123 protein-coding genes (2 of these 123 running past the window's edge) are annotated in these 115,343 nt (G+C 42.0%); 110 read left to right on the forward strand and 13 right to left on the reverse strand.

The window, feature by feature from the left end:
- The 3 genes from IGI96_RS08395 to IGI96_RS08405 all read left to right on the forward strand — a co-directional run.
- On the forward strand, nt 1-429 hold the final stretch of the coding sequence (locus IGI96_RS08395) for a peptidoglycan DD-metalloendopeptidase family protein (RefSeq protein ID WP_438785006.1). Its footprint begins 1,074 nt before the window's first position; only the last 429 of its 1,503 coding nucleotides appear in the window; its start codon lies off the left edge, out of view; the stop codon is at nt 427-429.
- A 497-nt stretch (nt 430-926) separates the two neighbouring features.
- Entirely contained in the window at nt 927-1,331 is a 405-nt protein-coding gene (locus tag IGI96_RS08400) for a hypothetical protein (RefSeq protein ID WP_005226727.1), read from the forward strand.
- A gap of 278 nt (nt 1,332-1,609) precedes the next feature.
- Entirely contained in the window at nt 1,610-3,103 is a 1,494-nt protein-coding gene (locus IGI96_RS08405; RefSeq protein WP_176324011.1) for a helix-turn-helix domain-containing protein, read from the forward strand.
- A gap of 232 nt (nt 3,104-3,335) precedes the next feature.
- Here the strand turns inward: IGI96_RS08405 and IGI96_RS08410 are convergent, their stop codons facing one another.
- Nucleotides 3,336-3,713: a DUF7006 family protein gene (locus IGI96_RS08410; protein WP_086338917.1), complete on the reverse strand. Its 378-nt coding sequence runs from the start codon at nt 3,711-3,713 to the stop codon at nt 3,336-3,338.
- Nucleotides 3,714-4,268: 555 nt separating this feature from the next.
- Between IGI96_RS08410 and IGI96_RS08415 the strand changes: the two genes are divergently transcribed.
- From IGI96_RS08415 to yajC, 18 genes are all read left to right on the forward strand, one after another.
- Complete coding sequence (locus IGI96_RS08415) at nt 4,269-5,756, forward strand: phytoene desaturase family protein (protein ID WP_086338919.1); 1,488 nt, start codon at nt 4,269-4,271, stop codon at nt 5,754-5,756.
- A gap of 11 nt (nt 5,757-5,767) precedes the next feature.
- Nucleotides 5,768-6,874, forward strand: a complete 1,107-nt coding sequence (locus tag IGI96_RS08420; protein ID WP_086338920.1) for a glycosyltransferase — start codon at nt 5,768-5,770, stop codon at nt 6,872-6,874.
- A gap of 12 nt (nt 6,875-6,886) precedes the next feature.
- A complete protein-coding gene (locus tag IGI96_RS08425) occupies nt 6,887-7,381 on the forward strand; it encodes a glycosyl-4,4'-diaponeurosporenoate acyltransferase (RefSeq protein WP_223597674.1) in 495 nt (164 codons plus the stop codon).
- Nucleotides 7,382-7,502: 121 nt separating this feature from the next.
- Nucleotides 7,503-8,774, forward strand: coding sequence for a PD-(D/E)XK nuclease family protein (locus IGI96_RS08430; RefSeq protein WP_438785007.1), 1,272 nt, complete (start codon nt 7,503-7,505; stop codon nt 8,772-8,774).
- Nucleotides 8,775-8,995: 221 nt separating this feature from the next.
- The gene (locus IGI96_RS08435; protein WP_086339157.1) at nt 8,996-10,060 is read left to right on the forward strand and encodes a bifunctional transcriptional activator/DNA repair enzyme AdaA; all 1,065 of its coding nucleotides are present in this window, start codon (nt 8,996-8,998) and stop codon (nt 10,058-10,060) included.
- A gap of 298 nt (nt 10,061-10,358) precedes the next feature.
- Nucleotides 10,359-10,787, forward strand: a complete 429-nt coding sequence (locus tag IGI96_RS08440; RefSeq protein WP_086338922.1) for a MarR family winged helix-turn-helix transcriptional regulator — start codon at nt 10,359-10,361, stop codon at nt 10,785-10,787.
- Nucleotides 10,788-10,797: 10 nt separating this feature from the next.
- On the forward strand, nt 10,798-11,760 hold the full coding sequence (locus IGI96_RS08445) for a ring-cleaving dioxygenase (protein ID WP_438785008.1): 963 nt from the start codon (nt 10,798-10,800) through the stop codon (nt 11,758-11,760).
- A gap of 13 nt (nt 11,761-11,773) precedes the next feature.
- On the forward strand, nt 11,774-12,667 hold the full coding sequence (locus IGI96_RS08450) for a VOC family protein (RefSeq protein WP_086338923.1): 894 nt from the start codon (nt 11,774-11,776) through the stop codon (nt 12,665-12,667).
- Between the two features lie 17 nt (nt 12,668-12,684).
- Nucleotides 12,685-13,293 (forward strand): flavin reductase family protein, encoded by a 609-nt coding sequence (locus tag IGI96_RS08455; RefSeq protein WP_086338924.1) that lies wholly within the window; start codon nt 12,685-12,687, stop codon nt 13,291-13,293.
- Nucleotides 13,294-13,306: 13 nt separating this feature from the next.
- Nucleotides 13,307-13,903 (forward strand): alpha/beta hydrolase, encoded by a 597-nt coding sequence (locus tag IGI96_RS08460; protein WP_086338925.1) that lies wholly within the window; start codon nt 13,307-13,309, stop codon nt 13,901-13,903.
- Nucleotides 13,904-14,155: 252 nt separating this feature from the next.
- Nucleotides 14,156-14,620: a PTS sugar transporter subunit IIA gene (locus IGI96_RS08465; RefSeq protein WP_176324012.1), complete on the forward strand. Its 465-nt coding sequence runs from the start codon at nt 14,156-14,158 to the stop codon at nt 14,618-14,620.
- Between the two features lie 13 nt (nt 14,621-14,633).
- Complete coding sequence (rhaD, locus tag IGI96_RS08470) at nt 14,634-15,467, forward strand: rhamnulose-1-phosphate aldolase (protein WP_086339158.1); 834 nt, start codon at nt 14,634-14,636, stop codon at nt 15,465-15,467.
- Between the two features lie 16 nt (nt 15,468-15,483).
- Entirely contained in the window at nt 15,484-15,783 is a 300-nt protein-coding gene (locus tag IGI96_RS08475; RefSeq protein WP_086338927.1) for a PTS sugar transporter subunit IIB, read from the forward strand.
- A gap of 32 nt (nt 15,784-15,815) precedes the next feature.
- Nucleotides 15,816-17,237, forward strand: coding sequence for a PTS galactitol transporter subunit IIC (locus IGI96_RS08480; RefSeq protein ID WP_081117715.1), 1,422 nt, complete (start codon nt 15,816-15,818; stop codon nt 17,235-17,237).
- Nucleotides 17,237-18,283: a 2-hydroxyacid dehydrogenase gene (locus tag IGI96_RS08485; RefSeq protein WP_086338928.1), complete on the forward strand. Its 1,047-nt coding sequence runs from the start codon at nt 17,237-17,239 to the stop codon at nt 18,281-18,283. The genes IGI96_RS08480 and IGI96_RS08485 overlap by 1 nt, the downstream gene beginning before the upstream one ends.
- 113 nt (nt 18,284-18,396) lie before the next feature.
- Nucleotides 18,397-20,517: a BglG family transcription antiterminator gene (locus IGI96_RS08490; protein ID WP_086338929.1), complete on the forward strand. Its 2,121-nt coding sequence runs from the start codon at nt 18,397-18,399 to the stop codon at nt 20,515-20,517.
- A gap of 495 nt (nt 20,518-21,012) precedes the next feature.
- On the forward strand, nt 21,013-21,444 hold the full coding sequence (locus tag IGI96_RS08495; protein ID WP_060791613.1) for a PTS sugar transporter subunit IIA: 432 nt from the start codon (nt 21,013-21,015) through the stop codon (nt 21,442-21,444).
- Between the two features lie 2 nt (nt 21,445-21,446).
- The gene (gene yajC / locus IGI96_RS08500; RefSeq protein ID WP_008376459.1) at nt 21,447-21,722 is read left to right on the forward strand and encodes a preprotein translocase subunit YajC; all 276 of its coding nucleotides are present in this window, start codon (nt 21,447-21,449) and stop codon (nt 21,720-21,722) included.
- A gap of 114 nt (nt 21,723-21,836) precedes the next feature.
- Here the strand turns inward: yajC and IGI96_RS08505 are convergent, their stop codons facing one another.
- The gene (locus IGI96_RS08505; protein WP_438785009.1) at nt 21,837-23,066 is read right to left on the reverse strand and encodes an IS110 family transposase; all 1,230 of its coding nucleotides are present in this window, start codon (nt 23,064-23,066) and stop codon (nt 21,837-21,839) included.
- 320 nt (nt 23,067-23,386) lie between these two features.
- On the opposite strand from IGI96_RS08505, the gene agaV reads away from it, so the two are divergent.
- The 10 genes from agaV (at nt 23,387) to IGI96_RS08555 (ending at nt 35,284) form a co-directional block, all read left to right on the forward strand.
- Nucleotides 23,387-23,869 (forward strand): PTS N-acetylgalactosamine transporter subunit IIB, encoded by a 483-nt coding sequence (gene agaV / locus IGI96_RS08510; protein WP_086338930.1) that lies wholly within the window; start codon nt 23,387-23,389, stop codon nt 23,867-23,869.
- A gap of 26 nt (nt 23,870-23,895) precedes the next feature.
- Entirely contained in the window at nt 23,896-24,702 is an 807-nt protein-coding gene (locus IGI96_RS08515; protein WP_438785010.1) for a PTS mannose/fructose/sorbose/N-acetylgalactosamine transporter subunit IIC, read from the forward strand.
- Nucleotides 24,692-25,720 (forward strand): PTS system mannose/fructose/sorbose family transporter subunit IID, encoded by a 1,029-nt coding sequence (locus tag IGI96_RS08520; RefSeq protein WP_005226771.1) that lies wholly within the window; start codon nt 24,692-24,694, stop codon nt 25,718-25,720. Before IGI96_RS08515 ends, IGI96_RS08520 begins: the two co-directional genes overlap by 11 nt.
- Before the next feature lie 214 nt (nt 25,721-25,934).
- Nucleotides 25,935-26,669: a GntR family transcriptional regulator gene (locus IGI96_RS08525; protein ID WP_005226773.1), complete on the forward strand. Its 735-nt coding sequence runs from the start codon at nt 25,935-25,937 to the stop codon at nt 26,667-26,669.
- Nucleotides 26,670-26,848: 179 nt separating this feature from the next.
- Complete coding sequence (locus IGI96_RS08530) at nt 26,849-28,024, forward strand: SIS domain-containing protein (protein ID WP_438785011.1); 1,176 nt, start codon at nt 26,849-26,851, stop codon at nt 28,022-28,024.
- A gap of 179 nt (nt 28,025-28,203) precedes the next feature.
- Nucleotides 28,204-29,199, forward strand: a complete 996-nt coding sequence (gene lacD / locus IGI96_RS08535) for a tagatose-bisphosphate aldolase (protein ID WP_254907876.1) — start codon at nt 28,204-28,206, stop codon at nt 29,197-29,199.
- Nucleotides 29,200-29,613: 414 nt separating this feature from the next.
- Nucleotides 29,614-31,380 (forward strand): DUF2264 domain-containing protein, encoded by a 1,767-nt coding sequence (locus IGI96_RS08540; RefSeq protein WP_086338933.1) that lies wholly within the window; start codon nt 29,614-29,616, stop codon nt 31,378-31,380.
- Nucleotides 31,355-32,182 carry a DUF7402 domain-containing protein gene (locus tag IGI96_RS08545; protein ID WP_086338934.1) on the forward strand — a complete coding sequence of 276 codons (828 nt, stop codon included), beginning with the start codon at nt 31,355-31,357 and terminating at the stop codon, nt 32,180-32,182. The genes IGI96_RS08540 and IGI96_RS08545 overlap by 26 nt, the downstream gene beginning before the upstream one ends.
- Nucleotides 32,183-32,331: 149 nt before the next feature.
- Nucleotides 32,332-33,495, forward strand: coding sequence for a glycoside hydrolase family 88 protein (locus tag IGI96_RS08550; protein ID WP_086338935.1), 1,164 nt, complete (start codon nt 32,332-32,334; stop codon nt 33,493-33,495).
- A gap of 13 nt (nt 33,496-33,508) precedes the next feature.
- Entirely contained in the window at nt 33,509-35,284 is a 1,776-nt protein-coding gene (locus tag IGI96_RS08555) for a glycoside hydrolase family 35 protein (RefSeq protein ID WP_086338936.1), read from the forward strand.
- Nucleotides 35,285-35,308: 24 nt separating this feature from the next.
- Here IGI96_RS08555 and IGI96_RS08560 read toward each other — a convergent pair whose 3' ends face one another.
- Nucleotides 35,309-36,016 carry a GntR family transcriptional regulator gene (locus tag IGI96_RS08560; protein ID WP_086338937.1) on the reverse strand — a complete coding sequence of 236 codons (708 nt, stop codon included), beginning with the start codon at nt 36,014-36,016 and terminating at the stop codon, nt 35,309-35,311.
- 190 nt (nt 36,017-36,206) lie between these two features.
- Here IGI96_RS08560 and IGI96_RS08565 point away from each other — a divergent pair, with 190 nt between their 5' ends.
- The 5 genes from IGI96_RS08565 (at nt 36,207) to IGI96_RS08585 (ending at nt 40,996) form a co-directional block, all read left to right on the forward strand.
- Entirely contained in the window at nt 36,207-37,169 is a 963-nt protein-coding gene (locus IGI96_RS08565) for a PTS mannose/fructose/sorbose transporter subunit IIAB (RefSeq protein ID WP_176324014.1), read from the forward strand.
- Nucleotides 37,170-37,309: 140 nt separating this feature from the next.
- Entirely contained in the window at nt 37,310-38,098 is a 789-nt protein-coding gene (locus tag IGI96_RS08570) for a PTS mannose/fructose/sorbose/N-acetylgalactosamine transporter subunit IIC (RefSeq protein WP_438785013.1), read from the forward strand.
- Nucleotides 38,082-38,891: a PTS system mannose/fructose/sorbose family transporter subunit IID gene (locus IGI96_RS08575; RefSeq protein WP_005226799.1), complete on the forward strand. Its 810-nt coding sequence runs from the start codon at nt 38,082-38,084 to the stop codon at nt 38,889-38,891. Before IGI96_RS08570 ends, IGI96_RS08575 begins: the two co-directional genes overlap by 17 nt.
- A 229-nt stretch (nt 38,892-39,120) precedes the next feature.
- On the forward strand, nt 39,121-39,492 hold the full coding sequence (locus tag IGI96_RS08580) for a hypothetical protein (protein WP_438785014.1): 372 nt from the start codon (nt 39,121-39,123) through the stop codon (nt 39,490-39,492).
- Nucleotides 39,493-40,723: 1,231 nt separating this feature from the next.
- The gene (locus IGI96_RS08585; protein WP_438785015.1) at nt 40,724-40,996 is read left to right on the forward strand and encodes a hypothetical protein; all 273 of its coding nucleotides are present in this window, start codon (nt 40,724-40,726) and stop codon (nt 40,994-40,996) included.
- Between the two features lie 120 nt (nt 40,997-41,116).
- Here the strand turns inward: IGI96_RS08585 and IGI96_RS08590 are convergent, their stop codons facing one another.
- Nucleotides 41,117-41,317: a hypothetical protein gene (locus IGI96_RS08590; RefSeq protein ID WP_438785016.1), complete on the reverse strand. Its 201-nt coding sequence runs from the start codon at nt 41,315-41,317 to the stop codon at nt 41,117-41,119.
- 133 nt (nt 41,318-41,450) lie between these two features.
- On the opposite strand from IGI96_RS08590, the gene IGI96_RS08595 reads away from it, so the two are divergent.
- The 30 genes from IGI96_RS08595 (at nt 41,451) to IGI96_RS08740 (ending at nt 68,983) form a co-directional block, all read left to right on the forward strand.
- Nucleotides 41,451-41,786, forward strand: coding sequence for a hypothetical protein (locus IGI96_RS08595; RefSeq protein WP_438785018.1), 336 nt, complete (start codon nt 41,451-41,453; stop codon nt 41,784-41,786).
- Between the two features lie 209 nt (nt 41,787-41,995).
- Nucleotides 41,996-42,274 (forward strand): conjugal transfer protein TraF, encoded by a 279-nt coding sequence (locus tag IGI96_RS08600; RefSeq protein ID WP_438785019.1) that lies wholly within the window; start codon nt 41,996-41,998, stop codon nt 42,272-42,274.
- A gap of 341 nt (nt 42,275-42,615) precedes the next feature.
- Nucleotides 42,616-42,975: a hypothetical protein gene (locus IGI96_RS08605; protein WP_438785020.1), complete on the forward strand. Its 360-nt coding sequence runs from the start codon at nt 42,616-42,618 to the stop codon at nt 42,973-42,975.
- On the forward strand, nt 42,972-43,895 hold the full coding sequence (locus tag IGI96_RS08610) for a LysM peptidoglycan-binding domain-containing protein (protein WP_438785021.1): 924 nt from the start codon (nt 42,972-42,974) through the stop codon (nt 43,893-43,895). The genes IGI96_RS08605 and IGI96_RS08610 overlap by 4 nt, the downstream gene beginning before the upstream one ends.
- Nucleotides 43,896-44,084: 189 nt before the next feature.
- Nucleotides 44,085-49,328, forward strand: coding sequence for a VaFE repeat-containing surface-anchored protein (locus IGI96_RS08615; protein ID WP_438785022.1), 5,244 nt, complete (start codon nt 44,085-44,087; stop codon nt 49,326-49,328).
- Between the two features lie 433 nt (nt 49,329-49,761).
- Entirely contained in the window at nt 49,762-50,127 is a 366-nt protein-coding gene (locus IGI96_RS08620; protein WP_438785023.1) for a hypothetical protein, read from the forward strand.
- A 1-nt stretch (nt 50,128) separates the two neighbouring features.
- Nucleotides 50,129-50,581: a hypothetical protein gene (locus IGI96_RS08625; RefSeq protein WP_438785025.1), complete on the forward strand. Its 453-nt coding sequence runs from the start codon at nt 50,129-50,131 to the stop codon at nt 50,579-50,581.
- Between the two features lie 68 nt (nt 50,582-50,649).
- On the forward strand, nt 50,650-51,048 hold the full coding sequence (locus IGI96_RS08630) for a hypothetical protein (protein WP_438785026.1): 399 nt from the start codon (nt 50,650-50,652) through the stop codon (nt 51,046-51,048).
- Between the two features lie 3 nt (nt 51,049-51,051).
- Nucleotides 51,052-52,527: a cell division protein FtsK gene (locus tag IGI96_RS08635; RefSeq protein ID WP_438785027.1), complete on the forward strand. Its 1,476-nt coding sequence runs from the start codon at nt 51,052-51,054 to the stop codon at nt 52,525-52,527.
- Nucleotides 52,528-52,544: 17 nt separating this feature from the next.
- Nucleotides 52,545-52,856, forward strand: coding sequence for a hypothetical protein (locus tag IGI96_RS08640; protein ID WP_438785028.1), 312 nt, complete (start codon nt 52,545-52,547; stop codon nt 52,854-52,856).
- A gap of 357 nt (nt 52,857-53,213) precedes the next feature.
- Nucleotides 53,214-54,470: a replication initiation factor domain-containing protein gene (locus IGI96_RS08645; RefSeq protein WP_438785029.1), complete on the forward strand. Its 1,257-nt coding sequence runs from the start codon at nt 53,214-53,216 to the stop codon at nt 54,468-54,470.
- Entirely contained in the window at nt 54,467-55,012 is a 546-nt protein-coding gene (locus IGI96_RS08650) for a hypothetical protein (RefSeq protein WP_438785030.1), read from the forward strand. Before IGI96_RS08645 ends, IGI96_RS08650 begins: the two co-directional genes overlap by 4 nt.
- Nucleotides 55,013-55,513, forward strand: coding sequence for a hypothetical protein (locus IGI96_RS08655; protein WP_438785031.1), 501 nt, complete (start codon nt 55,013-55,015; stop codon nt 55,511-55,513).
- Nucleotides 55,514-55,916: 403 nt separating this feature from the next.
- Nucleotides 55,917-56,177 (forward strand): hypothetical protein, encoded by a 261-nt coding sequence (locus IGI96_RS08660; protein WP_438785032.1) that lies wholly within the window; start codon nt 55,917-55,919, stop codon nt 56,175-56,177.
- 139 nt (nt 56,178-56,316) lie between these two features.
- The gene (locus IGI96_RS08665) at nt 56,317-56,874 is read left to right on the forward strand and encodes a hypothetical protein (RefSeq protein ID WP_438785034.1); all 558 of its coding nucleotides are present in this window, start codon (nt 56,317-56,319) and stop codon (nt 56,872-56,874) included.
- Between the two features lie 18 nt (nt 56,875-56,892).
- On the forward strand, nt 56,893-57,237 hold the full coding sequence (locus IGI96_RS08670; protein ID WP_438785035.1) for a hypothetical protein: 345 nt from the start codon (nt 56,893-56,895) through the stop codon (nt 57,235-57,237).
- Nucleotides 57,238-57,259: 22 nt separating this feature from the next.
- On the forward strand, nt 57,260-58,195 hold the full coding sequence (locus tag IGI96_RS08675) for an LPXTG cell wall anchor domain-containing protein (RefSeq protein ID WP_438785036.1): 936 nt from the start codon (nt 57,260-57,262) through the stop codon (nt 58,193-58,195).
- Complete coding sequence (locus IGI96_RS08680) at nt 58,195-58,929, forward strand: hypothetical protein (protein WP_438785037.1); 735 nt, start codon at nt 58,195-58,197, stop codon at nt 58,927-58,929. The genes IGI96_RS08675 and IGI96_RS08680 overlap by 1 nt, the downstream gene beginning before the upstream one ends.
- Nucleotides 58,910-59,155: a hypothetical protein gene (locus IGI96_RS08685; RefSeq protein WP_438785038.1), complete on the forward strand. Its 246-nt coding sequence runs from the start codon at nt 58,910-58,912 to the stop codon at nt 59,153-59,155. Before IGI96_RS08680 ends, IGI96_RS08685 begins: the two co-directional genes overlap by 20 nt.
- A gap of 4 nt (nt 59,156-59,159) precedes the next feature.
- Nucleotides 59,160-60,152: a conjugal transfer protein gene (locus tag IGI96_RS08690; protein ID WP_438785039.1), complete on the forward strand. Its 993-nt coding sequence runs from the start codon at nt 59,160-59,162 to the stop codon at nt 60,150-60,152.
- Nucleotides 60,149-60,367: a TcpD family membrane protein gene (locus IGI96_RS08695; protein ID WP_438785040.1), complete on the forward strand. Its 219-nt coding sequence runs from the start codon at nt 60,149-60,151 to the stop codon at nt 60,365-60,367. The genes IGI96_RS08690 and IGI96_RS08695 overlap by 4 nt, the downstream gene beginning before the upstream one ends.
- A 17-nt stretch (nt 60,368-60,384) precedes the next feature.
- Nucleotides 60,385-60,735 carry a TcpE family conjugal transfer membrane protein gene (locus IGI96_RS08700; protein WP_438785133.1) on the forward strand — a complete coding sequence of 117 codons (351 nt, stop codon included), beginning with the start codon at nt 60,385-60,387 and terminating at the stop codon, nt 60,733-60,735.
- A 132-nt stretch (nt 60,736-60,867) separates the two neighbouring features.
- Nucleotides 60,868-63,396 carry an ATP-binding protein gene (locus IGI96_RS08705; protein ID WP_438785041.1) on the forward strand — a complete coding sequence of 843 codons (2,529 nt, stop codon included), beginning with the start codon at nt 60,868-60,870 and terminating at the stop codon, nt 63,394-63,396.
- 15 nt (nt 63,397-63,411) lie between these two features.
- A complete protein-coding gene (locus IGI96_RS08710) occupies nt 63,412-65,607 on the forward strand; it encodes a CD3337/EF1877 family mobilome membrane protein (RefSeq protein WP_438785042.1) in 2,196 nt (731 codons plus the stop codon).
- A 160-nt stretch (nt 65,608-65,767) separates the two neighbouring features.
- Complete coding sequence (locus IGI96_RS08715) at nt 65,768-66,706, forward strand: glucosaminidase domain-containing protein (RefSeq protein ID WP_438785135.1); 939 nt, start codon at nt 65,768-65,770, stop codon at nt 66,704-66,706.
- 25 nt (nt 66,707-66,731) lie between these two features.
- Entirely contained in the window at nt 66,732-66,893 is a 162-nt protein-coding gene (locus IGI96_RS08720; protein WP_438785043.1) for a hypothetical protein, read from the forward strand.
- Between the two features lie 126 nt (nt 66,894-67,019).
- Nucleotides 67,020-67,208 carry a hypothetical protein gene (locus tag IGI96_RS08725; protein ID WP_438785044.1) on the forward strand — a complete coding sequence of 63 codons (189 nt, stop codon included), beginning with the start codon at nt 67,020-67,022 and terminating at the stop codon, nt 67,206-67,208.
- A 26-nt stretch (nt 67,209-67,234) separates the two neighbouring features.
- Nucleotides 67,235-67,480: an ASCH/PUA domain-containing protein gene (locus IGI96_RS08730; RefSeq protein WP_438785045.1), complete on the forward strand. Its 246-nt coding sequence runs from the start codon at nt 67,235-67,237 to the stop codon at nt 67,478-67,480.
- Between the two features lie 59 nt (nt 67,481-67,539).
- Entirely contained in the window at nt 67,540-68,088 is a 549-nt protein-coding gene (locus IGI96_RS08735) for an EF0163 family protein (RefSeq protein ID WP_438785046.1), read from the forward strand.
- A gap of 268 nt (nt 68,089-68,356) precedes the next feature.
- Nucleotides 68,357-68,983 (forward strand): hypothetical protein, encoded by a 627-nt coding sequence (locus tag IGI96_RS08740; protein WP_438785047.1) that lies wholly within the window; start codon nt 68,357-68,359, stop codon nt 68,981-68,983.
- 735 nt (nt 68,984-69,718) lie between these two features.
- Here the strand turns inward: IGI96_RS08740 and IGI96_RS08745 are convergent.
- Nucleotides 69,719-69,961 (reverse strand): hypothetical protein, encoded by a 243-nt coding sequence (locus IGI96_RS08745; protein WP_438785048.1) that lies wholly within the window; start codon nt 69,959-69,961, stop codon nt 69,719-69,721.
- Between the two features lie 102 nt (nt 69,962-70,063).
- Between IGI96_RS08745 and IGI96_RS08750 the strand changes: the two genes are divergently transcribed.
- Together IGI96_RS08750 and IGI96_RS08755 are read left to right on the forward strand one after the other, a co-directional pair.
- Nucleotides 70,064-70,996, forward strand: a complete 933-nt coding sequence (locus IGI96_RS08750) for an IS30 family transposase (protein ID WP_438785049.1) — start codon at nt 70,064-70,066, stop codon at nt 70,994-70,996.
- A 221-nt stretch (nt 70,997-71,217) separates the two neighbouring features.
- Complete coding sequence (locus IGI96_RS08755; RefSeq protein WP_086338939.1) at nt 71,218-74,235, forward strand: polysaccharide lyase 8 family protein; 3,018 nt, start codon at nt 71,218-71,220, stop codon at nt 74,233-74,235.
- Nucleotides 74,236-74,830: 595 nt separating this feature from the next.
- Here the strand turns inward: IGI96_RS08755 and guaA are convergent.
- Nucleotides 74,831-76,396 (reverse strand): glutamine-hydrolyzing GMP synthase, encoded by a 1,566-nt coding sequence (guaA, locus tag IGI96_RS08760; protein ID WP_008376418.1) that lies wholly within the window; start codon nt 76,394-76,396, stop codon nt 74,831-74,833.
- Between the two features lie 80 nt (nt 76,397-76,476).
- Nucleotides 76,477-77,400, reverse strand: a complete 924-nt coding sequence (gene coaA / locus IGI96_RS08765) for a type I pantothenate kinase (protein WP_005226828.1) — start codon at nt 77,398-77,400, stop codon at nt 76,477-76,479.
- 336 nt (nt 77,401-77,736) lie between these two features.
- Between coaA and IGI96_RS08770 the strand changes: the two genes are divergently transcribed.
- The 13 genes from IGI96_RS08770 (at nt 77,737) to IGI96_RS08830 (ending at nt 91,498) form a co-directional block, all read left to right on the forward strand.
- Nucleotides 77,737-78,342: a class I SAM-dependent methyltransferase gene (locus tag IGI96_RS08770; protein WP_005226831.1), complete on the forward strand. Its 606-nt coding sequence runs from the start codon at nt 77,737-77,739 to the stop codon at nt 78,340-78,342.
- Nucleotides 78,343-78,592: 250 nt separating this feature from the next.
- Nucleotides 78,593-79,612 (forward strand): LacI family DNA-binding transcriptional regulator, encoded by a 1,020-nt coding sequence (locus tag IGI96_RS08775; RefSeq protein WP_005226832.1) that lies wholly within the window; start codon nt 78,593-78,595, stop codon nt 79,610-79,612.
- 123 nt (nt 79,613-79,735) lie between these two features.
- On the forward strand, nt 79,736-81,037 hold the full coding sequence (locus IGI96_RS08780) for a pyrimidine-nucleoside phosphorylase (protein WP_005226834.1): 1,302 nt from the start codon (nt 79,736-79,738) through the stop codon (nt 81,035-81,037).
- A gap of 13 nt (nt 81,038-81,050) precedes the next feature.
- Nucleotides 81,051-81,713 carry a deoxyribose-phosphate aldolase gene (deoC, locus tag IGI96_RS08785; RefSeq protein WP_086338940.1) on the forward strand — a complete coding sequence of 221 codons (663 nt, stop codon included), beginning with the start codon at nt 81,051-81,053 and terminating at the stop codon, nt 81,711-81,713.
- 54 nt (nt 81,714-81,767) lie between these two features.
- Nucleotides 81,768-82,166: a cytidine deaminase gene (locus tag IGI96_RS08790; protein WP_005226837.1), complete on the forward strand. Its 399-nt coding sequence runs from the start codon at nt 81,768-81,770 to the stop codon at nt 82,164-82,166.
- 63 nt (nt 82,167-82,229) lie between these two features.
- A complete protein-coding gene (locus IGI96_RS08795) occupies nt 82,230-83,348 on the forward strand; it encodes a BMP family lipoprotein (RefSeq protein WP_015508805.1) in 1,119 nt (372 codons plus the stop codon).
- A gap of 206 nt (nt 83,349-83,554) precedes the next feature.
- Nucleotides 83,555-85,096 carry an ABC transporter ATP-binding protein gene (locus tag IGI96_RS08800; RefSeq protein ID WP_369907731.1) on the forward strand — a complete coding sequence of 514 codons (1,542 nt, stop codon included), beginning with the start codon at nt 83,555-83,557 and terminating at the stop codon, nt 85,094-85,096.
- Nucleotides 85,089-86,240, forward strand: a complete 1,152-nt coding sequence (locus IGI96_RS08805; RefSeq protein ID WP_438785136.1) for an ABC transporter permease — start codon at nt 85,089-85,091, stop codon at nt 86,238-86,240. The genes IGI96_RS08800 and IGI96_RS08805 overlap by 8 nt, the downstream gene beginning before the upstream one ends.
- Entirely contained in the window at nt 86,240-87,193 is a 954-nt protein-coding gene (locus IGI96_RS08810; protein WP_005232556.1) for an ABC transporter permease, read from the forward strand. Before IGI96_RS08805 ends, IGI96_RS08810 begins: the two co-directional genes overlap by 1 nt.
- 193 nt (nt 87,194-87,386) lie before the next feature.
- Nucleotides 87,387-88,553, forward strand: coding sequence for a phosphopentomutase (gene deoB, locus IGI96_RS08815; RefSeq protein WP_015508806.1), 1,167 nt, complete (start codon nt 87,387-87,389; stop codon nt 88,551-88,553).
- A gap of 10 nt (nt 88,554-88,563) precedes the next feature.
- Nucleotides 88,564-89,382, forward strand: coding sequence for a purine-nucleoside phosphorylase (locus IGI96_RS08820; protein ID WP_086338941.1), 819 nt, complete (start codon nt 88,564-88,566; stop codon nt 89,380-89,382).
- A gap of 25 nt (nt 89,383-89,407) precedes the next feature.
- Complete coding sequence (gene deoD, locus IGI96_RS08825; protein ID WP_005226852.1) at nt 89,408-90,112, forward strand: purine-nucleoside phosphorylase; 705 nt, start codon at nt 89,408-89,410, stop codon at nt 90,110-90,112.
- Nucleotides 90,113-90,310: 198 nt separating this feature from the next.
- Nucleotides 90,311-91,498 (forward strand): iron-containing alcohol dehydrogenase, encoded by a 1,188-nt coding sequence (locus IGI96_RS08830; RefSeq protein WP_010748609.1) that lies wholly within the window; start codon nt 90,311-90,313, stop codon nt 91,496-91,498.
- 52 nt (nt 91,499-91,550) lie between these two features.
- Here IGI96_RS08830 and IGI96_RS08835 read toward each other — a convergent pair whose 3' ends face one another.
- Nucleotides 91,551-92,198 (reverse strand): SGNH/GDSL hydrolase family protein, encoded by a 648-nt coding sequence (locus IGI96_RS08835; RefSeq protein WP_086338942.1) that lies wholly within the window; start codon nt 92,196-92,198, stop codon nt 91,551-91,553.
- Nucleotides 92,199-92,481: 283 nt separating this feature from the next.
- Here IGI96_RS08835 and IGI96_RS08840 point away from each other — a divergent pair, with 283 nt between their 5' ends.
- Nucleotides 92,482-93,678, forward strand: coding sequence for an IS110 family transposase (locus tag IGI96_RS08840; RefSeq protein WP_077454773.1), 1,197 nt, complete (start codon nt 92,482-92,484; stop codon nt 93,676-93,678).
- A gap of 200 nt (nt 93,679-93,878) precedes the next feature.
- Here IGI96_RS08840 and gpmA read toward each other — a convergent pair whose 3' ends face one another.
- From gpmA to rpiA, 3 genes are all read right to left on the reverse strand, one after another.
- Complete coding sequence (gene gpmA / locus IGI96_RS08845) at nt 93,879-94,565, reverse strand: 2,3-diphosphoglycerate-dependent phosphoglycerate mutase (protein ID WP_005226871.1); 687 nt, start codon at nt 94,563-94,565, stop codon at nt 93,879-93,881.
- Between the two features lie 194 nt (nt 94,566-94,759).
- Nucleotides 94,760-95,341 carry a recombinase family protein gene (locus IGI96_RS08850; protein WP_005226873.1) on the reverse strand — a complete coding sequence of 194 codons (582 nt, stop codon included), beginning with the start codon at nt 95,339-95,341 and terminating at the stop codon, nt 94,760-94,762.
- 150 nt (nt 95,342-95,491) lie between these two features.
- Nucleotides 95,492-96,166, reverse strand: coding sequence for a ribose-5-phosphate isomerase RpiA (gene rpiA / locus IGI96_RS08855; RefSeq protein WP_005226875.1), 675 nt, complete (start codon nt 96,164-96,166; stop codon nt 95,492-95,494).
- A 304-nt stretch (nt 96,167-96,470) separates the two neighbouring features.
- On the opposite strand from rpiA, the gene rpsL reads away from it, so the two are divergent.
- From rpsL to tuf, 4 genes are all read left to right on the forward strand, one after another.
- The gene (rpsL, locus tag IGI96_RS08860) at nt 96,471-96,884 is read left to right on the forward strand and encodes a 30S ribosomal protein S12 (RefSeq protein ID WP_003127956.1); all 414 of its coding nucleotides are present in this window, start codon (nt 96,471-96,473) and stop codon (nt 96,882-96,884) included.
- A gap of 70 nt (nt 96,885-96,954) precedes the next feature.
- A complete protein-coding gene (gene rpsG / locus IGI96_RS08865; RefSeq protein ID WP_003127957.1) occupies nt 96,955-97,425 on the forward strand; it encodes a 30S ribosomal protein S7 in 471 nt (156 codons plus the stop codon).
- Nucleotides 97,426-97,505: 80 nt separating this feature from the next.
- A complete protein-coding gene (fusA, locus tag IGI96_RS08870; protein ID WP_005226900.1) occupies nt 97,506-99,590 on the forward strand; it encodes an elongation factor G in 2,085 nt (694 codons plus the stop codon).
- 148 nt (nt 99,591-99,738) lie between these two features.
- Nucleotides 99,739-100,926 (forward strand): elongation factor Tu, encoded by a 1,188-nt coding sequence (gene tuf, locus IGI96_RS08875; protein ID WP_005226902.1) that lies wholly within the window; start codon nt 99,739-99,741, stop codon nt 100,924-100,926.
- A gap of 128 nt (nt 100,927-101,054) precedes the next feature.
- Here tuf and IGI96_RS08880 read toward each other — a convergent pair whose 3' ends face one another.
- Both IGI96_RS08880 and IGI96_RS08885 read right to left on the reverse strand, forming a co-directional pair.
- A complete protein-coding gene (locus tag IGI96_RS08880) occupies nt 101,055-101,780 on the reverse strand; it encodes a nitroreductase family protein (protein ID WP_086338943.1) in 726 nt (241 codons plus the stop codon).
- Nucleotides 101,764-103,209 carry a PLP-dependent aminotransferase family protein gene (locus IGI96_RS08885; protein ID WP_086338944.1) on the reverse strand — a complete coding sequence of 482 codons (1,446 nt, stop codon included), beginning with the start codon at nt 103,207-103,209 and terminating at the stop codon, nt 101,764-101,766. The genes IGI96_RS08880 and IGI96_RS08885 overlap by 17 nt, the downstream gene beginning before the upstream one ends.
- A 107-nt stretch (nt 103,210-103,316) precedes the next feature.
- On the opposite strand from IGI96_RS08885, the gene thiD reads away from it, so the two are divergent.
- From thiD to IGI96_RS09005, 24 genes are all read left to right on the forward strand, one after another.
- A complete protein-coding gene (gene thiD / locus IGI96_RS08890) occupies nt 103,317-104,147 on the forward strand; it encodes a bifunctional hydroxymethylpyrimidine kinase/phosphomethylpyrimidine kinase (RefSeq protein WP_010748615.1) in 831 nt (276 codons plus the stop codon).
- A 341-nt stretch (nt 104,148-104,488) separates the two neighbouring features.
- Nucleotides 104,489-104,797, forward strand: coding sequence for a 30S ribosomal protein S10 (gene rpsJ / locus IGI96_RS08895; protein WP_003127966.1), 309 nt, complete (start codon nt 104,489-104,491; stop codon nt 104,795-104,797).
- 22 nt (nt 104,798-104,819) lie between these two features.
- A complete protein-coding gene (rplC, locus tag IGI96_RS08900) occupies nt 104,820-105,449 on the forward strand; it encodes a 50S ribosomal protein L3 (protein WP_003127967.1) in 630 nt (209 codons plus the stop codon).
- Nucleotides 105,450-105,478: 29 nt separating this feature from the next.
- Nucleotides 105,479-106,102, forward strand: coding sequence for a 50S ribosomal protein L4 (gene rplD, locus IGI96_RS08905; RefSeq protein WP_005226910.1), 624 nt, complete (start codon nt 105,479-105,481; stop codon nt 106,100-106,102).
- The gene (locus IGI96_RS08910; protein ID WP_005226911.1) at nt 106,102-106,395 is read left to right on the forward strand and encodes a 50S ribosomal protein L23; all 294 of its coding nucleotides are present in this window, start codon (nt 106,102-106,104) and stop codon (nt 106,393-106,395) included. Before rplD ends, IGI96_RS08910 begins: the two co-directional genes overlap by 1 nt.
- A gap of 39 nt (nt 106,396-106,434) precedes the next feature.
- The gene (rplB, locus tag IGI96_RS08915; RefSeq protein WP_005226912.1) at nt 106,435-107,268 is read left to right on the forward strand and encodes a 50S ribosomal protein L2; all 834 of its coding nucleotides are present in this window, start codon (nt 106,435-106,437) and stop codon (nt 107,266-107,268) included.
- A gap of 42 nt (nt 107,269-107,310) precedes the next feature.
- Nucleotides 107,311-107,589 (forward strand): 30S ribosomal protein S19, encoded by a 279-nt coding sequence (gene rpsS / locus IGI96_RS08920; RefSeq protein ID WP_005226914.1) that lies wholly within the window; start codon nt 107,311-107,313, stop codon nt 107,587-107,589.
- Nucleotides 107,590-107,612: 23 nt separating this feature from the next.
- Entirely contained in the window at nt 107,613-107,960 is a 348-nt protein-coding gene (gene rplV / locus IGI96_RS08925; protein ID WP_003127973.1) for a 50S ribosomal protein L22, read from the forward strand.
- Nucleotides 107,961-107,973: 13 nt separating this feature from the next.
- On the forward strand, nt 107,974-108,630 hold the full coding sequence (rpsC, locus tag IGI96_RS08930) for a 30S ribosomal protein S3 (protein WP_005226916.1): 657 nt from the start codon (nt 107,974-107,976) through the stop codon (nt 108,628-108,630).
- Between the two features lie 2 nt (nt 108,631-108,632).
- Nucleotides 108,633-109,067, forward strand: coding sequence for a 50S ribosomal protein L16 (gene rplP, locus IGI96_RS08935; RefSeq protein ID WP_005226918.1), 435 nt, complete (start codon nt 108,633-108,635; stop codon nt 109,065-109,067).
- A complete protein-coding gene (gene rpmC / locus IGI96_RS08940) occupies nt 109,057-109,245 on the forward strand; it encodes a 50S ribosomal protein L29 (protein ID WP_002288664.1) in 189 nt (62 codons plus the stop codon). The genes rplP and rpmC overlap by 11 nt, the downstream gene beginning before the upstream one ends.
- A gap of 24 nt (nt 109,246-109,269) precedes the next feature.
- On the forward strand, nt 109,270-109,536 hold the full coding sequence (gene rpsQ / locus IGI96_RS08945; protein WP_003128005.1) for a 30S ribosomal protein S17: 267 nt from the start codon (nt 109,270-109,272) through the stop codon (nt 109,534-109,536).
- 60 nt (nt 109,537-109,596) lie between these two features.
- Entirely contained in the window at nt 109,597-109,965 is a 369-nt protein-coding gene (gene rplN / locus IGI96_RS08950) for a 50S ribosomal protein L14 (protein ID WP_003128006.1), read from the forward strand.
- A 35-nt stretch (nt 109,966-110,000) separates the two neighbouring features.
- Nucleotides 110,001-110,312, forward strand: a complete 312-nt coding sequence (gene rplX, locus IGI96_RS08955; protein WP_003128007.1) for a 50S ribosomal protein L24 — start codon at nt 110,001-110,003, stop codon at nt 110,310-110,312.
- Between the two features lie 27 nt (nt 110,313-110,339).
- Nucleotides 110,340-110,879: a 50S ribosomal protein L5 gene (rplE, locus tag IGI96_RS08960; RefSeq protein WP_005227088.1), complete on the forward strand. Its 540-nt coding sequence runs from the start codon at nt 110,340-110,342 to the stop codon at nt 110,877-110,879.
- Between the two features lie 18 nt (nt 110,880-110,897).
- Complete coding sequence (locus IGI96_RS08965; RefSeq protein ID WP_003128010.1) at nt 110,898-111,083, forward strand: type Z 30S ribosomal protein S14; 186 nt, start codon at nt 110,898-110,900, stop codon at nt 111,081-111,083.
- Between the two features lie 32 nt (nt 111,084-111,115).
- A complete protein-coding gene (gene rpsH / locus IGI96_RS08970; protein WP_005227093.1) occupies nt 111,116-111,514 on the forward strand; it encodes a 30S ribosomal protein S8 in 399 nt (132 codons plus the stop codon).
- A gap of 31 nt (nt 111,515-111,545) precedes the next feature.
- Nucleotides 111,546-112,082, forward strand: coding sequence for a 50S ribosomal protein L6 (gene rplF / locus IGI96_RS08975; protein WP_005227095.1), 537 nt, complete (start codon nt 111,546-111,548; stop codon nt 112,080-112,082).
- A gap of 57 nt (nt 112,083-112,139) precedes the next feature.
- Nucleotides 112,140-112,496 (forward strand): 50S ribosomal protein L18, encoded by a 357-nt coding sequence (rplR, locus tag IGI96_RS08980; RefSeq protein WP_005227097.1) that lies wholly within the window; start codon nt 112,140-112,142, stop codon nt 112,494-112,496.
- Between the two features lie 20 nt (nt 112,497-112,516).
- Nucleotides 112,517-113,017, forward strand: a complete 501-nt coding sequence (gene rpsE, locus IGI96_RS08985) for a 30S ribosomal protein S5 (protein ID WP_003128014.1) — start codon at nt 112,517-112,519, stop codon at nt 113,015-113,017.
- A gap of 13 nt (nt 113,018-113,030) precedes the next feature.
- A complete protein-coding gene (gene rpmD / locus IGI96_RS08990; RefSeq protein ID WP_003128015.1) occupies nt 113,031-113,210 on the forward strand; it encodes a 50S ribosomal protein L30 in 180 nt (59 codons plus the stop codon).
- 40 nt (nt 113,211-113,250) lie between these two features.
- A complete protein-coding gene (rplO, locus tag IGI96_RS08995; protein WP_003128016.1) occupies nt 113,251-113,691 on the forward strand; it encodes a 50S ribosomal protein L15 in 441 nt (146 codons plus the stop codon).
- Nucleotides 113,691-114,986, forward strand: a complete 1,296-nt coding sequence (gene secY, locus IGI96_RS09000) for a preprotein translocase subunit SecY (RefSeq protein WP_005227099.1) — start codon at nt 113,691-113,693, stop codon at nt 114,984-114,986. Before rplO ends, secY begins: the two co-directional genes overlap by 1 nt.
- Before the next feature lie 60 nt (nt 114,987-115,046).
- Nucleotides 115,047-115,343, forward strand: partial view of an adenylate kinase gene (locus IGI96_RS09005; protein WP_005227100.1) — the 5' portion only. Its footprint extends 348 nt past the window's final position; only the first 297 of its 645 coding nucleotides appear in the window; the start codon lies at nt 115,047-115,049; the stop codon falls past the right edge of the window.

The following is a 115,343-nucleotide window of genomic DNA, read 5'->3' on the forward strand; positions in this document are numbered from 1 at the left end:
TTGACCCGTTATGATCAGAAAAAACCTGATGTGGCCGCAAGTGAGACGTATCTTTTTCCTGTTGAAAAAGCCGTTGTCACTTCTACTTTTGGCCCACGTTGGGGAAGCTTTCATCGGGGCGTTGACTTTGCTGCAGCGTTTGGGACCCCAATCCTGGCGAGTCAATCTGGAACGGTCATCCGTTCAGAGGTTCATCCTTCTTGGGGGAATTATGTAGCGATTCTCCATGAGGACGGGATGACGACACTCTATGCCCACAATCAACAGAACCTTGTGAAGGTTGGTCAACAAGTGGAACAAGGAGAAACGATTGCCCTCATGGGTAGTACGGGCAATAGCACAGGCGCACACCTGCACTTTGAAGTCAGTGCATCACCTAGCTTGAGCCAAGCGCAATTGGTCGATCCAATCGCTTTTTTAACAAAATAAGAATAGTCAAAAAAGAGAGTATCAGAGATGCTTTCTTTTTTTTGTTTCTTTCTAGTCATTTTTTTCGAGAGCAACGATTTTAATTTTTTTTTCATGAAAACCGAAAAAATGTTTAAAAAAATCGTGCATAGATTCTTTATAATTTTCACATAACCGCAACTGTTGCTAATCCATAAACTGGCGTGAGCAGATCGGTCAGCAAGCAGCACAAATGGTCGATTCGCATGCTCTTGGTGACGAGCGGAGAAGCAAAATCGTTACAGTTGTTACACCTACGAATAAAAATTTGCTAACGAAGTAGGGGAGCGAATAATCAGGAAGTGCATCAATTATAAGTCTAATCCTTTTTTCTATCAGTGTTGATCGTTGAAAAGAACTAACAAGAAATGATTAACCATAAAAAAGTAGAAGAGATAAATGAGCTGCTCTTTTTTCTGACAAACGAAAAGAACGTCGTAAACAGTGATGCATAAAATAGAAAAAGAGGGGAACATTTTATGAGAATAAATAAAACGGATTTTGAGACAGTGATGGCTAATAGTGAATTTTTAGACTATTACTGTCAATTATTTGAACGAAATGATGAACGATCCGTCACGGATACGCAATTAGAAAAATTGTACTATTTGATTCAAAAACAGGTGGCACTAACGATTCAACAGACTGCACGCTATTCTTTTTTTACTCAAACATACAAGCTGCCGCAAACACTCGCAAAGGATTACCAACTGCTAGCGGAGTGTACTGAGCGGCTTTCAAAAATAGAAATGGATCAGTTGATACCCAAACAATTTATTGAACAGGACTTTAACGTGCAGGTGAAAAAAACAAGTCAAGAATCTCAATATGAGCAGCTTTTAAACATCATGTCAGACACATTTAGACAAATAAAGAAAACATAGTCGATTTTTCACGCAGCAGCTTTTTCAAGCATGAAGCAAGATGCGTATCAGCCCTAGGTGGTCTCTGAGGAAAGCAAAAGCGAAATCCTTGCACTATTTTCAATAGCCGATAAAATAATTGTTATACAACAGTAGTCTGGAAACAACGCTTTTTTTCATCAGGCTATGAAAAAACCGATTTTTTATGTAGGATGAAAACCGATATAATGAGACTGCTTAGGCGCCTTTCATGCGTAATTTAGCCGCAAAAAAGAAATTTTTTAGTAAGGAGCTTATGTTTGAAAAATTTTCAATTGAGTTTTGTCACAAGCAAATCGACCGTCCGATGGCTGCAGATTCTAAGTGAATTTGAAAAAAATGAAATTTGCAGTGCCAGTCAATTGGCTGAAGTAACAACTAGTACCACCAGGACGATTGGCAAAGACATCAGTCAGATCAACGAGTATTTCTGTGGGCTGATCCTGATCACTTCCACCAATCAAGGCTATTCGTTTGAACTATTTGATTATTCACAGTATGAAAAGAAAAAAGCCTCGCTTTTAGCGAATGAACCGCTCTTTATTTTATTGGAAAATATTTTTATTGGAGAGTTAAAGACGATCGATGAGTGGGCGGACTGCTTGTTTTTATCTAAGAGTACCTTATCGAAGTACTTGCAGCGCATTCATGAACAACTGGCACGTTTTGATCTCCAGCTAGCATTAGATCCTGTGAATATCGTTGGGGAAGAAGCAGATATCCGCAATTTCTTCTGTACCTTTTTTTATGAAACGGACAGCACCCCCCACACTGTATTTCCGCCAGCTGCGGTCCAGCAGGCAGTAACGGAAATCGGCAGGATGTTTGACAAAAATAGTTACCACACCGTTTCGTTTTCACAATACACGTATCTGCTCTATATTTCGCTTGAGCGATTTATGCAAGGTAAGACTGTGCAAATCAACGCCGAATTGTACCACACCTTGCGACACAGTATTCAGCTGATGCATTTTCAACGAATCAATGAGGTCATTGAAAAGTACTTTCAATGTCGATTGACGAACGATGAACTTATCTTCTTGTTTGTTAGTATTATCACAAAGAAAAAACTGCAAAATGTGATCGTCGAACAAAAGTTTTGTCTTTCGTATAATCATTGGACAGAGATCCGCACGTTGACCAACGATTTTTATCAGATGCTGAATGTATCGTCGAAAAAGCCCAAAGAGGATGAGATTCTGATTGAATCCTTTTTTACCTCTGCCAAATTGAAGGAGTGCCTATCCACGTCTGCCAATCGCAATATCTATGATGTGAATGCGTTTATTAAGAAAACCTTTCCTAAGGAGTTTGCTGCTTACCGAGAGTTTTTAGAAAATAGTCGCGAGTACCACAACCTTTATTCTGAAGAGTATCTGACGGATTTTTGTGCAAACTTAGTGATTTATATCGAGTCTGTTCGAGAACGTCATTGGTTTCCCCGAAAAAATATCGCCTTTATCTTCGAAGGAAATAACAATATCGTTCAGTACATTGAAGGCTGGTCTAACCGCTATTTTAGCCGATCTCATCAAGTCTTTTATCCTGACTCAGGGGAAGTCAATGCTCAGTATTTGGAACAAAACACCATCGATCTGCTAGTGACGAACTATGCCGAGCATGCGACCGAATTTCGAGATATCGTAGAATGCATCGTCTTCAAAACGATCCCTTCTTCTTCTGACTGGAATCGATTGCTTGAACGGATCAATCCTAACGTCACCCGCCAATTTGCCTTAAAAGACCTCTTCTAGTTTCCCATTATGTTTTGACCTAAAGAGCTGCTAGAAAGGGCCTTTTACATGAAAAGAAAGCATTTTTCCTTCACCGCTTAAACAGTGAAAAGGAAAGATGCTTTCTTTTTTAATGGCTTGACTCTCCGCAGCTGTGCAGGAGTGTGGGGAGGGGAAGTGGGGAGTGCATCAGGTACGGATGCAAGCCTTTGGAACCAGCGGTTTTCAATTCAATCGGTCGATGTGGGCGAACTCATTGAGCTTCACTTAAGTAAATCAAACTCCAAGGCGCCTTTTGGTTTAGCTGAAGACCGGTCAATTCCCGATAGAAACAGGTTTTGTCTTTGACCGTCAGCTGAATGATCTCTTCTTCCGCATACTCGTTTAAAGAAGAAATTTTTAAAACATAAAGTTCTTTTAGTATTTGCAGCTGTGCGTCGATATCTAATAGCAACGACATTTTTTCGAAAAAAGTACCCTCGTCTTGTTCATAGACCGCCAAAAATCGTTGGCGCAAAGAGAGATAAAAATTAAAGATTTTCGGATGGGTATAAGAACAGGGCGAGTGGATAAATTCTTCGTCAAAAAAGTTTAAATATTCTTCGGCTGATTGGATCGTTTTTAAGTTCATATCAATACTCCTTATAAGTGTTAGGAAAAAGCGACAATACGTGTCATTATCAAAAACAGTCACTGTTAAGCAATGTCTTACTGAGAAGGTCCGTTTGTTTTTTTAAAAGGATTGGGGGAAGGACTTTCGCTATATTCAATGTACAGGATATTCCAAATTGGCTCAAACGCGTTTTTTCGTAACCATACGAAGAATTGTTTTTCGCTGGTATTAACGTCAAAAATGTTCAAATATTCTGATAATTTTTGTTATAAAAAGAATATTTCCGAATTGGGCGAAATTGCTGGGTTTCCATTTTTTGCCAGCAGGTTGTTTTTTCATTTGCTGAAATCATGGTCGCAGACAAAGCTGCATCAGTTGACCAATAGGCTCATCCCCGTCATTTTTTCAAAGGTGTGATACTATAGAATTATCTAGAAAAACGATCCTTTGATTCAAGCTGCCAATGCCAAAACAGTGCCAAGACACGCAGTTGCAGTGAGACGCAACCGTCTGTTTTGACGAGAAGGTTTGGCTAAATAGGGTCGTTCATTAAAGCAAACGAGGAGCAATTCAATGAAAGAGAAAAAAACAGTTGTAGTGATCGGCGGCGGACTTGGTGGTCTATCAGCGGCGGTCTCATTAGCCCAAAATGGCTTTGATGTATCATTATATGAAAAAAATCACCACTTAGGCGGCAAGTTGAACCGACTGGAAACAAACGGCTTCGGCTTTGACTTAGGTCCTTCGATTTTGACGATGCCGCAGATTTTCGAAAAATTATTTACTGGCAGCAATCGCGATATGGCGGATTATGTTGCGATTCGCCGATTGCCATTGGAATGGCGCTCCTTTTTTCCTGACGGCACCAAGATCGATCTCTATGGCGATCTTGCACGTATGGCAAAGGAAAACCCGCACTTGTCGGAAAAAGACATGGCCGAGTACCAAGACTTTTTGGACTATGCGCAAAAGATTTATGCAATCACAGAAAAAGGCTATTTTGAGAAAGGCTTAGATACCACGAAAGAAATCTTGAAGTATCATGGCGTTATCAAAGCGCTGAAAGGCTTTGATTATTTCTCTTCGATGCATGATGCCATTCAAAAACGTGTCAGCAATCCGCAGCTGCAAGACATGCTGAGCTATTTTATCAAGTATGTCGGCTCATCTCCTTATGACGCTCCAGCCGTCTTGAACATGATGATCTATATGCAGCATGCCCAAGGTGTCTGGTACGTGCCAGGCGGGATGCACCGTTTAGCCGAAGGCATCGTTCGCTTAGCAAAAGAGATCGGTGTGACCTTCTACACGGGACACAAAGTGGAAAAATTGATCGTTGAACAGGAACAGATCCGTGCCGCTCGTTTGGATGATGGCACGTTGATCGAAGCCGACTATTTTGTTTCCAACATGGAAGTGATCCCGGCCTATGAAGAGCTGTTAGAAGAAGCGCCGACCTTTACTCAAAGACTGGAAGAAAAATTTGAACCAGCAAGTTCGGGTTTTGTCTTGCACTTAGGGGTCAAAACCTCCTATCCGCAATTGGCGCATCATAACTTTTTCTTTTCAAATGCCTCAAAAGAAAACTTTGATCAAAATTTCCATCAGCATCAGCTGCCAGAAGATCCAACAATCTATTTGGTCAATGCCAACAAAACCGATCCTTCGCAAACAGTGGCAGGGCATGAGAACATCAAAATCTTGCCTCATATCCCTTATTTGCAGGATAAGCCCTTTACGGAAGCGGAATACGATGCCTTTCGTGAACGGATCTTGATCAAGCTGGAAAACATGGGCTTAACGGATCTACGTAAGCACATCGTGTATGAAGACCGCTGGACACCCGAAGACATCCAAAAGAATTATTTGTCACATCGTGGCGCCATCTACGGCACGGTCTCTAACCGCAAGAAAAATCATGGCTTTAAACACCCGAAACACAGCGAACGCTACGACAATCTATACTTCGTTGGCGGTACGGTCAATCCAGGTGCCGGCATGCCGATGGTGACCCTCAGTGGCCAGCAAGTCAGTGAGATGATCACCAAAAGAGAACACTAAGACAAGAAAGGATGATGACTGTGTACCTGCTGCTCGCTGGTATTTGCGTTGCTTGGCTGGCAGGCTGGCTGATTTTTTTCCGCCTGCCGACGATACCCACCCGCAAGGAGACAGCCGCATCCAAAGACTTGACGGAGAGGGGAGAACTGTCGATCATCATCCCCGCCCGCAATGAAGCAGAAAATTTGCCGCAATTGTTGGCGTCCTTGCAGCAGCAAACCCTTCATCCTGTGGAGATTTTGGTGGTTGATGACGGATCGGAAGACGAGACGATCGCCTGTGCCAAGGGCTTCGGTGCGACGGTCTTGCAAACCGCTGCTGATTCTGCTGGAAAAGCGGCGGCTTGTTGGTTAGGCGCCTCACAAGCGGTGGGCAAGTATCTATTATTTTTGGATGCCGATACCTTCTTTCTAGCAGAAGATGGCTTAGAGCGTCTTTTCGCTGCGTATGAGGAGCGATCGGGACAAGGACTGCTCTCGGTGCAGCCCTATCATCAAACGAAGCGCCTGTATGAACAACTGTCTGCCGTCTTTAATGTCGTCTTACCTGTCGGGTTGAACCGCTTTTCCATCGTAGGCGAAAAACTCTCAGCTGGCGGCGCCTTTGGTCCGTGTATTTTGTGCAGCAAAACTGCGTACCTTCAAGCCAATGGACATCAGGACATGCCGCAAGGAATCTTAGATGATCTAGCATTAGCGAGACGCTTTAAGAAAAAACGCTTGCCGATCGCCTTGTATGGTGGAAAAGACCTGTTGGCCTTTCGGATGTATCCAGCGGGTGTTCGTCAACTTGTTCAAGGCTGGACGAAGGACTTTGCCACTGCTTCGCAATCCACTCACCCTTTGATTATGGCGGGCGTCATCTTGTGGATCAGCGGCGGCATTGGGGTACTGGCGGCACCATTTCTGATGGAACCGCTTTGGCTCGGCCTGCTTTTTTATGCTGCTTATTTTGGACAAACCCTGTGCTTTGCCCGCCGTGTCGGCAACTTCAACCGAATTCTGCTGCTTTTTTTCCCATGTTACTTTCTTTTTTTCCTAGGCTTATTTAGTTGGTCGTGGATCCAAACCCATTTGTTGAAATCCGTGACCTGGAAAGGACGCAAAATCAATTTATAGGAGGCGATGCACATGCCGCTGATCACCTTATCTCCACTGCTCTTGCTCATTACAGATAGCTTGGCTTGGCTGCTGTTTCATCTAGGCATCTCCTTTGGCTTGCGCAAAGTCAGCGATGCCTTTTTTGAACGTCATGCCAATTGGTTCCGTTCTTTTGCCTTTGAAAAAGGCGGTAGGATCTGGTCGGAGGTGTTTCGTATTCGTCAGTGGAAAGACAAATTGCCCGACGGCACTGTGATTGCCAAAAAAGGCTTTGACAAATCCCGCTTGGCTCAACAGCAAAAGGACTATCTGGAAAAATTCGTCATTGAGACACGCCGAGCAGAGCTGACCCATTGGCTGCTGATGGTTCCAGCACCGTTCTTTTTCCTCTGGAATCCTGCGTGGGCGGGCTGGGTGATGATCGTCTATGCGTTATTGGCCAACTGCCCATTCATCATGATCCAACGCTACAATCGCCCCCGTTTGGAGCGAGTCTTGCGGAAAAAAGAAAAACTTTTTGGTTAGAAGATATTTGAATTAAAGCTTAGACGGATTTGTCGCTCTAAGCTTTTTTGTATATAACTACTACTGTTTGTAAACCAAATACTCATTGTATTTTTAGTCTGACAGTGGTTGAATAAACTTTGTGGAAAAAAATTGTGGGAAGAAAGTGAACGATGTGAAGAATACCGATAAAGAAAAACTTTATTATCTGTTGAAAGATTTTGACATGATAAGTGATCAACTAGCTCCCTGGTTAAAAGAAGAAAACATTTTTCAGATATTAAAGTTATCTCGAACAGAAATTCGACATAGTAACTTTTTAGCTTACTTGTTTAATCCAAAAGAAGGTCATGGAATGAAGGACTATTTTCTGAAATCATTTTTAAAAATATGTTTAAAAATGGACCAGTATGATTTTATTGGATTAGATTATTTTGATATTGTGTTAGCGGATTATGAAGATATAGAGATATTTCGTGAGCATAAGGATATCGATCTTCTTTTGATATCACAAAAGAATAAGATGGTATTGTGTATAGAAAATAAAACGATATCACTCGAATCAAAACATCAATTAAATAAATATAAGAGCTATGTAGAAGAAAACTATAAAGAATATAATCGGATTTTTGTTTTTTTAACTCCAGAAGGAATAGAGCCTTCTGACGAAGAATGGTGTATAGTTTCTTACTATGATATCGCACTTATTTTGGAGCGATTATTAAAGCTGAATCAGCTAGAATCAAAAATAAGCTACATAATAAATGATTATTTAAACGTATTAAGGAGTGATCTTTTAGTGGATGAAAAACTTAGAGAGATATGTCGGAAAATATATGCAGAACATCAAGATGCATTAGATTTAATTTTTGAAAACCGCCCTGATAATTTAAGTTTGATGAGTGAATTATATGTTGAGGCCTTGGCGGAATTAGCTAACGAAAAGAATGAGGAAATAAAGATTATTTCTACTAGCAAAACAATGATTCGATTCCAAACAAAGAGGCTGAATCAATTGTTTCCAGACTTGCCAGAAAATTTCCCCGGTGGATGGAATAACCACAAACCTTACGGTATTGAATTGTACAATAAATCTGAATCTATTTCTGGAAGAATTAAGATAGCATTTACAGGCAAAATTGATCCTGATGGACGTCAAAGATTAGAGCGTATTCTTACAGAAGTAGATGGTGGTAGAAAAAGAAAAGATACTTGGGAGTGGTGGGGAACAGGGAATTGGAAAATTGCTGGTATCAATAACAAGTTTGTAGAAGATATTTTTATAATTGTTGCTGAAGAGGGTAGAGAAAAGATAGTAAGTAAAATTAAGAATAACTTAGAAAAAACGCTTATTCAAATTGATCAGTTCGTAGATAGGATAGAGGGTATCGCAGAAAATACACGTCTTAAATGATGTGTTTCATTTCCTGAAAAATTGGTGTTAATTTTTATGGGATGAGCCAAGTCCTTTTTTTGTACACTAAGGTCATTCAGAGGAAAGGGTGATCGTATGTCATCAGAAGGATGTGGGCAAATTTTCGAACTGCCATTGCAGACTGCTGCATTGGTTGATCGTGTGTTTGGACAGGCACGAAGTATTTTTGTAAGTGTAGAAAAGAGGGAGGGATGCGCAAGATGATTGAAGATAGCCGACAACGGGACCACTATTACGACATGCTGATTGAAAAAAATTCCCAATATGAAGGGATTTTTTACGTTGGGGTAAAAACCACCGGCGTCTTTTGCCGTCCCACCTGCCCAGCGAAAAAACCGCTCAAAAAAAATTGCGAGTTTTTTCAGACGGCACAAGAAGCGCTGCTGGCGGCGTATCGTCCCTGCAAACGATGTCGCCCGCTCAGCTCGCCTAGCCACTTATCCCCTGACGTGAAAAGCCTGGTGGAAGCCGTGGAGAGTAACCCAGAGAAAAAGTGGACCGACAAAGATTTTGAAGCACTAGCGATCCATCCCAATACCGCACGACGACAATTCAAAAAATATTTTGGCATGACCTTTATCGAATACTCCCGTGCACGCCGCTTAGGATTAGCGTTTAAGCAGATTCGTGAAGGAGAACCGCTGATCCAAGCGCAATTAGAAGCCGGTTTCGATTCTGGCAACGGCTTTCGAGATGCGTTTTCTCGGATTATGGGGGAGTTGCCTTCCAACAGCCGCGAAAAAACGATTCTTTCTTCTGCTTGGCTTGAGACCAAGTTGGGGTCGATGTTGGCGATCAGCGACCAGCAGCAGCTTTACTTGTTAGAATTCGTGGATCGCAGAGGGCTAGAAACGGAGATTGCTGTTTTGAGAAGCCGTTTGAATGCAGTGATCATTCCTCAGCAAACAGCAATCATTCAGCAACTCAAGCAAGAACTGACGGAATATTTTGCAGGGAATCGAACTGCCTTCACGGTACCCATCGCATTGATCGGCTCTGATTTTCAAAAAGCCGTCTGGCAGCAGCTGTTGGAAATGAAGATTGGAGAAACATACTCGTACAAACAATTGGCACAGCGAATCGGCAATGAAAAAGCTACCCGAGCTGTTGCCAATGCCAACGGAAAAAACCAATTGGCGTTGATCGTTCCATGCCACCGCGTCATCAATAGCGATGGCAGCATCGGCGGCTATGGCGGCGGTGTCGAACGCAAAAAGTGGCTGCTGGCTTTGGAAAAGCAGGTGCAGCCGACCACAATGATCTAAAAAGGACAAGTATGCGTCGGAATCAGCGCTTCATTGATCGGTACATGGAATGGGTCGAATCCTCTTCAGTAAAATATATATTTAGCGGAACTTATGGAACCTTTCATAAGTTCCGCTTTTTTTCTTAGATGTGGCGGGTTCATAGAAAAAAGGCGGGACCTTCGTTAGTGTCTAAGTGTTCTTTATCTCTAAAAAATAAGCATTGAATGATTTTCTTAAATAACCAAAGCATATCCTTTTACAACTTACAAAAAGTAAGTTACGATTATCTCGAATTCGAAATAAAGAGGTGAGGAAAATGGTGCATCAAGAAGAAGCGCTCAAAGCATACATCGGTTTGCTGCGTACGGCGAGTCGTTTGGAACAAGTGGCAAAAAAAGATGTCCGTTGTTATGGCTTAAATATCACAGAGTTTTCCGTACTGGAATTGCTTTACCATAAAGGCACCCATACGACGCAGGCCATCAAGGAAAAAATCTTGATCGCCAGCAGCTCCACAACCTACGTGGTCGATCAATTAGTCAAAAAAGGCTGCGTGCAACGGGAACCTAGCCAAGAAGATCAACGGGTAACATACGTCAGTATTACGGAAGCAGGCAGGGCGTTGATGGAGAAAATTTTTCCCAGTCATGCACAAAAGATTGCGGCGAGTTTTTCCGAACTCAGCAGTGAAGAATTGCAACAATTAAAAACAATTTTACGAAAAATAACTTACGATCAGAAATGAGGAAAAGAAAATGAGAAAACAAGACCAATTATTAGGGGTACACCATGTGACGGCTATGACAAGTGATGTGGAACGGAATTACCATTTCTTTACAGATGTGTTAGGGATGCGTTTAGTGAAAAAAACCGTCAATCAAGATGACATCTATACGTACCATACTTACTTTGCGGATGATTTAGGGACACCGGGAACGACCATGACGTTCTTTGATTTTCCCAATACCGCTCGTGGTAGCAAAGGAACCAACTCGATCACCCGTACCAGTTTCCGAGTGCCCAGTGACGCAGCCCTTGATTATTATGCCGCACGCTTTGATGAATTTGAGGTAAAACACGAGGCAATCACTACCGAATTTGGGAAAAAAGTGTTGCGCTTTTGGGATTTTGATACGCAAGCCTATCAACTGATCTCTGATGAACACAATACTGGCGTGAAAGCTGGTATCCCTTGGAAAAAAGGACCCGTTCCTACTGAATTTGAGATTTACGGCTTAGGTCCTGTTGAAATGTCTGTTTCTTATTTGGCAGATTTCAAAGGACTACTGGAATCCGTCTTTGATTTCAAAACCATTGATCAAGTAGACAATCGCTATTTGCTAGAAGTCGGTGAAGGCGGCAATGGCGCCCAAATCGTTTTAGTGGAAGATACCACGAGCCCACAAGCACAACAAGGGGACGGCGAAGTGCATCATGTGGCTTTTCGCTTAGCCCACCATGACTCATTAGCAGTCTGGCAAGAAGTCTTTGATAACTTGGGATTGGCCAACTCTGGCTATGTCGATCGCTACTATTTTGAATCGTTGTATGTGCGCATCGGCCATATTCTTTTTGAACTAGCGACAGATGAACCAGGGTTTATGGGGGATGAGCCGTATGAAACATTGGGTGAATCCTTATCATTGGCACCATTTTTAGAAAATCGCCGTGAATACATCGAAGGAGTCATCAAACCCTTCAATACAAAACGCGCCTAAGGAGGCACATAGTATGCAACCCATTCAACAGATCCACCATATTTCAGCCATCGTAGGCGATCCGCAAACGAACGTTGCCTTTTACCGTGACGTGTTGGGGTTGCGCCTCGTCAAACAAACCGTCAATTTTGATGATCCTTACACGTATCATCTTTATTACAGCAATCAAGCGTTAGAAAATGGGACCATCATCACTTTCTTCCCTTGGGCAAATGCCCATCCTGGACGAGTAGGAAGCGGACAAGTCGGCACGATCGCGTTTCGTATTCCTAAAGGCAGCAGTGCCTATTGGCAAGAACATTTGGCGAAACATCAAGTAACTGTCCAAGAAAGTACATTGTTTGACCGGCCAACTTTAGAACTTCATGATCAGCATGACCTGTCTTTGGCGTTAGTCGAAGCCGAAGAGTCGGCAGAAACACCAGCGATTTTAGGCTTTCATGGGGCCGTCTTGCTTTCGGCACAACCAGAAGCGACCATTCAAACGTTGGCAGATGATCTAGGACTAAACATTTTTAACAAAACAGAGAAAAGCACCCATCTTCATACCGCAGGCACCCTCGCTCATGAGATCGTCGTGCCTCATGAAGCACTGCCAGCAGGACGCTGGGGTGTTGGCACCGTCCATCACATCGCGTGGTCTGTGCCAACGGAAGCAGTGCAAAAAGAGTGGCAAGAGTACTTGTACGATCAAAGATACGGAGTCACTGAAATCAAAGACCGCAACTATTTCAAAGCCGTCTATTTCCAAGAAAGGGGCAACATCGTCTTTGAGATCGCAACAGAAACCCCAGGCTTTTTAGTTGATGAACCATTAGAAACGTTAGGACAGCAGTTGATGCTGCCAGCCCAATTTGAAAGCCGCCGTGTAGAGATCAAGGATCGCTTGCCAGACTTATCGGTTTAGAAAAAAGGAGACGCTGTATGCACTATTTAGATCCCAAGGATTTGACCCAACGAGAAAATTATAAGCTACTGATTGGCTCCATCATTCCACGACCAGTGGCAGTGGTCAATACGCAATCAGCCGATGGTATCGTCAACATCGCCCCATTCAGTTTTTTTAACATCGTCAGCTCAGAACCCGTGATCCTCTCGTTGGCTATCCAGCGCAAAGAGGGGGAACTGAAAGACACCGCCCGCAATCTGTTGGCGACGAAAGAAGCCGTCGTGCATATTTTGGATCAAACAAATGTCCAAGAGGCCAATAAAACCGCGGCATTATTGCCCGCAGACCAAAGCGAGTTGACGGTTTCTGGGTTTACCACAACGACATCGAAAACGATTGCCGTTCCTGGCTTGAAAGAAGCCAGTGTACGCTTAGAAACGATTCTGCATCAGCACGTACCCATCAAAAAAGACCAGCAGACCACTGCCGATCTCTTATTGTTGGAAGTCGTCGGCTACCAGATTGCAGAGCATGTCTATCAAGACGGCAAGATCGATCCCCATGCCTTACAAGCAGTCAGCCGGCTAGCGGGAAATTCTTACGCAACGATTGGGGAGATTTTCGATATCAAACGACCAAGTTAAAGGAGGAACTTCGATGAAAGCAATCTACCAACAAGGAGCAGCCGACGCACCAGTTTTGGTGCTGCTCCACGGCACTGGTGGCGACGAACAGTCGTTGCTGGAAGTAGGCAAAGCCCTTGATCCCCAAGCATCACTATTAGGTATTCGCGGGAACGTTTTAGAAAACGGCATGCCTCGTTACTTCAAACGTCTAGCTGAAGGGGTGTATGATGAAGTCGACTTAGCACTTCGCGGCGACGAATTAGCCGATTTCATTCGGCAAGCCGCCAAAGAATACAACTTTTCATTAGCCCAAGTGGTACTGGTGGGTTATTCCAACGGCGCCAACATTGCCATTCGCTTATTACTAAATGATAGCGACCACTTCAAAAAAGCGATCCTCTACCACGCCATGTATCCAGTCGAGAATTTACCGACGAATTCCTTGCCTGACACTCATGTGTTTCTGAGTTTTGGCAGAAACGACCCGATCGTTTCCCTAGCCGACAGTGCTTACGTCCAAGAGATCTTCACCTCCCGGGGTGCAGTCCTTTCAACCGTTTGGACCCCAAGTCATCAGTTAACGTATGAAGAAGTCGAACGCTCGCGCACGTGGTTGACCGAACAATAAAGCAGTGCCTCTTTCCTAATCAAACAGCGATCCTGCTGGTTGGTTAGGTTTTTTTGTTTCACGTGAAAACAGGAAACAGATTTGCTTTAATCACATCGAGTCAAGAGTATTTGCTGAAACATTGAATTATCTCTAGTAACCCAATTTTTTTTCATATAAAAATAAAAATTGTGATGAAAGCGATAACAAAAAGTTTGTGAAATACCTTAAACTATAAATACAGTCGCAATGGAAAGGAGGAATATGAGAGTTATGGAAGAATTCTTTGACACAAAATTGACAGATGTGATTGAAACCAATGGGAATCAAGAAGAATACTTTACCTGCATCTTTCAAAAGCTAAAAGAACAAGGATATGTTCAAGATAGTTTCTTGTTGGCGATCACCAATAGAGAAAAAGATTACCCAACGGGATTAAAGACCCAATTTATGGGAATTGCAATACCTCATACGGAACCACAACATATCAAAAAACCGTTTATTTATTTAACAAAGCTAAAAACACCCATTGAGTTTGGACAGATGGGCTCGTGTGATGAATATGTACAAGTTCGTTATATTTTTGTTTTAGGATTTGATAAAGGTGATCAGCAATTAGTTTTGTTAAAGAATTTAATGGCGATGTTCACTGATGAGAGCACTATGAACAAGCTGTCTCAAGATATCACTGCAGATGAAATGTATCAATTAGTTACACAATATTTTAAAAATAGATAGGAGAGAAGTAATGATGAAAATCCACAATATTTATGAAGCACCGTTTATCAAGGAAATGTGTGAAGCAACAAGGAACTTGTGGAACAACGGGTGGGCAGAAAGAAATGGCGGGAACATCAGTTATCGTATAGATGAAGAGGAAGTTCAGTTTTACCTTGATACGAATCGAGTGGTTTATGAAGCGGCATTGGGTTTTGAAATTCCTGAACTGGCAGGTATGATCTTTTTAGTCTCAGGATCAGGTAAATATTTTAAAAATGTTTGGCAAAATCCAGCAGATAATTTGGTCATTTTAAAAATCGATAAAGAAGGGAAGCACTATCAAGTTTTGTGGGGACTTGAAACGGGCGGGATTCCTACGAGTGAACTTGCTTCTCATCTTAAGTGTCACGCAGTGCGTCTTCGTCAAGATTCGGAACATCGAGTGATTCTACACACCCATTCAATTGCTATTTCGGCGATGACTTTTGTTCATGATTTAGATGAAAATCGCTTTACTAAGACATTGTGGGAAATGATCACAGAATGTTTAGTCGTTTTTCCAGATGGAGTTGCTGTCTTACCGTGGATGGTCGCAGGGACAGTTGCGCTTGGGGAAGCTTCTGCAGAGAAAATGGCATACTCACGAATCGTGGTTTGGCCGCACCACGGTATTATGGGTGCCGGACAATCCATGGACGATGCCTTTGGATTGGTTGAAACTGCTGAAAAAGCAGCTGATATCTATATGCGAGCAATCGCTGCACCAACAGGAATCGTTCAAAAGATTACGGATCAACAACTTTGGGATCTAGCCGATCGCTTTGGTGTAACGCCTAAAGCTGGCATCTTAAACGAAAGAAAATAAAAAGGAGGAACGAATTATGAAGAAGGTCAATGTCATTTCAGTATGTGGTTCGGGAACTGTTACAAGTTCGATGGTTGCGGGCAAAGTTAAAGACTTTTTAGAAGAAAATGGTTATAAGGCAAAAACGGTAGAAGTCAATCCAGGGGGAGTTGATGGGGAATTGGCTTCAGGTCAATGGGATGTGATTGTCCATACAAGTCCTTTGAAAGGAAAATATGAGATTCCAACGATCAATTCTGTAGGATTGTTGACAGGTATGGGGGAAGAAGAATTCTATGAGGAGCTGCTAAAAACAGTTGCAGCGATTGCTGGGTAATTCGAGAGAACTAAGAAGAGGAGGGGGAACCTTTGTTAGAGATTTTATCGAATATTATGGATTCGTTTGGGGCTGCAATCGTCGTTCCAGTGATTATTTTCTTTATTGCTTTAGTGATGAAAGTAAAACCCAAAAAAGCGTTTAACGCAGCACTGAATGCAGGGATCGGCTTAACCGGATTCAATATGATTATCGGCGCATATTCGCCGATCGTTACGCCAGTCGTACAAAGAATGGTAGCAGAAACAGGGGTAAACTTAAGGATTTTAGATACTGGTTGGCAGGCTACGAGTGTTGTTGCCTATTCTACACAAGTTGGGATGATTTTCTTAGGTTTGGGATTGCTTATGCAGCTCATTTTATTCGTTTTGAAATTTACCAATATTTTCATGCCTTCTGATTTATGGAATAATTATTCCTTTATGCTTTGGGGCTCGATGCTTTACATCGCAACGGGAAATTTATGGCTCTCAATTGGTTTGATGGTCCTTTCAAATCTGTATTGCTTTGTTTTTTCCGAGATCGTCGCCAAAAGATGGTCGACGTATTATGGTTATCCAAGCTGCACGATCACCGCACCACACCATATTTGCTCAGTTCCTTTAGCAATTGGCATCGATTGGATATTAACGAAGTTGGGAGCTAATAAGGTACAATGGAATCCAGAAAAAATCCAAGAAAAACTAGGATTTTTAGGTGAACCGACTTCATTAGGACTCGTACTTGGTTCTCTGTTGGGATTAGCAGGAAACTTTATGCGGTTGAATACACTTGAAGGTTGGGGAGAAATTGCCACTGTCGGTATCGCAACGGCTGCTATCATGGCGATCTTTCCAAAAATTGCGGGTATATTTGCTTCAGCGTTTACGACCATCACGGACGCTTCGAAAAAAACTGCAAAAAGTGGAGGCAAAAATCGTGTTTGGTTTCTTGCAATCAATGATGCCGCTGGTTATGGTGAAACGTCTACTTTGTTAACAGGAATGCTGCTTATGCCGATCGTCTTGATTTTAGCAATCATTTTACCAGGAAACGAAACGTTACCGATGGTCGATCTGATTGCGATCCCTTATATGATCGAGTTGATTATTTGTATTTCAAATGGCAATATTTTTAAATCGTTGATTTCTGGAACAATTTGGTGTATCGGCGGTTTGTATATGATTACAGCTGTTGCGCCTATTTTTACTGAAGTTGCCATGGAAGTCGGTGTAAACCTTCCTGAAGGTGCGTTATTGATCTGTAGTTTTGCAGTAATGACAAACCATATTATGGGTGGTCTTTTCTTGATTTTTTTAACTCAGAATCCATTTTTGATCGGCTTGTCAGTGATAGTTTATATCGGCATGTACTTCTTTGTAAGAACGAAGAGAGAGGTTATCCATAATTATTTAGAGAAGCAAGCAGAGTTAGAATCAAATGTACAAATAACGTTAAATGAGGGGGCAACTTGATGACGAAAGTGATTGTGGTTGGTGATCGGTTGGTAGCAAGTAAGACATTAGAAGAAGCGGCCTATCAAATGAATTTAGGAGATTCTATCCAAGTTGAGCGGTTTGAATGGTACTCGGATTTAACAAAAGAACAATTTCAGGAAAAGATTTTACTGATTGAAAAAGGTGGACCTGAGGCTGTAGAGATTCCTGAAGGACTGGTTGAGTCAATGAGGGATGCAGACTATCTATTTGTTCATATCGCTCCGATCTCGAAAGAAATGCTTGATCATGCGTCTTGCTTAAAATTAATCGGTACCTGTCGGGGCGGATTAGAACATGTCGCACTGGAGGAGATTAAAAGCAGAAATATTCCTTTACTTCACGTGATAAGAAATGCTGAGCCTGTAGCAGATTTTACCGTAGGGTTGATTTACGCGGAAACCCGCAACATTGCCAGAGGCCATCGAGATGTCATGAATGGCAAGTGGTCGAAATCATTTCCCAACGACCCATATAAAACCACATTGAATCATTTGACAGTGGGCCTGATTGGATTAGGCTATATTGGCAAACTTGTTGCCAAACGTCTGAATCACTTAGGTATTTCAGTAATTGCGTACGATCCGTTTATTGATCAAGAGAAAATCAGACAAGAGGGATTAGCAATTGAATTCAGAGGACTTGAGGAGACATTCTCAGAAGCGGATGTTGTATCGTTGCATTTACGGGCAAGTCCTGAAACAAAAAACTTAGTGAATGAGCAGTTGATCTCGTTGATGAAACCAAGTGCTTACTTAATCAACACGGCAAGAGCGGCAGTATTAGAAAAAGACGCATTGATCAAAGCACTTCAAGAAAAGAAAATTGCAGGTGCGGCATTAGATGTCATCTGGGAAGAACCAATTCAAAAAGATGATCCTCTTTTACAGCTAGAAAATGTGACTCTCACCCCACATATAGCTGGCGACACAATCGATGCAATACCTAAATCTCCATATCTTTTAAGAGATGTGATCAATGCGTATTTAGAAACTGGCATAAGTGATATGCTAATTAAATTATAAACAAGTTGTGTAACAAAAGAAAGTCAAACTGGGCTATAAGATGAACTCTTATAGCCCTTGACTTCTAATAGTACACAGAAAGTACTTAGGGAGAATCGGCAAAAGTTGTTTGAATGGATCTAGGTGAAAAGGGGCGGGGACAAATGGACTCGATGATGCATCGGATATTGCTATTTATTTTGAACAATCAAAGTATCTCTGCACATGTTTTGATGGAAGAATTCTATTTGAGTAAAAATCAGTTAGACTATCGAATCGGAAAAGTAAACGAATTTTTACAAGAAAAAGGATTTCCGGTAATTATCAAGAGCGGTTCTTACTATGTGTTAGACATAAAAAAGAAATATAGACAAGAAATTTTAGCCTTAGAAAAAGCACCAGTCTATTATACTGCTGAGGAAAGACAAATATATATTTTGCTTTTGATCACGTTATACGAGAAGTTCACTTTAAGCGGGTTAGCCCAAAAATTCAGAGTAAGTAAAAATACGATTTTAACAGATATCAAAAATTTGAAAATACTAGCTAACAGAAACGGCGTAGGTATTCGATCGGCGCGTCAAACAGGATATTATTTGCATGGGAAAGAAATAGAGATCCGAAAGCTATGGACGAACCTATTGAAAAAAGAACAAGAAAAAGATCCTACACTTCTACAGTCTAAATCAGTTCTTATGATAGAGCACGACCTTATAAATGAAGTTTCCCTAAGAGTTGAGCAATTAGAAAAAAAGATGAATGTATCTTTTTCTGAAATTAAAGTATCTTTTTTAAGTATGATCATTTATCTATCTATTCAGCGGGCAAAACAAAAAAAGTCGATTGAAGAGTCGACGATTCGTACGGTTAATAGATTATTGGATAAGAAAACTCATGAAACAGCAGAAAAATGTTTTAAAGACTTATACAAAGACAGCCCCAAAACACTCGTTACGAAAGAAATCTACTACATCACCATGCATATACTCAGCATGAACGTTATAAAAAGAATGATGTTTCGATACAATCAAGAATTAGATACAGCAATCATGAAAAGTATCCAACGATTTGAAGAGTGTAGTATTACCGTGATTGAAAATAAGGAAGAATTGAAAGATGTGTTGTATCAGCATATTGTACCAGCGAGTTATCGAATTCGATTTGGGGTGCCAGATGAAAATACACTATCGGAAAAAATAGAAAATGAATATAAAGCATTTGAACTGATAGTAAAAGAATCGATCAAATTTATTGAGATCGAGCTAAATATTAACTTCACAGGAATGGAGCTTTCGTACATAGTGATTCTATTTATGAGCTTCTTACATGAAGCGAAAAAAAGAAATGATCAAAAGAAGACCGCAGTTGTCGTGTGTATGCACGGCATTTCTGTGTCACACCTTTTATTGAAAAGCTTGCGAGAACTGTTTCCTCAAATAAATTTTATTCGCTTTATGTCGTTAAGAGAATACTATGATGTTGGCCCCCAGGTAGACCTTATTTTCTCTACTGTTGAAATTGACACAGACCAACCATTCTATTTAATTAAGCACTTTTTAACAGACTCGGAGAAGAAGTTATTACGAGAAAAAGTAGAAATAGACGCTTTCGAGAACCGTAACTTGATCAGAACTAGCAGTGAGCATGAAATAGATGAGCTTATTTCTTTGATCGGAAAATATGCAACGATCCATTCAAAACAACAGTTGAGAAAAGAACTGCAAAAACATATTTTTCACAAAACCTCATCAAAGCAAGTTCCATATAATTACCAAAAAGAAAGTCAATTGTTAGAGCTGTTGCCGTGCGCCCATATCCAGACTTACGATACAGGCGAGCTGTCCTTTGAAGAAGCGATTAGACAATGCGGAAAGCCGTTACTAAAACGAGGATTCGTTTCAGAAGCATACATCGAGACAATCATCAAAAATTATAATAGTGAGTATCCATATTTTGTTATTGCACCGAGTGTTGCTATTCCTCATGCTGCACCGGAAGACGGAGTGTACGAGTTAGGGATGTCTCTACTTCGTGTAAAAAAACCAGTGAAATTTTCTAAGCAGTTAGGTGTTCAACTATTGATTATGATTGCGCCGAAGGACAAGAAGAGCCACTTAAACGCAGTAACGACCCTACATGCTTTGGTGAGTGACACTACCTTTAGACAAAAACTCCTTTCGGCAACCTATGAGAAAGATATTTATCAACTACTGAAGGAAAGATTAGAAAATAGCGAAATCAGGGATAGGGAATGATTCACATGAACTAGAAAAAAATGACCGTTTCACATCGAGATGATTTGCGTTTTTCATTATTTATTTCCCGAGTGATTTACCATATTTATCATGCGGCAGTTCAAAATATCTTCGAGCGAAAATAAAGAACCAGTCACGGAGTTACCCTGACTGGTTTTTTATTTTATTCAGCATGGTATTCTTAGGATCGCTTATTTCAAGGGGAAATAGAGGTTTTCATCGGAAAAAAATGAGCGTATGGTTCTTTTAATACCAGTATCTGAAAGCAGATGCTAAAATTTGTGAAAAATAACAATCGCATATATGTCTAGTTTGCTTATCATTAAAAATAATAGATTATTATGTTTTATAAACACAATATTTACGCTCTTTTTCGTACTTAAAGATAACAAAGTCATTTTTATATAAAAACAAAAATTTTGTTGACAGACAAAATGAAAGTGTTTATATTGGATATGTGGTTACTACCAGTTGAGAATATGGGGAGGACATAAGATGCTTGGTTTGGTTTTAACAGGTCATGGAGGATTTGCGCAAGGGATGGAAAATGCGCTTGCGATGATTGCAGGGCCGCAAGAACAGTTTCTAGCAGTGCCGTTTTTAGAGGAAAATCCGTTAGCTGACTTTGAAAAAGAGTTGCAAGGAGCAATCGATCAATTAAAGGAAACCTGTGATGGGGTCGTGATTTGTGCAGACCTTGTGGGCGGGACCCCTTTTAATGTTGCGATGACCGCTGCCAATGAGGACCCGCAAGTCGAGGTCATCGGCGGCAGCAATCTGCTGATGCTAGTGGAAGGTTCGTTGACTAGATATACAGCAGCTGATCCAGAGCGCTTTTGCCAAGAACTGGCAGAGATTGGCAAGACCGGTATTTTTCACGGAAAGATCAAAGGCCATGAGGAAATCAATGAGGAAGAAGGAATTTAAACATGTGGGAAATGATCTTAGCAGCCTCAATCGTGGTGCTTGTTTTTCTCTTTCTCTTTTTGGCGGTCTCATCTTTCTTGAATGGGAAACATCTGAAAAAGCAAAAAGGTTATTTCGCTGAATTGCAGCAGTCCTTGAAAAAGGGGCAGAAAATCAAATTATACGGCGGCATTATTGGGGAGATTCAAGCACTTGGGAAAGAGACAGTGGATCTAAGGGTGAAATCGGGAACGGTGATCGAAGTAGAACGTAGTGCGGTTGCAGAAATCATGCAGTAAATAGAAGGAGGACATAAGTTTGAAAAAAATACGGATTAATTCGTTTACTAAGTTACAGAAAAAAGACCGCACAAAAATAAGAGGTTCAACGGTTATTTATCGGTCTATACCAAATTAAACAACTTGAAACCCGTGGCTTTTTGCAAATTGAACTGCTTCTTGAATTGACAGTTTTTTATTTGGAGCGACATATTCTTGATAGTGATAAAGAGCGGGGTTGTATACCTCATCTTTTTTGAGAATATGATAGATTGCCACAAGTAACCGACGAGCAATCGCAATTATTGCTTTCTTGTGCCCTCTACGCTTTTTAAGTTGTAGATATTTGTTTCGATGTTCGGGATTTTTTTCAGATTTCACCACGGCATTCGCTACTTCAACAAGCAAAGGTTTGAGATAGCGACCACCTTTAGATATCCGAGTCGAATACTTTTTACCAGCACTTTCGTTATTGGCAGGAACGACTCCCGCCCAAGAACAAAGATGACCAGCAGTAGGGAATTGGTTCATATCGATACCGATTTCTGAAATGACACGTAGCGCTGTTAACGGGTTTTTAAATCCAGGAACGGATTGAATCAACTCTTGTTGGTGAGAGTATTCTTTACCTAATTCAGTAATCATCTCTTCGAGATCATTTTTGCATAGGGTAATCGCGTCATAGTGAGCTTTGATCACACGCAGTTTTTCTGCTTGTTCCTCAGATAGCTCGCCATCCATCGAGAGTTCTAACTCATCAACAGAGGCTTTCATACGACGATGGATAAGCGAAGCAATATCCGGTTTCTCCTCTGGATTATCCAGTACACTTTGAATGATCTTTTGAGCTGATTTTCCAAATACGTCGGAAACCACACTCGCAATTTGGAGATTTGACCAAGTGAGACTGTTCTGATATCTATTTTTTTCACTGGTTTGAAGGTATGTTAATTTCATTCGATAGCGAAACAAGTCCCGCAGCTGACGAATTTTCGCAGGAGGAATAAAGCTTCCTGCAATTAAGTCATGTTTGTATAAGTCCGCAATCCATTGGGCGTCTTTCTTGTCTGTTTTTTTCCCTCGAATTGCCTTGACGTACTTTGGGTGAGCTAAACAGATGTCCATTTCGTCCTCAAGGACGTTATAGATAGGAATCCAATATTTCCCAGTTGACTCTAAACAAACATGAAAACAAGAGTGGAACTCAAGCCATTTTTTCAGCTCTTTCAACCCGTTCGTAAACGTTGAAAAGCGACGGCGCTTGTATTGAGTAATCCCTTCGCTGTCAGTGATTGCGATCACAGCGATAACGAACTGTTTGTGGACATCGATGCCACAACAATTTGGGTACACGATTTTTAACATCGTGAGAAACTCCCTTCATAGATTTTAGAAGAAGAACTGTATAGGGACTGCGAGGCTCTACACAAACGAGTCGCTTATCCAAAAATAAGTTTACGTGCTCTTTGTCACAGTTAGTTGTGCTTGAAAAGCCAAGCTACACATATATTTATACAAGGTCGAAAAGTGTGTCTTCGCACTTACTCACCTCCCCGTGATTTGTAGTGTATACAGGCTTCTTCAAGAAAAGTTTACTACAAGAGAAATAGGTTCCGCTAGGAACACAACACTTTTTCATTCGGTGTTGTGCCTTGAGCGGAATCGCGAAAGGAATGATTATATTTATGGGAGAACCAAATATTTTATTGACGCGAATCGACAATCGGTTGATTCATGGGCAAGTTGCCACACAATGGAACGGTACGTTGGGGGCAAATCTAATTTTAGTGGCAAATGATAAGGTCGCCAAAGACAAAGTCAGACAAGGGTTGATGGATATGGCGGCGCCAGCTGGCGTCCAAACGAGGTATTTCTCGCTTCAAAAAACCATCGAGATCATTCATAAAGCATCGCCAAAACAAAAGATTTTCATGGTGGTTGAAAATCCGCAAGATGCGTTGAAATTAGCTGAAGGTGGGGTGCCGATCAAGAAACTGAACATTGGGAATATGCATATGTCAGAAGGGAAAAGACAGGTTGCTACGACAGTTGCCGTCGATGAAGTAGATGTCGATGCCTTTAAAAAACTGAAGGAAATGGGGGTGCAATTAGTGATCCAGCGGGTTCCAACGACACCTGTTGAAGATGAAAAGAAATTGTTTCAGTAATGCAGAGGTAAGGAAGGAGAAAGAAAATGGATTACACGATTTTTCAAATCATTCTAGTCTTCATAGTCACATTCATTACCGCGATCGATCAATTTAGTTTTTTAGAATCATTGTACCAACCCATTGTTACTGGGATGGTTATCGGACTTATTCTTGGAGATCTTCAAACCGGCTTGATCGTTGGCGGAACGTATCAGTTAATGACGATCGGCAATATGCCAGTGGGCGGCGCGCAACCGCCAAATGCGGTGATTGGCGGAATTATGGCAGCAATCTTAGCAATCACGCTGCAACTAGAACCAACAGTAGCGGTTGCTACGGCGATTCCGTTTTCTTTGCTGGGGCAATATGGGGTGACGATTATCTTCTCACTAATGTCGCCAGTGATGTCAAAAGCTGACAGCTACGCCCATGATGCCAATACGAAGGGCATTGATCGAATCAATTATTTAGCGATGGCGGGTCTTGGAACGATCTTCGGCTTGATCGTGGTCTTATTCTTTATCGGCGGTGCTGCCTTCGGGAATCAGGCGGTCGCAGCGATCCCTCAATGGTTGATGGGTGGGCTCGGCGCAGCTGGGGGCATGATGCGGTATGTCGGTTTTGCGATTTTACTAAAAGTGATGGTTTCCAAAGAAATGTGGGGCTTCTTCTTTATGGGGTTTGGTTTAGCCACGATCGTAATGGCGGCACCTTCTTTGCAAGGACCAGCCTTGATCATTCTAGCCTTTATCGGTTTTGCATTAGCTTTTTGGGATTATCAAATCCAGTCCAAGTTTAAAGTAGCAGCAGCCAATACCTATGATTTCGGAGGCGATGAAGATGGCATATAATATTCCCGATTCTTATAGCGAACAAGCGCCCGCAGAACAACTGGATAAAAAGACCTTGAACAATATGGTCTGGCGTTCCTTATTTCTACAAGCCTCTTTCAACTATGAGCGAATGCAGGCAGGAGGCTGGTTATTCAGTATTTTACCGGGATTGAAAAAGATCCATAAAAATGAAAAGGACTTGGCTGCTTCAATGAGCCATAACTTAGAGTTTTTCAATACCCATCCATTTTTGGTGAACTTTGTGATGGGGATCATTTTATCGATGGAACAAAACAAAGCCGATATTCCCATGATTCGGGCAGTGCGAGTCGCCGCGATGGGACCGTTAGGCGGGATCGGTGATGCGTTGTTCTGGTTTACCTTGGTACCAATCACGGCGGGTATCACAGCCAATATGGCGATCAGCGGCAATATCGCTGCACCGTTTATATTCTTACTGGTATTCAATGCGGCCCAATTTGGTTTGCGGTACTTCTTGATGCACTGGTCCTATCGTTTAGGGACAGATGCAATTGGCATCTTAACGGAAAATGCCAAAGAGTTTACCCGAGCAGCGAGTATTTTAGGGATTTTTGTTGTTGGCTCCTTGACCTGCGTGTATGGAGCGACGTCTTTGGATATTCAGATCCCTAACGGCACTACCAATGAAGTGACGCAAGCGACGACGATCGTGGATGATCAAGCAGCCATTGCCGCTTACGAAGACATGTTGTATACCACGGATGAGAATGGTCAATTGACCGACACACTGCAAGAAAATGCGGCGGTCAACGAACTGGCTAACGGCAAATATGAATTGACGTTTAACAAAGTCAATGAAGTGCCCGTGACGATCGATATTCAAAAAATCCTCGATGGGATCTTGCCGCAAGTGATTCCATTGACCATCACATTGATGCTGTATTTCTTCTTATCAAAACGCGGCTGGACGCCGTTGAAATGTATCGCTTTGCTGCTAGTGATCGGCTTGATCGGTTCTGGCTTTGGCCTGTATCCATCCATTTGGCCGCAATAAGCAAGCTAGCAGAAGAAACGGCGCAACACGTAGGAGGAGTTTTGCTAAGCAAGCAACAGCTGACTTTTCAGCTTAGCTCGTGCTGGCAATTGGTTCATTTTCCTGCGTGAAAAGACACAAATTCAGGAAACAGAGCCCCTGTAGACGATTGTTTGACACGCCTATCGGGAAATAGTACACTCGTTATGTGGTAGTAACCAGTTTGGAGGGGCTTATGAATATCAATAAAAATCGACAACCATTATACGATCAATTGTTAAATTTACTGATTGAAAAAATCGAAAATGAAATGGAAGCAGACACAATGCTTCCCTCAGAAAGAGAGCTGTCAAAGCGCTACGGATTAAGTCGGACCACCGTTCGCTTGGCTCTACAGGAGTTAGAAAAATTAGGCTATATTTATCGCCAACATGGCAAAGGCACCTTTGTCTCGGATATCCGCAAGCAGGCAACCAATTTATCAGGTTCGTATAGTTTTACCGAACAGATGAAAGCACTAGGAAAACAACCAGAAACTAGAGTATTGGCATTCAAAAAAATGGAAGCGACAAAATATTTTGCCACTCAGTTGCAAGTTTCCATCGGCGAGCCGATCTACAAGTTAAAACGATTGCGTCTTGCTGATGGCCAACCGATGATGATCGAGCGTTCTTATCTGCCGGTCAAACGTTTCATGCATTTAACGAGTGAGATGATCGAGCAAAAACCATTGTACGATATATTTCATGAAGACTTTCATCAAGTGATCCGCCTCGCGGACGAAGAATTTTTTGCCAGCATTGCCAGTGCGAAAGATGCGGCATTGCTGAAAATCCACGAAGGTGCGCCAGTGTTGAACCTGGTACGCAGCACGTTCAATATTGAAAATGAAGTGATCGAATACACCTTGAGTGTTGCTCGAGCAGACCAATTTAGATACAAAGTCCGCCACTTGCGTAACGACGAGTAGCGCATTTCCTAGACAGTCTGAAATGATCCACTCGAGCAAAGAAAAGGCGTGTATTCAAAACCAGTGAGGTCGGGGAAGTTTGCCCTTTGGGTGATCGCTAAGCATTCATCCAAGACAAGCGCTCCTCGCACCGTCACTGGGAATACATACTGGAAAAACAGTAGCTAGGAGGAAGAAAGATGTTTCAACTGTCAACAAAGGAATTAGCAGAATTAGGCGCGGAGATTACAACAAGAGAAATCAAACAACAGCCAGAACTTTGGCAAGAAACCTTGATGATCTATCAAGAAAAGCAAGAGGCGATCGCGACTTTCTTACGTACCATCAAGCAAAAGACGGACAAACGAATCCGGGTGGTCTTCACGGGAGCGGGGACGTCGCAATATGTCGGAGATACGATCGTTCCTTACTTGAATAAGACCGGCGCAACTGCGGATTATGTTTTTGAAAGTATTGCTACGACGGATATTGTCGCAGCTCCAGAACAAGTTTTATTTGCGGATGAACCAACACTGCTCGTTTCTTTTGCTAGAAGCGGCAATTCACCAGAAAGTTTAGCAGCGGTCAAAATCGTCGATCAATTCGTTGCCGACAGTTATCATTTGACGATCACTTGTGCAGCCGACGGATCTTTGGCACAACAAGCTGCCGCTGATGAAACGAGCTATCTGTTATTGATGCCTGAGAGGTCAAATGATGCTGGCTTTGCAATGACGGGAAGTTTTTCTTGCATGGCTCTTTCCGCACTGCTGATTTTTGACCAGACGCCTCTGACAGAAAAGAGGCATTATGTTGAAACCCTTAGCCGATTGGGGCAAGAAGTGATCGACAGAGAAACAGAACTCCAAGTACTGACGGACCGTTCCTTTAAGCGGATCGTTTACCTTGGGTCAGGCACGTTGTCGGGGTTGACCAGGGAAGCACAGCTAAAAGTATTGGAACTGACTGCGGGAAAAATCGCCACCGTGTTCGATTCTTCGATGGGCTTCCGTCATGGACCGAAATCATTCGTAGATGATCAAACCCTCGTCTTTGTCTTTGTCAGCAATACGTCCTACACGCGGCAGTATGATCTTGATATGTTGGAAGAATTAAAGAGCGACGGCATCGCCGCCGCAGTGACTGCTATCGGACAGCCGACAGCTGTGAATTTCTCAGGAACAAACTTTTTCTTTCCAGATGACACATCATTGCCAGACGGTTATCTTGCCTTAGCAGACATTGTCTTTGCACAAACGATCGCACTGCTAGCATCGATCAAAGTCGGGAATACACCCGACACACCTTCGCCAACGCGTACCGTCAATCGGGTGGTCAAAGGCGTGACGATTCATCCGTATAACAACGAACGATGACTGAGAAAGCCCACCACGAGCACGTATCTTTTCGTGTACGAAGTCGATACGTGCGGTGGTCAATCAGTCGAACGGCTTCATCAATAGACATTTTTATACGTGCTGACAACCGTTTCGCCAACGCTGAAAAAAGTGAAAGCGGTTGATTCTTTGGCATGGACAAAAAAGGAGGAATTTTAATGAAAGCAACCGTAACGAAAGCCAAAAAAGCAGCGATGGATCGCCTGTCAACGAAAGAAGGAGTGATCGCAGCTTTAGCGATCGACCAACGAGGAGCCTTGAAAAAAATGATGGCAGCACTTGGCGTTGAGGCTGACGCAGAGAAAATCAGCCAGTTTAAAACGCTAGTCTCACAAGAATTGACCCCTTACGCGTCTTCTATTTTATTAGATCCAGAATATGGGTTGGCAGCTGCGCAAAGCCGTGATCCAGAGGCGGGGCTTTTGCTGGCGTATGAAAAAACCGGCTATGATGCGACTACGCCGGGACGTTTGCCTGATTTATTAGGGGAATGGTCGGTTGAGCGATTAAAAGCAGCTGGCGCAGATGCCATCAAATTTTTGCTTTACTATGATGTAGATGAAGATGCCCATATCAATCAGTTGAAACATGTCTTTGTGGAACGACTCGGCAGTGAATGCCAAGCGGCTGATCTGCCCTTCTTTTTAGAAGTCCTTTCCTATGATGCTAAATTGCCTGAAGTCGACTCAAAAGCATATGCGCAACGCAAACCAGAAAAAGTCATCGGATTGATGAAGGAATTTTCAAAACCGCAATACAAAGTTGATGTGTTAAAGGTGGAAGTACCAGTCGACATGAATTATGTGGCAGGTTTTGCCAAGGGAGAAGCCGTGCATACCAAGGAAGAAGCTGCCGCGTATTTCAAAGCGCAAAGCGACGCGACGCATCTGCCGTTTATTTTTCTCAGTGCAGGCGTATCAGCCAGCTTATTCCAAGAAACGCTGGTTTTTGCCAAAGAAGCTGGCTCCACCTTCAATGGCGTCTTGTGCGGCCGGGCAACGTGGAAAGATGGTGTTGAACCCTTTGTAAAACAAGGAACAGAAGCAGCCAAAGAATGGCTAGCAAGTACTGGAAAACAGCACATCGAAGACTTGAATGAAGTGATCCAAAAGACCGCCACTTCTTGGTGGGACAAAGTCGCAGTCAAGGAATAGTTTTTTCACTGTTTGACAAGAGAAATGGCCAATAATCAGACATCTTAAGGGCTTTTGAGAAGAAGTGGCAGGCTTCTGACTTAAGGCTCTAGGGTGTCTTTTTCTAGTGAAAAAAGGTTGATAGTATAACGGACGCTGCCCTCATCTAGACAAAAAAGGAGCAAAAAATTATGAAAAAAAGTCAGAGCACTATGGATGATTTATCATAATTTTTTCATATAGACTAAGTTAACTTTGCTAGTTAAAAGAAAAAGAAGGGAAGAAAATCAATCCTAAAAGATTTGTTAACAGGTTAAGTCAAAAATCCCTCGAAATCTTTTCTCATTTTTCAGCAGTATTGCCAGTAGAAGATCGCTTGATAAAAAAGCCGTGGCTTGCTATTCTGTTCTGTAAATTGACAGAAGGAGATGGCGTATGAAGCAAATGGCAATCAAAGAGAATCCATTTTTGACGCGTCTGGATTATCAGCGGGCATTGGAAGACATGATCGCTCCTTTGCGAGAAGCGATCTTGGCAGATGACTATCCAGGATTGAATCTAGGTAGCAGTGGGGCCGTGTATGACCGAACACGGGCTGAGATGGAAGCGCTTGTGCGTCCTTTGTGGGGGCTGGCGCCTTATTGGAGGGTTTGCCCAGATGATCCGTTACGAGCAGCTTACGTAGAAAAAGTGATAGCAGGGACAGATCCTGAACACGCGTTTTACTGGGGAAGGATCACGGATTATGATCAATACATCGTGGAAGCAGCCGCATTGTCATTGACCCTATTGTTGCAAAAGGACGCTTTTTGGACAGCGTTGCCGCAGAAGAACCAGCGAAAGCTAGTGGCTTGGCTTTCCCAAGCACTTGAGTGCAAGATTCCTAAGAACAACTGGACATTCTTCAAAGTGTTGATACGCGTTGCCTTGTTTCACTGTGGGGAACCGTTGGCAAAAGAAGAATTGTCCCAAGAGTTGGCATTGATCGATTCCATGTACGTTGGCGATGGTTGGTACGTAGACGGGAAAACGACGCAGCGAGATTACTACATTCCTTTTGCGTTTCATTATTACGGCTTGATTTACGCTACATTTATGCAAGACGAAGATCCAGAATGGGCGCAGCGTTTTAAAGAGCGAGCCACGCTATTTGCGCAAGACTTCGTCTATTATTTTGATGAAGATGGCGAAGCCTTGCCCTATGGCCGCAGCCTGACTTATCGGTTTGCGCAAGGGGCGTTTTTCTCGGCACTGGTTTTCGCAGACGTCGAAGCGATCCCATGGGGACAGGTGCGAGGACTACTGGCGAAGCACTTGCGCAATTGGATGGCACAAGAAATTTTCACTTTCGATGGTCGCTTGTCCATCGGCTACCACTATGAAAATCATGTAATGGCAGAAGGGTATAATGCACCAGGCTCGCCTTATTGGGGGCTGAAGACCTTTTTGCTTTTAGCGGTCGCAGAAACGCATCCTTTTTGGCGGGCTGAACCTGAGCCAATCAAAAGAGAGCCGCAAAAACGGATTGAAAAAGGCAATATGTTGCTGGTGCACAATGAAAAAAGCCATCATCTGTTGGGGTATCCTGCAGGCTTGATGCTTGAACAGCAAGCCCATGCTCAAGCAAAATACAGCAAATTCGTCTATTCGAGCAAACTTGGTTTCAGTGTGCCGAAAGCTGGCGTCACGTATGCCGAAGGCGCCTTCGATAGCACATTAGCTATTGCTCGAGATGGCAGCTATTTTCGCACGAAGGGCGCAGTCAGGGATTATCGGGTGACGGAAAAAGGGGTCTTTTACCAATGGGCACCCTTTGAGGAGGTAGTGATTGAAACTGAGATTTATCCCTTTGGTCAGTGGCATGTGCGCGTGCACGAGTTGACGACGACGATTTCGTTGGACCTCCGTGAGGGCGGGTTTAGTGTACCGCTAATCGGACGGTTGCCTCAGGCCCAAACAGGACCGACATGGAGTCGAGTCAGTGAAGAAGGCTTTTGTTCTCAAATCATCAACATCGAAGGCTATCAACAAGCCAGTATTGTTCAGCCAGAAGCTAATACCTCCGTCTTTTTTCCAAGAACTAGTTTTCCATACTTAGCACAACATATTCCACCAGGGAAGCACCGTTTGATTTGTTTAGTCGGTGGTATCGTAGAAAAAGAAAGGAGCGATCCAAATGATTACGCTAGCAATAAAAAATAAGCAGGACCAGGTGATCGTCGGTCGCATCGACCATGAAAAAGAACCCGCGCCGTTTCAAGTTTCTGGTGATAATTTGGCCGTATTAGCCATTAAAAACTATCCCTATGAGGAAGGGGATAAGATCGTCGTTGAGGTGACGGGGAAAAATCCGTATTATGTCCTTCAGCTTGATGAAACCTTAGCACCATCACTGATCTATCTTTCCCAATCCACTTGGGAATATCAGATCCCTTGGACGGAATCTCATCGAAAGTCCTCGGTGGAAACGGCCTTTGCCTCGCAGCGCCATCACCTGATGGTGCGTAAAGCCCATGCGTTTGAGATCACGAATTATCAAAATTTATCTTTCAATGCCCATGATCAAAAGTCAGCGACAGGGGCGTATCCTCATGCTTCAGCGAATGTGGAGACGCGAGATGATTCCGTCTTTTTTGCCAAGAATGCGATCGATGGAAAATATGGCAACCGATCCCACGGTTCGTATCCGTTTGCTTCTTGGGGCATCAATCAGCAAGCCGACGCTGCATTGACCATTGATTTTGGTCGTCCTGTCTTGATCGATCGGGTTCGTTTTCTATTACGGGCAGATTATCCCCATGATAGCTATTGGACCAAAGGGACCTTGGTCTTTGCTGATGGAGAAGAGCTGGTGGTGGAAACGACAAATACGGCGTCTTTTCAAGAAGTTCGTTTTCCGAAAAAAGAAACGACTAAGCTGACCTATAAAGAGCTGCAAAAAGCAGAGGATGATTCCCCGTTTCCAGCTCTTACACAAATCGAAGTATTTGGTTGGAACTGTTAAAAAAAGAGGACAAGAGCATGACAGGTCTGCATTTGTGGGCAGCTGTCATGCTCTTTTTATAGGAATCAACGAAGGAAGGTCGCTTTTTTAGTGCGTTTACGTTATAATGATTTCAGTTAATATGTTAACAAGTTAAGGAGAGGATAAACATGCGTCTGCAAGAGAACAAACAACGCTTGATCCTGTTAGGAGAAAACGTGACCGATGTGTGGTTAGCGGATAAAATCACCGCGTGCATCCAACAGATCGAAAAAAATAGTCAGCGCTTTGGCACACAGTTTCCTTCAGCCTGTGCCACCAATGGCAAATATCGGCTGAAAGGCAACGATGATTGGACCAATGGCTTTTGGACGGGGATGTTGTGGCTCGCCTATGAGTGGACCAAAGAGAAGAACTTTTTGACTCGAGCAATGGAGAATATCGACAGTTTTCAAACGCGCTTAGACGACCATTTTGTATTAGATCATCATGATATTGGATTTTTATATAGCTTATCTGCCGGTGCGGGCTACAAGATCACTGGCGATGAACACTGCAAGCAAGAAGTCATTCAAGCAGCAGATGTTTTGTTGGCACGTTTTCAAGAAAAGGGGGAATTTATTCAAGCTTGGGGCACTTATGGCGACCCACAAGAATACCGCTTGATTATTGATTCGCTACTGAACTTGCCGCTTTTATTTGCAGCAACCCAATTGTCGGGAGAGACTCGTTACGCAGAGGCCGCGAGTAAGCATTATCAGACAGTGCGAAAGACTGTCATCAAAAATGACGCCACCACCTTTCATACGTATTATTTCGATCCTGAAACGGGGCAGCCAAGTCACGGGGCGACGCATCAAGGAAACAGCGACCAATCGATTTGGGCACGAGGGCAAAGCTGGGCGATTTTAGGGCTTCCTTTGAATGAAAGCTACTTGCATAGCCAGCCTTTTCCAGAAAATTATCCGCAGATCGTGGAGGTGTTTTTGGCTCATTTACCCGCAGATCTCGTGCCGTATTGGGACTTTGATTTTAACGACCAACATCCTGCTGAAAAAGACAGCTCAGCTTTAGCGATCGCAGCTTGTGGCTTGTTGGAAGCAGAGAAAATGGGTGCGTATCCTGATGCTAAAAAAATCGCTAAGGGGATGCTTTACCAATTAGGCGAGCAATATGCAGCGAGCCAAGTGCCAGAAAATGAAGGCTTATTGCTGCATGGTGTGTATGCTCATGCGGAAGGCAAAGGCATCGATGAACCCAATCTTTGGGGAGACTATTTCTATTTAGAAGGATTGATCCGATTGGCATTGCCTAATTGGCGAAGATACTGGTAAAGGGGAAGACGACATGCGAACGTTTGAGATAAAAGAAGATTTTTTGTTAGATGGAAAACCAATCAAATTGATCAGCGGAGCGATCCATTATTTCCGCATGACACCGGCGCAATGGACAGATAGCCTCTACAATCTAAAAGCACTGGGAGCCAACACAGTTGAGACCTACATTCCTTGGAATCTCCACGAACCTCGTGAAGGAGTCTACGACTTTGAAGGAATGAAAGACATCTGTGCTTTTGTAAAGCAAGCCCAAGCGCTAGGCTTGATGGTCATTTTGCGGCCTTCCGTCTACATTTGTGCTGAATGGGAATTTGGCGGGTTGCCAGCTTGGCTGTTAAACGAACCGATGCGGTTGCGCTCAACCGACCCACGCTTCATGGCAAAGGTGCGTAACTATTTCCAGGTCTTGCTCCCAAAGCTTGTGCCGTTGCAGATCACCCATGGGGGTCCAGTGATCATGATGCAGGTGGAGAATGAGTACGGCTCTTATGGAATGGAAAAAACGTATTTGCGCCAGACCAAAGAGTTGATGGAAGAATGCGGCATCGATGTACCCTTGTTTACTTCAGATGGGGCATGGGAAGAAGTCTTGGACGCTGGGACATTGATTGAAGACGACGTCTTTGTCACAGGCAATTTCGGCAGCCGTTCCAAGGAAAATGCGGCTGTGATGAAAGAGTTTATGGCAAAACATGGCAAAAACTGGCCCATCATGTGCATGGAATATTGGGATGGCTGGTTCAACCGCTGGGGCGAGCCGATCATCAAGCGAGACGGTCAAGACTTAGCCAATGAAGTCAAAGAGATGTTAGCAGTCGGCTCCTTGAATCTCTACATGTTCCATGGAGGCACGAACTTTGGCTTTTACAACGGCTGTTCCGCTCGGGGAGCGCTGGATCTACCACAAGTGTCCAGCTATGATTACGATGCTTTACTGACAGAAGCAGGAGAACCTACCGACAAATACTATCAGGTACAAAAAGCCATAAAAGAAGCCTGTCCCGAAGTGTGGCAAGCCAACCCACGGACCAAGCAATTAGCGGCATTAGGAACCTTTCCCATCGAAAACAGTGTTTCGTTATTGGCCATCAAAGATCAGCTGATGGCACCGCAAGAAAACATGTATCCACTAACAATGGAAGCTGCCAGTACAGGCTACGGCTATTTGCTCTATTCGGTTCAGTTAAAAAACTATCATCGAGAAAACAAATTAAAAGTGGTAGAAGCTAGCGATCGGTTGCATATTTTTACCGACGGCCAATTACAGGCGATCCAATACCAAGAAACGCTAGGTGAGGAGCTGTTGATCCAAGGGACACCAGATAAAGAAACCATCGAGCTAGATGTCTTAGTAGAAAACTTAGGGCGCGTGAACTACGGCTTTAAATTGAATGGGCCTACACAAGCCAAAGGCATCCGTGGGGGCATCATGCAAGATATTCATTTCCATCAAGGCTATCGTCATTACCCATTGACGCTTTCCGCAGAGCAGCTACAAGCCATCGATTATCAAGCAGGAAAAAATCCGACACACCCCTCCTTTTATCAAACGACCTTCACGCTGACAGAGGTAGGAGATACGTTCATCGATTGCCGTGGGTATGGCAAAGGCGTCGTTATCGTCAACGGCACCAATATTGGTCGCTATTGGCAACGTGGCCCCGTGCATTCCTTATACTGTCCGAAAGAATTTTTGAAAAAAGGCAGCAACGAAGTCGTGGTATTTGAAACCGATGGCGTGGAGATCAAGGAACTCGTTTTCTGTGATCAACCTGTCGTGGAATAAAAAAATAGAAGTAGAGACCCAAATTTACGCGGGCTCTACTTCTATTTTTGTTTTGAAATATTTCCAATGCTTGTAGCTGACGATGTATTCAGCGACACTTCCATCTGCCAAATAGGAGTGCTTGACTTGTTTGACCGCAGGCTCTCGGAAGCTCAGTTGCAATAAGTTCAACAATTCAGTGTCATCAGGAAAGACGATTTCGTTGGTTTCAACAGAAGCCAATGAGAAAAGGTCGATCGCAAAGTCTTTTCGGACCCGCTCATAAACACTGGCATATCGGGTGAGGTTTTTGGCTATCGGTTCTTTCATCAGCTTCTTCGGCAGATGAGTGATGTGAACCAAGAAAGGAACATCGCCAAAATAGCGGACCCGTTTGATTCGGTAGTAGGAAGCACTGGCAGCCAAGCCTAATTCTTTCAAAATCTCGGGGTCATTTCCTTCTTCCACCGCAAGAACCTTGACCTTTTCTTGGTCCAGTGAATGCAGCTCGATGTCGGAAAACTTCACACTCTGAGATACTTTTGCTTTTGAAACAAAGGTCCCTTTGCCTTGGATGCGATACAGATAGCCAGCACTCGTCAATTCATTCAACGCTTTGACTGCCGTGATCGAACTAACAGAATACATCCGCTTGATATCCGCCTCTGAATAAAACTTATCGCCGGGAATGAATTTATGGTCTTTGATTTCTTGTAAAAGATCTTGCTTGATCTGCTCATACTTTGGCAACACAGTGGTTTCCCTCCATTCCATATGAATACATCAAGCATAACATGTTAAATCCTTTCCTGCCACTTAATTATTGTAGAAAATATGTTGTTTTCCAGTCTGTACAGGCCTAAAAAATAAAATTCAATATGTTAAGATGTTAGGTTTACGGATGGCTTGCCATGTGGTATAGTATGCTTACAAGGAACATAACATGTTAAGTAGGGCGACCTACGGAGTAGGAGGGAAATTAGTGGAAAACATTGTATTGATCAGTCATGGCGGCATGGCGGAAGGGGTCAAAAGCAGTCTGGAGATGATCGTAGGCCAGCAAGCAAACGTTCACACCGTTTCATTACGACCAGATAGTGACAATCTGCAGTTTGAAAAAGAATTGAACGAGAAAATGAAAGCCCTTAACGGTTCAACATTGATTATTGCGGATCTATTAGGAGGGACCCCGTGCAACGTTGCAGTCAAGAATTATTTAGAGGATGACGAAGTGGCGATTTTCGCTGGAATGACATTGTCTGTAGTGATCGAGGCAGTCGTCAATCAACGAGCGACGATCAACGAGCTGCTTTGCTTAGCCAAAGAAAACATCGTTGATGTCAAAGCAGGAATGAACCAGGCAGAACAAGAAATGTTAGAAGAAAAGCAAGAGGAATTAGGGGATTACAGTGCGTATGCTGGGCAAGAAAATATCGTCAATAGTCGGATCGATGAGCGCTTGATCCACGGACAAGTCGCCGGTATCTGGTCCACCAGTTTAAACACGCAACGGATCATCGTGGCCAATGATGAAGCCGCCGCAGACCCATTACAAAAATCTTCTTTACGAATGGCAGCGCCAACTTCGATGCGACTTTCCGTCCTTCCAGTGGCAACTGCAGCCAAGAATATTCGCGCTGGTCGTTACGGCAAGCAACGGTTGTTTTTACTTTTCAAAAATCCCCAAGATGTTTTGCGTTATATTGAAGCAGATGGACCGATCAAAGCGATCAACGTCGGCAACATGAGCTACAAAGAAGGCGCACGGGAAGTGACCAAAAGCATTCAAGTGCTGCCAGAAGAAGAGCCGATCTTTGAAGCGATCGCCGCAAAAGGCATCACCGTCACGGCACAGCTTGTACCCAATGAACCATCGATCGACTTTATGAAGAAATTACGAGGATAAATCAGGCAGCGCTTCGATCGAGGAGAATATGTAGCTAAGGATTTGTCAAAAAACGAGTGTTTTTCACGATTTATCTGAGGCGACACAACGATCGATAACCAGCCAGTTAAGACTCGTTCATACAATTAGGAGGAAAATTCATGCATTTAGCAGCGTATCAAATCATTCTTATTACTGTTTATGCTTTTATTGCTATTAATGATTCACTTATTTCCAATACGTTGACCCAACCAGCGATCGCCGGAATGATTTCTGGAATGATCATGGGGGACTTGAAGACCGGTTTGATGGTCGGCGGTACCTTGCAGTTGATGAGTTTAGGGATCGCCGCATTTGGTGGTGCATCCGTCCCAGATTATTTTACCGGCGCAGTACTGGGAACGGCGTTTGCCGTGATCTCAGGAAACGGCGCGGAATACGGCATCGGCTTAGCAGTTCCAGTGTCCTTACTGATGCTGCAACTGGACGTCGTGGCTCGTTTTTGTAACGTATTTCTACTACACCGGATCGATAGAGCCATCGACAACATGCAAGTCAAACGAATCCCACGGTTAGTTTTATCGGGTTCTTTCTTATGGGGATTGTCACGGGCGATTCCGATTTTATTGATGCTTTTAGCTGGAGATGCAGTCGTTACGACGATTACCGATAACACGCCAGAATGGCTGATGACTGGACTAAAAACCGCTGGTGGCGTCTTGCCAGTCGTCGGGGTAGCGATCTTGTTGCGCTACTTGCCAACAAAGCACTACATTCCTTATTTGTTATTAGGCTTCTTTTTAGCTGCGTATCTGCAAGTCCCAATGCTCGGCGTTTCCATCATCGGACTTGTAGCAGCAATGTTAGTCTTTAAACGAGATAGCGAAAAAGGCACCGTTGCAACGGCAGCTGCTGGAGATTTTGAAGGAGGATATGATGGCGATGAGTGATCAAAAACTGACAAAAAAAGAGTTGAATACCATTAGCTGGCGCTATATTTTGGCAAGCCAATTAAACTGGAACTATGAGCGAATGATGAGTTCAGGTTACCTTTACGGCATCCTGCCCGTCTTGAAAAAATTCTATGGCCATGATGAAACCCAGCTGCAAGATATGCTGCGGACCCACAATCAATTTTTCAATACCAATGCGATCTTTGGGAACTTGATCATGGGGATCGATGTCGCGATTGAAGAACAAGACGGACACAAAGCCAAAGAAACGATCATCGCCTTGAAAACGGCCTTGATGGGTTCCTTAGCCGGTGTCGGTGACTCCTTGTTCCACGTGATTTGGGGTACGATCTTTGGCTCTGTTGCTGGCACATTGGCGCAAAATGGTTCCGTCGTTGGTTGTGTCATCTGGATCATCGCCAATATCGCGTTACTTTTTGGTCGGGCAGCGTTGCTACCCCTAGGTTACAAACAAGGGGTCAAATTAGTGACGACCTTGAAAGACAAATTATCTGCCTTCACCAATGCCGCAACCGTTTTAGGGGTCACAGTGATTGGTGCCTTGATTCCCTCGGTGGTCAAAGCAACTGTTCCTTTTGTCTATAAAAAAGACGGTGTCGAATTAGTGATCCAAGACACGTTAGATGCCATCTTGCCATCCCTTGTACCTATCTTGCTCGTCTTGCTGACCTACTGGATGTTAGGCCAAAAGAAACTAAATTCCACTCGAGTGATTTGGATCATCTTGATCTTGTCGATCGTTTTGAGTGCGTTTGGTATTTTGGGTTAAGAAAGAATCATGGTGTAAAAGGAAATGGGCAGCTGCTGTTATTGTTTTGCAAATCGCATAAGCAGTTAGGGTATTCAACCTGTTTTCTTTTAAGAATAGCTGAAATAAATGGAAAAGAGTGCGGAAATGAATTTCTTCACTCTTTTCCCATTGGCGATTTATACTCTATAGTGCAGAGGTTATTAAAAGACCAGAGCACCATAGAGTATTTTTTATGTGGAGGTAGCCAATGAAATTATTTCAATGGCTGATCGAAACGGTAGCTGTTCAACGAAACGGCATAAATAAGATGTATGTATTTCAAGTGACGACATTCGATAAGTCCAAAGAGAAAGCGATGGATATTGCTCGATTGAAGGCGAAACGAGTGTTGAAGCAGGAAAAGGTTTCTTATTTACGAGTGACGATTTGTTGGGTTCAGTTAGAAGAAGTAATCCATCGTACGAAGTACGAGGAATACAAACAGCTTATCCGATCGAGAAAGCCAAGAAAAGTCATTGCTCGACTCCTGGAACTTCCTTTTTGGGAACTGAATGAATATGAACGACGGTTTCGAAAAGAACGACGATTACAACGTAAACGTCAAGCCAATTTAAATTAGCGCTCTTTTTGAGGCGACGGGATGATATTCAGGGTAAAAGATACTTACCTCATTTACTAAATAATAAATAATAAATCGCTAGGTACAATCATAATAAAAACAATACTAACTAAAATCCTAGCAGGAGTTAGCTCGATGAAGCTATAGGTGGAGAAAGGCCTATAGTGCTCCTTAATCAAAAGGGCACAGCGACACCTGGTATATGTTTAGTACATATATCGTCCGCTGCGGCGTCGAAAATCCAGGTCATGGAGTTTCGGGAATCTCGTGGGGAATGCTTTGCGGTCGTCACAAGTGACGGTCACCCGGTCAACACGTCAGTCATGAGGGGCGTAGTAACGGTTGGGTAGGTGGATCGGTTGGTTTTCTTGTTTGGGGAAATGAAACAAGCAAGGGAATTGGTTACTTCTACAAGAAGACGAGAGCTTCTTGAGGGAGTAGTCGGGCGTTACGCAATCCGTATATCCTTTTTTAAGGAGTGGAGGCGTAATCGAACGATACGCAACCCGTGTATCCTTTTTCAAGGGATGGGAAGTGTAGCCGAATGATACGCAACCAGTGTGACCTTTTTTAAGGAGTGTAATGTCCCCAATCGGCTAATAGAGAGTTCATTTCCCTTTCACAAACAAGAGTAAAGAAAACAAGACTTTGTAAAAGAAAACAAAGGCTTTTTTATTTTATTCGTTGAGTGATCAATAAGTAATGGATCATTGACCGAATAGAATAAAAAGTATTCTATTTATCCTTTTACATACAATGGTTGCTCTTCTAGTAAATGCCAATCATAATGATGTCTTACTAAACCTTGGTAAAAGGATCTAAAGAAAGAGTTGGTTGTTGTTTAGGCATTGAAAAAAATAAAAAAGAACCAGTTTTCACTGATTCTTTTGTTTAAAAGTATTTATTTCTATAAAAATAACAAGAATGAATGCTATAGGATGTTCCAATAGAAATTCTAGTGTGTAACGAATGAGTGTACAAGCTAGAAAAACAATGAACCCGGATTTTAATAAGTTTTTGGGCTTCATTTCAAACCCTCCTTTCAGTTTACTGTAGGAGTAAACTGAGGGTGATGACGACGACCAACTTCTTTCTTTAATATTTTTTACTATTAGATTAGGATAAAAATAAGAAGGAAATATGAGGATTTTTTGAAAAAAGAATGAAAAGAAGAATGTAGCTTTCGATCAATGGAAGCTTTTTTTAGTAAACAAAAAGGAAGTGAAAAACGATGGAAGAAGTGGAACCGGATGTACGAAAAGAGCTTGAGGCGCAAGTTCGAGAGATCCTCAGAAAACAAGGGTATTTAGTAGACAGCTATTTTGAAGGGGACTATAAGACGTGGATAGGCGTGTATGCTCGTCCAGAAGACAAACCCACCTATTTAGATCCTGCTACTTCAGAAGCTGCTTTCTTGCAAAACAAATATCGAATAGATGGATTTAAGCAAGATTTTGCGGAGTGGTTTGAATGGCCGATTGAAGACGGCGTTGTTCAATCTTAGTGAAAGAAAAACTGATTGTACGAATCAAGAGGAAAACAGACGTTTTCTTTTTGGTTGATACAATCAATCATTGTATCAAAACAAGCCTAATTAGAGAAACTTAACTAGGCTTGCCTTCTGTTAGAAAATGACTGGCAATAAAATTTCGATTATTTCTAACAATAGTTCGAATATTGCTTCAGGAAGGACTCTAAAGAAGAAAGAGATAATGGAGTCACTGAAAAACAAGAACAGGAAGATAGCTGTTCCTATTTTATGCTTCCAAGCAAATTCGAGCACCATGATTATTCGTATCATGATGTTTCGGATTACTTCAATCATTTTGTTCACCTCCTAGCTCATTCAAGCTTTACTTGAATGGTTTGAGCAAGCTGATGAACTAGAAGGGACAAAATGAACGAAGTAATCAGTTAAATGTGAGCACAGAAGGAAAGAAATTTCGAAAAAATTCAAGTTGTCCATACGGGCAACTTTTTTATTATATAGAAAAGGAAGTGAACAAGCATTGCAGGAATGTCCATACAAAAGGGGGGATATTTTATTACGTACTGGTGATTCGAAAGGTTCTGGTTATTGTTATTTAGTTCATTGTGTGAAAGATGGGTATTTATATTTGTACGGGTCAGGAATGAAAATTCATTATACGATGGTGCCTTTTTATTTTGAAGAAGAGCCTTTTATTCCAACGTTTTATCTTTCAGCAAGTGAACGAGCGAAAAGAGAAAGTGGTAAAGGGAGGTATCGTGAACCTATAGCGCTTGGAAAATTTGGACCCGGTGAGGTATGGTGATATTGTTTGCTTAGTTTCTTATGAGTAAAACTTTGGTAGGTTGATGGATACGGGTGTTTGATTCTTCTTTCTATGAACATTGACCAGTAACGATACGTGAAAACAGATAAACTCCAACAAAGACCGATTTTGAGAAACAATGAATAATATTCCAAGAAACGCCCGTATCCTTTAGCCTATCAAGGGAATAAATCAAAGGAGGAATTTTGATGGGTTTAAAACAATTGGAAAAAGTCAAAGACGTAAAACATGGTGATATTGTCCGTGTAGTTTCTTATGAGGAAAACTGTGGAATTGACAAAGGGGTTTTCAAAGCAATCGTGGTTGATTCCAAAGAAGATGGCTTGATCGTCATACCTGAAAATTTTGAGGAACATGTATTCCGTGCAGTAGAAAAAGGTGCTTATTGGGAAATAGGCGTAGAGTGGTTGCTTGAGAACGATGTAGAGATTTATTTGCTTTACCGATTTAGTGAATTGATTGGATGAAAAAAGGAGAAATGCGAAAAAATGAAGAGAACGTCGGATTGTTTTTTCTGTATTGAAGTTTTGAAAGAGTAGGAAAGTAGAAAACGAAAGAGAAAAGAAGGAGGAGGAATTCTTTTAAACCGATCCACCGAAGGTGTCGCGAAAAGAAAGGATGAGGGAAGAGTTAAGAAATAGCCAGTGAGTCAAGCAGTGAGTTATTTGTTATTAGCGGAATGGATCAATTTTTTTAGTAGAAACAGAATTTTCCGGACAGACAACACTTGCGGAGGTGATTCGAATATTGAGTCAAAAACAAGGGATAGTCTTTAACTATGAACAGTAAGGTAAAGGGTGACTAAATCATGAAAACTTGGAGGTGGTATTCATTTAGGCGAGTTGGTTTCGTTGTTTTACTGAGTCTGTTTGTTTTATTTTGTGGAAATTGGGTAGCTCAACACCAACAGATTTATGAACAATTCAATCAAATAGAACAACAGATGAATGATTGTCAATTAGTTGCGGAACAATCACTGATAGATGAAACAACGATAGAAATAAAAGATGGCTTTGTCCCGTTTGGAGAGTATGAACTTTATTCTTTTATGTATAGCGTTCGAATGAAAGGAAAAAGAAACAAGACATATCATTCTTACAATCTATTTACAAATCAATTGAATTATTACAAAATAAAGACAAATATTAAAGGAGAGAAAAGAGCATGAAAAAAACATTGTTAACGAGTTTGATTGTTGGAGCAGCGGCAGGCGTGGTATTTTTCACGAGTGGAAATGATGTACAGGCGTCAGAAGTCAATCGGGTTTGGACACCACGAACCGTAGAACAAATCAAAGCAGACGTTGCGAAAGCCAAAAACAATCAATACACGATTGTTTGGGGAGATACCATGTGGGGAATCAGTCAGGCAACCAATTTGACGGTACAAAAACTCGCAGATCTGAACAAGATTATGAATGTGGATCTGATCTATGCAGGCAACACATTGGTATTCGAAGGCAATGTAGCGACAGTTCAAAACAAACAAGGTGAGACAATTGCTCAAACAGTAATTCAGCCGGAGGATAAGAATGATGCTAGTAAACCAGTAGGTAAGCAAGAACCTGCCAAATCAACAACAGATAAAACCAAAACGGCTACGCCTGGACAAAATGAGCAAGGAACAGCAGTGACTAGCGAAAAAACGGATAAAAGCAGTCAAGAGACAAATACTACTGTTAGTGGGACAAACGATAGTCAAACTGGGACAAGCGGTTTGGTTGAGGAGACAACTAACTCTACTTCTGGGACAACAGCTCCTTCAGGAACAGTAGAAACACCTGCTCAACCAAGTCAACCAGCAGAAAAACCAAGTACACCAGTTCAACCGACGACACCGACACAACCAAGTACAGGTGGGGAACAAGGCGGGGCGACAACGCCAGTCACACCAGACACTACCCCTATTAATATGGGAAATAGTGGGAAAGTGTTTGATTCAGAAGAAGCGGCTTCTGAATACGGATATGCTGAAATTAATGATACAAGTAGTAAATGGTACGACCATGCTTTTGAAGGAATTCAATTACTGGATAAAGATTACAATCCAACAGGATCGTGGACAGTTAATTTTATTGAAAAATATTAATTTGAATAAATTAAAAAAAGAGACCAGCAATTTGCTGCTCTCTTTTTTGTTTGGAGGAAAAAATAATGAGTGTATTTCCACGGGTTCGATCCCCAGATCAATCAAAATAAAACCAATCATTCACGTCGTTATCGATTTTCGGTAACGGCGTTTTATTATAGAAAAATTGTAAGAAAGGAACTGATTTTTGTGTCACAAAGAACGAGAAAGAAATGGTTAAAAGCAGCTGTGTTTCTAGCATTTTCTCAGTTTTGTTTCTTGGCAAGTATGTTTCAAGTACAAGCAGAAGAAACGACACCCAGTCAACCAGCGGTAGAAACAGCTGTCGCAGTACCCGTTGAAGCAGTTGAAGTTCAACCGGTAGAAGAAGCCATCCCAGCTGTAGAAACATCAGCTGAGCCTATGCCAGAGACCGATGCACCGACAACCAACTCAAAAGCAGCTCTTGATCAAACGATTGGGGAAGCACAAAACCCAGGAGATAGTCCAGCGGTCACACAACCGGTAGAACCAGAAGCACCAAAAACAGACAGTTTACCGGAACTTTCAGAAGAAAGTACATCAAGTAGTACACCTTCTTCTGAACCAGCAGAAACAACAGATATACCAGAGACAAAACCGGCAGAAGGTAACCCAACACCTGAGGTACTTGCCTCACCAGAATCTTCTGTAGAAAAAACAACGGATACACCCGCTACTGATACAGAAAAACCAGCGGAACAACCGGTAGACATTAAGGACACGGAAGAAAAGCCAGAAACACCTGTAGTGGCTACTGACATGAAAGAAACGACGTTGTCGGAGAAAGAAGTAGAAGAAATGTTCGTGGTAACGCAACCTCGTTCTGCTCGTGTTCGTCGTGCCGCAGTTTCTACACGTGCCGCGAATGATAATATTGTTCGTGAAAATTTAGTGGGACAAGGCTACAACTGGGCAGTTGTTGATGATCCAGGGCGTAAAGGTTTTACATTCGATGGAATTCCGATGTTTACTGTAAATGGAGAGGTCGCATTTTGTATAGAACCGGGGGTCTCATTTACTGGAAATGGACAAGTACATTCTACAGAAGCTTTGGATACGTATTTGAAAGATGTTAATAAGAGAAGACAAATCACTTTGATTTCTTATTTTGGATATGTTAATAATCCGGATAAATCGAAGGAACAATATTTTACAACACAATTAATGATTGGAGAAGTATTAGGTAGAAAAGTTGTTCTTACAAATGGATTGAACTATGAAGCTCGTAAAGCAGCGATTCAGAAATTAGTTAATCAATTCCATACAACAGCTTCATTTGATAATCAAACAAAAACAGTCAAAGTTGGCGAAACGATAAAAGTGAATGATACAAATGGATTTTTATCTCGAGTAAAAAGCATTGACGTTCCTACAGGGCTGAATGCTTCTATTCAAGGAAATCAGCTCATTATTACTGTAACGGAAAATGCACCGGAAAAAGCTCAAATAAAATTAGATCAATTAGAAATTGTTAGTGCTCCAATGGTATATAAGAAATCGGGTTCACAAACAATTGGTGTACTAAATCCATTTGACCCAGGACGTTCTGTTTTAAACTTGAATATACTAAAACAAGGAAACCTTGAAATATTAAAGATTGATGCAGATACAAAAGAACCTTTGGCAAATGCAGAAATCAAAGTCACAATTGCTGGTAAAGATCAAACCGTGAAAACGAATGATCAAGGGATTGCGACGATCAAGAATATCACGCATGGCACCAAAGGAACAGTCGTTGAGATCAAAGCCCCAACCGGCTATATTTTGAACAAAACAAGCAAAGATTTTACGATTGAAGCCAATAAAACAATCAAAGTGACCCTTGAAAACAAAGCGCAAAAAGGGACCATTACGATCGATAAATCAGGGGTAGAATTCAATAAAACTATGCCAAATGATCAATATACATTGGCTGGAAATGTTTTTGAAGTGTACGCTGGACCAACGATTACAGGTGATCTTGTAGACACAATTACGACGAATGATGCAGGAAAAGCCCAAACAAAGGCATTACCTTTAGGCACGTATACAATTAAAGAAACAGCTGCCTCAAATGGATATGTGCTAAACACTGCTACATGGACAGTAGACATTGTTTATGCAGGCCAAGATGTTGAAGTTACAAATGTAGATCAAAAAATTCAAAACCAAGAACAAAAAGGGATTGCGCGCATTTTCAAACAAGATGAAGAAACTGGAAACAACGCACAAGGTGCTGCGACCTTAGAAGGCGCAGTTTATGGATTGTACCAAGCAGATGGCACAAAAATCAAATCTGTTACATTAAAAAATATCAATGGCAAAGTTCAAGCAGAAGTCGGCGACTTAAACCTAAGTTCTTATTTCTGGATCGAGGAAAAAGCGCCAGCTGGCTACAACTTGAACACAAACAAACTTATTTTCGATCTTGTTTACGCCGGTCAAGGAGTAGAAACAGTCACTGTGGAAACAACGGCAAAAGATCAAGTGATCAAAGGAACGATTGAAGGAGTTAAAGTTGGCAATAAAGACTTTGTGGACACGAAAGATCCTGACAATAAGCCAAAACTTGCAGGCATTGAAATTTCATTGACCTCGAAAACAACCGGTAAAATCGTTAAAGCAGTCTTGACTGACCAAGACGGTTACTTTACCTTCGGTAAAAACGCCGTTGTCTTTGATACCTATATTGTTTCTGAAACAATAGGTAAGGAAGGATACAAATTGTTTGAACCGTTCGAAGTAACGATTTCTGAACAAGGTCAAACCTTCCGTTATGTGTTAGAAGACCAAATCATTGAGCAACAAGTCAAAATTGTTAAAGTCGATCAAGAAACAGGCAAAGTGATTCCACTTGCTAATACGGAGTTCAAGATCTTTGACACCTTAGCGAATGAGTATGTTACTTTTGCGATTCCAAACGATACCGAAGTAACGGATATTTTCCGGACAAATGACAAAGGCTACCTTGTTACGAACGGTACGTTTACCTATGGAAACAATCGCTACCGTATCGAAGAAATCAACGCACCGAGAAATTATGTGTTGAACAAAACACCATTGGTGTTCTCGATTACGGATGATACAGAACCAATCAAAGTGATCAATTTTGCGAACCGTCAAGCACGTAAGAATGTGAAATTGTTCAAGTATGAAGAATGGAATAACAAACAAACGCCACTTGCAGGTGTTACCTTTACTCTGTATAACGGAGAAGGAAAAGCTTTAGGAGAATACACCACCGATACTAACGGTGAACTCCTGGTCAAAGGCTTAACAGTTGGAACTTACTATTTTACCGAAAATGCGCCATTAGAGAGCTTTCAAGCAAATACAGACAAACAAGCATTTACCGTCACATTCAAACAAAATGCGCCAGATGATGGCGAAACCTTATTCGTTTCTGTACGCAACTATTTGATTCCACCAACACTTGAAACACAAGCGTCGAATAAAGAAGACGGAGAAAAAGTGGTGGATCCGTTAGAAACGATCGTTATTAAAGACAGTGTTTCTTATACGAACTTGTTTGTCGGCAAAGAATACACCATTTCAGGTGTATTGATGAACAACGCCACAAATGCGCCGATCCTACAAGATGGTAAAGAAATCAGAAAAATGTTGACCTTTATTGCAGACAAAGCAAGTGGCACAAAAGACCTGGAATTTACAGTTAATGCCAGCGTCTTAAAAGGTCAAATGATCGTTGTCTTTGAAAAACTTTTCCGTGACGGTATTGAAGTTGCAGCACACGAAGATATTACCGATGAAAATCAAAGTGTTCGGGTAAACAATCCAACGGTTCATACCACAGCTGTATTTGAAGATGGCTTGACGGTCGCAGACCCAACAGGGCTGTTCACCTTAAACGATACCGTTGAAGTTAAAGAGATCCTTCCAGGAAAAGCTTACTTGGTCAAAGGAATCTTAATGGACAAAGCAACCGGTGAAGCCTTACTAGTTCATGGAAATCCAGTAGAAATCAGTGTGGACTTTATTGCCAAAGCAGAAAATGAAACGGTGATCGTGCCATTTACCTTTGATTTAACGGACTTAAATGGTCGTGAAATCGTTGTGTTTGAAAGTCTTTTCAGAAATGACGAAGAGCTGGCAAACCACAAAGACATCGATGACCAAGGGCAAACCGTACGTATCACAAATCCAGCAATCGGCACCAAAGCAACAGACAAAGAAACAGGATTACAAGTGATTGATCCATTGGCAGTTGTCACGATTACGGATGCAGTTGCCTATCATGATCTGATTGTAGGAAAGACGTATACAGTCAATGGGATTTTGATGGACAAAGCAACAGAACAACCAGTGCTAGTAGGCGACGAAGAAGTCACAAGTACGTTGACGTTTGTAGCAGAAAGTACCGACGGTACAGTCAACTTAGACTTTATCTTTGATGCTCGTGCGTTACGTGGAAAAGAAGTGGTCGTCTTTGAAGATCTCTTTAGAGACGGTGTATTATTAGCCTCTCATGCGGATATTACGGATGAAGGCCAAACGGTACGGGTAACGAATCCAGGTGTACGTACAACGGCTACACACAAAACAACTGGCTTGAAAGTGGTTAATCCATTAACGAAAGTGACCATTACAGACGCTGTGAGCTACCATGATTTGATCATTGGTCGCAAGTATACAGTAAACGGTATTCTAATGGATAAAGCAACAGAAAAACCAGTGCTAGTAGACGGCAAAGAGGTCACCAGTACGTTAACCTTTGTGGCAGAAAGTACCGACGGTACAGTAAATCTAGACTTTATCCTAGATGCTCGTGCGTTACGAGGCAAAGAAGTGGTGGTCTTTGAAGATCTCTTACGAGAAGGTGTATTATTAGCTTCTCACGCAGATATTACCGATAAAGACCAAACCATCAAAATCGTTCATCCAACCATTACGACCAAAGCTACGAATAAAAATGGTGGAAAAGAGATTTTAGACTTGCCAAATCAACCAGTGCTTGAATGGGTCAAAGTAGACGGTCTAGCAATTGGTCAAATTTATCAATTGATTGTACAAGGTTACTTGACACCAGACGGTACACCGTTTGAAGGCACACATGCCGAAAAAATCTTTACGGCAGACAAAGAAACCATGGAATTCTTGTTTGAATTCTTGGTAGACGGTCGAAACCTTGCCGGAAAAGGCTTGAGTTTTGCGGAATGGCTTCAAGCCAAAACAGAAGATGAGGAAGAAACATTTGAAGAAGTGGCGAAACACAATGTGGATCTAACAAATGAAGATCAAACGGTTCAAATTGTGGAAGCACCAAAACCACCGCAACCAGTCAAAGTAGCTTCTGCTGTACCAATGTTGCCAAAAACAGGGTCTGAAGATAGCAATGTATGGATGATTATTGGCATGATCTTTGTCCTTGCGGCAGGATTGATTGGTTATGACTTATACAAAGTCAAAGACTAAAATGGTCGAACAAGCGGTTAGATATCTAGCCGCTTGTTTGGTTTTTACAGAAATGAAAGGAATGAAGGAAAAAACAGTTGCAGCAAAACTCTGCACTTTCGGCTGCATTAGTGTGTAGTTAAATTCTGCCACAAACAAGTAGTCGTAAGTATTTATATGTTACAACTATTGAAACAGCGATAATAATATAAGCAGAAGTGAAAGGAATGGAGGAAAAAAAGAATATGGAAAGGCAAGATATAAAGATTTGTTTTTCGAATGGGGAAGAATGTACGTATAAAGAGTGCACGAATATTTCTGTGAATGAAAGAGACGGTTTGTTAGTAGTAAATATGTCTTCTGATTATGATTCGGTTTCTGATAGGTATTATTTTCCGTTGTGCAATATAAAGTCGTTTAGAATTTATTGTATATATTAAGAGGAGGAAAAAACATGGTAGTACAACTTTTGAGAATAAACAAAGAATACTTTGGTGATATTACTTTATTAGGAACACGCGAACCGGATGCACCAAAAGTGATTAACGGGGTATCTGGTCGTTATGTTCAGTTACAGGCGGAATGTTCAAGGGAAGAGCAACCAGCTTTTTATGTGTATTTGACGGCAGAAGAAGAGAAGAAATTGCGGTTACCTGAATTAGAGGTACGGATTTCTTACGATACGGGGTATTTTGTTTCTCTAAAAGAACGAGTAAATAGTCGAGAAATAACTGGTGATGGTCAAGAACAAATTCGTAGAGGTGGCTATCAAAATATCGGACTTTTTCTAACTGGTGTAAAAATAGAGGAGGTTTTGTAAGATGGGGTTAAAGTTTACAAATAATTATGATATTACAGATGCACTTGACGAAACATGTATAGGTGCAGTTCGCTTTGGCGCATTAGAAGAACCAGATCGAGTATTTGATAATGAAGTAGGAGATTACACAGGAGAGATCAAATCACAAAGAGTAAATCTTGTTTTTGGAAATCCAGGGGATCCAAAAATTGCTCGTCGTGTTAAATTTCCACCTGAGGCTGATTTAACTGGTTTTAAACGTCGTGATCCTGTTCGATTGGTTGAACCGCACTATCATTTAATGTATATTCCGGCACAAAATGGCAATCGAGAGTATGCAGATTTAGTGATCTATGCACAAGGGTTAGAGAAAGCAGCTGCTTCAACAACTGGTCCGAATTCGAAACAATCACAAGAAAAAGGATTCGATCAAAAACAACCAAGTAATGATGGTAAGGAAAAAGAGAAAAAATAATGCGTTTTTAAAAGAGTAGGGAAAATTTCCTACTCTTTTTTACATAGAGGAAGGAGGAAAGGAGTGGTGTGTTAAACAAAAAGAAAGAGATGGACGATAAAGCAATTGATCAAGTTCTTTGTCAGGTGCTGGACTGTTGCCAAGAGATACAACGATTGATTGAGCATTTTGGTGATAATCCAACAATTTTCATACAAACGCATGAATACGTTTGTGCGGTGATTGGGCAATGCATGTTTTTACGTGATTTGATCCGTTTTTCATTACCTAATGAGTGGCGACAGTATCACCAAGGGTTTATCTGGAATCGTACGTTGCGAATGTGTAATGCTTGTGCGCATCCGATAAGAAAGAAATTAGATTTAAACCATTTATGGTTTTTTATCAAAATCGATCGTTTGACATTATCTACGTATTGTCAAGAATTTTTAGTACAAAAAGAACAAGAAAGAATGAGAGGGGGATAGGAATTGAACAATCAATTTTTCAAGTATCGAGGGCGGCGAATTCGTTATTTCAATCGGCATTTGTGGTTGTGTTATTATGGCTTATTTCTTTTTCCGTTTTTGATCCTTTTAGTTTGGTTTAGTTGGAAAGTGTTTTATCCACAAGTAAGCGGTCGTTCTGATTGGCAAGTGTACCTGATTCCAGGAATAAGCATTGTTCTTTATTTGGTGCTAGTGAGTGGCTGTATTTTAGGGTGTATGCGTTGGTCAAAGCTAAAAGAAGGTTATTTTTTATTTGTGGAATGGCGTCAATTATTGGCACGAATGTTGATTGATAACCGATTTGTTTATACAAAAAAACGAACAGTAGAAGGAAAGACCAAAGAAAAAATGAGGTTGCCAAAAGTTTATTTTTATCGAAAGAAACAAGAGTTAGTGGTTTCTTTTCCATTGGATGGTGGTCGTTTTCATGAACGGTTTCTAAAAATAGGTGGTTTACTCTCTCAAGTATTTTTGCGTGATCTTATCCGTGAAGAACGAGAAAAAGCACGGATTAATTATGTGTTTCTTCCTGATGCTGGACGAATTTCTATTGATCAATGTGTGGCTGAAAATGGGCGGATTCATTTAATGAAGACGTTGGATTGGGTGTATGATCAATCTCCGAACATGTTGATTTCTGGTGCAATTGGTGGTGGGAAAACCTATTTATTGTATTCGTTGATTAAAGCTTGTTTAGGTGTAGGGACAGTGGATATTTGTGACGGGAAAGCGGCTGATTTAGCAGCATTAGGTGATGTTGATGTATTCAAAGGGCATGTTTTTTACAAAACGAATGAAGAGATGATTGCTTGTTTGCGTGATGCGGGAAAAGAAATGCAACAGCGGTATGCGTATATGCGAAAATCGAAAGAGCCAGTGTATGAACCGGGGAAAAATTATGCCTATTACAACCTACCGCCTCATTTTCTCTTTTTTGATGAGTGGTCAGCTTTTTATGGTTCCTTGGATATGCAGACGAGGAATGAAGTCGATAAATTGATTCTACCGTTGGTACAAAAAGGACGTCAGGCAGGAATGTATGTGATATTAGCCATGCAGCGACCGGATGCAGAATATTTTCCAAGTGGTGTAAGGGATAATTTGATTTTTCGTATTTCTGTTGGAAAACTTTCTCCGATTGGCTATTTAATGACGTTTGGGGAAGATTTCAAAAATAAGCCTTTTTACAATACAGACATGCCAGGTCGAGGCTATGCGTTTCCAGGATTTAATGTGCCTATCGAATTTTTTGCGCCATTTGTTCATGAAGGGTATCAATTTATTCAAGAGTTTAAGAAAGTGGAACGAATGATTGTACAGGATTTTTCTGTACCAAAAGAAGAGGCGTTTGCCAGTTCTGAAGAATTGGATCAATTTTTAGAAGAACAAATTGATCGTCAATCACAATTAGCAAAAGATCCGAAAGGAAGAAATTTTGCTGATGAGAACATTTTGTAAAAAGGAGGTGGTGATAAATGTCAGAAATACAGTATTATCGAGTGGCTACAGCTATACAAATGATTAGTCCTTCTCTTTCTTCGAGAACTTTTTATGATTGGTTAAATCGTATCGAGCAAGTAACTGATTATCGCTTTTTGCGTAGGGAACGTGTTTTTTCAGGAAAGGTGATTAATCAGGTATTGCTAACAAAAACGGACGTAGAGCGATTGACTCGTTTGTATCATTATCGGGTAAATTTAGAAGAAGATCTGACTTTATCGATTTATCGTGTTTTTTCTCCTGAAAAGTACAGTGAAATAAAGAGTTTAGATCATTTAATTTTATAGCTATTATATATCGGGAGGGCTCTGGACGTAGTCCAGTAGCCGCACTCTGCCGGGCGGTGCGCGTTCAGGCTGCGAAGCATGAGCCTATAACGCGCGCTCGCTAGCAGCGTGTGCAGCCACAAGGGGGTCGTGCGCAAGCACGGCCTCCTTGTGCAAAGCCCCCCGATATATAATATGGGGGGCAGAAATAACATAACACATAAAAAAATACGCAAAAAAACCAGTGCTATCAAGGCATTAGCTAAGGTCAGCCGAGGTACCCTTTTTGCGAAAATTCATGGGGTACCACTTGATATGACGGCGTTTTTAAAGGGTCAAAAAAAATCGATTTTGTTATTTTACTAAGGAAGTGAAAAAATGTCGCCTCGCGAATTACGAAATTACCGCAAACAACTAAGCATGAACTATACGCCAACTGGTAATCGAAAGCCGCTATCTCAAAAGCGATTTGCACAATTGTTAGGATATTCGGCGGAATATATAAAAAAGATGGAACAAGGGAAAAAGAAGATCCCGGAAGACTTTGAACAAAAAATCAAAGAGCGATTTCGGCTATATATGGAAAGCGGCATTGATGTACGTGCAATGATCGACTATTTGCGGCTTTCCTTTTTTGGGACAGACTACAAAACAGTGATTCAACGTGTGTTACGAATGGATCTAGCGGAGTTTGAAACACGCCCAACGGGCTTGTACCTTTTTGATCGTCTTTCGGTTCGTGGTAATATCTGGGTGTTCTGGCATTCGAAACGAACGGTAACAGAAAATGTACTTGTTCAGTTTTCCGGTCAAGGGTGTCGTGAGTATGAAGAAGTCATGCGTGAACAAAAAAAGGATTGGCGAACGTGGCTTCAACAGATTTGGCATAATCAAGGAAAGTTAGAGGCAGGATATAGCCGTGTCCAGTGCAGCCGATTTGACATAGCGTTAGATGAGCTTTGGGGCTTAGAAACAGAAGAACACTTCGATCTATTCGAATTGTTAGAGAAACAAAAAGCCGACTTGTTAGAGATGGATTTCAAGAGGTTTCAGAATATTGGTGGCTGTTTTTTAGAGGATAGCTGCTTACGTAATGAGGGATTATCGCTTTACTTTGGCTCGCGAAAAAGTCCGCTATTTTTCAATTTCTACGAAAAACGCTTTGAGATCGCAAACCGGGAGGGCATTTCCGAATTAGACGCATTGGTAAAGTATGGCATTTACAACCGCTTTGAACTGCGTTTAGCGAACGAAAAAGCGATGCAAGCAATTGAGGAATTTATTTTAGGTGAGTCGCCAAAAAGATTAGGTGAAATTGGCGTTGGTTTGATCAATGCAAAGGTGATTATCTGGGATCGATTAGACACAGATGCGCGTGTCGTCAATGAACGCTGGGCGAAATTATTTCGTTCGATGGAAGCATTGGATTTTACCGTAAAGCCACAGAAATTTTCATTGGATCGCTCCGAGCGCTGGTTTTTAAAACAAGTGGCACCGACGTTGAAACTCTTACAAGAAGCGGATCGAATTCTAGGTCGTGATTTTGTAGAAGCTGGCATTCGGGAAGCAGAGCTAAACGATGAACAAACAAATTATCTTGCATGGATGAGACAGTCAGGAGGGAAAATTGCATGAGGCAAGAAACAAAAACAGATTGGCTACGAATGATGGATCTAAAAGCAGCCATTGAGGATTGTAACGAAAAGATGATCGATTTATCCTATTTCCGATTTCGTATACCGTATATCGAACAAGCAGTAGCAGCAGGGCGGTATCAAGAAAAAGAAAATTGGCAAGAGATCGCTCGCTTATTAGAAGTTCGCAAAAGCTATGAACAAGAACTCTCAGAGGTAGAGTTCAGGCAATGCAAAGGGTCTTTTGAACAGATCCATTTTTATCGTTTTTCTACACCGATTCCGGCAATTCTTGCGGTAAAAGAAGGAACAGAAAAAGAAATCATTTATAAAGAGTGTGTTGGTCCGATCGGGGAAGACGTGCCGTTAGTAGAGGAAATTTCTATAGCGATGGTGTGTTGGGAAATGAGTCGGCGACCAACAGAAGAGCAAACCTATCTTTCGCTTGAGGAGATCGAATGTGAGTTAGAGGAAATTGGTAAATATGCGACCTATCCTTATTATCATGGCTCGGTCATTAGTATTCAAGAGGTGCTAATCTAGATGGGGCAGTTAATCAGGTATGTAGGTGCTTGTTGGTCAGGAAGTCCAACGTATATTGAAAATGAAGAAGCGGTACGTTATCTGTTGCGTATATTGTACTATATGTATAAAGAGCGATTAGAGGAAAGTATTCGTGCATTGCCGTATACAGACAATCGTTTTACAGAATTGGTAAAATTGTATCCGGTCATATACAAGCGGCGAAAAGACCGACTGTTTCCAAAAGAATATCCGATTTTTAAATCAGAATTAGAAGGACTGTTCAAGGTTCATTTTTACGATGATATCATAAAAAAATTCGTACTGTGTCGCATAGAAATAGAAAATGACCGTTATTATTTTATTAATTATTGTAAGAAGCGACAGTATCAAGTAGCGGAGGATTTCTATGATTGTATTTTACAAGATGGGGAAGTAATTCTATCCAAAATTGCTCCTTCTTTTCGTGAACTTGTACCACTTGATTTTTTGAAAAAATGCAATTTACGAATTCTGCCATAAAAAAAGACCCCTTGAAAAATCAAGTGATCTTTTGGGTTGATTGTGTTTAATGTTTAAAGTGGTTACGTTATCTAATATTACAAGGGTTTTTTATGTTTTATGAAGTTAGTCACAATCAACTTGCTTCTATGATAACAAAAATTGTTATTTTCGAAAAGAAGAAAATAGAGGGGAGAAAACGGTTACGATTAAAACAAGAAATCGTTGATGCTATAATAACTATTATGTGCCTTTTGATACAATGGATTATATGAGCTGGTCACTACTATATATATGCTTATCTTGTAGAGTTTCACATTTTTAAATACGTTTATTTAGGCATGTAGCTATTGTGGGATGAGATACCAACAAATAAAAGGTACGTTTAATTTTGAATAAATGAACAAAAGAGAGGAGGAAATCAATGAGTAAAGAAGAAAAACCTTTTGAGTGTTATATTCTAGGGCAGCGTAACAAGCATGGCATGATTGAATGGCTGGTGGATAATGTGGTTCGAGACCGGCATATTTTAAGATCTTATTTGTATCAAGCTGGCTATGTTTGCGAGTATGCAGATGGAGAGTTTTGGAAGTATCGTTTGAAATCGTCCAACCAAGTGGACTTTTATATTCGTAAAATCATTGTAGCAGTGGATGATAAACAAACGACTACTTTTCATAAGTAGCTACTAGGTTGAAAAAAGATGGAATTTTTTATTTATATAATTTGGATTTGTCAACGAATGAAAAGAATACAAAAATAGGAGAAAAGCAGAAGTCAACTTGATTTCTGTTTTTTTATTTTTCAAGAAAGGAAGAAAGGTCATGCCATTAGAATTTTTAGGTGAGCCGATTGAAAAAGAGCCGTTTGTTTCTCATTACATGGATTTGTTTATTGGTGTCATAAAAAAGACCTGTGAAATTGATTCGTTTTATCCACGTGAAGAGGAATACTTAGAAGCAGAGCGTTTTAAAATTGGCTTGTTGTGGGACAAATTCACGAATGAAAACCGACGTCCGCCGGATTATCGCTATTTATCTGATTGTTTGACCAACAATGTCCTTGCCAAACAACATTTATTTTTGAAGCGTGAAAACAATCAAATGTCAAAGGAGCATTTTTGTGATTGTTATATTGAACAACTACGCGGTCGGCGTTTATTAACAGTGGAACGTTATGGTGTGGAATTTGGGTATGTGTTACAAGCAGAACGCCACCGAGCAGCTTCTCAATACGAGAAACAGAATCAACCGATGGAAGGTTATGAAGAATTACGTATTTGCAATAATCGCTATCTACAACAGCGTTTATACGAGCAATTGATGGCAGATTTTTCTAGCCTATACCAAGACTATCAATGTTTAACTATTCAAGAAAGGTGACGGAAAAGAGGGACTTCTATGTGGCGATTATTATTTTTTGTGGTGTGTTGTATGGCGTTAGTTTATGTCTATCGTGTCTATCTGTATCCAAAAATGGAACGATGGACGAGCTGGTACAGAGATCCGCTGAGTTTGCGCAAAGGGATGAAACGGTATCGCTATGAATTATTCGTTGAGTTTTCAGATGGACGACAAGCGCAGTATTGTTTTTTCGCAAACTATCCAAAATACAATACGAGTGAGCTGTTGATTCAACTATTCAAAAACAACCCTTATGTTGGGTTAGAAGAAAATGGGCGTGAATTCTTCTATCGTTCAGACAACATTAGTACGGCGTCCATGAATAAAACACGAATTGCATAATCAAAAGAAAAGAGGAAATAAGATGAAAAAAACAACAGTAGCAACAATACTAACAACTGTAGGCGCAACGTTATTTTCGTTTCAATTAGGAAATTCATTGGTTCATGCGGATGAAACAACAGAAAGTTCTGAGTCGGGCGTAGTAGAAACGTTGCCAGGCGAAGGAGTACCGGATGCAGGGACAGAAATTGGTGGAGGATCTGAAACACCTGCACAACTTGAGACGCCAACGCAACCAGGAACTGATCCCGTGACTCCAGAACCTGAGCTGCCAGAACCAACATTACCGACAGAACCGATTGAAGGCGGTGAAGGTCCAGGAACAACCCCAACAGATCCTGGAACAAGCGAGACAGAAACACTAGGGACAACAGAAACACTAGGCAGCACAACGGGTTCTTCTACGACCGAACAACCAACAACGCCTTCTGCCAGTAAAGAGCCCGAACAACCAACAGAAGAATCGACGCAACCGTCTGAAGAGCAGCCAACAGAAGAACCAAAAGAAGACAAAGACACCAAACCGAAAGAAGACAAACCAGCGACTCCGGCAAAAGAAGTCACGGTGTCGGTGGATACTTCTGGAAAAATCACGACGGGTGCTGCGCAAGGAACAAGTGTACCGATCGTAACCAGTGATGTGAAAGAAATCAGTCATGTACCAACGCCAACAACACCATTAAAAGCCGCAAGTGGGCAAACGATTGTTGGAGTAAAAGAGGGGGTGCCATTGGTACAAGATGCGCAAGGGAACTTAGTAGAGGATCCATCCATTCCTGTGAAAGAACTCCCTAGTGGGAATATTGAAGTGAAAACAGCGGATGGAAAAACGAAAGTCTTACCAAAAACTGGAGAAGAAGTACAAGCGGCGTTATCACTACTAGGGATACTTTTGACGAGTGTTGCTGGCTTCTTTGGCTATAAAAAGAAAAAGAATGTGGATGAGGTGAGTTATTGATGAAGGACTTTTCTGAGAAACAAGCTTATCGCCGGTGGTTAGCTAGCTGGAGCATTCACCAGCTTATTCGTTTATTTCTGCTTTGGAATTTGGCGCGGATGTTGGCTCTGTACATGAAAGGCATTCAAACGAAAATCCTCCCTTTTATTTCTGGGGAGGTACATTGGTTGGGGCATACAAGTACGTTTAGTGGAATAGATGTATCTGGTGTGATTTCCTTTGTCTTGTTATTGGTTTTTTTTGGTTGTTGTATCGATTGTTTAGTGGGTTTGTTGCGGCAAAAGTGCGTGAGAATGTTTCGTTTCTGGGCATTGTTCCTTTTGTTTTCAAACCTTGTATTGGGGCTAGGCGTTGGGGCTTTGGTCGGGGACAATGCGACCTATCTGTCCTATTTTGAGTCTGAGAGTACACTGCTGGGTGTGTTTGGTGGTTTGATTGCTTTGTGCCTAATCGATCGTTACCGCTCATTAGAAGAGTTGAAACTAGCCAACGATCTTTGGAAAATCCTCCAAGAGACCAACCGCTTCAAAACGGTGGAAGGTTATTTTGGTCTTCGATCCGTTGAGACAAAACAATATGTAACCGGTTATGAGGCAGAAACAAAAAAATGCCAAGAGCAACAAATGGCTACTTTTTCTGTAGGCAAACGCGGCTGGCTTTCATTCAAGGCAACGTTGCTGGATGATGAACCGCAAAAAGAGGAGGAGAATGAGGATGACGTCTTGGGAAAATAGTGTAACTGTGTTATTTCTACTGATGTGTTTGGTGGCGTACTTTCCACGGACTTCTACCAGTGAGAATTGCTGTTCTTTGTGGTTATTGTTTGGTGTATTTTCCACGGTTGTTTTTATCGGGGCAAGCGTGTTGTATAAGACCACGGTTTTCTTACCTTCAATTGCGATGGGCATTTTAGTTGATTATCAACAGTATGAGCTACTAAAAAACTATCGAAAGGAGTAGCTCTATGAGGAAGCGACAATTGCGGCGAAAAGAAAAAGAAGTGTCTGAAAAAATACCAAAACAAAAGAAAATTCATTCGAAAAAAGCGGTCAAATGGATCTGGTGTTTGGTTGTGTTTCTTTGTTTTTCTGGTGGATTGGCGTTTTTCCAGTCGATAAAAACCAAGGTTCAAGTTTCTTTTATCAAAGATGAAATCCAGCAATTACAGAAAGAACAAAAAAGCGATCAATCGGCATTGGTCTATACGCCGGAGATTGAGTCCTTTATGAATCGTTTTGTTGCGTTGTACATGAATACGTTTGAAGACTATGACCAAGAACAACAGCGGATGGAATTGTTGAAAAAAGAATTTTATGCACAAGATTTTAATCAAGAATTTGACAACTTTTCAGGAACGAGAAAGCTAACCGCTGCGTCATTTATCGGTTTGAAAAAAGTAGATGCCGTTCCGACTGCCAGCTATAAAGTGACGTATGACATTCGTACAACTGATCCCAAAACAAAGGAAGCAACAACCGTTACAACCACTCAAGCGATCAATGTTCCTTTTTCTTTTTCTGAGAAAGGGTGTCGTGTGGTCGCTTATCCCTATTTTTCGGCGGTTTCTTCGAATACAGAAAAACAACGAATGTTGACGTATGATGAAACGTTGTATGAAACAGTGGATGCTTCGATCACACGTGAGGTGGAACGCTTTGTAGAGGATTTTTTAGATAAATATGCGAAAAATCAAGCGAAAGATATGGCGTATATGATGAAAGAGCCGGAGGGACTAAATCAGACGGCGGTGTTGGATCAAGTTGAAATGAAAGTGTTCACGTATAAGGACACGGAGAAACCGTTTATTGTCAAAGCAACGGTGACTTTCAAAGATAGCGGGATGTTGTTAGTACAAAAGGAACAAATGACGCTAGTGATTACGAAGAAAACCGATCAATATTATGTGGAAAAATTAACACATAATTGGTTAGATGTGAAAGGAGTAGAAAACGAATGACGCTGAGAGAATTTGTAAATAAGCTATTGAGTGAAGCTGGTTATTTTGTGATTATGGGTGTTGTATATTTAGCGCTAAGAGGGTTTATGAAATCGAAGATCGGTTCCGTGTTGATCGCTGTAGGTGTAGGCGCGGTGATTTATTTCTTCTTGAACGATCCGTCGCGTGTGTTGAATGCCATAGGTGAATGGATTGCGAAAATCTTTGTTGAGTAGAAAGCTAGGTGAATAAAATGGACTGGGCTCCTTATGATTATTCGATTGTCTATGCAGAACCTTACCGGATACAACAAATTACCAGCAATTGGCGCTTACCGTTTCCGGTTGCGGTAATCAATGCGATCACGTTTGTCATTGTTTTTCTTTTTGAATTGATTTTTTTACGTTCATTTATTGCCTGGGTCAAATCGTTCTTTCCGCCAGCGGGGGCGTTTTTCTATGCTTTTGTCCCTTATTTTTGTCCCTTATTTTTGTGTATTGGCTTTAGCAAGGCTAAAACCGGATGGAAAGAAAGTCCATTTTTATCTCTGGGGATTGGTTTGTTATACGTTACAAATGATTTCTGGAGATTGTCTTTATTATAATTGGAAAAAGGTTTCGCCGGCTGCGCTGGAGGAAGAATTGGTTTTTTGTAATAAATTTTGTTGTTTTGATGAGGAAGACGAAGAGGATAATCTGTAAAACGGTTATCCTTTTTTTGATGAGGGGGTGACAAAGTGGCAATTGTAAAAGAACCTGTACGAGCAATGAAGAAAAATTGTTTATTGAATGGGGATGGTTGTGTTTGGGCGTATTATCATGTATTTCCACGAACGATTTCAAAAAATACGTCGCAAAAAACACAAGAAATTAAGGAAATGATGGCTCGTTTGATGTTGCTTTTAGCGGACTATGAAGATGTGGAACTCTTTTTGTATCCAAAAACGATGAATTTGCGGACAAAATTCCAAACATTAGGGGATGGTTTTTCTCCTGATAGTCGTGAGATTGGGCAATATTATGCGAATGAGACCGTTGAATTATTAGAAAGAGAAGGACATGTCTATCGTCCGTCGTTTGTTTTAGGTGTCAAGATCAAAGAAAAGGCGACAGTGGAAAGTCTTCGGGATGTGGTGCGCCTTGTCTGGTTTGATGTAGGCGAAAGTCTTGCGCGGTTATTCGGTTTAGAAATAGACGATTTAGACGTGTTGTTTACAGAAAGTGATCCTTATGTAAAAGAAGTCACGCAATTGCTTTATAGTTTTTCGATTCGTCCGTTACTGAAAAAAGAGCTGTTTTATGTCAATCGTCTGCAGTATATTCGAGGAATGGTTCATAAAGTAGAGGAACAAAACAATTGGGAAGTGCTAAAGGACAATCAAGGCACTTACTTACGTGTGTTGAAAGATCATAAAGGAATTCTTCAATTGGAAGATGAGCTAGGAACGAGTTATCTAGCCCTTTTACCGGTTGGGGAAACGCCTGAAAATATGAAAAATTGTGACCTGTTTCAATTTGTACAAGATCTTTCTTTTCCGTCAGAGTTGCGGTTGAAGGTGAACTACCCACACTTGAAAGGTCAAGGTGGCGTTGGGCTAAAACTAAACTGGTTAGCTGAACGTTTCAAGACCGAACACAAAGAACTGATTCAAAATGATGAAGAACCTAGCGATCGACTATTAACGGTTCGTGGGTTAGTGAAGCATTTGAAGCAGCGAGTAGACAATGGGCAACCGATTGTTGATTGGTTCATGTGTTTTATCGTGTACGGGCAATCGATAGAAGAAGTTCGACAAAATAGCGCGACAATCATTCAACAATTAAGTGCGCATATCAAAATTCACCGAGCGAAAAACGATCAGAAAGAGCTGTTTTATAAGTGTCTGTTAGGGCAGCCGTTAGGTCGTCAATTGTATTGGAAACACCGGACAACAGTGGAAGTCATTGGCGAATTATTGTTTTCTGCGGTGTCTGAGTTAGGAATGGAGGCTGGTTGGTATATTGGTCGTCAAGATGTATTAGGAGATAGTGGTTCCCGAGGAGAAAAAACACCGTTAGAAGAATTGATCTATGCGTCAAATCGCTTTGTCTTTTTGAATCTTTTAGCCATTGCGGAAGGGATTAAAGGTGCTTTGTTTGATGCACCTCATGTGGCAGTGACGGGGAAGACCGGGAAAGGGAAGACGTTTTTAGTTGGCTTGCTCTTTTTGTATAGTTCCTTTATGGACGTACAGAGCCTATTTGTGGATCCGAAAGGGGAAAAACGAAAATGGTTCTCAAAATTAATTCGTGATCCGTATTATCAAAAGAATTATCCGTTGTTTGTGGATCATTTACATCGGATGAGTTATGTCACGTTGGATGCGACCGATCCGCGAAATTATGGCGTATTAGATCCGATTGTCTGTTTGTCTCGAGTGGATGCAAAACAAGTAGCACAAGATATGATTGATGAATTGAGTCCGTTAGGTGCCAATCACTTGTTGAAAGGTGCTGTGCTGAAAGGGATTCAAGAGGTGTTAGCTCGTAAAGAAGACGGCGAACAAGTTGGTTTAATGCACGTGATTGAGTATTTGGAACAGATGGAACAAAAAGAAGTTCGAGAATATGGGGAATTTTTACGTTTGACAGTGGAAGATTCCATTTTACGTTTAGGATTCTCTTATGGGGAAAATTCTGGATTGAATTTTGATGCGAAAACAACCATTTTAGAGATTCAGGATTTGAAATTACCGAATGACAATGTGCGACCGGAGTTATACACAGATGCGGACCGAAAATCGCTTTGTTTGATGATCAGCTTAGGGCGTTTTTGTGAAATGTTTGGAAAACGTGATAGCAGTAAAAAAACCGCGATTTATTTTACGGAGGCTTGGGTGTTCAATAATTCGAATGCTGGACGGAGTATTATTGCTTCGATGGCACGTGTCGGACGTTCACAGATGAACCAGTTAGTCTTAGACACACAATTTATCGGGGACCTTGGCTCGGATAAAGAAAAAGGGAATTTTGGTGTAGTCTTTGCCTTTGATGAAGACAGTGAGCGGGAAAAGATTTTGACCCATTTGCGTTTGGAAGTCAATGAGGCAAATTTAGCAGAAATGAGTCATATGATCAAGGGGCAGTGTTGGATGTTAGACCCCTATGGACGTGTAGGAAAACTGAATGTGCATAGTTTATTCGAAGAAATGACTGCGGCATTACAAACAACGGAGAAGACCAGTCATTCGAAGGCAGAAGAGCAAGATCTGTTTGTGATGCAATAGAAAGAAGGTGAGACGATGGATAGAAAACACTGGAGAAAAAAGCGCTGGTTGTGGGTTCTTTTGGGTGTGTGCCTGGGTTTACTCTTTCTTGGCGGCATGGTATATGCGGCAGAAGGAGCAGCGGACCAAACTATTTATGAAATTAGGAAATTTCATTTAGATACATTTTCTTCTTATTTATCAGATAGTGACTTTTCGTTAGGAAAAATGTTGTTTGGGGCAAATGGCACCGACTTTTTAAAAATGATGACAAACATGTTTTTTAGTTTTAGTAAATTGATCTGGCAAGGATTCGATTTTGTCATTCAAAAGCTTTATGAAGGCGCGGCAATGAATGAATTGATCCACCAGTTTTTTGTCTTTTCTGATTCGATTTATTCCAAGATCTTCGACCCGATCGGGGCTTCAGTGGTTGTATTGTATCTGTTATACATTTTTCTGTTGCGTGTCATTCGAGGAAAAGGTCACGCCAAAATGGTGCTTTTTCGTTTCTTGTTTGTCGTACTTTTTTCGATGGTCTGGTTTGGCTATGGAAGCAATGTTCCTAGTAAAGGGGAAGATTTTGTTAAAGGATTGAACGACATATCGGTGGAAGTGGAAGGATTCATTTTTTCAGCGACGAATAGCATTCAGAATCTTTCCAAAACAGATATCAATGGTGTTTTGGTTCCGACCACACAAGAACAAGCAATCCAGGAAGTGCGAAAACTCTATTACAAAGCAGCGGTGGTTGATCCGTATTTGTTATTGAACTATGGGACGACGGATGTAGATGAGTTGCAGGGTGCAGGAATTGATCCAAAAGAATTTTTAGCTAGTGGCGCTTCCAGTGAGGAATTATCAGACATTGAAACAAAAGTGACACAAGCGGCAGAAGAAGGGGAAAAGAAAGCGACGTATCGTGCGTATATCCAACCAACAAAAGCAGTGTATAAATCGGTGGTTGGGTTTATGACGCCATTGTTAAACGTTAGTATTGGCTTACCTTTGGTGGTGATTGGCATGATTCGTTTTCTTTTTCAATTATTGGTCTTGTGTCTCATGATTGGGCTGGTCTTTTCTCTGTTGGCTTCTTTTGTACCAGCGTTTGATTATATGTTAATGAATTCTGTGAAATCATTGGTTGGCATGATGTTCCAAAAATCCTTTTATAGTGTGGTTATTTTAGTTGCCTTTTTGATTTATAACATTGTGGATGATCTAATCCCGATGGATACAGTCTTCGGCTTTTTAGGAAACATGTTTGTCAAAGCAATCTTGTCTCTTTTGTTAGTTGTAAAGCGAAAAGATCTCATGAAAAAATTAGGCTTGGGCGCAGCGGACCAAACAATTAACAACACGAAAAATATAGCGAGTCAGTCGCTGTCTCAAATGAAACAAGTGCCGGGGCAATTATCCGCTGCTGGGCAAAACTTGGCGATCAAAGGTGCGGGATTAGCGAGCAATGTGTATCGTGCGACGAATCCAGTTGCTTCCGCGGCATTGCATGGCTTTCAAAAGTTTCAACAAAAGCGTACGCCACAAGAACCTACAAAAGCCGGGCAAGTGATCAATCCACTCGAAGTAGAGGGACGCTCAAAACAAAGCTTACCTTATGGGGGGCGACAAGTTCGTTATCATGGTATGGATCCTGAAACGTCACCAGGAGCTGGGAGTCGTTCTGGACTTGCCGGTGTGTTTATTCCAGGGTTGTCCAAGGATCCGATAGGACCAAAACAACGGGTACAGTCGTTGGAACAATCACAAAAGCATACAGGAACGGATCAACGAAAGCCAGTATTAAGCAAAGGAACAGCGTTTGTCGGTCAAACGATTCCGTTACCTTCCGGAAAAACACCGGTGCCACAATTAACGGCGAATGGTTCACTGTCACAACAAGTGCGGCAACTAAAAAAACAAACGAAAAACGGTGCGTATCCAGCGTTGCAGCAATTGACAAACCAAACAGTACTTCCAACTGCTCTTGTTCCAAATCTATCGGGAAATCGTACGACGCAACGGCGGATAGAATTACCGTCAGAACAAATGATCGTTGCTTCTGGATCAAACAATCCGCGATCTTCCTTGCCTTTTTCAGGAAAGGAAAAGAAATCACTAGAGACGGCGGGAAAGAATGCGGGATCGTTACCGATTTTAGATGCAAAACAAGGAAAAGATTTCACGTTGCCTAACGGACGGACAGTGCAAAAAACATTATCGAAGAAGGGATGAGGCACAGATGAAGAAAGGTTGTCTGGGTTGTTTTTTCTTCTTTTTGATTCCTTTTTTGATTTTTCCGTTTTTCTTTTTTTCGGGAAGTTTATCTGAAGAGGGAATAGAGTCAACCGGTTTGGCGTTTACGTTTAACGGGGAGTATACCGAAGACTTACCGATGTTTGAAGAAATCAAAGGACGAGGACCGATTACCGATGAACATGCACGGGCAGCCGTAGGGACAGCGGTAAAGTATCGGTTATTGCCTAGTGTCATTTTATCTCAATTAGGTTGGGAATCGGCGTATGGGCAGTCAGCGGCAGGAAGAAATGATACCAACTTTTTTGGGATTACCTGGTTTCCTGGCTGTCCGTACCCGCAAGGATCCGTTCGAGGGATTGGTGGGTCAGAAGGTGGGCATTATATGAAGTTTCCGAATCTGAAAGCCTGTTATAGCTATTATGGGTTTATGGTTGCGACACAAAGCAATTTCAATCAGTGTGTGGGCAACAAAGATCCAGGGAGTTGTTTATTGATTCTAGGCCGTGGCGGGTATGCGGCGGCAGGAATTACTGAAGGCAGTGCCTACTATCAAGGGGCGATGAGTATTATAAAGTCCTATCATTTGACCGAGTACGACGATTTTGCGATCAAGTATTGGAATACGTTACCTACAAATAACACGGCGGTTGCAGGCAAGAGTAAAGGCAATGCGAAAGTGCTAGACCGTGTGATTGGTCAAACAATGAATAACGGGGAATGTTATGGCGGTACGGCGTGGTATGTGTCTCAATTAGGTGGGCCGCAGATGATGGGTTCAGGACATATGTACGCCATGTATATCGGTGAAAATTACGATTGGGGAGCCTATGGTTGGCAAGTCATTATGAATCCAAAACCAAGTGACCTCCAAGCAGGGGATGTGATCAATTGGCAAGCGGGCGGGGTGTTATCTCCTGGTATTTGGGGACATACAGGCATTATCACCGATGTATCAAATGGGGGACAAAATTTCTCAACAGTAGAACAAAATGCGGAACAGGGGCGGATTATGGCACAGTATCAACGCACCTACAATCAAACCAAAATCCGAAGTCTGGTTCGTAAAGTGAAATAAAACGAAAAAAGGGGAGGTGAGTTAGATGGACACGTTACTTTTATTCAATTGGTTTGTCTTTTTGTATATCGTTATTGTGTTCTGTTGTGGCGTTCCTAACACCAAACACCGTTGGCTAAAAGTGTTTTTTGATTTGGTAGGGTTAGGTTTGATTGCCTTTAACATTTTTTGGAAGTTGAGCGTTTAGTTTTTCTTATTTTCAAAGAGAAATTGTAGTAATTGTTTGAGAAAGGAAAGGAGTTATGTTTTCTTTAGATTTAGGTGCCTTTTTTGTTTTATGCGTTTCCACCAGTGAAGAGGATGGTGAATATGTATGGTTGAATATGTTGCGCATTTTCTTCTTATTTTACTTCATGGATCAATGATTAGTCTTTTCGCAATGAGAGAAGCAAAACAAGAGAAAGGAGAATTAAGAACGATTGACCAAGTGTTTATTTGTATCAAAGCATTTTCTGTGGTTATTTGGTTTGATGTTTGTGTTGGAATTTTTAACTTATTATAAACAAAAATAAAGGAGTGTGAAAAAACATGGTTCATGAACTAAAGATCCTTCCTGAATTTTTCGAAGCAGTAACAAGTGGACGAAAACAATTTGAAATTCGTAAGAATGATCGACCGTTTCAAGTGGATGATTTAGTGATTTTGCGTGAATGGGTTCAAGGAGATTATACAGGAAATAGTTATCATGTATTCATTACGTATATTACTGATTTCGGGCAGCCAGAAGGTCAAGTTGTCTTTGGTTTTCAGCCGATGGGTAGCAGTGGAAACTAGTTTTTAAGATATTCGAGAATTTCTCAGGTACAGGATAAAAAAGGCAGGTGAATAGAGGAATGAAAAAAGGAATCGTAGTTGTGCTTAGTTGTATTTGTTTGGTGGGCTTGACTGGCTGTCATTGGTTTTCTTCTGAAGAACAAGCGACACAAAAAACTACGACAAAAGAAACAATCGAAGCAGTAGAAGAAACAGAAAATACACCAGAAGAAACGAAAGAGACGTTTCAAAGTACAGAAAGAAGTGCTCAAAATGGGGTATTAGAAGAATCGTCGGAACAAATTGATGAGGCAACAAAAAGTTTTTTAAAAGACTTTGCTAGAAGGTGGAGCAATTTCACTGATGTGTATAAGCGCAATCAAGCGGTGCGAGAATATATGACAGATTGTTGTATCAAAGACAATAGTATTGATGTAGACCCGCATGTAGAAATGAAAACAACGGGGAAACTTCACCGGGTGACACAAGATGTAGATGATCCGACGCAGTATTTACTGTTTGGGGAAGAACATGCGAATAATGTGACGCGTTTTGTGGTGTTGCAAGTAAAAGTAGTTGAACAAAAGATCGACGCAATCAAAGTCTATTATGTTCGAAGCGCTTATTAAATAACCGATATTTTTAAATAAAGTTGAAAGCAACAATAACTATTGACAATGTGAATAACGATCATAAGATTAATTATACCTTGAAAAAAGCAAAAAGAATAGACTGTTTTTTCGATGAAAGATATGGCACACTCCAGTTGTGAAGGTTGTTACAAAGCAGGAAGGAGTAAAATAAATTGGGAAAAAATCAGCTTTGGGAATAATCTGTAATGCAGACGAAACAATAATTGATCTATCAAAAAAATAATCATATACGGAGGTAGTCTATATGTCGAAAATAGTAAAATTCTTTTCGTTATTTGGTGTATTGTTGATCGGATTTAGTGTATTGGTTAGTGCAGGGACAAGTGCTTATGCAGCAGAAAAGAGTATAAATAAAGAAATAGTTTTAAATCCTTTGGATATTCAAAATATGACTGAAGAAGAAAAGCAAAATTTTTATAATGCGGTAGATGTTGAAGTGAATAGACATGAAGAAATGACTGATGAACAAAAGAAAATTTATGAGCAGGCGCTTATTCGTTTTTTTGATTCGTCATCAAGTGATTTTCAAGATTTTACAAAACTTGATAAGTCTGTAAATGGTGGTAGTATAGGTTTTAGAGCTGCACATGGATTGGTATCAGTGAATGTATTAGCTGGAACAATTAATGTAATGATTGGAGCTATTACAGGTGGTGCTATAGCGAGTTATGTTAGAAAGCATGGATTTCAAGCGCTTGCGTTGGCATTACAGAGTAGATTAGCGGCTACAATTAGAATTAAACAGTTAGGGAAAATTATTAAGGGATTATCTGGAGTTATTGCTAAAATTGCAGATCCAGGGAAAGCAATTGCGCAAGCAATCGATAATAGTGATAAAATTCCAGGTAATGGATGGATAGAGTTGACATAGATATATGGAATTTATAGTGAGGTTATTGGAAATAATTCTTATTTTTGTAGATGAATTTTTTAAAATTGGTGAAAAAAATGGTGAATCAAAAAAGGGCTATTGGTTTTCTTGGTTTGTGTATCTTGTTGTTTTGTTTTTTTTCTTGTTTTTATTATTTTTATTAGGTTCAATGTGTATATTTTTTATTAAGAATCCGTCGGTTATTTTTTTTCTCGTTGTGTTGCTATTTTTGTTTGCTTGTATTTTTTATGGGTATAAATTGTATGTGTTTGGTGTAGGATTAAGTATTATGACGAAAAAATTCAAAAAAAGAAAGAAACGTTAAAAATTTTAGTGTGGTTATTGAATAAGAAACTGTTATTGATTTTGTGTTGAATATAGCTTCTTTCCAACATTATTTAGCGAAATGTTGATGTTGGGATCACCGAAATAAAGTTTCAAATAATGGACGTATAAATTTTTAGTTTTAGAAAAGATGTGTAAATCATAAAAGATTTTAAAGTTATTTTTTTAGGTTTTCTGGTTGTATTGTTGTTAAATTGGGGCTTATCTAATTTGTTAGATAGACCGTTTAAATGGTGGATTACTGCAGGGTTATTTATAGGTTTTTCAGTTGCTTATTATTTCAATATAGGGGAAACTAAGGATGGTTGTAATAGTAGTAAGAAATAGATGAGTGGTTATATTGTAAGAAAAAAAGGAGCGGCTACTGCTGCTCTTTTTTGGTGTATTTTCTTATTTTTTATATGGTCTTCTCCCCCATATTTCAATTATAGGTGCACTTTGTTGGTTGGCGTATTCTGTCAATCGAATCGCATAGGCAAGATTGAGTTTTTCTATGGCTCGTTCGCCATTCTTTAGTTTTTCAATGGTGACTGCTGGAATATTCGTTGCTTTTGATATTTGCCGACAGCTTTTTGTTGTAAGTAAACGGCGGATTTTTTCAATGTCTGCAATACCTTTTTCGAGTGGTTTCATGGTTTTTACCTCTTTCTTTTTTGTTACCTATAGTATGGATTATATCATTTTTCGTTGTACTATGGTATGATTTTTTCAAAAAAGAAAGAAGGGGAGGTTTTCTTGAAAAAATATACGCATTTGCTGGATATTGAACGAAACGCAATTGCTTATTATTTAGATCAAGGATTGAATTATTCTGAGATTGGTCGGTTGTTGGATCGAAGTAATGCGACGATTTTCCGCGAGGTAAGACGAAATGTGAAAGAAAATGGACATTATGAGCCTGCTTATGCTCATACAGCTGCGAAAGAGCGACTTTCTTCAAGAAAAACGTGTGAGAAATTGACACCTGAAGTAAAAGAACAGATCAAACAGTCATTAGCTTTGAATTGGTCGCCGATGAGTATTAGTGGTGTATATCGCAAACAAGAACGGAGCTTTCCTAGTTTTTGTTCGATTTATCGGTATATTCGTGATGGCAAAGTGGGTTCTGTTTTACAGCTACGAAGAAAAGGTAAACCGATTAAACGGTCTTCTGAAGTGAATCGCATGAAAGGCGGGAAAAGCATTCATGATCGACCAAAAGAGATTGAAGAAAGAAAACGTCTAGGCGATTGGGAAATAGATACAATGGTTGGTCCGAAAGGAACAAATGCGGTAATTATTACGGTAGTTGACCGTTGTTCTCGCAAATTACTGGCACAAATTGCACCTGATCGAAAAGCAGCGACTGTAACAAGGCAATTATTGAACATGCTAAAAAATGAGGTTGTTTGTTCATTGACAGCGGATAACGGGAAAGAATTTTCGAATTATGAAGAGTTAGAAGAAAAATTGCAGGTATCGGTTTATTTTGCGGATCCTTATTGCTCTTGGCAACGTGGGACAAATGAGAATACAAATGGCTTATTACGGGAATACATTCCTAAAGGGAAAGATATTGGGCAAGTAACACAAGAAGAATTAGATCACTATGTGTATTTGATCAATACTCGTCCCCGTCGGATATTTGGTTTTCGTACAGCACTTGATCAATACAAATCAAGTGCATGAGAAACAGTTCTATAGTTTTGAAAAAGAGGTACAAATTTTTTTAAAAGAAAAAGGGGTACCTCTAGTTTGTGTTGTCTAAAAACATGGAGAAACCTTGATTTCAAGCTGTTTTTGAGGTCAAAAAAAATTTTTTAATTTTTTTCTGCAATATACTTGACAAATCTCCCATTCCACAAAATGATAGCGCTATCTTTTGCGCGGGAAAATAGGAGGAGTAAAGGATGGAAAAAGGGAAAAAATATCTGCTGATCATGGGGTGTTTCTTGTTGCTGTATTCGGTAGTTAGCGCCACTCGTCTTTCTGGAAATGCCGAGGAACAAATACCCGAATTGCCGGAAGCAGAATCGATCTATCACTCGGATTTTTCTAATCAGAAAGGGTCTTGGCAAGATTTAGTCGGGAAAGCCGAAGTAGCACAAAATTCTACTGGTTTAATGATCAGTAATACGAAACAAGGCACCAATCTGGAATCAGTAACGCTCAACAAAGATGCTCCCAAGCGGTCTTCAGGGGATTTTGAAACTACTTTTTTATATGAAGACCAAGCGAACATTGGGGTGGTCTTTCGCGCAGATGAACAAAAGACAGATCAGTGGCAATCGTTTGCTTATAATCGTGATGGGCAGTGGCAACTTGGTCAACCAGGTGGAAAATGGCTGACAGCTATTTCTGGACCTACTTTGATTGCGGGACAAAAATATAAACTCTTGCTTCAGTATGAGGGCTCGAGTTTTCGTGCCTTTTTAAATGATCAGCTATTTTATGAGAATCAAAAGGTAAACTATCCCAATGGTAAGGCAATTGATGGGGACTGGTCCGGGTATGTGGGTATCCGTTTGTTTGGCAATTTATCTAAGCTGAAGGTATTATCGATGCGCAGCGGTCCTACCGACAGCTTGCCCGTGGAAGATCATACAGCAGAATTTATGCAGCTGCAAGAAAAATGGCAAAATCAACTGGTTTCCGATAACTATGATCCAAATAATTCGACTATGGCTGATTACGTGCAGATGGTCACCTCAGAAGCTGAGGCGTTGTATCAAACAATAAATAAAGCATCTGATCGAACGAGCCTATGGCCCCTCGAACAAGGGAATACTGCTTCAGCGGATGTAACGACTCAATTTACAAAATTACAGAAAATGGCTTTAGCCTATGGCACGAAAGGTAGTTCTTTGTATCAAGATAATGCAGTGGCGACGACGATTATTGATGGGATAGATTTCATGGTCACTCGAAAAGGGTACGATGGGAAAAAGTACCATGGAAACTGGTGGGATTGGCAAATCGGTGTTCCGCAAAAACTGATCAGTACTTTAATGATTTTAGGCGCTGAGTTACCGTCCGAGAAATTACAGCAATACACTGCCATTATCAGCAGTTATGTACCAGATCCCTTCAAGCAATTGTATACGAAGACACAAGGCAGTTTTACTGAGCTTGCTTTTATTCCAAATTTTGTGACTTCTGGTGCTAATCGTATAGATCTCGCGCTTACTGTTTTAGGCTTGGGCATTTTGCAAAGGGACGCTGGGGAAATCACACAAGCTTCAGCAAGTATCGAAGAAGTATTTCAGCTAGTCACAAAAGGCGATGGTTTTTATAAAGATGGCTCCTTTATTCAGCATAACACGATCCCTTATACTGGTTCTTATGGAAATGTACTGATCAAGGGTGTGGGACAAATTCTAGCTATCACGCAAGGGTCAAGTTTTGAGATGGACGCTGATCTCGTACAAACGTTTGTCAAAAATGTTGATCAAGCATTCTTGCCGTTGATCTATCAAGGAGAAATGCTGCCGTTGGTCAATGGTCGTTCGATTTCAAGAGCTCCAGCCAAAAACAAAGTCGGTTATGGCTCATCAACAGTTTATAATTTGCTGATCGTATCCCAATTCGCACCAACTCAATACCAGCAAAGATTCCGTGAAGCTGCCAAATATTGGCTCAAAGAAAATCCAGACTATTATTTGACGAATGCAAGAGACTTCAATGATTTACAAATGACGATGAATCTCTTGACAGACCCATCGATTACAGGGGATGCATTACCTTTTACGGGAACAAAACTGTACGCTTCAATGGATCGCTTTGTTCAACGAACAACTGATTATATGGTGGGTTTAGGACTATATTCCAGTCGTATTTCTTCCTTTGAAGCTGGCAACAAGGAAAACAAGCGTGGGTGGCATACAGCAGACGGGATGCTCTACCTCTATAATGATGATCAAGTTCAATTCAATTCTAGTTATTGGCCGACCGTCGATCCATATCGCTTGCCAGGAACAACCGTGGATACCATACAATTAGCGGATGAAAATTCAGCTTTTACAACGGTAACGTCTCCAGAAAAGTGGGTAGGCGGTGTGGCTTATGATGGTGCAGCTGCGGTGGGAATGGCATTAAACAAAACGGGTACAAAAAATAACGGGAATGTTTTACCTATGAACGTGCGGGCAAAAAAATCGTGGTTTATCATTGATGGGCAGATTGTCGCTTTAGGTGCGGGAATCACTGGTGATACGACAGCTTCTATTGAGACGGTCGTGGATAATCGCTTACTAAATGATGAGTATACTTATCAAATCCTTTCTGATCAAGGAAGCATTAATCAGTCAAATGAGACAAGCAGCAAGCAGTGGTTGTTGTTAGACTCCAATCATTCTCAGGCCAATATCGGTTACTATTTTCCAGAAGAAACGACAGGAAACGTGGTAAGTGAAACACGAACAGGCAGCTATACAGAAATCAATGAGGCATTTCCAAGTAATGCGGTTTATACCGGAGAATATCGGAAATTCTTGATCAATCATGGCAAAAATCCCGTGGAGGATCATTATGCGTATGTCATGTTGCCAGGCATCAATGAAACAGAACTGACTGCTTATGCCCAAGAAAAACCGCTGGAGATTTTAGCCAATACCTCGGAAGTTCAAGCCGTAAAACTTGATCAAACTGACTATTTAGGTATCAATTTTTGGCAGAATGATGGAGGTAGTGTCGCCGATATTACTACTAACAAGCCTCTTTCATTGATTAGAACAAGTAGAGAAGGCAAAACCATCTATGCCTTTTCTGATCCAACTCAAACAACGACGACCATGACCTTAAAATTGCCAAAAGACTACCAAAAAATCGTCTCTCAAAGTGATGGAATCAGTTATGATGCTTCGACGGATCTATTTACGGTGAACTTTGCGGAGAAAGACGGTGGAAATAAAGTGATTGTGGTGGAGTAAGGTCGTTCAATACTATCTATCTCATCATCAGCAGCTAGGGATCAATCTCTAGCTGTTTTTTGTCATCTAGAAAATGAAACGATGAAAGGCTAAACATAGATTTTTTCTTTGACTATTAATTCCTTTAACTTTTAACTACTTTTCAAGTGCCGAGGTTTTGTCAAAAAAATCCTCACAGAAAATGCTGAAAACTTGCGCATTGGAATGAAATGTTTGCTAATTTTCTTATTACTTAAAAGACGTATGTTTGCCACTAAAGAATGTATCTAAGATTGCAAGCACACTTTTCCAAGATTGTAATTGTTCCAACATCTCCTTCATTTTGTAGACATTTTGCTGCGTGATCGACTTAATTAACTAATGAAATATAAGAATATTCGTTCCATAAGAGAAGACAATGACGTCACACAGCACCAAATAGCAGAACTATTAAGCGTTTCTCACGCAATATGAAACCGAGGAAATTGAATGAACAAGCAGTACATTAATTAAAATAGCCGATTATTTTGATATGTGTATTGAATATCTGTTGGAAAGAATCAAAATAAAAAAAGACAGAAACCCTTGATACAGAGGGTTTCTGTCTTTTTGAAGATTATTCCCACTCCACAGTAGCAGGTGGTTTGCTCGTAATATCGTACACGATCCGATTGACGTGTGCGACTTCGTTGACGATGCGGACGCTGATTTTTTGTAGGACTTCCCATGGGATGCGGGCAAAGTCAGCGGTCATGCCATCGATTGAAGTGACTGCACGGATGCCGACGGTATAATCGTAGGTCCGGCCATCACCCATGACACCGACGGAGCGGATGCCTGGTAAGACGGTGAAGTACTGCCAAATGTCGCGGTCTAAGCCGGCATTTGCGATTTCTTCCCGCAAGATTGCATCCGAGTCGCGGACGATCGTTAGTTTTTCTTCTGTTAATTCGCCAAGGACACGAATGCCTAGACCTGGTCCAGGGAATGGTTGGCGCCATACGATGCTGTCTGGCATACCAAGTTGAGTCCCTAATTCACGGACTTCGTCTTTGAACAAGGTGTTCAATGGTTCGATCAATTTGAATTGCATGTCTTCAGGTAAACCACCTACATTGTGGTGTGATTTGATGGTTTGAGCAGTCTCGGTTCCTGATTCGATGACGTCGGTATAAAGGGTTCCTTGGGCAAGGAAAGAAACGCCTTCTTCGCCAGCTAGTTTGGTTGCTTCATCATCGAAGACGTACACGAATTCATTTCCGATGATCTTGCGTTTTTCTTCAGGATCAGAAACCCCAGCAAGTTTTGATAGGAAACGTTCTTTGGCATCAACTTTGATGATGTTCAAGCCGAATTTGCCGCCTAGGCTTTCCATTACTTGCTCGGCTTCGCCTTTACGCAAGAGGCCGTGGTCAACAAAAATACAAGTCAGCTGATCGCCGATCGCTTTTTGTAAAAGAACACCAACGACAGAAGAATCGACCCCGCCGGAAAGACCAAGCAAGACTTTTTTGTCGCCCACTTGTTCGCGGATTTTTGCGATTTCCATATCGATGAAGTTGTCCATTGTCCAATCACCTGTACATTGACAAACGTCAATGGCAAAGTGACGCAATAAGTCGTTGCCGTATTCTGAATGGCGAACTTCTGCGTGGAATTGGATACCGTACATTTTGCGCTCGGCATCTTGGATAGAAGCAATCGGGCAATCTTTGCTCGTTGCCACGACATCAAAGCCTGCAGGTGCTTGAGTGACCAAGTCCCCGTGGCTCATCCACACGGTTTGGGTTGCGGGCGTGTTTTGGAAAAGGGCCGCTGCATCAGAAGTGACTTCCAATTCTGCTTTGCCGTATTCACGGTTTTTGGCAGGTTCAACTTTTCCGCCTAATTTATAAGTAATCAACTGCATGCCGTAACAGATCCCTAAAACTGGGATGCCTAACTCAAAAATTTTCTCGTCGATGCCGAAAGAGTTCTCGTCGTAGACGCTGTTTGGTCCGCCAGATAAGATGATCCCTTTTGGGTTCATCGCTTTTACTTCTTCAGCGGTAATGCGGTGGCTCAATAATTCTGAGAAAACACCGAACTCACGAATACGGCGTGTAATCAGCTGGTTGTACTGACTACCGTAATCAAGTACGATAATTTTTTCGACGTTTGGCAAAGTGTCAACGTTTGTCACAATAAATTACCTCAATTCTTTTAGTTTTTATTGAAAAAAGGCTGGGCCTTTTCAACAGCATAATCATAAAAATGAAGCGGTCAATACTTGCGCAAGAACACTTCATCGATCAAATGGTGCTTTGTTTTATGAAGAATTATATCGGCTCTGCTGCGTGTAGGCAAGATATACTCGTGTAAATTCTTTAAATTCACATTTTTCCATACTTCTTTTGCCATTTTAATCGCTTCCTTGCGATCCCCGATCGCATATTGGTAATAATAATTGCTGGGATCTTGAAAGGCCGTGTCTAGTAATGATTCAAATCGTTCCAAATACCATTTTTCGATCAGTGCTGGTTGGGCATCCACGAAAATTGAAAAATCAAAAAAGTCACTGATATAGATTTGTTGGTTGGCAGGCAGTTGTAGGGTATTGATGCCTTCCACGATCAAGATATCTGGTTGACTGATCGTTTCATACGTATCAGGAATAATATTGTAGACTTCATGGGAGTAGACAGGGATCTGAATGTCTGGTTCTCCTGATTTGACCGCATTCAAAAAGTTGATCAAGGCTTCCATGTCATAACTTTCTGGAAATCCTTTGCGATTCAAGCTGCCGCGTTCCTCCAAGACTTCGTTCGGGTACAAAAAGCCGTCAGTGGTGATCAGTTGGACGGTTCTACGGGGAAACAAACGGGCCAACAAATTTTGGACGAGCCGTGCGGTGGTGCTTTTGCCGACGGCGACACTTCCAGCGATGCCGATGATAAAAGGCGGCATTTTGACGTAGCGGTGTAAAAAGAGTCCCTTGCTGAGGGTCAATGATTCAAACTCTTTCATATAAAGATGGATCAGATGGCACAAAGGCACGTAAACATCTTCCACATCTTGGACCGAGATCCGGTCGTTCAAACTTTTGATATTATCCAATTCTTCTTGAGTGAAAGGCATCATGCCGTTCGTATAAAACCCTTGCCATTGCTCACGAGGAATTTGATAAAAATTCATGGTTTCTTGCATAGTAGGCTCCTTTTTTGCGGCATCATCGGTTTCTGTTAGAAGCGACGGGCCACTGTTCGAAAGTATTTTACCATAGAAACTTGCGGAACTTGGAAAAAAGACATGATTTCCTTTGCAGAAACAACAAAAAACTGTTTTTTCGTTGTTTTTTTTGCTGGGCGTTTACTTCTGACTGTTTTTCGGTATGATTAGAAAGAAGCAGCAGACAAATCTTGCAGGGCTTTTTTACTGGTGATTTCACTACGTACACTCGTTCGAATAGAAGAAACAAGGAAAAACTAGTAGAAACCAGTAGAAAAAACAAGCGAAGAGGAGATAGAAGAAAGGAGCATAACCATGAGTAATCATTACTATACAGAAAATCCTGATACGGCCCATGATTTTGAACAGTGGTCGTTTGAATTAAGAGGAAAGAACTTTCATTTTGTGACAGATAGCGGGGTGTTTTCCCGTGACACGGTGGACTATGGCTCGCGGGTGTTGATCGATGCGTTTGAGTGGGGGGAGCTACCAGAAGGAAGTCTGCTGGACGTTGGGTGCGGCTATGGACCTGTTGGCTTAGCGTTAGCTTATGCGAGTCAACGACCTGTCGAGATGATCGATATCAATCAGCGGGCAGTGGATTTGGCAAAAGGCAATGCCCAGCGTAACGGCATTGAACAGGTAGATATCCATCAATCCAATATCTATGCCCAATTAAATCAACCTGCTTATGCGGCGATCCTCAGCAATCCGCCGATTCGGGCAGGAAAAGAAGTCGTTCATGAGATTTTGACGGGGGCGTTTCCTTTGCTTAAAGCAGGCGGGACTTTAACGATCGTGATCCAAAAGAAACAAGGGGCGCCGAGTGCTCAAAAGAAAATGCAAGAGACCTTTGGCAATGCCGAAATCATCAAAAAAGACAAAGGCTATTACATCATTCAAAGCGTAAAAGAAGCGTAGCTGCTCCTTGATTCTCAACAGATCAAAGGCATCGCTAAGACAAGCACTGGTTAGCGGCAACTGGACCAGTTGGTTTCTCAAAAAGCCTGTTGTCATCAGCCTTTGGGGCAATCGCAGCTCCGCTAAAAGAGCTGTCTGTATCATCGGGCCATTTTTGATCAACGAAAGAGAAAGTCGCACACTTGTTGAAAGTGTGCTATTTTTTTTGAGAAAAATTTGCTACACTTTAGGCAAGAGAGGAGAGAAGCAGATGAAATTGACGATTAAACAGATTGCTGAAATGGCTGGCGTCTCTGTCACGACCGTGTCGCAGATCCTAAACAATAAAGGCAGCCGTTTTAGTGAAGAAACCCGAAAGCGGGTCTTAGATATCGTAAATAAATATCACTATAAGCCGGATTTTTTTGCTTCGAATCTTATCAACCGCCATTCAAAAACGATCGGAATGATCGTGCCTGATGTGACGGATTTCTTTTTCTCTAAAGTCATTGAAGGGGCGGAAAGTTATTTCAATCCACTAGGTTACATGCTAGTGTTATGCAATTCGCGCCACAGCCAAGAAAAAGAGGTTCAATATTTGAATGAACTGTCTCATCGTTCGGTAGATGGCATCTTATTAGCGACGCCGCATTTGCTGCCAGAGGATTATTCCTTGAAGAGCGGGTTCTTTGATGACCGACCAATTATTTTAGTCGATCGTGGGATCAATCAGCGGGACAATGGTCGTTTGATCGTGAAAGAATACGAAGGCGCCTACCAAGCCGTCAGCTATTTGATCAAAAATGGTCACCGCAACATTGCGATGCTCAAAGAAATCACCGGCTACTATCAATTAGAGGAACGGTTCAATGGCTATCGCCATGCCTTAAAGGATCATCAGATCCCTTTTAAAGGCCGATATGTGGAAAATGCTGAATTAACGGTTACTGGCGGGTACGAAGCAACGAAGGAATTATTGAAGTACAAAGAGATCACAGCGTTCTTCTGTGGCAACGATGCTATGGCGATCGGCTGTTATCAAGCGATTTATGAGGCGGGCAAAAAAGTACCAGAAGACTACTCGGTGATCGGCTTTGATGCCTTGAAATTATCGGAATACATCACACCACCGCTTACCACGGTCATGCAGCCGACTTTTGAGATCGGGTTTACCGCAGCGAAGTTTTTAGTGGACGCCATTGAGTTTCCGACACGGCGAATTCCAAATAAGATTTTTGATACAAAATTAATTATTCGTGAGAGCGTGAAGACATTGACAAGCGAGAAATAATGCGGTATATTTCTTCTTGTAAGTGTTTTCATAGTTTTGCGATATTTAGTAAACTGTTTTACTAAAGTGGTTTACCCTACGAAAAATTATTGTATAATGTTAAAGGAAGCGAGGGTCATTTCGATGCGAATGGTGGATTTAATTGAAAAGAAACGTGACGGCAAGTCATTGACGAAGGAAGAAATTGACTACATTGTAACTGCGTATACTGAAGGAAGTATTCCAGATTATCAAATGAGTGCCTTGTTGATGGCTATTTTTTATGTAGATATGACAGATGAAGAAATCACGAACTTAACGCTAGCAATGGCAAATTCTGGTGAAGTGATCGACCTATCCTCAATTGAAGGAATCAAAGTCGATAAGCATTCGACTGGCGGTGTTGGTGATACGACCACATTGATCTTAGCGCCCTTAGTGGCTAGTGTTGGCGTACCAGTTGCGAAAATGTCTGGGCGCGGCTTAGGCTATACTGGTGGGACGTTAGACAAGCTTGAAGCGATCCCTGGATTTAAAATCGAGCTTTCTGAAGCCGACTTTATCCGATTAGTCAATGAAAGCAAAGTGGCCGTGATCGGTCAATCAGGAGATTTAGCTCCTGCAGACAAAAAACTGTATGCCTTACGAGATGTGACGGCAACGGTTAGTTCGATCCCATTGATCGCCAGCTCGATCATGAGTAAAAAAATCGCGGCAGGTGCCGATGCGATCGTGTTAGACGTAACCACAGGCGATGGCGCCTTTATGAAAAACTTGGAGGATGCCAAACGCTTAGCCCAAACGATGGTCCGCATCGGAAAATTGGCAAATCGCCAAACGATGGCAGTCATTTCTGATATGTCACAGCCTTTAGGGGAAGCGATCGGCAACAGTTTGGAAGTGGTGGAAGCCATTGAGACGCTGCAAGGAAAAGGACCGAAAGACTTGGAAGAAATGTGCTATGCACTGGGCAGCCAAATGGTCGTTTTAGCGAAAAAAGCTGATTCATTGGAAGAAGCACGCCAACTGTTGGAAGAAGCCCTGCATTCAGGCAAAGCGTTAGAAAAATTCAGACAGATGATCACAGACCAAGGCGGAGACGCTACAGTGATCGATGACCCGAGCAAGATTTTGACAGCGAAATATGAAGTGGAAGTCCCAGCGAAAACTAGCGGCGTGGTGACGAAATTAGTTGCCAATGAGCTAGGGATCGCGGCGATGATGTTAGGGGCAGGTCGTAAGACCAAAGACGAAGACATCGACCATGCCGTGGGCATCAAATTGCATAAGAAAGTTGGCGAATCCGTAAGCAAAGGGGAATCGCTATTGACGATCTATAGCAATACCGAAGCAATCGAGGATGTCAAAGCATTGATCGACCAAAATATTGAAATTGGGGAAGATGGCGCAGAACCGCCATTGATCCATGACATTATTACAGAATAAGGAGCGAATAAAAATGGAATTGAATCGCATGATCGACCACACGATTTTGAAAGCAGACGCAACGGAGGAAGATGTTTTACGAATCATCGAAGAGGCAAAAACCTATCACTTCTATTCTGTCTGCATCAATCCAACGTGGGTTTCATTAGCAGCAGAAAAATTACAAGGCGAACCAACGGCTGTTTGTACCGTGATCGGTTTTCCTTTAGGGGCAAACACATCTGAGGTCAAAGCTTATGAAACAACAGATGCGATCAAAAACGGCGCAGATGAAGTCGATATGGTAATCAACGTAGGTGCCTTGAAATCAAAACAATACAAAAAAGTTCAAGCAGACATCGAAGCAGTCGTTGAAGCAGCCAAAGACAAAGCGCTTGTCAAAGTAATCATTGAAACAGCGTTATTAAACAACGAAGAAATCGTCAAAGCCTGTGAATTAGCCAAAGCAGCTGGTGCAGATTTCGTGAAAACCTCAACTGGCTTTTCAACTGGTGGGGCAGTCGTTGAAGATGTTCGCTTGATGCGTGAAACAGTAGGACCAGAAATGGGTGTCAAAGCTTCTGGTGGTATCCACAACGAAGCAGAAGCAGCAGCTATGGTCGAAGCGGGCGCAAACCGCTTAGGAACAAGCGCAAGTGTTGCTATCGTGACTGGCTCAACAGGTGCTGGCTACTAAGCTTAGCATTATTAAGTAAAATAGCAAAAAATAAAAATAAGAGCGGGGAAGACAATGACAATAGCGAAAAAAGAGTGGATCGACACCGCCGTTTCCGCCTTAGATAAAGCGTATGTGCCGTACTCTAAGTTTCCGGTCGGTGCTTGTCTCGTTGCCAAAAATGGTACGATATATCAAGGGATCAACATTGAAAATGCCTCATATGGCTTAACAAATTGCGCAGAACGAACCGCTTTTTTCAAAGCCGTTTCTGAAGGCGAAAAAGAGTTTCAACATTTGGTTGTGGCGGGTCATACGCCAGAACCGATCTCTCCTTGCGGTGCTTGCCGCCAGGTCATGGTGGAATTTTGTGCGCCAGATATGCCGGTGACCTTAGTCGGCGATGATGGTGTCATCAAAGAAACCACGGTAGAAGGCCTATTGCCTTATTACTTCACGAACAAAGATTTATAAACCATGTTCATTCAGTCGATGCGGCTGTTGAAAAAAACTATATTTTTAGGGGGCTTTACAGCAATGAAAAAAGCAAAATTATTTAGTTTAGGTATTGTTGCAGTAGCTGGGTTGACTTTACTTGGTGCTTGTGGCGGAGGAAATTCAGGTTCAACTGATTCAACTGGCGGAGGTTCTGCAGACGGTACGACTGATGCAGCGCATAGTGTCGCAATCGTTACCGATATCGGTGGGGTGGATGACCGTTCATTCAACCAATCAGCGTGGGAAGGCTTAGAAGCATGGGGTGAGGAACACGGGATCGCTCGCGGTGCTGGTGGTTATGACTACGTGCAATCAAATGAAGCTTCAGAATACACAACCAACGTAAATGGTGCCGTTCAAAATGGTTTCAAAACAGTTTTCGGTGTAGGTTACTTATTGAAAGATTCAATCGCAGCAGCAGCTGACCAAAACCCTGATACACAATTCGGGATCATCGATGATGTGATCGAAGGCAAAGACAACGTTGTTTCAGCAACATTTAAAGATAACGAAGCAGCTTACTTAGCTGGTTTTGCCGCAGCGTATACAACCAAAACAAACAAAGTCGGCTTCATCGGTGGTGAAGAAGGCGTCGTTATCGACCGTTTCGAAGCTGGTTTCATGAAGGGCGTTCAAGACGCAGCTGAAAAATTAGGCAAAGAAATCACGGTTGATCCTCAATATGCAGCATCATTTGGTGATCCTGCTAAAGGGAAAGCATTGGCAGCTTCAATGTACCAAAGTGGCGTTGACGTAATCTTCCACGCATCTGGTGGTACTGGTGCAGGTGTCTTCCAAGAAGCAAAAGCAATCAATGAACAATTGAACGAAGCAGACCTAGAAGACAAAAAAGTTTGGGTCATCGGTGTGGATAGCGATCAACAAGACGAAGGAAAATACACAACTGCTGACGGCAAAGAAGATAACTTCACATTGGCTTCAACATTGAAAGGTGTTGGCGCAGCGGTACAAGATATCTCAACTCGTGCGTTAGAAGACAACTTCCCTGGCGGCGAACACATTGTTTACGGCTTGAAAGATGGCGGTGTAGACATTACTGAAGGGTTCCTTTCAGATGATGCCAAAGCAGCGATCGAAACAGCGAAACAAGACGTGATCGACGGCAAAGTAGAAGTACCAGAAACACCTGAAAAATAAAGTTGTTCTTTTCGGTTATCTTGCCCTAGTTTAGGGCAAGATGATCGTTGTTGGATTACTATGTTGATGAAAGCTACGGGTTTTCATGAGGATAGTAATCATCCTAAGCAATAGCAATTATTTTTTTGACATGACGAATGGTTTGTATAAGCGAATTAGAAAGTAAGGATGTGAGTAATTTGGCTGAGGAAAAATATGTTGTAGAAATGCGTCATATCACCAAAGAGTTTGGAACGTTCAAAGCCAATGACGATGTCAACTTGCAAGTAAGGCCAGGAGAAATCCACGCATTGCTTGGTGAAAATGGAGCGGGCAAGTCGACCTTGATGAATATGCTGTCAGGATTATTGGAACCAACATCTGGTGAAATCTGGATGAATGGTGAAAAAGTGAATATCACGAGTCCGACCGCAGCAAACAAATTGGGGATCGGGATGGTGCATCAGCATTTCATGCTGGTAGACGCCTTTACTGTAACAGAAAATATCATTTTGGGGAGCGAACCCCATCATCTCGGTGTGTTAGATCGCAAGAAAGCCCGCAAAGAAATCAAAAAAGTTTCTGAACAATATGGTTTATCGGTTGATCCAGATGCTTATGTGCGTGACATCTCTGTCGGGATGGAACAACGGGTAGAGATCTTGAAGACTCTTTACCGCGGCGCAGATGTATTGATTTTTGATGAACCAACGGCAGTTTTGACACCGCAAGAAATCGAAGAGCTTATCGAGATCATGCGCGGATTGGTGCGTGAAGGCAAATCAATCATCTTGATCACCCACAAACTGGATGAGATCAAAGCGGTGGCAGACCGTTGTACAGTTATCCGTCGGGGACAAGGGATCGGCACTGTCAATGTCAAAGACGTCAGCTCACAACAGTTGGCCGATATGATGGTTGGTCGTTCTGTGTCCTTCAAGACACCGAAGAAAGAAGCGTCACCAAAAGAAGTCGTGCTTTCTGTTGAAAACTTAGTTGTAAAAGAAAACCGTGGCTTAGAAGCAGTAAAAAACTTAAGCTTAGAAGTACGTGCAGGTGAAGTATTGGGGATTGCTGGGATCGATGGCAATGGGCAATCAGAGCTGTTACAAGCCATCACTGGTTTACGGAAAGTCGAAAGCGGCAAGGTCTTGCTGAATGGTGATGACATCACTAACTTCAAGCCTCGGAAAGTCACCGAAGCCGGCGTTGGTCATGTGCCAGAAGACCGCCATAAATACGGGCTTGTCTTGGATATGATGTTATCAGAAAACATCGCCTTGCAAACCTACTACAAAAAACCTTTGAGTAATGCAGGTGTCTTGGATTACGGAGAGATCAACGAGTTTGCTCGTGACTTGATTCAAGAATTTGACGTACGAACAGTCAACGAGATCGTACCAGCACGGGCATTGTCCGGCGGGAATCAACAAAAAGCGATCATCGCACGAGAAATCAGCCGCGATCCTGATCTATTGATCGTTGCCAATCCGACCCGTGGGTTGGATGTTGGAGCGATCGAATTTATCCACAAACGCTTGATTGAACAGCGGGATAAATTCAAAGCGGTGTTGTTAGTCAGCTTTGAATTAGATGAAATTTTGAATGTATCAGACCGCATTGCTGTTATTCATGCTGGTGAGATCGTTGGGGTCGTTGATCCGAAAGAAACATCAGAGAAAGAGCTTGGCTTGTTGATGGCAGGGTACTCCTTGGAGGAAGCAAGACGAGAGCTGCAAATGGAGGAAGTAGGTGGTTCGGTTGAATAACCGCAAAGAAAAGATCCGCAATATATTAGTGCCGATCATCGCTGTCTTGTTGGGATTCGTCCTTGGCGGGATCATCATGGCGGCCTTCGGCTACAGCCCAATCACAGGGTATACACAAATGTTTCGGACCGTTTTTATCAACGGACAAACAGGTGGGTTAAATGCCCGCAACATTGGTGAGATTTTTGTTACAGCAGGACCATTGATCTTTACCGCTCTGGGGTTTGCCGCTGCAAACTCAGCCGGATTCTTCAATATCGGTCTTTCTGGTCAAGCGCTAGCAGGTTGGGTTGCCAGTATCTGGGTCGCACTAGCGATGCCAGATGCGCCTCGGTTGGTGGTCTTGCCATTAGCCGTGATCGTAGGGGCTTTATGCGGGGCGATCGCAGCTGCGATTCCTGGTTTCCTACGGGCATTCTTTGGAACAAGTGAAGTCATCGTGACGATCATGATGAACTATATCTTGCTTTATACGGGGAACCATTTAGTCAATAATGTGATGAGCGAATCCATGATCACGACAAAAGGGGTCACAAAAATGGTGGGGGAAAATGCCTCCATGCAGACGCCGTTTCTAGCAAGCATCACGAGCAACTCTCGCTTGAACTTAGGGATCTTCTTAGCCTTGATCTTCTTAGTTTTGGTTTGGTTCTTGATGAAAAAAACCACTCTTGGTTATGAAATCCGTGCGGTGGGCTTGAACCCAAGCGCTTCTGAATATGCGGGGATGAGCAGCAAACGGACGATCATTATCTCCATGATCATCTCTGGAACGCTTGCTGGATTAGGTGGAGTCGTTCAAGGACTAGGAACGTTTGAAAACTTCTTCGTTCAAGGGTCATCATTGAGCATCGGGTTTGACGGTATGGCTGTATCCTTGTTAGGAAGCGGCTCATCGATCGGAATCTTGCTTTCAGCCCTCTTGTTCAGTATTTTGAAATTAGGTGGACAAGGCATGCAGTTTGCAGGTATTCCATCTGAATTAGTCGATGTCAATATCGCAATTATTATTTTCTTCGTAGCGATCAGCTTTGTGATTCGTTTCTTGTTGGCAAAAATCTTTGACGGCAAAAAAGAAGCGCTGGTCGTACAGGAGATTGAAGCCCAACCAAACGATCAAGATCAGGAAGGAGGAACCATCTAATGGATATTAGTTTAATTTCTTCGATCGTCACTCAAACATTGATTTATGCGTCTCCTCTGATTTTGACGGCGCTAGGTGGCGTGTTCTCAGAGCGCAGCGGGATCGTTAACGTGGGTCTTGAAGGAATCATGGTTATGGGTGCTTTTAGCTCGATTGTTTTCAATATTGAATTTGCGTCACAATTTGGTGCGTGGACACCGTGGTTAGGGATGCTCGTCGGCGGACTGGTCGGTGTGGTTTTCTCCTTGCTGCATGCGGTGGCAACCATCAACTTCCGTGCCGACCATATCATCAGTGGTACGGTGATGAACTTGATGGCACCAGCTTTGGCCGTGTTCTTAGTCAAAGCGATCTACAACAAAGGGCAAACGGATAACATCCAACGGACATTGGGGTATTTCAATTTCCCGATTCTTAAAGATATTCCTATCATTGGCCCGATTTTCTTTAATCAAACATTCTTACCGGCGTACTTCGCTATTTTGATCTCAGTGATCGCGTGGTTCGTGATTTTCAAAACACGCTTTGGGTTGCGTCTTCGTTCTGTCGGTGAGCATCCACAAGCAGCGGATACCTTAGGGATCAATGTTTACGTGATGCGCTACTCAGGTGTCTTGATCTCTGGTTTCCTTGGCGGGATGGGCGGTGCCTTGTTTGCTCAATCGATCGCGGGTCGCTTTGCCGTGACAACGATCGCCGGTCAAGGGTTTATCTCGATGGCTGCGATGATCTTTGGTAAATGGAATCCACTTGGTGCGATGGGAGCTGCGATTTTCTTCGGTTTTGCGCAAAACATCAGTATCGTAGGTGGCCAACTGCCAATCATCTCTTCCATTCCAGCGGTTTACTTACAGGCTGCGCCTTATGCCTTGACGATCATCGTGCTCGTTCTTTTCCTTGGAAAAGCCGCTGGTCCGAAAGCTAACGGGAAGAACTACATTAAATCTAAATAATTTTTCAGTATGAAAGGGTGGGGCTATGGGACATGAATGTGTTGCTGTGTCCTGCCCTTTTTCTATCCTCTGGGTGAAAGGAACGCATCAGGAAATTTCCAAAGCAACCCAGCGCAATTTTTGCTTAAGTTTAGTATGATAGAGGTAGTAGATCCGCTTGTAAAAGCATAAAATAAAGAAAGTAGGGAATAGAATGTTTAAACGTGTACACTTGATCGTGATGGATTCAGTCGGAATTGGTGAAGCACCTGATGCGGCAGCTTTTGGTGATGTCGGTTCAGATACGTTAGGCCATATTGCAAAAGAAGCAGGCTTGACGATCCCTCACTTGGAACAATTAGGCCTAGGGACGATCCGTCCTTTAGAAGGCGTGAAGGCGGTAGCTGACCATGATGGGTATGCAACCAAATTGGAAGAAGTTTCCGTTGGGAAAGATACGATGACGGGGCACTGGGAGATCATGGGCTTGAATATCCAAAAACCTTTCCGCGTATTTCCCGATGGGTTTCCCGATGAATTGTTGCAACAGATCGAAGCGTTCTCTGGACGTAAAATCGTCTGCAATGCGCCGTACTCAGGGACAGCAGTCATTGATGACTTCGGCGAACATCAAATGAAGACAGGCGATTTGATCGTTTACACCTCGGCTGACCCAGTGTTGCAGATCGCTGCGCATGAGGAAATCATTCCATTAGAAGAATTGTATCGTATTTGTCAGTACGTTCGGGACATCACGAAAGATGAGCCATATATGATCGGCCGCATCATCGCGCGTCCGTATGTCGGTGAGCCTGGAAACTTTACTCGTACGAGCAATCGTCATGACTACGCACTCGATCCATTTGGCCATACAGTATTAGATTCCTTGAAAGAAGCTGGAAAAGACGTGATCGCCGTTGGGAAGATCAATGATATCTTCAACGGACAAGGAATCACCGATTCTGTACGGACGAAGAGCAATATGGACGGTGTGGATCAGTTACTGAAGGTGATGAAACAAGACTTTACAGGTCTAAGCTTTACGAACTTGGTCGACTTCGATGCGCTTTATGGTCACCGTCGCGATGTCGTAGGGTATGCCCATGCCATTGAAGATTTTGATTTGCGTATTCCAGAGCTTTTAGAAGCAATGGGAGACGAGGATCTGTTGTTGATCACAGCTGACCACGGCAATGACCCAACCTTTACGGGAACGGATCACACGAGAGAATATGTGCCATTATTAGCGTACAGCAAGAAATTCCAAGGCCAAGGCAAATTGCCACAAGGCTACTATGCGGATATTTCCGCAACGATCGCTGAAAACTTTGGTGTTTCAGCTACAGAAAACGGAACAAGCTTTTTACAACATTTAAACTAGAGGTGATGAAATGACAACGTTACATGAGAAATTACAAGAAACAACGGCATTTATCCAAGAAAGCGGCGTCGGTGAAGTGGAATTTGGGTTGATTTTAGGATCTGGCTTAGGTGAATTAGCCGATGAGATCGAAAACCCAATCGTGTTGCCTTACAACGATATCCCGCATTTTCCTGTTTCGACAGTGGTTGGTCATGCAGGACAATTGGTCTATGGAACATTAGCTGGGAAAAAAGTCTTAGCGATGCAAGGACGATTCCATTATTATGAAGGCCATTCGATGCAGACGGTTACTTACCCCGTCCGTGTGATGGCGGCATTGAAAGCTCACTCTTTAGTCGTGACCAATGCCTGTGGCGGCGTAAACGAAAGCTTCCAGCCGGGAGACTTGATGTTGATCACCGATCAAATCAACTTTATGGGGGACAACCCACTGATTGGTGAAAACGAAGAAGAAATGGGTCCGCGTTTCCCAGATATGAGCCAAGCCTACCATTCGCCTTATCGGGAAGCGGCACAAAAAGTTGGTGCATCAAAAGGATTGCACTTAAAAGAAGGCGTCTATATGGGCTTCTCAGGTCCTACGTATGAAACGCCAGCAGAGATCCGCTTTGCTCGGACGATCGGTGCCGATGCTGTCGGTATGTCGACTGTCCCAGAAGTGATCGTTGCTGTTCACAGTGGCTTGAAAGTCTTGGGTGTTTCTTGTATCACAAACTTGGCTGCTGGTATGCAAGCGAGCTTGAATCATGAAGAAGTCGTGGAAACGACGGAACGGGTCAAGGCAGAATTTAAAGCGTTGATCAAAGAAACGTTAGCAGTACTATAAAAAGCAGACCAAAGGAGAAAAACGAATGAGCGTTCATATCGAAGCAAAAGCAGGCGAGATCGCAGACAAAATCTTGTTACCAGGTGATCCACTGCGGGCAAAATATATTGCTGAAACATTTTTAGAAGACCCGATCTGTTACAACAACGTTCGGGGAATGTTGGGCTATACAGGCGTTTATAAGGGCGAGCGGGTCTCTGTCCAAGGAACCGGCATGGGCATGCCTTCAGCGAGCATCTATGCCCATGAATTGATCAACTCTTACGGCGTGAAGAAATTGATTCGGGTCGGTACGTGTGGTGCCATCTCAAAAGATGTCCACGTGCGTGATCTTGTGATTGCTCAAGCGGCAGCCACAAGTTCATCGATGGTGGCAAAAAACTTTCAAAGTTTCCATTTCCCACCAATCGCTGACTTTGCACTGTTGCGTAAAGCCTATGATACAGCGATTGAATCAGGATTTACGACTCACGTCGGTAACATCTTATCTGAAGATACCTTCTACAAAGATGACATGACGGAAACGTTACAGTTGGCAGACCTTGGGGTGATGGGTGTTGAGATGGAAGCCGCAGCCTTATACTATTTAGGGGCGAAATTCCACGTTCAAACTTTAGCGATCTGCACCGTCAGCGACCACATCATCACTGGAGAAGAAACAACGCCAGAAGAAAGACAAACGACATTTAACGACATGATCAAAGTTGGCTTAGAAACAGCGATCGCGTAAAAAAGATACCGCAGGATCGGTGCATGAACGATGCGAAGGCTGCTTGCTTTTGATAGAGCAAGCAGCCAAATCGTATTGGTTTGCATGCAACCGAGAATGTGTTATCTTTTTTTGTTGGCAAAAAGCCACGAAGAAGCGTTGCACTTTTGCCAGAAAATGGTTTAATGAAAAGAAAAGGTGTAAAAAGGAGACGAGACAATGAATAATTTTACGTTTCATGTAACGACGGACATTCGTTTTGGGAAAGACCGTCTGAACGAGCTGCCAGAAGTACTGAATACATTTGGAAAAAACGTCTTGCTAGTCTATGGTGGCGGCAGTATCAAGAAAAACGGTTTGTACGATGCAGTCATGGCGCAATTGACTGCCAACGGCAATCAAGTCACTGAATTGACTGGTGTCGATCCAAATCCACGAATCGAAACCGTTCGTCAAGGAGCCGCTCTTTGTCGTTCAGAAAAGATCGACGTCATTTTAGCTGTTGGCGGCGGTTCTGTAATTGATTGCAGCAAAGTGATCGCTGGGGCGGCTTGCAGTGAGCAAGAGCCTTGGGACTTAGTTCTTTCCAGAAGCTATCAAGGACCAGCGATTCCATTAGTAACGATCTTGACCCTTGCGGCTACTGGCAGTGAAATGAATCGCGGCGCGGTGATCTCTAATCTAGAAACGAAACAAAAACTTGGTGTTCACGGACCCGAATTTTTACCGAAAGTATCTTTTTTAGATCCAACAACGACCTTTAGTGTCAGTCGCTATCAAACGGCTGCCGGTTCAGCGGATATCATGAGCCATCTGATTGAAAATTATTTCAGTAAAACAGAAGGAACAGATGTCCAAGACGGTGTAGCAGAAGGATTGCTAAAAGCAGTCATTAAAAATCTGCCCATCGCATTAAATGACCCCACAGACTATGATGCACGGGCGAATTTGATGTGGGCGAGCACCTTAGCCTTAAATGGTTTGACTGGAAGTGGCAAGGGTGGTGCTTGGTCTTGTCATGCGATGGAGCATGAGTTGAGTGCGTTTTATGACATTACCCATGGCATCGGCTTAGCGATCCTGACCCCACGCTGGATGCTTCATGTATTGAATGAAGAAACGGCGCCGAAATTTGCGCGGTTTGCTAGAGAAGTCTTTGGTGTCCAAGAAGCAGTGCCAGAATTAGCTGCCCGAATGGGGATTCAAAAACTGTATGACTTTTTTGCTTCTTGCGATATTCCGATGACTTTGCCAGAAGTAGGGATCGCCGATGACACCCATTTTGCTGAAATGGCGGCTCAAGCAGTTCAATTCAGCTCTATTGCAACAAATGCGTATGTACCGCTGCAAGAAGAAGACGTGATCGCAATCTACCAAGATTCCTTGACTCCTTCAACCTATCTTTAATCATAAAAAAGACCGTTCCTGCGACTTGGTTGTCGCGGAGCGGTCTGTTTATTTACCCTTCAGAAGAAAAAGCCAAACGGGCCATTAGCTGATCTGCAATCAAGGCGTGTCCAGCAGGAGTGGGGTGCACACCGTCATCGCCTGTCAGTGCCTGCGGGGAGCTAGCAACGGCAGCTTCGGCAAACAAGCCATCCAGCGGCAGCAGCTGACAATGAAAGGCGGCAGCTAAGTGACGAACGATTTGGATTTTCGGATCAAGATCGATCCGCCAAGTTTGGCGATCCTCAGGATATGGCAAAACAAAAGGTTCCAGCAAGAAAATACGCGTGATCCCCTGTTGGGTCACTTGTTCCAGAATTTGACGGTAGGTTTCCTCAAAGGACGTTGCGGCCTCTTCTGAACCAAAATCGGGACCACCGGCATTGTGCCACGTGTCGTTGATCCCAATCATAAAGATCAAGACGTCAGGTGCTAATTGAAGGCAATCTTCTTGGAGACGGGCTAAGACGTCGGCAGCTTTGTTGCCGCCGATCCCCCGATTATAAAAGGTAAATCCTGCAGTGGGGAATGTTTCTGCCAGCTGATCGGCAACGAGACGGGCAAACCCATGTCCTAAATCGTGGGGATCTTGGCGATCACGATCGCAATCTGTGATGCTGTCACCTAAAAATAAAACGGTATCATTTTTGACTAGTTTCATAATAAGCTCCTTGTATATTTAAGATACTCAATTAATCAGCTATTCCGTTTTAACTAGCTGTTATTTTGTCTATAATTGAGCTAGACGCTATGGACTAGTATAACCTCCACCAGATTCCTTTGGAATACTGTTGTCGAAAGGCTCTGGCCACAGCTCTTTGTCACATTGTTAATAAGTTTGTTAGCGCATGACATCTGTTCGTGACGCTTGATTGATCACAAGGTTACATAGGCAAAGAGTAAGTGGAGCATAGCGTAAATTTTATCTGTCAGGAGTGGTCCTTATGTTGTACGTTGGAATAGATATTGCCAAGCACAAACATGACTTAGCGATCATTGATACTGAAGGAACGGTTTTTATCCGTCATCTTCAGATTGAAAATAATCGTGAAGGCTTTACGAAGCTTCAAATGACGCTTGCCAATTTGCAGAAAACAACCGGCGAAGAGATTCAAATCGCCTTAGAAGATACCGGTCATTATTGCTTTAATATCTTACGCTTCCTTCGGACGCAAGGGTACCCAACTTATAGCTATAATCCATACTTAATTAAAGAATTTGCCAAAAATCAAAGCTTACGAAAAACCAAAACCGATAAAAAAGACGCCATGACGATCGCTCGTAAATTACGAGCAGATCTTGATAAACAATCATTTAGTGCGAACCCCTCAATGATTGAGCTGAAATATTTAACCAGACACACAGCTAGATTAAGAGAGGACTGTACTCGAAAAAAAGTGAACTACACACGCATTTTAGATATTCTCTTTCCAGAATTAGCACCTTCTTTGGGTTCTTCTTCTGCGAAGTACCAATCCTATGTGTACGCAATCTTAAAAGAATACCCCTCTGCTAGAAAATTAGGAAATGCACACTTAACGAAGTTGACCAATCTCATTTCAACGCACTCAAAAGGTCACTTTGGAAAAGAACAGGCCGTCAAGCTCAAAGCACTCGCGCAAACCTCTATTGGTCAAGAGTCGCCAGCGTTAGAATTTGAACTCCTTCAAACTATTGATGCCATTCAGTACCTTACAACTATGAGAGACAAAGCCGAGAAGGAAGTTGCTCGATTAATGAGTGAAATCGATTCACCTATTTTAACGATTCCTGGCATTGGTTTTAAATTAGGGAGTGTCATTCTCGCCGAAATTCGAGATATTAATAATTTCCGATCGCCGAATCAATTGCTTGCCTATGCAGGCGCAGAACCTTCCATCTCTACGTCTGGAATGAATCAGACTGAAACTGGTCGAATGGTCAAACGAGGTTCCTCTCAGCTTCGCTGGGCATTGCATGAAGCCGCCAGACTCATGTCTATTTGGTCTCCGTCTATGCGTGTCTATTTCCAGAAAAAACTAGCAGAAGGAAAACACTACAATGTCGCAATCAGTCATGTTGTTCGAAAACTGGTACGAATCATTTATCAACTACTGAAAGATAATAAGCCTTATGAGGAGCAGAAAATGATTGTTAACTGATCTTTTCAAAAATCCCCTTTGCCTAAGGGTTCTTTGTCATGCCTTCAAATAATGTCAAAACTACGTTATTCAAACTTTTCATTTTGTGCTTGACTTAATATAGTTTGTCTTTCGAGTACGCCCTCAATTATAAAAGAGGGGGGAGGAATTGCCAATAAAAAAACTGCCCTTTTTTAAAAAAGGGCAGCGATAAGCGAGGCTTATAAGTAGTATTTTTTCGCAACAGTCAAATCATCGTTCAATTCATAAACAAGTGGTTGACCAGTTGGGATCTCAAGATCCATGATATCTTCGTCAGAAATACCTTCGATATGTTTTGCTAATGCACGTAGAGAGTTTCCGTGAGCCGCAACTAAGACAGTTTTGTCGTCTTTTAATGCTGGGGCGATTTCATCTTGCCAGAAAGGCAATGCACGTTCTAAAGTAACTTTTAAGTTTTCTCCACCAGGTACGTCGCGAGGGTCAAGCATTGCATAACGACGGTCGTTTGCAGCAGAACCTTCATCTGAAGCTTCCATCAATGGAGGTAAAACATCGTAAGAACGACGCCAGATGTGTACTTGTTCGTCACCGTATTTTTCAGCAGTTTCTTTTTTATTTAAACCTTGTAATTTACCGTAATGACGTTCGTTTAAGCGCCATGATTTGATCGTTGGTACCCAAAGTTGATCAGAATATTCTAAAATGTAATTACAAGTTTTGATGGCACGAGTTAAAACAGATGTGTAAGCAACGTCAAATTCGATGCCTGCTTCTTTGATTTTACGTCCGCCTTCGATTGCTTCTTCGACACCTTCTGGCGCTAGATCAACATCAGCCCAACCGGTAAACTGGTTTAATTTGTTCCATTCGCTTAGTCCATGACGAGAAAATACTAATTTTGGCATGTAAAACTCTCCTTTAGATATTCGATATTTTTCTGAAATTTTCAATTCCGTATTTATTGTACACTCTTTCTCAAAGAATTTCCATGGTTTTGGAGGAAAAGCTGGGGGAAAACGCCATTCTTAAGGAAAAACAAAAGGGGATCATTAAAAAGAGGACCGCTTTTGTTTCATGCTGTTCTAGGGGGAGTCGACAACTATGAACGTAACTTGTTCCATTCTTCTTCGGATAATTTTATGTATTTATAGCATGTACCTACAGAAACACCGCATTTTTCAGAAATATATTGAATCGTTTCTTTTTTCTCGTAGTACAATTGACGGATTTTTTTGATCGTTTTCGGATCGATTTTTGGACGACCGCCAATTTTGCCTTTTTTGCGGGCTTTATTTAAGCCGACCAGCGTGCGCTCTTTGATGAGTGAGCGTTCCATGATCGCAAGTCCTTCCATTAAATTGAAGTAAACCTGTCCCATCGGACCGCGGGTATCGATTTGTTCTGCCAGTGAAACCAGATGAAGCTCTCGCTGTTTTAATAGATCAGTGAGATCGGTCAGTTGTCTGGTGGTTTTCCCTAAACGATGCAGTTCCGTAACGACTAAGGTGTCGCCGGGCTGCATTTGTGCCACCACTGACTCCAATGAATGATTTTCTTCACTTTCTTCCACGCTAAATGTCTCATGGAAAAATTCATGACACCCAAATTCTTCGAGCTTGTTTAATTGTTCACTTGTTGAGTTGTCGGTGATCGTTGAACGAGCATAGCCTATGATTTTCATAAACCCTCCTACCTTTCCCTTTTTATTGAATGTATCATAATTATTTCTTAAATGATAGGGTAATTTGCACAAAAAATAATAAAAATTAAGTCGATTGAAGAAAAATAACGAAAAAAAGAGAAGCATTATTGCTCCTCTTTTTTGTTTCCTTTATCTAACGTGCTTGGTACTCGGGCCTTCAGGCAATCCAACAATGATCGTATGGACCATATCCAAAAACAGACCGTGTTCAACCACGCCCACTGTAGCATCTAATTCCTGTGCCAACTCAGTAGGGGCGGTGATCGTTTCTAGATGAAGATCGATGATGTAATTGCTGCAATCGGTTTTTAACGGTTCGCCTTCTTCATTCAGACGCAGTTTTGGATGGTAGTTTTTCTTCTCGAACAGACGCAGCAGCTGTTGGCTGCCATAAGGGATCACTTCCACTGGCAACGGGAAGGCACCAAGTGTTTCGACCATTTTCGATTCATCAACGATCCACAAGACTTTTTTTGAGTTAGACGCCACGATTTTTTCGAATAAAAGGGCTGCACCGCCGCCTTTGATGCCATGATAATCCTTGCTGATCTCATCTGCACCGTCGATCGTTAGATCCACAGCGTCCACTTCATCGATGGTGCGAATCGGGATACCTAATCCTTCTGCTTGTTTTTTCGATGCCCAAGAAGTTGGGACACCCGTGATCGATAGACCTTCTTCTTTTACACGTCGACCCAGTTCTTCAATCATGTAGTAGGCTGTTGAGCCAGTGCCCAAGCCAACGACCATGCCATCTTTTACATAACTAGCCGCTTCAATGCCGACCATTTCTTTTAGGTTCATTTTCTTCCCGCCTTTTTTAAATAAATGCTTTGTCTCTATTATATAGGAAGAAGCGCAAAATTTGCGGATTTTTTCGTAACAGATTTCTTTTGAAAAAAGCTTAGGAGGATACTTGACAGGTAAGAATAAGCATGATATTCTATCAAAGGTGCTTTATCTACAGGTCTCTCGTTGGAGACGTGCTGACTGTCTATCAAAGCATAGTTGATATGAATGCAGAGAATGCATTATTTTTTATCGCAAAAAAAGAACCACCTGGATGTGTGGGACTATAAAGCGAATCAAGGAAGGAGGACAACTAGGGATGCCTACAATTAATCAATTAGTACGTAAACCTCGTAAATCCAAGGTTGAAAAATCAAATTCACCAGCATTGAACAAAGGATATAACAGTTTCAAGAAAGCTCAAACGAATGTTAACTCACCTCAAAAGCGTGGGGTAGCTACTCGTGTGGGAACTATGACACCGAAAAAACCGAACTCAGCTCTACGTAAATATGCGCGTGTTCGTTTGTCAAACTTGATTGAAGTGACAGCTTATATTCCAGGTATCGGACACAACTTACAAGAACACAGCGTGGTCTTGTTACGTGGTGGACGTGTAAAAGACTTACCAGGGGTACGTTACCATATCGTTCGTGGTGCATTGGATACTGCCGGTGTTAACGATCGTAAACAATCTCGTTCTAAATATGGTACAAAACGTCCTAAAGCTTAATCTTTAAGACAAACAGATCAAATGAATCTTATTTAAATCAGAACTGATATCTCGGAAGGAGGAGTTACGGATGCCTCGTAAAGGTCCTGTTGCAAAACGTGATGTTTTACCAGATCCTATTTATAACTCAAAATTAGTAACTCGTTTGATCAACCGTGTAATGGTTGATGGTAAACGCGGTGTTGCTGCAAATATTATCTACAATGCTTTTGGCATTATCAAAGAATCTACAGGAAATGATCCATTGGAAGTTTTCGAACAAGCAATGAAAAACATTATGCCTGTATTGGAAGTTAAAGCTCGCCGTGTCGGTGGTTCTAACTACCAAGTACCAGTAGAAGTACGTCCTGAACGTCGTACAACTCTAGGTCTTCGTTGGGTGGTAAACTACGCTCGTTTGCGTGGCGAACACACAATGGAAGAACGTCTTGCAAAAGAAATCATGGATGCAGCGAACAACACTGGTGCTTCTGTGAAAAAACGCGAAGACACACACAAAATGGCGGAAGCCAACCGCGCATTTGCTCACTATCGTTGGTAAGATCCTCACTGCTTTTTATTGGAAGGTACTGAGACAACCTTAGCTTAAGTTAAGTAAGAATGAGAGGGGAACAACCTAGAATGGCAAGAGAATTTTCGCTAGAAAAAACTCGTAATATCGGGATCATGGCCCACGTTGACGCTGGTAAAACAACGACAACTGAACGTATCCTTTATTACACAGGTAAAATCCATAAAATTGGTGAAACACATGAAGGTGCTTCTCAAATGGACTGGATGGAACAAGAACAAGAACGTGGGATCACAATCACTTCTGCTGCGACAACTGCGCAATGGAAAGAAAACCGCGTAAATATCATCGACACACCAGGACACGTGGACTTCACAATCGAAGTGCAACGTTCATTGCGTGTACTTGATGGTGCTGTAACTGTGTTGGACTCACAATCAGGTGTAGAACCTCAAACAGAAACAGTTTGGCGTCAAGCGACAGATTACCGCGTACCGCGTGTTGTATTCTGTAACAAAATGGACAAAATTGGTGCAGACTTCTTATACTCTGTATCAACTTTACATGATCGTTTACAAGCAAATGCTCACCCAATCCAATTACCAATTGGTGCGGAAGATGACTTTACTGGTATTATCGACTTAGTAAAAATGAAAGCTGAAATCTACACAAATGACTTAGGAACTGAAATCCAAGAGACTGAAATTCCTGAAGAATACGTAGAATTAGCTGAAGAATGGCGCGAAAAATTAATCGAAGCTGTTGCTGATACTGATGAAGAACTAATGATGAAATTCTTGGAAGGTGAAGAAATCACTGAAGAAGAATTGAAAGCTGGTATTCGTCAAGCAACATTGACTGTTGACTTTTTCCCTGTTCTTTGCGGATCTGCCTTTAAAAACAAAGGGGTTCAATTGATGTTGGATGCAGTCATCGACTACTTGCCTTCACCACTTGATGTTCCTGCGATTAAAGGGATCAATCCTAAAACAGACGAAGAAACTGATCGTCCGGCTGACGATGAAGCACCATTTGCTTCATTAGCATTTAAAGTAATGACTGACCCATTCGTAGGTCGTTTGACATTCTTCCGTGTGTATTCAGGTATCTTGAACTCTGGATCATACGTATTGAATGCTTCAAAAGGCAAACGCGAACGTATCGGTCGTATCCTACAAATGCACGCCAACACTCGTGCTGAAATCCAAACAGTATACTCAGGCGATATCGCCGCTGCTGTTGGTTTGAAAGACACAACAACTGGGGATACACTATGTGATGAAAAATCACCAGTAATCCTTGAATCAATCGAATTCCCAGAACCAGTTATCGAAGTCGCTGTTGAGCCTAAATCAAAAGCTGACCAAGATAAAATGGGGGTTGCTTTACAAAAACTTGCTGAAGAAGATCCATCATTCCGTGTGGAAACAAACGCTGAAACAGGCGAAACTGTTATCGCTGGTATGGGAGAACTTCACTTGGACGTCTTAGTTGACCGTATGCGTCGCGAATTTAAAGTTGAAGCAAACGTAGGTGCGCCTCAAGTTTCTTATCGTGAAACATTCCGTGCAGCAACACAAGCGGAAGGTAAATTTGTACGTCAGTCTGGTGGTAAAGGTCAATACGGTCACGTATGGGTCGAATTTACACCAAACGAAGAAGGTAAAGGCTTCGAATTCGAAAACGCGATTGTCGGTGGTGTGGTTCCTCGTGAATACATCCCAGCAGTTGAAAAAGGACTTGAAGACTCAATGGCGAACGGTGTCTTAGCCGGTTACCCATTAGTAGACATCAAAGCAAAACTTTATGATGGTTCATACCATGATGTCGATTCAAGTGAAACTGCCTTCCGTGTTGCAGCTTCTATGGCTTTACGTGCTGCAGCGAAGAAAGCAAACCCAGTAATTCTTGAACCAATGATGAAAGTAGTTATCACTGTACCAGAAGATTACTTAGGCGATGTTATGGGTCACGTAACTGCTCGTCGTGGACGCGTAGAAGGAATGGAAGCACACGGTAACTCACAAATCGTGAACGCAATCGTGCCATTAGCTGAAATGTTCGGTTACGCAACAACACTTCGTTCATCAACACAAGGTCGCGGTACGTTCATGATGACATTTGATCACTATGAAGATGTACCTAAATCTGTTCAAGAAGAAATCATCAAGAAAAACGGCGGCAAAGCTGAATAATTGATGGAAGTATAGGAAATTAAGTAAAAAGCTATATTTTTTTCTGAGTTTCGTGTACAATATTATCGATGATAAGGGATGGGGAGCTGCGGCTCCCTACCTATCAAATATAAAAAATAAACTGCATTTTTAGGAGGAACATTTTAAAATGGCAAAAGAAAAATTTGACCGTTCTAAACCCCACGTAAACATTGGTACGATCGGACACGTTGACCATGGTAAAACTACACTTACAGCTGCTATCACAACTGTATTATCTAAAAAAGGTTTGGCTCAAGCTTCAGCTTACGACCAAATCGATGGCGCTCCAGAAGAACGCGAACGCGGAATCACTATCTCAACTGCTCACGTTGAGTACGAAACTGAAGCACGTCACTATGCTCACGTTGACTGCCCAGGACACGCGGACTACGTTAAAAACATGATCACTGGTGCTGCTCAAATGGACGGCGCGATCTTAGTAGTATCTGCTGCTGATGGTCCTATGCCTCAAACACGTGAACACATCTTGTTATCACGTAACGTTGGTGTACCATACATCGTTGTTTTCTTAAACAAAATGGATATGGTTGATGACGAAGAATTACTAGAATTAGTTGAAATGGAAGTTCGTGACTTATTGTCAGAATATGACTTCCCAGGCGACGATGTTCCTGTAATCGCTGGTTCTGCTTTGAAAGCTCTTGAAGGCGATGCTTCATACGAAGAAAAAATCATGGAATTAATGGCTGCAGTTGACGAATACGTTCCAACTCCAGAACGTGACACTGACAAACCATTCATGATGCCAGTCGAAGACGTATTCTCAATCACTGGACGTGGTACTGTTGCTACAGGCCGTGTTGAACGTGGACAAGTTCGCGTTGGTGACGAAGTTGAAATCGTTGGTATTGCTGAAGAAACTGCTAAAACAACTGTAACTGGTGTTGAAATGTTCCGTAAATTGTTAGACTATGCTGAAGCAGGGGATAACATTGGTGCATTGCTACGTGGTGTTGCTCGTGAAGACATCCAACGTGGACAAGTATTGGCTAAAGCTGGTACAATCACACCTCATACAAAATTTAAAGCTGAAGTTTACGTTTTAACAAAAGAAGAAGGTGGACGTCATACACCATTCTTCACTAACTACCGTCCTCAGTTCTACTTCCGTACAACTGACGTAACTGGTGTTGTTGAATTACCAGAAGGAACTGAAATGGTTATGCCTGGTGATAACGTAACAATCGACGTTGAATTGATCCACCCAATCGCTATCGAAGACGGAACTCGTTTCTCAATTCGTGAAGGCGGACGTACTGTTGGTTCAGGCGTTGTAACTTCAATCCAAGCTTAATTTGATTGATCGAAGAGCAAAAGCGTACGCGCTTTTGCTCTTTTTTTGACTCTTGTAGAAAAAAAGCCGCTCTCTCTAGCGTGGATGAATCCGTTACGGTTCATCGAAGCTAAAGAGAGCGGTGCTTTTTATTTTATTAGATTTTGCTTCTTCAAGAAGGCGTCAAATCCTTGGTCAGGACGATTGCTGTAAAAGCCAGCGAATTTTTCTGACCATGGTTTGGTCTCGCGGGCTTCTCCAAAAGCAGTCATCGTTTGATCGTACGCTTCGATCGCCTCATAAGAATAGTTCTGGTAGTGATTGTAATGAATGACCGCTTCTTCTGGCAAGCGAGGTTTGACCTTCATTTCTACGATTGGTTTACCAATGCTCAAGCCAGCCACAGGATAGACATATTCTGGTAAGTGCAACAATTCAGCGATTTTGGCGCTGTCTTTGCGGACGCTGCCAGAAATGACGGTGCCTAAGCCCAGTGATTCAGCAGCGATCGCACCAGATTGCAAAGCGATGCTGGCATCAGTGGTGGCGATCAATAGTGGCTGATAGCCCTCATCGATTGGATAGGGGGTCTGTTTTTCGTCAGCAACTTTTTTGGTTCGATTTAAATCAGCTAAAAATAGCAGAAAGAGTGAACTTGCTGCGATATGAGGATTGCCAGGATTCCATTCGACCATTTGTTGGCGAATCTGCGGGTCGTCGATCACTAAGATCGAATAGGCTTGCCCGTTCATCCAGCTAGGTGCTTGACGAGCCGCAGTCAAAATCGCGGTTACTTCCTCTTGGCTCAAGCGGTAGTCAGGGTCAAATTGTCGGTAAGTGCGGTGATTGTGCAAAAGCTCAATGGTTTCGTTCATAGGTTTGCTCCTTTAACTGTTGGGTGATTTTTGTGAATCGTTCTTGAAATAGCGGTAAATCATCTTTGGCTAAGCGGGTATAGTTCAAACGCAAGCCATTCGTATCGTTACTGAAAAGAAACGCAGGTGCTACTAAGCAATCGTTCGCCAAAAAGAGTGACCAATCTTTGCGAGTCAATGTGCGGTGACGCCAAGTCAACCACAGGTAAAGACCACCTTTCGTCGACTGCCATTGCCAATCCTCCTGAAATGCCTGCAAGAGTTGGAGTAAGTCTTGCTGGCGCTGGGCCATTTCTGCAAGCAGTGTCCGCTGCTGCTGGTGGTAATCAGAGGAGCGTAAGGCGATGTTGGCAAGGACTTGCGGGAAGATCGTGGTATCGATCGCCATCCGTTTTTTCGCTTGGGCAAATTGGTCGGCTAACGCTTCTGGCACCAAAAGCCAGCCGATTTTGATGGATGATCCTAGTAATTTTGAAAGCGAGCCTAAATAAATGACGGTTTCGGGAGCCATGGATTTTAGCTTGGGTGGTACTTTCTCAAAAGCCAACTCGCTAAAAACATCGTCTTCTATGATCGGTACTTGGTAGGTCTGGCAAAGGCGGATGATCGCTTGGCGCCGATGGTCACTCATAGTATGTCCCGTTGGATTTTGGAAGGTAGGATTCAGATAGACGAATTTGATCTTCTTTTCCTTCAACACTTTTTCCAATGTCGCAGGCCGCATTCCTTCGCTATCTTGCTTGATCCCGATCAACTGGACATTCATCGTGGAAAACAAGGGGAGAGAGAACAAGAAAGAAGGGTCCTCTGTCGCGATACAATCCCCCGCATGCAATAAGACTTGCATTAGCAAGGTGATTCCTTGTGTCGATCCAGCAGTGATCACTAGTTTTTGTCCGTTGGTGGGCAAATTGAAGGAATCAGCAAGGTGCTGCAATAAGATTTCTTGCAAAGGTTCATAACCCGTCGGTAATACTTTGGTGCTTTCTTTGCGAATCTCTTCCCAGGTAAAGGCAGGAAACGTGAAATCGGGGATCAGATCGGCAGGTAGATCACCTGTGTACAGATCCAGCACATCCTTCTCAGTGCGCAAATGCTGAATCTGTTGAACGTAAGGGTCTTGCTGCAGATAAGGGCTGCTTAAAGACGAGCGCAAATAAGAAAGTGGCGTTTGGCGGTTCCCCCAACGACCTTCCAATACACGAGAGCCGCTGCCTTGTTTTCGTTCGATCCATCCTAAGCTTTTCAATTCATCTAACGCTTTGACGACGGTGGAACGATTGACGCCAAAAGTCTGGGCGAGACTGCGCTCTGGTGGCAAACGATCCCCAGGTCCATAGATTCCCGCTTGGATCTCTTCGATAAAATGAGTCACGATCTGCTGGTAAATCGGTTGTTTCTTCTGTTTGTCGATACTTGATGAAGCCATCCTGCACCACCTTTTTCAATTGGATGGTTTAAAAATAAGCCAAATGGCTCTTTTCGTCAAGGGGAAGATTGACTATACTTAGCAAAAAGCACAAGGAGATGAGGAAGATGGAAAAAGTCCTATCAATTGCTGGGTCGGATTCAACCGGAGGTGCCGGTATCGAAGCAGATTTAAAAACATTTCAGGAATATGGTGTCTTTGGTTTTGCCACGATCGCTTCGATCGTCACGATGGACCCACAAGCAGGTTGGAGCCATGAAGTAACGGCGATGGAAACAGCGCTTGTCGAAAAACAAATGATCTCTGCTTTTGCAGGTGATCCGATGGATGCTCTAAAAACGGGCATGTTAGGCAATGAAGACAATATTGTCCAAGCTGCGCAGATGATCCAACAGCAGCAAGTCAAAAATGTGGTGATCGATCCTGTCATTGCTTGCAAAGGGACTGCAGAAATCTTACAGCCAAAAAGCGTCGATGCCATCATCACGCATTTGTTGCCGTTAGCAGATGTTGTCACCCCCAATTTAGTAGAAGCGGGGATTCTTTCAGGTTTGGGTGATTTGACGAGTGTGGAGGCCATGAAGCAAGCTGCTGAAAAAATCCATGAATTAGGTGCTAAATACGTCGTGATCAAAGGGGGGCATCGCTTGCCAGGAGCAAAAGCCATTGACCTCGTTTATGATGGGCAATCCTTCCTCTTGTTAGAAAGTGAAAAAATCGCTACCGATTTCAATCACGGGGCAGGCTGCACCTTTTCAGCAGCGATCGCTGCGGGTCTTGCAAAAGGCAAACCCGTCGTGGAAAGCGTTCGGTTAGCGAAAGCCTTTGTCACAGCGGCAATCAAAGAAGGAGTGGTGATCAATCCTTATGTGGGTCATGTGTGGCATGGTGCCTATACTCACGCCCAAGACCGTATGCAGGAGGAAGCGCCGCAATAGCAGGTTTTCTTCTATAATAAATGGGAAATGAAGAAGTGCTTGAAAGAAGCGGTCAACGCTTCTTTTTTTGTGTTACGAAACCAAAAGAAAATTTTCTGAAAGAAATGCAAAAGAATCCCGGTTTTTCCATAAAAAAAGCTTGCAATCAATGTTTATCCGTAATATAATCATAAAGGTGCTGTTTACGTAAATACGTAAGTCACACTGGCAGCAAAGAAATTTTCTGCCGGCTACGAAACGAGAGGTTGCGACACGCCCGGACGCTTTGCCATGGACGAGCGTGACGGAAAATTTTCGTGGAGCTATGTCTACTTTTCAAAATAGGCGAAGGAGGGAAAACAATGGCAAAACAAAAAATTCGTATCCGTTTAAAAGCGTATGAACATCGTATTTTAGATCAATCAGCGGATAAAATCGTAGAAACTGCAAAGAGAACTGGAGCTGGCGTATCTGGTCCAATTCCATTACCAACTGAACGCAGCTTGTACACGATCATCCGTGCGACGCACAAATACAAAGATTCACGCGAACAATTCGAAATGCGTACACACAAACGTCTAATCGACATTGTGAATCCAACACCAAAAACTGTTGATGCTTTAATGAAGCTAGACTTGCCAAGCGGTGTTAATATCGAAATCAAACTATAATAATTAAGATGGAGGTGTAATCATGACCAAAGGAATCTTAGGGAAAAAAGTGGGAATGACTCAAATCTTCACTGAATCTGGCGAATTGATTCCAGTAACTGTAGTAGAAGCTACACCAAACGTAGTGCTACAAGTGAAAACAATCGAAAATGACGGCTACGAAGCAATTCAAGTCGGCTACCAAGATATGCGTGAAGTTTTGTCTAACAAACCTGCGAAAGGTCATGTTGCAAAAGCAAACACGGCTCCTAAGCGCTTCATTCGCGAATTCAAGAATGTAGAGCTAGAGGGCTTAGAAGTAGGATCAGAAATCAAAGTTGATATTTTTGAAGCAGGAGACATCATCGATGTAACCGGCACTTCGAAAGGTAAAGGATTCCAAGGCGTTATCAAACGTCACGGACAAAGCCGCGGACCAATGGCTCACGGTTCTCGTTACCACCGTCGTCCTGGATCAATGGGTCCAGTTGCACCTAACCGTGTATTCAAAAACAAACGTCTTGCTGGACGTATGGGCGGAAATCGCATCACGATCCAAAACTTGGAAATCGTACGCGTAGACGCAGAACGCAACGTTATCTTGATCAAAGGTAATGTACCTGGCGCGAAAAAATCATTGATTACAATCAAATCAGCTGTGAAAGCTAAATAAGTAGATAGGAAGAAAGGAGGAACTAAGGAATGCCGAATGTAGCATTATTCAAACAAGATGGAAGCCAAAATGGCGAAATTACATTGAACGAAGAAATCTTCGGAATCGAACCAAATGAATCAGTTGTCTATGATGCAATCATCATGCAACGCGCTTCATTAAGACAAGGAACACACGCTGTGAAAAACCGCAGTGCCGTTCGTGGCGGTGGCCGTAAACCATGGCGCCAAAAAGGAACTGGACGTGCCCGTCAAGGTTCAATCCGTTCACCACAATGGCGTGGAGGTGGCGTAGTCTTCGGACCAACACCACGTTCATACAGCTACAAACTTCCTAAAAAAGTTCGTCGCTTAGCAATGAAATCTGTATTGTCAGAAAAAGTTGCTTCAAATAACTTGGTAGCAGTAGAAGGATTAAGCTTTGATGCTCCAAAAACAAAAGAATTCAAACAAGTTTTAGCTAACTTGACAATTGACTCTAAAGTATTGGTAGTTTTAGAATCTGAAAACGACTTTGCCGCTTTATCTGCGCGCAACTTGCCAAAAGTTTCTGTAGTTACTGCTGATAACATTAGTGTTTTAGACATCGTTTCTAACGACAAAATGTTAGTGACACAAACTGCTCTTACTCAGATCGAGGAGGTGCTTGCATAATGAACTTACTAGACGTTATTAAACGCCCAGTGATCACTGAAAAATCAATGCTTGCCATGGATGACAAGAAATACACTTTTGAAGTGGACACAAAAGCTAACAAAACTTTAGTAAAACAAGCTGTAGAAGCTGCCTTTGACGGAGTGAAAGTGGCAAACGTGAACATCATCAACGTTCGTCCGAAATTCAAACGCATGGGTAAATATGCAGGATATACAAAAAAACGTCGCAAAGCTGTTGTGACTTTAACTGAAGATTCTAAAGAAATCCAAATTTTCGAAGCTGCTGAATAAGCAACTCACGCATAAACTTTACATGGGAGGGAAAAAGACGTGGCGATTAAAAAGTACAAACCTACCACGAACGGCCGTCGTAATATGACAAGTTCTGATTTCGCTGAAATCACAACTTCAACACCAGAAAAAACATTGTTAGCTCCTTTGAAAAACAATGCTGGTCGTAACAACAACGGACGTATCACGGTTCGTCATCAAGGTGGCGGTCACAAACGTCAATACCGTTTGATCGATTTCAAACGTAACAAAGACAACGTCGTTGCTACGGTTAAAACGATTGAATATGATCCAAACCGTTCTGCTAACATTGCGTTAGTACATTACGAGGATGGAGTAAAAGCATACATCTTAGCACCTAAAGGATTAGAAGTTGGCATGACTGTCGTTTCTGGTCCAGATGCAGATATTAAAGTAGGGAATGCATTACCACTAGAAAACATTCCAGTCGGTACTGTTATCCACAACATCGAAATGAAACCTGGTAAAGGTGGACAATTGATTCGTTCAGCTGGAACAAGTGCTCAAGTACTTGGTAAAGAAGGCAAATACGTATTGATCCGCTTGAACTCTGGTGAAGTACGGATGATCTTAGCATCATGTCGTGCAACAATCGGTTCTGTTGGTAATGAACAACACGAATTGATCAACATCGGTAAAGCCGGTCGTTCTCGTTGGATGCGCAAACGCCCAACTGTACGTGGTAGCGTAATGAACCCTAATGATCACCCACACGGTGGTGGTGAAGGTAAAGCACCAATCGGACGTAAAGCACCAGTTTCTCCTTGGGGACAACCTGCACTTGGTTACAAAACACGTAACAAAAAAGCAAAATCAGACAAACTTATCGTTCGTCGTCGTAAAACTAAGTAATATACTTGACCGTGTGTCGCACATTTTGAGAGGAGGTACACCATGGGTCGTAGTTTGAAAAAAGGACCTTTTGTCGATGACCATTTGATGAAAAAGGTCGAAGCACAAGAAGGCGCTGAAAAGAAAAAAGTGATCAAAACTTGGTCACGTCGTTCTACAATTTTCCCTAATTTTATCGGATTTACAATTGCTGTGTATGATGGACGGAAACATGTACCAGTTTACATCCAAGAAGACATGGTAGGACACAAATTAGGTGAATTTGCACCAACAAGAACTTATCGCGGACATGCTGCCGATGATAAGAAAACAAGACGCTAATTTTGAGGGGAGGATATCCAAAAATGGCAGAACAAATCACATCAGCGAAAGCAACTGCTAAAACAGTCCGCGTTTCTCCTCGTAAATCTCGTCTAGTTATTGACTTAATCAGAGGGAAAAGCGTTGCTGAAGCAATCGCGATCTTAAAGTTCACACCAAACAAAGCAGCTGGAATCATCGAGAAAGTCTTGATGTCAGCTATTGCCAATGCAGAAAATAATTTTGACTTAGATGTTGAAAACTTGATTGTTTCTGAAGCATTCGTAAACGAAGGACCAACGATGAAACGTTTCCGTCCACGTGCGAAAGGTTCAGCTTCACCGATCAACAAACGTACAAGTCATATTACTGTAGTCGTATCAGAAAAATAAGGAGGGACAATCAGTGGGTCAAAAAGTACATCCAATTGGAATGCGTGTAGGCATCATCCGTGACTGGGATGCTAAATGGTATGCTGAAAAAGAGTATGCTGAATTTCTACATGAAGATTTGAAAATCCGTAAATTTATCGCATCTAAACTTGCTGATGCCGCTGTGTCTACAGTTGAGATCGAGCGTGCAGCAAACCGCGTGAATATTTCAATCCACACAGCTAAACCAGGTATGGTTATCGGTAAAGGCGGATCTGAAGTCGAAAACCTAAGAAAAGAATTAAATAGCCTAACTGGCAAACGAGTTCACATCAACATCGTTGAAATCAAAAAACCAGATTTAGATGCTAAATTAGTAGGCGAAGGAATCGCACGTCAATTAGAGAACCGTGTTGCTTTCCGTCGTGCTCAAAAACAAGCGATCCAACGCACAATGCGTTCTGGCGCTAAAGGAATCAAAACACAAGTTTCTGGCCGTCTAAATGGTGCGGATATCGCTCGTTCAGAAGGTTACTCAGAAGGAACCGTTCCACTTCATACATTACGTGCGGACATTGATTACGCATGGGAAGAAGCAGATACAACATACGGAAAACTAGGAGTTAAAGTGTGGATTTATCGTGGAGAAGTTCTTCCAACTAAAAAGAACACTGAGAAAGGAGGGAAATAAACATGTTAGTACCTAAACGTGTAAAACACCGTCGTGAGTTCCGCGGAAAAATGCGTGGCGAAGCGAAAGGCGGAAAAGAAGTAGCATTCGGTGAATACGGCTTACAAGCTGTTGAATCACACTGGATCACAAACCGTCAAATCGAAGCTGCCCGTATCGCAATGACTCGTTATATGAAACGTGGCGGGAAAGTATGGATCAAAATTTTCCCTCACAAATCTTATACTGCCAAAGCTATCGGGGTACGTATGGGTTCTGGTAAAGGGGCTCCTGAAGGATGGGTATCACCAGTTAAACGTGGTAAAATCATGTTTGAAATTGCCGGTGTACCTGAAGAAGTTGCGCGCGAAGCGTTACGTCTTGCTTCTCACAAATTACCAGTGAAAACGAAGATCGTAAAACGTGAGGAAATGGGTGGTGAATCGAATGAAGGTTAAAGAAATCAGAGAATTAACCACTGCCGAAATGCTAGATCAAGAAAAACAATTGAAAGAAGAATTGTTCAATCTTAGATTCCAATTAGCAACAGGTCAATTAGAAAACACTGCACGTATCAAAGAAGTACGTAAATCGATTGCACGCATTAAAACAGTATTGCGTGAACAAGCTAAGTAATAGTGGAAGGAGGCCATTTAGCGTATGACTGAAGAAAGAAATCAACGCAAAGTTTACCAAGGTCGCGTGGTATCAGACAAAATGGATAAAACTATCACTGTTGTCGTTGAAACAAAGAAAAACCACCCTATCTACGGCAAACGTCTGAACTATTCTAAGAAATACAAAGCACACGATGAAAACAACGAAGCAAAAGTTGGCGATATCGTGAAAATTATGGAAACTCGTCCATTATCAGCTACGAAACGTTTCCGTCTAGTAGAGATTGTTGAAAAGGCAGTGATTATCTAATCACACGAGATTTTCCTATATAGATTGTGAATTGCAAAATCTGAAAGGAGGATACACATCGTGATCCAAGCAGAAAGCCGATTAAGAGTGGCGGACAACTCAGGTGCCCGTGAAATTCTAACGATCAAAGTCCTTGGCGGATCTGGTCGTAAAACTGCCAATATTGGTGACGTGATTGTTGCTACGGTTAAACAAGCAACGCCAGGTGGGGTTGTCAAAAAAGGTGACGTCGTTAAAGCCGTTATCGTTCGTACTAAATCAGGAGCTCGTCGTACAGACGGTTCATACATCAAATTCGATGAAAATGCTGCGGTTATTATCCGTGACGATAAGAGCCCTCGTGGAACTCGTATCTTTGGCCCAGTTGCCCGCGAATTGCGTGAAGGCAACTTTATGAAGATCGTTTCCCTAGCACCAGAAGTATTGTAATAGTGATTCTTATCTAAAGGAGGTGCGAAACAAACATGTTTGTTAAAAAAGGCGATAAAGTTAAAGTTATCACTGGTAAAGACAAAAACAAAGAAGGCGTTGTGCTAGCAGCGTTTCCTAAAAAAGACAAAGTCGTTGTTGAAGGTGTCAATGTTGTCAAAAAACACCAAAAACCTTCTCAAACTGCTCCTCAAGGCGGAATCGTTGAAATGGAAGCACCAATTCATGTTTCTAACGTGATGGTGGTTGATCCATCGAACGGTGAAGCTACGCGTGTCGGTTACAAAGAAGTTGACGGCAAAAAAGTCCGCGTTTCTAAGAAAACCGGAGAAGTTCTTGATAAATAATCTGATGAAGGAAGGAGGGGCTAACAGATGAACCGCCTTAAAGAAAAATATTCAAAAGAAGTTGTCCCATCATTAATGGACAAATTTAACTACAGCTCAATCATGGAAGCACCAAAAGTTGATAAAATCGTTATCAACATGGGTGTCGGTGACGCTGTTTCTAATGCTAAAAACTTAGACAAAGCTGTTGAAGAATTACAATTGATCTCAGGTCAAAAACCATTGATCACAAAAGCGAAAAAATCTATCGCAGGATTCCGTTTACGTGAAGGAATGCCAATCGGTGCGAAAGTAACACTACGCGGCGAAAGAATGTATGAATTCTTAGATAAACTAGTAAGTGTGTCATTGCCACGTGTCCGTGACTTCCACGGTGTGAGCAAAAAAGCGTTCGACGGACGCGGAAACTACACTTTAGGTATCAAAGAACAATTGATTTTCCCTGAAGTAGATTATGATTTGATCGACAAAGTACGTGGTATGGATATCGTGATTGTAACAACAGCAAACACAGATGAAGAATCTCGTGAATTGTTGACACAATTAGGCATGCCATTCCAAAAATAAAAAAAGGAGGCGAACTACGTGGCTAAAAAATCAATGATTGCTAAAAACAAACGCCCTGCTAAATTCTCAACGCAAGAATACACTCGTTGTGAACGTTGCGGACGTCCACATTCAGTTTATCGTAAATTTCATCTTTGCCGTATTTGCTTCCGCGAACTTGCCTATAAAGGACAAATTCCCGGCGTGAAGAAAGCTAGCTGGTAAACTATACTCGCATAAAGGAGGTAAATTATCCCATGGTCATGACAGATCCAATTGCAGATTTTCTAACGCGCGTGCGTAACGCAAACATGGTTAAACACGAAAGCCTAGAAGTACCTGCTTCAAAAATCAAACGTGATATCGCTGAAATCTTGAAACGTGAAGGTTTCGTCCGCGATGTTGAATACATTGAAGATGACAAACAAGGCGTGATCCGCGTATTTCTTAAATACGGTAAAAACGGTGAACGTGTTATCACAAACTTAAAACGTATCTCTAAACCAGGCTTGCGTGCTTATGTCAAAGCTGACGAAGTACCAAAAGTATTGAATGGTCTAGGAATCGCGATTATCTCAACTTCTGACGGTGTAATCACTGACAAAGAAGCTAGAGCAAAAAATGTTGGCGGCGAAGTAGTCGCTTATGTATGGTAATTTAAAATATTCCACAAGGAGGTGCCTCTAAGTGAGTCGTATCGGTAATAAGATCGTCGTTCTTCCTGCTGGTGTTGAAATCAAGCAAAACGGAAACGACATTACAGTTAAAGGACCTAAAGGTGAATTAACACGTACTTTCTCTTCTGATATCACAATGAATATCGAAGGAAACGAAGTAACATTCACTCGTCCAAATGATAGTAAAGAAATGAAAACTATCCACGGAACTACCCGTGCAAACTTCAACAACATGGTTGTTGGTGTTTCTGAAGGTTTCCAAAAAGCGTTAGAATTAATCGGGGTTGGGTACCGTGCTCAATTACAAGGGAAAAAACTTGTATTGAACGTTGGTTACTCTCATCCAGTTGAAATCGAAGCGCCAGCTGGAATCGAAATCGAAGTTCCTTCAAACACTTCTGTGATCGTTAAAGGATCAGATAAAGAAGTCGTTGGCGAATTGGCTGCCAATATCCGTGGCGTTCGTCCTCCAGAACCTTATAAAGGCAAAGGAATTCGTTATGTTGGCGAATTTGTACGCCGTAAAGAAGGTAAAACTGGTAAATAGTCGTAATTCTTTACGACTAGCAGCTTAGGCTAGCAAAATTAAAAGAGGTGACAAATTGTGATTACAAAACCAGATAAAAACAAGACACGTCAGAAAAGACATCGTCGTGTACGTAACAAAATCTCTGGTACTGCTGAGTGCCCACGCTTAAACGTGTTCCGTTCGAACAAAAACATCTACGCACAAGTAATTGATGACGTAGCGGGTGTGACGCTAGCAAGTGCCTCTGCCTTAGACAAAGAAGTTTCAGGTGCAACAAAAACTGAACAAGCACAAGCTGTCGGTAAATTAGTCGCAGAACGTGCAGCAGCAAAAGGTATTAAAGTAGTAGTCTTTGACCGTGGTGGATACCTTTACCATGGCCGTGTAGCAGCTTTAGCTGAAGCAGCTCGCGAAAATGGACTGGAATTTTAAGAGAAGGAGGAACACCATTCATGGTTTATATTGATCCAAAACATTTGGAATTAGAAGACCGCGTTGTTGCGATCAACCGTGTAACTAAAGTTGTTAAAGGTGGACGTCGTCTACGTTTTGCTGCATTAGTTGTTGTCGGTGACAAAAACGGACACGTAGGTTTCGGTACTGGTAAAGCACAAGAAGTACCAGAAGCAATCCGTAAAGCAATCGAAGACGCGAAGAAAAACTTGGTGGAAGTACCAATGGTTGGTTCTACAATCCCTCACGAAGTTATCGGTGTATTCGGCGGCGGACGCATCCTTATGAAACCTGCTGTAGAAGGTTCTGGGGTAGCTGCTGGTGGACCAGTTCGTGCCGTATTGGAATTAGCTGGGGTAGCTGATATCACATCTAAATCTTTAGGTTCTAACACACCAATCAACGTTGTTCGCGCAACAGTTGAAGGTTTAAAACAATTAAAACGCGCTGAAGAAGTGGCAGCACTTCGCGGCAAATCAGTAGAAGAATTAATCGGTTAAGGAGGACACTATAATGGCTGAATTGAAAATTACTTTAAAACGCAGTATTATCGGACGTCCCCAAAACCAACGTGATACTGTAAAAGCGTTAGGTCTTACAAAGTTGAATTCAACAGTTGTAAAACCTGCTAATGATGCAATCAAAGGCATGGTTAACACTGTTTCTCACTTAGTGGACGTTGAAGAGGTCTAAGGATCAGCAGATCTAGTTTGATTAAGGAGGTGCCAAACCTATGAAACTTCATGAATTAAAACCATCAGAAGGCTCACGCCAAGTACGTAACCGTGTCGGTCGAGGAACTTCATCTGGTAACGGTAAAACAGCTGGACGTGGACAAAAAGGTCAAAAAGCTCGTTCAGGCGGCGGAGTACGTCTAGGATTCGAAGGTGGACAAACACCATTGTTCCGTCGTTTACCAAAACGTGGCTTTACAAATGTGAACCGCAAAGAATATGCAGTCATCAATCTTGATGTCTTGAACCGCTTTGAAGACGGTGCTGAAGTAACACCTGTTGCTTTACACGAAGCTGGAATCGTTAAAGACGAAAAAGCTGGAATCAAAGTATTAGCTAACGGAGAATTAACGAAGAAATTGACTGTGAAAGCAGCTAAATTCTCAAAAGCAGCTGAAGAAGCAATCGTTGCTGCTGGTGGATCAATCGAGGTGATCTAATGATCAGACTATTGAAGGATGCCTTTAAGGTTAAGGATATTAGATCCAGAATATTGTTCACCGTCTTAATCTTGTTTGTCTTTCGTCTGGGAACACATATTACTGTGCCAGGCGTAGACGCAAGTCGCCTAAATACCATCGCGGATCTACCATTTTTAAACATGTTAAACTTGGTAAGTGGTGGCGCCATGCAACAATTTTCGATTTTCTCGATGGGGGTTTCGCCTTACATTACTGCCTCAATTGTTATTCAGTTGTTGCAGATGGATATCGTCCCTAAATTTGTTGAATGGTCGAAACAAGGTGAAGTGGGTCGTAAGAAACTAAATCAGGCAACACGTTACTTGACGTTGGTATTGGGCTTTGTCCAATCCATGACATTAACGGCTGGATTTAACTATTACACTCAACTCGGGTTTGTAAACAATCCTAATATGGCAACCTATATCGTGATCGGTCTGATTTTAACAGCCGGAACGATGTTAGTCACTTGGTTAGGAGAGCAGATCACCGAGCGTGGTATCGGAAACGGTGTGTCAATGATCATCTTTGCAGGGATCATTTCACGCTTACCAGCAAGCATCAAAGAATTGATTGAAGATTACTTCATTAACGTGGATCAATCGGATATCTGGCTAAATGCTATCTTTATGGCGCTGCTTGTGATCGCTGTGTTGATCGTCATTACTTTAGTAACGTATGTTCAACAAGCAGAACGCAAGATTCCGATCCAATATACAAAACGGGTAGCAGGAGCGCCTACCAGCAGTTACCTTCCTTTGAAAGTAAATGCTGCCGGGGTTATCCCAGTTATCTTTGCCAGTTCTTTTATTACAACACCAAATGCGATCATTCAAGCATTAGGTAGTTCATATAGAGGAGAAACTTGGTACGAAGTGGTGCAAACGATCTTTAGTTACAACACTGTACCGGGTGCGATCATCTATACTGTCTTGATCGTTGCGTTTACTTTCTTCTACGCATTTGTTCAAGTAAACCCTGAGAAATTAGCGGAAAACTTGCAAAAACAAGGAAGTTACATTCCGAGTGTGCGTCCTGGTAAAGGAACCGAAGAATATGTATCACGTTTGTTGATGCGATTAAGCACGGTTGGATCGATCTTTTTAGGATTGGTTGCTTTACTTCCAATCATCGCTCAGATGGCTTGGAATCTACCGCAATCGATCGGTCTAGGTGGAACGAGTCTATTGATCATTATCGGTGTGGCACTTGATACTGCCAAGCAGTTAGAAGGGCTTATGCTGAAACGGAAATATACTGGTTTCATCAATTAAAGTTATTGAAGTGTTGAGGATTTCCTCAACACTATTCAAAAACTTACAGGAGGAATTAGAATGAACTTCATTTTAATGGGATTACCTGGTGCTGGAAAAGGTACTCAGGCAGAACGTATCGTTGCTGAATACGGTCTTCCTCATATTTCAACAGGCGATATGTTTCGGGCTGCGATGGCGAACGAAACAGAACTAGGCCTTAAAGCAAAATCATACATGGATCAAGGCGCATTAGTTCCTGATGAGGTTACAAATGGGATCGTTAAAGAACGTTTAGCTGAACCTGATACCGAGAAAGGTTTCTTATTAGATGGTTTTCCTCGTACATTGGATCAAGCAAAAGCGTTAGATGAGATG

The sequence above is a fragment of the Enterococcus sp. DIV0421 genome (genome assembly GCF_051713745.1).
In the GTDB taxonomy this organism is placed as follows: Bacteria; Bacillota; Bacilli; order Lactobacillales; family Enterococcaceae; genus Enterococcus_D; species Enterococcus_D casseliflavus.

Bases quoted from the DNA above. Each gene is read 5' to 3' on its own strand.
- yajC (WP_008376459.1), top strand. From the start codon at position 21,447: ATGTGGGAAATGATCTTAGCAGCCTCAATCGTGGTGCTTGTTTTTCTC.
- rpsG (WP_003127957.1), top strand. From the start codon at position 96,955: ATGCCTCGTAAAGGTCCTGTTGCAAAACGTGATGTTTTACCAGATCCT.
- IGI96_RS08740 (WP_438785047.1), top strand. From the start codon at position 68,357: ATGTCGAAAATAGTAAAATTCTTTTCGTTATTTGGTGTATTGTTGATC.
- IGI96_RS08415 (WP_086338919.1), top strand. From the start codon at position 4,269: ATGAAAGAGAAAAAAACAGTTGTAGTGATCGGCGGCGGACTTGGTGGT.
- rpsE (WP_003128014.1), top strand. From the start codon at position 112,517: ATGGTTTATATTGATCCAAAACATTTGGAATTAGAAGACCGCGTTGTT.
- IGI96_RS08550 (WP_086338935.1), top strand. From the start codon at position 32,332: ATGCGTCTGCAAGAGAACAAACAACGCTTGATCCTGTTAGGAGAAAAC.
- rpsH (WP_005227093.1), top strand. From the start codon at position 111,116: ATGGTCATGACAGATCCAATTGCAGATTTTCTAACGCGCGTGCGTAAC.
- IGI96_RS08450 (WP_086338923.1), top strand. From the start codon at position 11,774: ATGCAACCCATTCAACAGATCCACCATATTTCAGCCATCGTAGGCGAT.
- IGI96_RS08485 (WP_086338928.1), top strand. From the start codon at position 17,237: ATGACGAAAGTGATTGTGGTTGGTGATCGGTTGGTAGCAAGTAAGACA.
- IGI96_RS08680 (WP_438785037.1), top strand. From the start codon at position 58,195: ATGAAGGACTTTTCTGAGAAACAAGCTTATCGCCGGTGGTTAGCTAGC.
- IGI96_RS08735 (WP_438785046.1), top strand. From the start codon at position 67,540: ATGAAAAAAGGAATCGTAGTTGTGCTTAGTTGTATTTGTTTGGTGGGC.
- thiD (WP_010748615.1), top strand. From the start codon at position 103,317: ATGGAAAAAGTCCTATCAATTGCTGGGTCGGATTCAACCGGAGGTGCC.
- IGI96_RS08495 (WP_060791613.1), top strand. From the start codon at position 21,013: ATGCTTGGTTTGGTTTTAACAGGTCATGGAGGATTTGCGCAAGGGATG.
- IGI96_RS08525 (WP_005226773.1), top strand. From the start codon at position 25,935: ATGAATATCAATAAAAATCGACAACCATTATACGATCAATTGTTAAAT.
- rpsQ (WP_003128005.1), top strand. From the start codon at position 109,270: ATGACTGAAGAAAGAAATCAACGCAAAGTTTACCAAGGTCGCGTGGTA.
- IGI96_RS08775 (WP_005226832.1), top strand. From the start codon at position 78,593: ATGAAATTGACGATTAAACAGATTGCTGAAATGGCTGGCGTCTCTGTC.
- IGI96_RS08720 (WP_438785043.1), top strand. From the start codon at position 66,732: ATGGACACGTTACTTTTATTCAATTGGTTTGTCTTTTTGTATATCGTT.
- rplD (WP_005226910.1), top strand. From the start codon at position 105,479: ATGCCGAATGTAGCATTATTCAAACAAGATGGAAGCCAAAATGGCGAA.
- IGI96_RS08675 (WP_438785036.1), top strand. From the start codon at position 57,260: ATGAAAAAAACAACAGTAGCAACAATACTAACAACTGTAGGCGCAACG.
- IGI96_RS08665 (WP_438785034.1), top strand. From the start codon at position 56,317: ATGCCATTAGAATTTTTAGGTGAGCCGATTGAAAAAGAGCCGTTTGTT.
- IGI96_RS08770 (WP_005226831.1), top strand. From the start codon at position 77,737: ATGAGTAATCATTACTATACAGAAAATCCTGATACGGCCCATGATTTT.
- IGI96_RS08420 (WP_086338920.1), top strand. From the start codon at position 5,768: ATGATGACTGTGTACCTGCTGCTCGCTGGTATTTGCGTTGCTTGGCTG.
- IGI96_RS08555 (WP_086338936.1), top strand. From the start codon at position 33,509: ATGCGAACGTTTGAGATAAAAGAAGATTTTTTGTTAGATGGAAAACCA.
- IGI96_RS08690 (WP_438785039.1), top strand. From the start codon at position 59,160: ATGAGGAAGCGACAATTGCGGCGAAAAGAAAAAGAAGTGTCTGAAAAA.
- IGI96_RS08810 (WP_005232556.1), top strand. From the start codon at position 86,240: ATGGATATTAGTTTAATTTCTTCGATCGTCACTCAAACATTGATTTAT.
- IGI96_RS08885 (WP_086338944.1), bottom strand. From the start codon at position 103,209: ATGGCTTCATCAAGTATCGACAAACAGAAGAAACAACCGATTTACCAG.
- rpmD (WP_003128015.1), top strand. From the start codon at position 113,031: ATGGCTGAATTGAAAATTACTTTAAAACGCAGTATTATCGGACGTCCC.
- IGI96_RS08600 (WP_438785019.1), top strand. From the start codon at position 41,996: ATGGGTTTAAAACAATTGGAAAAAGTCAAAGACGTAAAACATGGTGAT.
- IGI96_RS08730 (WP_438785045.1), top strand. From the start codon at position 67,235: ATGGTTCATGAACTAAAGATCCTTCCTGAATTTTTCGAAGCAGTAACA.
- IGI96_RS08655 (WP_438785031.1), top strand. From the start codon at position 55,013: ATGGGGCAGTTAATCAGGTATGTAGGTGCTTGTTGGTCAGGAAGTCCA.
- rpsJ (WP_003127966.1), top strand. From the start codon at position 104,489: ATGGCAAAACAAAAAATTCGTATCCGTTTAAAAGCGTATGAACATCGT.
- secY (WP_005227099.1), top strand. From the start codon at position 113,691: ATGATCAGACTATTGAAGGATGCCTTTAAGGTTAAGGATATTAGATCC.
- IGI96_RS08515 (WP_438785010.1), top strand. From the start codon at position 23,896: ATGGATTACACGATTTTTCAAATCATTCTAGTCTTCATAGTCACATTC.
- IGI96_RS08660 (WP_438785032.1), top strand. From the start codon at position 55,917: ATGAGTAAAGAAGAAAAACCTTTTGAGTGTTATATTCTAGGGCAGCGT.
- IGI96_RS08670 (WP_438785035.1), top strand. From the start codon at position 56,893: ATGTGGCGATTATTATTTTTTGTGGTGTGTTGTATGGCGTTAGTTTAT.
- tuf (WP_005226902.1), top strand. From the start codon at position 99,739: ATGGCAAAAGAAAAATTTGACCGTTCTAAACCCCACGTAAACATTGGT.
- IGI96_RS08425 (WP_223597674.1), top strand. From the start codon at position 6,887: ATGCCGCTGATCACCTTATCTCCACTGCTCTTGCTCATTACAGATAGC.
- IGI96_RS08650 (WP_438785030.1), top strand. From the start codon at position 54,467: ATGAGGCAAGAAACAAAAACAGATTGGCTACGAATGATGGATCTAAAA.
- IGI96_RS08580 (WP_438785014.1), top strand. From the start codon at position 39,121: ATGAAATTATTTCAATGGCTGATCGAAACGGTAGCTGTTCAACGAAAC.
- IGI96_RS08530 (WP_438785011.1), top strand. From the start codon at position 26,849: ATGTTTCAACTGTCAACAAAGGAATTAGCAGAATTAGGCGCGGAGATT.
- IGI96_RS08575 (WP_005226799.1), top strand. From the start codon at position 38,082: ATGATGGCGATGAGTGATCAAAAACTGACAAAAAAAGAGTTGAATACC.
- IGI96_RS08565 (WP_176324014.1), top strand. From the start codon at position 36,207: ATGTTAAGTAGGGCGACCTACGGAGTAGGAGGGAAATTAGTGGAAAAC.
- IGI96_RS08645 (WP_438785029.1), top strand. From the start codon at position 53,214: ATGTCGCCTCGCGAATTACGAAATTACCGCAAACAACTAAGCATGAAC.
- rplC (WP_003127967.1), top strand. From the start codon at position 104,820: ATGACCAAAGGAATCTTAGGGAAAAAAGTGGGAATGACTCAAATCTTC.
- IGI96_RS08755 (WP_086338939.1), top strand. From the start codon at position 71,218: ATGGAAAAAGGGAAAAAATATCTGCTGATCATGGGGTGTTTCTTGTTG.
- IGI96_RS08570 (WP_438785013.1), top strand. From the start codon at position 37,310: ATGCATTTAGCAGCGTATCAAATCATTCTTATTACTGTTTATGCTTTT.
- IGI96_RS08590 (WP_438785016.1), bottom strand. From the start codon at position 41,317: ATGATTGAAGTAATCCGAAACATCATGATACGAATAATCATGGTGCTC.
- IGI96_RS08520 (WP_005226771.1), top strand. From the start codon at position 24,692: ATGGCATATAATATTCCCGATTCTTATAGCGAACAAGCGCCCGCAGAA.
- IGI96_RS08400 (WP_005226727.1), top strand. From the start codon at position 927: ATGAGAATAAATAAAACGGATTTTGAGACAGTGATGGCTAATAGTGAA.
- deoC (WP_086338940.1), top strand. From the start codon at position 81,051: ATGGAATTGAATCGCATGATCGACCACACGATTTTGAAAGCAGACGCA.
- IGI96_RS08490 (WP_086338929.1), top strand. From the start codon at position 18,397: ATGGATCTAGGTGAAAAGGGGCGGGGACAAATGGACTCGATGATGCAT.
- rplP (WP_005226918.1), top strand. From the start codon at position 108,633: ATGTTAGTACCTAAACGTGTAAAACACCGTCGTGAGTTCCGCGGAAAA.
- lacD (WP_254907876.1), top strand. From the start codon at position 28,204: ATGAAAGCAACCGTAACGAAAGCCAAAAAAGCAGCGATGGATCGCCTG.
- IGI96_RS08790 (WP_005226837.1), top strand. From the start codon at position 81,768: ATGACAATAGCGAAAAAAGAGTGGATCGACACCGCCGTTTCCGCCTTA.
- coaA (WP_005226828.1), bottom strand. From the start codon at position 77,400: ATGCAAGAAACCATGAATTTTTATCAAATTCCTCGTGAGCAATGGCAA.
- IGI96_RS08585 (WP_438785015.1), top strand. From the start codon at position 40,724: ATGGAAGAAGTGGAACCGGATGTACGAAAAGAGCTTGAGGCGCAAGTT.
- rhaD (WP_086339158.1), top strand. From the start codon at position 14,634: ATGAAAATCCACAATATTTATGAAGCACCGTTTATCAAGGAAATGTGT.
- IGI96_RS08715 (WP_438785135.1), top strand. From the start codon at position 65,768: ATGTTTGAAGAAATCAAAGGACGAGGACCGATTACCGATGAACATGCA.
- IGI96_RS08840 (WP_077454773.1), top strand. From the start codon at position 92,482: ATGTTGTACGTTGGAATAGATATTGCCAAGCACAAACATGACTTAGCG.
- IGI96_RS08830 (WP_010748609.1), top strand. From the start codon at position 90,311: ATGAATAATTTTACGTTTCATGTAACGACGGACATTCGTTTTGGGAAA.
- fusA (WP_005226900.1), top strand. From the start codon at position 97,506: ATGGCAAGAGAATTTTCGCTAGAAAAAACTCGTAATATCGGGATCATG.
- IGI96_RS08695 (WP_438785040.1), top strand. From the start codon at position 60,149: ATGACGCTGAGAGAATTTGTAAATAAGCTATTGAGTGAAGCTGGTTAT.
- IGI96_RS08505 (WP_438785009.1), bottom strand. From the start codon at position 23,066: ATGTTAAAAATCGTGTACCCAAATTGTTGTGGCATCGATGTCCACAAA.
- IGI96_RS08820 (WP_086338941.1), top strand. From the start codon at position 88,564: ATGACAACGTTACATGAGAAATTACAAGAAACAACGGCATTTATCCAA.
- IGI96_RS08435 (WP_086339157.1), top strand. From the start codon at position 8,996: ATGATTGAAGATAGCCGACAACGGGACCACTATTACGACATGCTGATT.
- IGI96_RS08545 (WP_086338934.1), top strand. From the start codon at position 31,355: ATGATTACGCTAGCAATAAAAAATAAGCAGGACCAGGTGATCGTCGGT.
- IGI96_RS08410 (WP_086338917.1), bottom strand. From the start codon at position 3,713: ATGAACTTAAAAACGATCCAATCAGCCGAAGAATATTTAAACTTTTTT.
- IGI96_RS08710 (WP_438785042.1), top strand. From the start codon at position 63,412: ATGGATAGAAAACACTGGAGAAAAAAGCGCTGGTTGTGGGTTCTTTTG.
- IGI96_RS08685 (WP_438785038.1), top strand. From the start codon at position 58,910: ATGACGTCTTGGGAAAATAGTGTAACTGTGTTATTTCTACTGATGTGT.
- IGI96_RS08475 (WP_086338927.1), top strand. From the start codon at position 15,484: ATGAAGAAGGTCAATGTCATTTCAGTATGTGGTTCGGGAACTGTTACA.
- IGI96_RS08725 (WP_438785044.1), top strand. From the start codon at position 67,020: ATGGTTGAATATGTTGCGCATTTTCTTCTTATTTTACTTCATGGATCA.
- IGI96_RS08455 (WP_086338924.1), top strand. From the start codon at position 12,685: ATGCACTATTTAGATCCCAAGGATTTGACCCAACGAGAAAATTATAAG.
- IGI96_RS08880 (WP_086338943.1), bottom strand. From the start codon at position 101,780: ATGAACGAAACCATTGAGCTTTTGCACAATCACCGCACTTACCGACAA.
- rpsS (WP_005226914.1), top strand. From the start codon at position 107,311: ATGGGTCGTAGTTTGAAAAAAGGACCTTTTGTCGATGACCATTTGATG.
- IGI96_RS08745 (WP_438785048.1), bottom strand. From the start codon at position 69,961: ATGAAACCACTCGAAAAAGGTATTGCAGACATTGAAAAAATCCGCCGT.
- rpsL (WP_003127956.1), top strand. From the start codon at position 96,471: ATGCCTACAATTAATCAATTAGTACGTAAACCTCGTAAATCCAAGGTT.
- IGI96_RS08835 (WP_086338942.1), bottom strand. From the start codon at position 92,198: ATGAAACTAGTCAAAAATGATACCGTTTTATTTTTAGGTGACAGCATC.
- rpiA (WP_005226875.1), bottom strand. From the start codon at position 96,166: ATGAACCTAAAAGAAATGGTCGGCATTGAAGCGGCTAGTTATGTAAAA.
- IGI96_RS08610 (WP_438785021.1), top strand. From the start codon at position 42,972: ATGAAAAAAACATTGTTAACGAGTTTGATTGTTGGAGCAGCGGCAGGC.
- gpmA (WP_005226871.1), bottom strand. From the start codon at position 94,565: ATGCCAAAATTAGTATTTTCTCGTCATGGACTAAGCGAATGGAACAAA.
- IGI96_RS08465 (WP_176324012.1), top strand. From the start codon at position 14,156: ATGGAAGAATTCTTTGACACAAAATTGACAGATGTGATTGAAACCAAT.
- IGI96_RS08625 (WP_438785025.1), top strand. From the start codon at position 50,129: ATGGGGTTAAAGTTTACAAATAATTATGATATTACAGATGCACTTGAC.
- IGI96_RS08440 (WP_086338922.1), top strand. From the start codon at position 10,359: ATGGTGCATCAAGAAGAAGCGCTCAAAGCATACATCGGTTTGCTGCGT.
- IGI96_RS08445 (WP_438785008.1), top strand. From the start codon at position 10,798: ATGAGAAAACAAGACCAATTATTAGGGGTACACCATGTGACGGCTATG.
- deoD (WP_005226852.1), top strand. From the start codon at position 89,408: ATGAGCGTTCATATCGAAGCAAAAGCAGGCGAGATCGCAGACAAAATC.
- IGI96_RS08540 (WP_086338933.1), top strand. From the start codon at position 29,614: ATGAAGCAAATGGCAATCAAAGAGAATCCATTTTTGACGCGTCTGGAT.
- agaV (WP_086338930.1), top strand. From the start codon at position 23,387: ATGGGAGAACCAAATATTTTATTGACGCGAATCGACAATCGGTTGATT.
- rplV (WP_003127973.1), top strand. From the start codon at position 107,613: ATGGCAGAACAAATCACATCAGCGAAAGCAACTGCTAAAACAGTCCGC.
- rplO (WP_003128016.1), top strand. From the start codon at position 113,251: ATGAAACTTCATGAATTAAAACCATCAGAAGGCTCACGCCAAGTACGT.
- rplX (WP_003128007.1), top strand. From the start codon at position 110,001: ATGTTTGTTAAAAAAGGCGATAAAGTTAAAGTTATCACTGGTAAAGAC.
- IGI96_RS08640 (WP_438785028.1), top strand. From the start codon at position 52,545: ATGTCAGAAATACAGTATTATCGAGTGGCTACAGCTATACAAATGATT.
- rpmC (WP_002288664.1), top strand. From the start codon at position 109,057: ATGAAGGTTAAAGAAATCAGAGAATTAACCACTGCCGAAATGCTAGAT.
- IGI96_RS08850 (WP_005226873.1), bottom strand. From the start codon at position 95,341: ATGAAAATCATAGGCTATGCTCGTTCAACGATCACCGACAACTCAACA.
- IGI96_RS08795 (WP_015508805.1), top strand. From the start codon at position 82,230: ATGAAAAAAGCAAAATTATTTAGTTTAGGTATTGTTGCAGTAGCTGGG.
- IGI96_RS08605 (WP_438785020.1), top strand. From the start codon at position 42,616: ATGAAAACTTGGAGGTGGTATTCATTTAGGCGAGTTGGTTTCGTTGTT.
- IGI96_RS08910 (WP_005226911.1), top strand. From the start codon at position 106,102: ATGAACTTACTAGACGTTATTAAACGCCCAGTGATCACTGAAAAATCA.
- IGI96_RS08800 (WP_369907731.1), top strand. From the start codon at position 83,555: ATGCGTCATATCACCAAAGAGTTTGGAACGTTCAAAGCCAATGACGAT.
- deoB (WP_015508806.1), top strand. From the start codon at position 87,387: ATGTTTAAACGTGTACACTTGATCGTGATGGATTCAGTCGGAATTGGT.
- IGI96_RS08620 (WP_438785023.1), top strand. From the start codon at position 49,762: ATGGTAGTACAACTTTTGAGAATAAACAAAGAATACTTTGGTGATATT.
- rplE (WP_005227088.1), top strand. From the start codon at position 110,340: ATGAACCGCCTTAAAGAAAAATATTCAAAAGAAGTTGTCCCATCATTA.
- IGI96_RS08460 (WP_086338925.1), top strand. From the start codon at position 13,307: ATGAAAGCAATCTACCAACAAGGAGCAGCCGACGCACCAGTTTTGGTG.
- IGI96_RS08700 (WP_438785133.1), top strand. From the start codon at position 60,385: ATGGACTGGGCTCCTTATGATTATTCGATTGTCTATGCAGAACCTTAC.
- IGI96_RS08780 (WP_005226834.1), top strand. From the start codon at position 79,736: ATGCGAATGGTGGATTTAATTGAAAAGAAACGTGACGGCAAGTCATTG.